The sequence below is a fragment of the Vannielia sp. genome (assembly GCF_029212645.1).
In the GTDB taxonomy this organism is placed as follows: Bacteria; Pseudomonadota; Alphaproteobacteria; order Rhodobacterales; family Rhodobacteraceae; genus Vannielia.
In genome coordinates, this window is the sequence record NZ_JARGND010000009.1 from 1 (window position 1) to 81,246 (window position 81,246).

General features: G+C 62.5%; 65 protein-coding genes and 1 tRNA gene. 39 read left to right on the forward strand and 27 right to left on the reverse strand.

Annotated features, from left to right (window positions below):
- The 6 genes from P1U55_RS04575 to glgB form a co-directional block, all read right to left on the reverse strand.
- Positions 1-2,348 (reverse strand): glycogen/starch/alpha-glucan phosphorylase (locus P1U55_RS04575; RefSeq protein WP_301046329.1); only part of this gene is annotated, 2,348 nt, incomplete at its 3' end.
- Positions 2,349-2,578: 230 nt separating this feature from the next.
- A complete protein-coding gene (locus P1U55_RS04580) occupies positions 2,579-4,210 on the reverse strand; it encodes an alpha-D-glucose phosphate-specific phosphoglucomutase (protein ID WP_301046330.1) in 1,632 nt (543 codons plus the stop codon).
- 52 nt (positions 4,211-4,262) lie between these two features.
- Positions 4,263-6,344 (reverse strand): glycogen debranching protein GlgX, encoded by a 2,082-nt coding sequence (glgX, locus tag P1U55_RS04585; RefSeq protein ID WP_301046331.1) that lies wholly within the window; start codon positions 6,342-6,344, stop codon positions 4,263-4,265.
- Positions 6,341-7,771 carry a glycogen synthase GlgA gene (glgA, locus tag P1U55_RS04590; RefSeq protein WP_301046332.1) on the reverse strand — a complete coding sequence of 477 codons (1,431 nt, stop codon included), beginning with the start codon at positions 7,769-7,771 and terminating at the stop codon, positions 6,341-6,343. Before glgA ends, glgX begins: the two co-directional genes overlap by 4 nt.
- Positions 7,768-9,024: a glucose-1-phosphate adenylyltransferase gene (gene glgC, locus P1U55_RS04595; RefSeq protein WP_301046333.1), complete on the reverse strand. Its 1,257-nt coding sequence runs from the start codon at positions 9,022-9,024 to the stop codon at positions 7,768-7,770. The genes glgA and glgC overlap by 4 nt, the downstream gene beginning before the upstream one ends.
- A 26-nt stretch (positions 9,025-9,050) precedes the next feature.
- Positions 9,051-11,261 carry a 1,4-alpha-glucan branching protein GlgB gene (gene glgB, locus P1U55_RS04600; RefSeq protein WP_301046334.1) on the reverse strand — a complete coding sequence of 737 codons (2,211 nt, stop codon included), beginning with the start codon at positions 11,259-11,261 and terminating at the stop codon, positions 9,051-9,053.
- Between the two features lie 394 nt (positions 11,262-11,655).
- Here glgB and P1U55_RS04605 point away from each other — a divergent pair, with 394 nt between their 5' ends.
- The 3 genes from P1U55_RS04605 to P1U55_RS04615 all read left to right on the forward strand — a co-directional run bounded on the left by P1U55_RS04605 (position 11,656) and on the right by P1U55_RS04615 (position 13,194).
- On the forward strand, positions 11,656-12,207 hold the full coding sequence (locus P1U55_RS04605) for a fasciclin domain-containing protein (RefSeq protein WP_301046335.1): 552 nt from the start codon (positions 11,656-11,658) through the stop codon (positions 12,205-12,207).
- Positions 12,208-12,340: 133 nt separating this feature from the next.
- Positions 12,341-12,811, forward strand: a complete 471-nt coding sequence (gene msrB / locus P1U55_RS04610; protein WP_301046336.1) for a peptide-methionine (R)-S-oxide reductase MsrB — start codon at positions 12,341-12,343, stop codon at positions 12,809-12,811.
- Between the two features lie 104 nt (positions 12,812-12,915).
- Positions 12,916-13,194, forward strand: a complete 279-nt coding sequence (locus P1U55_RS04615; protein ID WP_301046404.1) for a metalloregulator ArsR/SmtB family transcription factor — start codon at positions 12,916-12,918, stop codon at positions 13,192-13,194.
- A 242-nt stretch (positions 13,195-13,436) separates the two neighbouring features.
- Here the strand turns inward: P1U55_RS04615 and P1U55_RS04620 are convergent, their stop codons facing one another.
- From P1U55_RS04620 to P1U55_RS04630, 3 genes are read right to left on the reverse strand one after another with little or no spacing between them, the layout of a single operon-like run.
- Positions 13,437-13,997, reverse strand: coding sequence for a biotin transporter BioY (locus P1U55_RS04620; protein ID WP_301046337.1), 561 nt, complete (start codon positions 13,995-13,997; stop codon positions 13,437-13,439).
- A complete protein-coding gene (locus P1U55_RS04625; RefSeq protein ID WP_301046338.1) occupies positions 13,994-14,611 on the reverse strand; it encodes an energy-coupling factor transporter transmembrane component T in 618 nt (205 codons plus the stop codon). The genes P1U55_RS04620 and P1U55_RS04625 overlap by 4 nt, the downstream gene beginning before the upstream one ends.
- Positions 14,586-15,299 carry an ABC transporter ATP-binding protein gene (locus P1U55_RS04630; RefSeq protein ID WP_301046339.1) on the reverse strand — a complete coding sequence of 238 codons (714 nt, stop codon included), beginning with the start codon at positions 15,297-15,299 and terminating at the stop codon, positions 14,586-14,588. The genes P1U55_RS04625 and P1U55_RS04630 overlap by 26 nt, the downstream gene beginning before the upstream one ends.
- A gap of 306 nt (positions 15,300-15,605) precedes the next feature.
- Between P1U55_RS04630 and P1U55_RS04635 the strand changes: the two genes are divergently transcribed.
- The 14 genes from P1U55_RS04635 to P1U55_RS04700 all read left to right on the forward strand — a co-directional run bounded on the left by P1U55_RS04635 (position 15,606) and on the right by P1U55_RS04700 (position 30,839).
- A complete protein-coding gene (locus P1U55_RS04635; protein ID WP_301046340.1) occupies positions 15,606-15,755 on the forward strand; it encodes a hemin uptake protein HemP in 150 nt (49 codons plus the stop codon).
- 56 nt (positions 15,756-15,811) lie between these two features.
- Positions 15,812-16,222 carry a hypothetical protein gene (locus tag P1U55_RS04640; RefSeq protein ID WP_301046341.1) on the forward strand — a complete coding sequence of 137 codons (411 nt, stop codon included), beginning with the start codon at positions 15,812-15,814 and terminating at the stop codon, positions 16,220-16,222.
- 27 nt (positions 16,223-16,249) lie between these two features.
- Entirely contained in the window at positions 16,250-17,506 is a 1,257-nt protein-coding gene (locus tag P1U55_RS04645; protein WP_301046342.1) for an imelysin family protein, read from the forward strand.
- A gap of 45 nt (positions 17,507-17,551) precedes the next feature.
- Positions 17,552-17,794 (forward strand): (2Fe-2S)-binding protein, encoded by a 243-nt coding sequence (locus tag P1U55_RS04650; RefSeq protein WP_366943017.1) that lies wholly within the window; start codon positions 17,552-17,554, stop codon positions 17,792-17,794.
- Between the two features lie 5 nt (positions 17,795-17,799).
- The gene (bfr, locus tag P1U55_RS04655; protein WP_301046343.1) at positions 17,800-18,285 is read left to right on the forward strand and encodes a bacterioferritin; all 486 of its coding nucleotides are present in this window, start codon (positions 17,800-17,802) and stop codon (positions 18,283-18,285) included.
- A gap of 191 nt (positions 18,286-18,476) precedes the next feature.
- The gene (locus P1U55_RS04660) at positions 18,477-19,955 is read left to right on the forward strand and encodes a di-heme oxidoredictase family protein (protein WP_301046344.1); all 1,479 of its coding nucleotides are present in this window, start codon (positions 18,477-18,479) and stop codon (positions 19,953-19,955) included.
- Positions 19,955-20,959: an imelysin family protein gene (locus P1U55_RS04665; protein WP_301046345.1), complete on the forward strand. Its 1,005-nt coding sequence runs from the start codon at positions 19,955-19,957 to the stop codon at positions 20,957-20,959. Before P1U55_RS04660 ends, P1U55_RS04665 begins: the two co-directional genes overlap by 1 nt.
- Before the next feature lie 42 nt (positions 20,960-21,001).
- Entirely contained in the window at positions 21,002-22,087 is a 1,086-nt protein-coding gene (locus P1U55_RS04670; protein ID WP_301046346.1) for a DUF1513 domain-containing protein, read from the forward strand.
- A gap of 399 nt (positions 22,088-22,486) precedes the next feature.
- Positions 22,487-23,092 carry a hypothetical protein gene (locus tag P1U55_RS04675; RefSeq protein ID WP_301046348.1) on the forward strand — a complete coding sequence of 202 codons (606 nt, stop codon included), beginning with the start codon at positions 22,487-22,489 and terminating at the stop codon, positions 23,090-23,092.
- Between the two features lie 309 nt (positions 23,093-23,401).
- Complete coding sequence (metG, locus tag P1U55_RS04680; RefSeq protein ID WP_301046349.1) at positions 23,402-25,114, forward strand: methionine--tRNA ligase; 1,713 nt, start codon at positions 23,402-23,404, stop codon at positions 25,112-25,114.
- A gap of 269 nt (positions 25,115-25,383) precedes the next feature.
- The gene (locus P1U55_RS04685) at positions 25,384-26,043 is read left to right on the forward strand and encodes an ABC transporter ATP-binding protein (protein WP_301046351.1); all 660 of its coding nucleotides are present in this window, start codon (positions 25,384-25,386) and stop codon (positions 26,041-26,043) included.
- Positions 26,044-26,071: 28 nt separating this feature from the next.
- A complete protein-coding gene (locus P1U55_RS04690; RefSeq protein WP_301046352.1) occupies positions 26,072-28,474 on the forward strand; it encodes an FtsX-like permease family protein in 2,403 nt (800 codons plus the stop codon).
- Positions 28,471-29,565: a lipocalin-like domain-containing protein gene (locus P1U55_RS04695; RefSeq protein WP_301046353.1), complete on the forward strand. Its 1,095-nt coding sequence runs from the start codon at positions 28,471-28,473 to the stop codon at positions 29,563-29,565. Before P1U55_RS04690 ends, P1U55_RS04695 begins: the two co-directional genes overlap by 4 nt.
- Positions 29,566-30,356: 791 nt before the next feature.
- A complete protein-coding gene (locus tag P1U55_RS04700) occupies positions 30,357-30,839 on the forward strand; it encodes a hypothetical protein (RefSeq protein ID WP_301046355.1) in 483 nt (160 codons plus the stop codon).
- 411 nt (positions 30,840-31,250) lie between these two features.
- Here the strand turns inward: P1U55_RS04700 and P1U55_RS04705 are convergent, their stop codons facing one another.
- The gene (locus P1U55_RS04705; RefSeq protein ID WP_301046358.1) at positions 31,251-33,527 is read right to left on the reverse strand and encodes an adenosylcobalamin-dependent ribonucleoside-diphosphate reductase; all 2,277 of its coding nucleotides are present in this window, start codon (positions 33,525-33,527) and stop codon (positions 31,251-31,253) included.
- 104 nt (positions 33,528-33,631) lie between these two features.
- Here P1U55_RS04705 and P1U55_RS04710 point away from each other — a divergent pair, with 104 nt between their 5' ends.
- Both P1U55_RS04710 and P1U55_RS04715 read left to right on the forward strand, forming a co-directional pair.
- Entirely contained in the window at positions 33,632-34,075 is a 444-nt protein-coding gene (locus P1U55_RS04710) for a DUF1489 domain-containing protein (protein ID WP_366943018.1), read from the forward strand.
- A 573-nt stretch (positions 34,076-34,648) separates the two neighbouring features.
- Positions 34,649-35,362: a helix-turn-helix transcriptional regulator gene (locus P1U55_RS04715; RefSeq protein ID WP_301046359.1), complete on the forward strand. Its 714-nt coding sequence runs from the start codon at positions 34,649-34,651 to the stop codon at positions 35,360-35,362.
- A gap of 204 nt (positions 35,363-35,566) precedes the next feature.
- Here P1U55_RS04715 and P1U55_RS04720 read toward each other — a convergent pair whose 3' ends face one another.
- Complete coding sequence (locus tag P1U55_RS04720) at positions 35,567-40,033, reverse strand: ExeM/NucH family extracellular endonuclease (protein WP_301046362.1); 4,467 nt, start codon at positions 40,031-40,033, stop codon at positions 35,567-35,569.
- 327 nt (positions 40,034-40,360) lie between these two features.
- Positions 40,361-41,233, reverse strand: coding sequence for a methylenetetrahydrofolate reductase [NAD(P)H] (gene metF, locus P1U55_RS04725; RefSeq protein ID WP_301046364.1), 873 nt, complete (start codon positions 41,231-41,233; stop codon positions 40,361-40,363).
- A gap of 105 nt (positions 41,234-41,338) precedes the next feature.
- On the opposite strand from metF, the gene P1U55_RS04730 reads away from it, so the two are divergent.
- On the forward strand, positions 41,339-42,256 hold the full coding sequence (locus P1U55_RS04730) for a LysR family transcriptional regulator (RefSeq protein ID WP_301046365.1): 918 nt from the start codon (positions 41,339-41,341) through the stop codon (positions 42,254-42,256).
- A gap of 215 nt (positions 42,257-42,471) precedes the next feature.
- The gene (locus P1U55_RS04735; protein WP_301046366.1) at positions 42,472-43,260 is read left to right on the forward strand and encodes an inositol monophosphatase family protein; all 789 of its coding nucleotides are present in this window, start codon (positions 42,472-42,474) and stop codon (positions 43,258-43,260) included.
- A gap of 132 nt (positions 43,261-43,392) precedes the next feature.
- Here P1U55_RS04735 and P1U55_RS04740 read toward each other — a convergent pair whose 3' ends face one another.
- Both P1U55_RS04740 and P1U55_RS04745 read right to left on the reverse strand, forming a co-directional pair.
- Positions 43,393-43,758: a GFA family protein gene (locus P1U55_RS04740; RefSeq protein ID WP_301046367.1), complete on the reverse strand. Its 366-nt coding sequence runs from the start codon at positions 43,756-43,758 to the stop codon at positions 43,393-43,395.
- A complete protein-coding gene (locus P1U55_RS04745; protein WP_301046368.1) occupies positions 43,755-44,489 on the reverse strand; it encodes a rhomboid family intramembrane serine protease in 735 nt (244 codons plus the stop codon). The genes P1U55_RS04740 and P1U55_RS04745 overlap by 4 nt, the downstream gene beginning before the upstream one ends.
- Positions 44,490-44,585: 96 nt before the next feature.
- Between P1U55_RS04745 and P1U55_RS04750 the strand changes: the two genes are divergently transcribed.
- From P1U55_RS04750 to P1U55_RS04790, 9 genes are all read left to right on the forward strand, one after another.
- Complete coding sequence (locus tag P1U55_RS04750; RefSeq protein ID WP_301046369.1) at positions 44,586-44,798, forward strand: hypothetical protein; 213 nt, start codon at positions 44,586-44,588, stop codon at positions 44,796-44,798.
- A 501-nt stretch (positions 44,799-45,299) separates the two neighbouring features.
- Positions 45,300-45,386, forward strand: a tRNA-Leu gene (locus P1U55_RS04755).
- Positions 45,387-46,603: 1,217 nt separating this feature from the next.
- Positions 46,604-47,662 (forward strand): LacI family DNA-binding transcriptional regulator, encoded by a 1,059-nt coding sequence (locus tag P1U55_RS04760; protein WP_301046370.1) that lies wholly within the window; start codon positions 46,604-46,606, stop codon positions 47,660-47,662.
- 104 nt (positions 47,663-47,766) lie between these two features.
- On the forward strand, positions 47,767-49,086 hold the full coding sequence (locus P1U55_RS04765) for a sugar ABC transporter substrate-binding protein (RefSeq protein ID WP_301046371.1): 1,320 nt from the start codon (positions 47,767-47,769) through the stop codon (positions 49,084-49,086).
- A 165-nt stretch (positions 49,087-49,251) separates the two neighbouring features.
- Positions 49,252-50,118 (forward strand): carbohydrate ABC transporter permease, encoded by an 867-nt coding sequence (locus P1U55_RS04770; protein WP_301046372.1) that lies wholly within the window; start codon positions 49,252-49,254, stop codon positions 50,116-50,118.
- 15 nt (positions 50,119-50,133) lie between these two features.
- On the forward strand, positions 50,134-50,964 hold the full coding sequence (locus P1U55_RS04775) for a carbohydrate ABC transporter permease (RefSeq protein WP_301046373.1): 831 nt from the start codon (positions 50,134-50,136) through the stop codon (positions 50,962-50,964).
- A complete protein-coding gene (locus P1U55_RS04780; RefSeq protein WP_301046375.1) occupies positions 50,964-51,968 on the forward strand; it encodes an ABC transporter ATP-binding protein in 1,005 nt (334 codons plus the stop codon). The genes P1U55_RS04775 and P1U55_RS04780 overlap by 1 nt, the downstream gene beginning before the upstream one ends.
- The gene (locus tag P1U55_RS04785; RefSeq protein WP_301046376.1) at positions 51,965-52,738 is read left to right on the forward strand and encodes an L-iditol 2-dehydrogenase; all 774 of its coding nucleotides are present in this window, start codon (positions 51,965-51,967) and stop codon (positions 52,736-52,738) included. Before P1U55_RS04780 ends, P1U55_RS04785 begins: the two co-directional genes overlap by 4 nt.
- Positions 52,738-54,201, forward strand: coding sequence for a mannitol dehydrogenase family protein (locus tag P1U55_RS04790; protein WP_301046377.1), 1,464 nt, complete (start codon positions 52,738-52,740; stop codon positions 54,199-54,201). The genes P1U55_RS04785 and P1U55_RS04790 overlap by 1 nt, the downstream gene beginning before the upstream one ends.
- Positions 54,202-54,272: 71 nt before the next feature.
- On the opposite strand, the gene P1U55_RS04795 is transcribed toward P1U55_RS04790, so the two are convergent.
- Genes P1U55_RS04795 through P1U55_RS04820 form a run of 6 tightly spaced genes read right to left on the reverse strand, consistent with a single transcriptional unit; the run spans position 54,273 to position 60,609 of the window.
- Positions 54,273-55,025 (reverse strand): ABC transporter ATP-binding protein, encoded by a 753-nt coding sequence (locus tag P1U55_RS04795; protein WP_301046378.1) that lies wholly within the window; start codon positions 55,023-55,025, stop codon positions 54,273-54,275.
- Entirely contained in the window at positions 55,022-55,882 is an 861-nt protein-coding gene (locus tag P1U55_RS04800) for an ABC transporter ATP-binding protein (protein WP_301046379.1), read from the reverse strand. Before P1U55_RS04800 ends, P1U55_RS04795 begins: the two co-directional genes overlap by 4 nt.
- 2 nt (positions 55,883-55,884) lie before the next feature.
- Positions 55,885-56,817 (reverse strand): nickel transporter permease, encoded by a 933-nt coding sequence (gene nikC / locus P1U55_RS04805; RefSeq protein ID WP_301046380.1) that lies wholly within the window; start codon positions 56,815-56,817, stop codon positions 55,885-55,887.
- Between the two features lies 1 nt (position 56,818).
- Entirely contained in the window at positions 56,819-57,895 is a 1,077-nt protein-coding gene (locus P1U55_RS04810) for an ABC transporter permease (RefSeq protein ID WP_301046381.1), read from the reverse strand.
- Positions 57,896-59,494: an ABC transporter substrate-binding protein gene (locus tag P1U55_RS04815; RefSeq protein WP_301046382.1), complete on the reverse strand. Its 1,599-nt coding sequence runs from the start codon at positions 59,492-59,494 to the stop codon at positions 57,896-57,898. It abuts the gene before it with no gap.
- A 53-nt stretch (positions 59,495-59,547) separates the two neighbouring features.
- The gene (locus P1U55_RS04820; RefSeq protein ID WP_301046383.1) at positions 59,548-60,609 is read right to left on the reverse strand and encodes a dipeptidase; all 1,062 of its coding nucleotides are present in this window, start codon (positions 60,607-60,609) and stop codon (positions 59,548-59,550) included.
- Between the two features lie 107 nt (positions 60,610-60,716).
- Between P1U55_RS04820 and P1U55_RS04825 the strand changes: the two genes are divergently transcribed.
- The 3 genes from P1U55_RS04825 (at position 60,717) to P1U55_RS04835 (ending at position 65,988) form a co-directional block, all read left to right on the forward strand.
- Positions 60,717-61,634 (forward strand): LysR substrate-binding domain-containing protein, encoded by a 918-nt coding sequence (locus P1U55_RS04825; RefSeq protein WP_301046384.1) that lies wholly within the window; start codon positions 60,717-60,719, stop codon positions 61,632-61,634.
- Between the two features lie 297 nt (positions 61,635-61,931).
- Positions 61,932-63,803 (forward strand): M10 family metallopeptidase, encoded by a 1,872-nt coding sequence (locus tag P1U55_RS04830; RefSeq protein ID WP_301046385.1) that lies wholly within the window; start codon positions 61,932-61,934, stop codon positions 63,801-63,803.
- A gap of 307 nt (positions 63,804-64,110) precedes the next feature.
- A complete protein-coding gene (locus P1U55_RS04835; RefSeq protein WP_301046386.1) occupies positions 64,111-65,988 on the forward strand; it encodes a M10 family metallopeptidase in 1,878 nt (625 codons plus the stop codon).
- 203 nt (positions 65,989-66,191) lie between these two features.
- Here the strand turns inward: P1U55_RS04835 and P1U55_RS04840 are convergent, their stop codons facing one another.
- The 6 genes from P1U55_RS04840 to P1U55_RS04865 form a co-directional block, all read right to left on the reverse strand.
- Positions 66,192-67,340, reverse strand: a complete 1,149-nt coding sequence (locus P1U55_RS04840) for an acetate/propionate family kinase (RefSeq protein ID WP_301046387.1) — start codon at positions 67,338-67,340, stop codon at positions 66,192-66,194.
- Positions 67,337-68,722 (reverse strand): bifunctional enoyl-CoA hydratase/phosphate acetyltransferase, encoded by a 1,386-nt coding sequence (locus tag P1U55_RS04845; protein WP_301046388.1) that lies wholly within the window; start codon positions 68,720-68,722, stop codon positions 67,337-67,339. Before P1U55_RS04845 ends, P1U55_RS04840 begins: the two co-directional genes overlap by 4 nt.
- Positions 68,723-68,954: 232 nt before the next feature.
- The gene (locus tag P1U55_RS04850; protein WP_301046389.1) at positions 68,955-71,342 is read right to left on the reverse strand and encodes a peptidoglycan DD-metalloendopeptidase family protein; all 2,388 of its coding nucleotides are present in this window, start codon (positions 71,340-71,342) and stop codon (positions 68,955-68,957) included.
- Between the two features lie 129 nt (positions 71,343-71,471).
- Entirely contained in the window at positions 71,472-73,031 is a 1,560-nt protein-coding gene (locus P1U55_RS04855; protein WP_301046390.1) for a caspase family protein, read from the reverse strand.
- 33 nt (positions 73,032-73,064) lie between these two features.
- Positions 73,065-75,122 carry a caspase family protein gene (locus P1U55_RS04860; RefSeq protein WP_301046392.1) on the reverse strand — a complete coding sequence of 686 codons (2,058 nt, stop codon included), beginning with the start codon at positions 75,120-75,122 and terminating at the stop codon, positions 73,065-73,067.
- Between the two features lie 178 nt (positions 75,123-75,300).
- Positions 75,301-75,735 (reverse strand): DUF1036 domain-containing protein, encoded by a 435-nt coding sequence (locus P1U55_RS04865; RefSeq protein ID WP_301046393.1) that lies wholly within the window; start codon positions 75,733-75,735, stop codon positions 75,301-75,303.
- A gap of 236 nt (positions 75,736-75,971) precedes the next feature.
- Between P1U55_RS04865 and P1U55_RS04870 the strand changes: the two genes are divergently transcribed.
- The 6 genes from P1U55_RS04870 (at position 75,972) to P1U55_RS04895 (ending at position 80,337) form a co-directional block, all read left to right on the forward strand.
- Positions 75,972-76,358, forward strand: coding sequence for a hypothetical protein (locus P1U55_RS04870; protein ID WP_301046394.1), 387 nt, complete (start codon positions 75,972-75,974; stop codon positions 76,356-76,358).
- A 211-nt stretch (positions 76,359-76,569) separates the two neighbouring features.
- Positions 76,570-77,007 carry a hypothetical protein gene (locus P1U55_RS04875; RefSeq protein WP_301046395.1) on the forward strand — a complete coding sequence of 146 codons (438 nt, stop codon included), beginning with the start codon at positions 76,570-76,572 and terminating at the stop codon, positions 77,005-77,007.
- Between the two features lie 57 nt (positions 77,008-77,064).
- Entirely contained in the window at positions 77,065-77,715 is a 651-nt protein-coding gene (locus tag P1U55_RS04880) for a MotA/TolQ/ExbB proton channel family protein (RefSeq protein ID WP_301046398.1), read from the forward strand.
- Positions 77,716-78,258, forward strand: a complete 543-nt coding sequence (locus P1U55_RS04885) for a biopolymer transporter ExbD (protein ID WP_301046399.1) — start codon at positions 77,716-77,718, stop codon at positions 78,256-78,258.
- Between the two features lie 37 nt (positions 78,259-78,295).
- Positions 78,296-78,709, forward strand: coding sequence for a biopolymer transporter ExbD (locus tag P1U55_RS04890; RefSeq protein ID WP_301046400.1), 414 nt, complete (start codon positions 78,296-78,298; stop codon positions 78,707-78,709).
- Positions 78,706-80,337: a hypothetical protein gene (locus tag P1U55_RS04895; protein WP_301046402.1), complete on the forward strand. Its 1,632-nt coding sequence runs from the start codon at positions 78,706-78,708 to the stop codon at positions 80,335-80,337. The genes P1U55_RS04890 and P1U55_RS04895 overlap by 4 nt, the downstream gene beginning before the upstream one ends.
- Positions 80,338-80,466: 129 nt before the next feature.
- Here the strand turns inward: P1U55_RS04895 and P1U55_RS04900 are convergent.
- A partial coding sequence (locus tag P1U55_RS04900) for a hypothetical protein (RefSeq protein ID WP_301046403.1) occupies positions 80,467-81,246 on the reverse strand: 780 nt, incomplete at its 5' end.

Sequence of the window (81,246 nt, forward strand, 5' to 3'; positions counted from 1 at the left end):
ATCGTGCGATCAGATGAGAAGTGCCCTGCGCCCGCGATATTGCGCAGCGCCAGCCGGTTCCAGTGGTCCGCATCGCGATAAGCGTGATCCACCTCGGCCTGCGCGGCAAGGTAGCTGTCAAAATCCGAGGCCACGAGAAAGGGATCACTGTTCCAGACCGAGTCCACCAGCCCCGCGTAGCGCCCCGGCTCATCCGGGCTGAACCGCCCCTCAACGATCATCTGCAAAATATCGCGCAGTGGCTGGCTCGCCTCAATCGCCTTGCGGGCGTGCCCCTCCAGTTGGGAGCGCTGCTGAACCTCGCCAGCATCCATCCCGAAGAGGAAAAAGTTTTCTGGGCCCACCTGCTCACGGATCTCCACATTGGCCCCATCCAGCGTGCCAATCGTCAGCGCACCGTTCATGGTGAACTTCATGTTGCCCGTGCCCGAGGCTTCCTTGCCCGCGGTCGAAATCTGCTCTGAAAGGTCGGTCGCCGGGATCAGCCGCTGCGCCATCGAAACGTTGTAATTGGCCGGGTAAATCACCTTCAGCAAATCGCCCACCACGGGGTCGGCGTTGATGGTGGCGGCCACATCGTTGATGAAGCGCACAATGTCCTTGGCCACAAAATACCCCGGCGCCGCCTTGCCGCCGAATATCTTCACCCGTGGCACCCAATCGCCCTGCGGGTTCGCGCGGATTGCCGACCAGCGGGCGATTGTCTCGAAGACGTTAAGCAACTGGCGTTTGTATTCATGCATCCGCTTCACCTGCACATCAAACATCGCACTCGGGTCCAGCGAAACGCCAAGCTGCTCCGCCGCCCAGTTTGACAGCGCCACCTTGTTTTGCCGTTTTGCCGCGCCGATCGCATCGCGCACGGCCGGGTCATTTTCATGTGCGCCAAGCTCGGCCAAGCGGCCCAGATCATCCTCCCAGCCGAGACCAATCGTGTCACTCAACACGCGTGACAGGGCGGGGTTTGATAGCCTGAGCCAGCGGCGCGGTGTTACCCCGTTGGTCTGGTTCAAAATACGCTGTGGGTATAGCCTGTTCAACCCGGCAAAAACCGTCTGCTGCATCAGATCTGTGTGCAGAGCCGAAACCCCGTTCACATGCGCGGCCATCACAAAGGCCAGCGTGCCCATATGCACCTGATCGTGGTGCACAATCGCCAGATCTTCGCCGCAGCCCGTTGCCGCCTGATGCTCTGCATCTATCCGCTCGATAATCTGCATATGGCGCGGCAAGACCCGGCCCATGAGCCAGGTTGACCACGTTTCCAGCGCCTCGGGCAGCAGCGTGTGGTTGGTGTAATTCAAACAACCTTGCGCCAGCCGTCTGGCCTCGTCCCACCCCAGCCCGTGCACATCCACCAACAAGCGGATCAGCTCTGGTCCGGCCAGCGCCGGGTGGGTGTCATTCATCTGGATCGCCACCTTTTCGGGCAGCAGGGCAAGATCATCATACTCGCTCAGGAACCGGCGCAGAATGTCCTGCAAGGCCGCCGAAGTGAGGAAATACTCCTGCTTCAAGCGCAGCTCCTTGCCGCTTTCGGTGGTGTCTTCGGGGTAAAGCACCCGCGACAGGGTGCGCGCCAGCGTTTCAGGCGCCGCCGCCGCCGTGTGATCGCCCGAGTTGAACCGCCCCAGATCAAACAGCTCGGTCGGATGCGCGCCCCAGAGCCGCAGCGTATTGGCCCATTTGCCCTGCCAGCCCACCACCGGCATGTCATAGGCGCGGGCATAAACCGTTTCCGCCGGATGCCAGACCGCGCCGCCATCCCCCTCCTCAACGTACCCCTTGAAGGGGATGGTGTAGCGGGCTTCCGGGCGCTCAAACTCCCACGGATGGGGCAGGTTCAGCCAATCCTCCGGGTGCTCCACCTGCCGCCCGCCCTCAAACCGCTGGCGAAACAGCCCGTGCTCGTAACGAATGCCATAGCCATGCGCCGGGCAGGCCAGGGTCGACATGCTTTCCAGAAAACACGCCGCCAAGCGGCCAAGGCCCCCGTTGCCCAAAGCGGCGTCAGGCTCGTCTTCGATCACCGCCTCCAGTGCGATCCCCTCTTCGGCCAGCACCGTTTCAATGGTGTCGCGCAACCCCAAGTTCACCATCGCATCCTCAAGGATCCGGCCAATCAGAAACTCCATCGACAGGTAATAAACCCGCTTGCCCTGCGCCTCATAGGTCTTGCGGGTGGCAGCAAACCACGGCTCGATCAGGATATCGCGCACGGAGTGGCTCACCGCCATGCGCCAGTCATAAAGGCTGGCGTGGGCCTTATCCTTGCCAAGCGTATAGGTCAGATGCCGGGTGATACGCAGGCGCAACGCCTCAGCAGACAGATCATTCATGGCATTCATCAGGGCAGTCCCGTGTGGTTCATCGGCAAGCCAACCCCGCTTCACCAGCCGTGGGGCCAAAAGGATCGTCGCGCCGCTCTCCCCCGCATCCAATAAAAACCCCTGGAGTGCGAGGGGGCCACCGCGCCCGGGCCAATGCCTCAAGGGGGCTGCCGTATTTGCGCAACACCGAAAACCGGCACCGCCTCGCCCGCCAGACCCGCCCCCCCCCAAGCGAACATCCCCGCAGGTCAGGTGATTACATCAGGCTCTTCACGCCCGGTTCTGGCCACCAGATCCGAAAGCGCCAACGCCGCCGCGCGCACATCCGCTAGCGCCTCCTCGGGGGGCATATCAAGCCGCGCCGGATCGGTTTCCAACTGTTCCAGATAAAGCCGGATCGTTGCCCCCTCGGTCCCGGTCCCAGAAAGGCGAAACACCGCCCGCGCGCCGTTGGTGAAGGCAATCCGCAGGCCCTGCCCGCTGGAGTGTGAGCCATCAACCGGATCGTCATAGGCAAACTCATCCGCGCTTTCCACGGTCAACCCCGCCACCGATTTGCCCGCCAGCCTGGGAAATTCGGCGCGCAGCGCGTCGATCATCCCGTTGGCCCTGGCGCTCTCCACATCCTCGTAATCGTGGCGCGAGTAGTAGCAGCGCCCATGGCTTTTCCAAAGATCGGCCATCAATTCTGCAACGCTCTGCTTGCTCTCCGCCAGAATGTTGAGCCAGAGCAACACCGCCCACAGCCCGTCCTTCTCGCGCACATGGTCTGAGCCGGTGCCGGCACTTTCCTCGCCACAGAGCGTCACCTTGCCGGCATCCAGCAGGTTGCCAAAAAACTTCCAGCCGGTCGGCGTTTCATAGCAGGCAATGCCAAGGCTCTCGGCCACCCGGTCCACCGCCCGCGAGGTCGGCATCGAGCGCGCCACCCCGGCCAGCCCATCCTTGTAGCCCGGTGCCAAATGCGCCTTGGCGGTGAGCAGCGCCAGGCTGTCAGACGGGGTGACATAAGCGTTACGCCCCACGATCATGTTGCGATCCCCGTCACCATCAGAGGCCGCACCGAAATCTGGCGAAGCGGGGCCATACATCCGCTCCATCAGATCCTTGGCCCAAATCGGGTTGGGATCAGGGTGGCCACCGCCAAAGTCGGGGCTGGGCACACCGTTCACCACCGTGCCCGCCGCCGCACCCAGACGGCGCTCAAGGATCGCGTGCGCATAGGGGCCGGTCACCGCATGCATCGCATCAAAGCTCATGGTGAACCCGCTGGCAAAAAGCGCGCGGATCTTATCAAAATCAAACAGGGTTTCCATCAACGCGGCGTAATCTTCCACTGGGTCAACGATCTCAACGGCCATGTCCTGCACGCTTACGGTGCCCAGCGTATCAAGGTCCACATTCGCGCAGGCGGTGATGTGATAGATGTCAATTTCCTTGGTTCGCTCAAAGATCCGGTCGGTCACCGCCTCGCTCGCCGGGCCGCCATTTGGACCGTTATATTTCAACCCGAAATCGGCGTTCGGGCCACCGGGGTTGTGGCTGGCCGACAGGATCAGGCCGCCATCGGCCTTGCGCTTGCGAATAAGGTTTGAAACCGCCGGGGTCGAAAGGATGCCCCCCCGCCCAACGATGCACTTCGCCGCGCCATTGGCCACCGCCATCCGCAGGATGATGTGAATGGCGTCATCGTTGAAATACCGCCCATCGCCGCCCACCACGAGCGTTTTGCCCTCCACGCCGCCGATCCCGTCAAAGATTGATTGAACGTAGTTTTCCAGATAGCGCGGACGCTTGAAAACAGCCGTTTTCTTGCGCAGCCCGCTGGTGCCGGGCTTCTGGCCTTCAATTGGATCTGTCCGAACTGTGTGCATGGGCATGGCCCGTCCCCTCCATCTGTGTTTTCCGGCGCAGCCAGCCTTGGCCGCGGTGTTACTGCGCCGTCTCGTGCGAAAACACGACAACGGCATCGGCGGCAACCTGCATCCCTTCCGTCACCATGATCGCATCATCCTGACTGGTATCAAACCGGCGCACCCACGTGCCGCCCTCGGGCAGCGCGGGCGGAACAATCTCCACCGCCTCGCCCCGGTTCAGCACAACCAGCAGCGCCCCTTCGCGCTGCACATACTCCGGCGTGCCAGAGGCCATGCGCATTTCAGCCACGATGATATCAAGCTCGGGGTTGTCCCAGTCTTCCTGCCGCATTGCCTCTCCATTGGCACGGCGCCAAAACAGATCAGGCTCGCCGTCCAGCAACCTTTGGCGCGAGTGGAGAAACCGCTTTTGGCGCAACAGCGGGTGCATCCGGCGAAACGAAATCGCCTGCTGGCAGAAGGTGAAGAACGGATCTTCCTCCTCAGGCCATGTGACCCAGCCAATCTCGTTGTCCTGACAATAGGTGTTGTTGTTGCCGCCTTGCGAATTGCTCACCTCATCGCCCGCCAAAATCATCGGCGTGCCTTGCGAAAGCATCAGCGTCGCCATCAGATTGCGCTTGCGCCTTATACGCGCGGCGATGATCTCAGGGTCATCGGTCGGGCCTTCGACGCCCATGTTGTCAGAGTGATTGTTGGAGTGGCCATCGCGGTTGTCTTCGCCGTTGGCCAGGTTGTGCTTGGTCGAATAGCTGACCATATCGTGCAGCGTGAACCCATCATGCGCCGTCAGGAAGTTGAGCGACGAGGTGGCCGAACGCCCGTCATGGTCAAAGAACTCGGCCGAGCCAGCAAGGCGCGAGGCCATCGCCGGAACCTTGCCCTTGTCGCCGCGCCAAAACTGCCGCGTGTCGTCGCGAAACGCATCATTCCATTCGGCAAAGGGCGCGGGGTAAGCGCCAAGCTGGTAGCCGCCGGGGCCAATATCCCAAGGCTCCGCGATCAGCTTCACAGAGTTCAGCACCGGGTCTTGCGCGATGGCGCGAAAGAACGGCCCGTCCCGCTCAAAGCCCTGCCGCGTGCGCCCCAGCGTGGTGCACAGATCAAAGCGGAACCCATCCACATGCATCACCTCCACCCAATAGCGCAGCGAATCCATGACCAGGCGGTTCACGAAGGGGTTTTCAAAATCCAGCGTGTTGCCGCAGCCCGCATCGTCGATATAATAGCGCCGGTCATCGGCCAGCCGGTAGTAACTGGCGTTGTCCAGCCCGCGAAAGTTCAGGGTTGGGCCCATCTCGCTGCCCTCGGCGGTGTGGTTGTAAACCACATCAAGGATCACCTCGATCCCGGCCTCGTGAAACCGCTGCACCATCTGCTGAAACTCAGCAATATCAGCGCCTTGCATATAGCGCGGATCGGGGGCGAAGAACCCGTAGGTCATGTAGCCCCAGTAGTTCGTCAGCCCCCTGTCGAGCAGGAATTTCTCGTTGAGGAAGGCCTGCACCGGCAGCAGCTCGATCGTCGTCACGCCAAGGGTGTTCAGGTGGTCAAGGATCGGGTCTGATGCCATCGCCAGATAGGAGCCGCGCCGCTCGATATCCTTGCGCCCCGCCGTCAACCCTTTGACATGCGCCTCATAGATCAGCGTGTTTTCCAGCTTGTGTCTGGGGCGCGGCCCGTCGTGCCACTGAAACACCGGATCGGTGACGATACAGCGCGGCATATAGGGCGCGCTGTCGGTCGTATCAAAGCTCAGGTCGCGGTCTTCATGGCCGGTTTGGTAGCCAAACAGCGCCTCGTTCCACCTTGGGTGCCCGGTGAGGCTTTTGGCATAGGGATCAATCAGCAGCTTGTAGGGGTTGAAGCGGTGGCCGTCTTTCGGCTCATACGGCCCGTCCATCCGGTAGCCATATTGCTGGCCCGCCTTCATACCGGGGAAATAGCCGTGCCAGATATGGCCCTCCCGCTCCGGCAACGGCACCACCTCGTGTTCGCGGCCGTCTTCGTCAAACAGGCACAGCATCACCCGCGTTGCATGGCGCGAGAAAACGGCAAAGTTGACCCCGCCCTCATCCACCGTTGCGCCCAGCGGCGCGGGGCTGCCCGGCTGAACCGGCGCGGCGGGGCCGCTCACGTTTTGGCCTCCATCAGCGCCTCGTAAATTCCATGGTATTCTGCCGCCGAGGCCGCCCAGCCCACCGGTTGCTTCATCGCGTTGCGCTGCATCGCGCTCCACACCTTGGGTTGCGCATAAAGCTCACCAAGCCGGACAAAGGCATTGCCCAGCGCCTGCGCGGTGATCGGGAAAAACTGCACCCCGGTCGCCACCCCGACCGTCAGCGCGGCGGGCGAGGCGTTGATCACCGTATCGGCCAGCCCCCCCGTCAACGCGACCAGCGGCAGGGTGCCGTAGCGCAGCCCGTAAAGCTGCGTCAACCCACATGGCTCAAACCGCGAGGGCACCAAAATCGCATCGCCCCCCGCCATCATCCGGTGTGAAAGTGCCTCGTCATAGCCGATCTTCACCGCCACATTGGAGTGCGTCGCCGCCGCCTCCAACAGGGCAACCTCCAGCTTGGGATCGCCCGAGCCAAGCAGCGCAAGCTGCCCGCCCTGCTCCAGCAAATGCGGCAGCGCCTCAAGCAACAGATCAATGCCCTTCTGCTCGGTCAGCCTTGACACCAACACACAGAGCGGGCCATCGGCCTTGCCCAAGCCAAATGTCTTTTGCAGCGCTTTCTTGTTGGCCGCTTTGCCCGCCGCCGTGGTGTAGGGCTTGATGTTGGGGTCCTCTGCCGGGTTCCAAACCGCCTCGTCGATCCCGTTGACAATGCCAATCAGATCCGCCTGACGGTGGCGCAGTATCCCGTCCATCCCGATGCCAAACTCCGGTGTCAGCAACTCCTCGGCATAGGTCCGCGATACGGTTGTGATCCGCGCTGCCCCCGCCAGCCCGGCCTTCAGCGCCGAGATTTGTCCCCAGAATTCAAAGTGATCGGCGTTAAACCGGCCCGCATCCAGCCGCAAGGCCGCCAGCCTCTCTGCCCCGGTATTGCCGTGAAAGGCGATGTTGTGAACGGTAAACACGAAAGGCGTGGCCACCTCCATCGCATGCAAATATTCCGGCGTCAGCCCGGCCTGCCAATCATGGCCATGCACGATATCGGGCTGCCAGCCCGCCGCCCCGCTCTTGGCAATCCCCGCCGCCACATAGCACAGCGCGGCAAAGCGTTCGGGGTTGTCAGGCCAGTCCGCGCCCGTTGGCGTGTTATAAATCCCGCCATCCCGGTCATACAAATGCGGCGCATCCAGCAGCAACAGATCAAGCCCGGCCATCTCGCAGGCCCGCAGCTTGGCCGCCCCGCCAAACAGGTCTTTGTAGGTTTCAACAACCCTGGTTTTGCCGAGGTGTTTCAGGATGCTGCGATAGCCCGGCAACAGCACGCGCACCTCGTCGCCGCAGTCCGCCAGCGCGGCAGGCAAGGCCCCCGCCACATCCGCCAGACCACCAGTTTTGATCAGCGGCGCGCACTCTGAAACGACGAACAACACCTTTGTCATGAGGCAGCGGCTTTCTTGTCCAGCATGGTCTGGGAGATCAGCGTTGTGCCGCGCTCGGTGACGCGGAACCACTTTGCATCCTCGGTGTGATCCTCGCCCACCACCAGCCCCTCGGGGATGATTACACCGCCATCAATCACCACCTGCCGCAGCCGCGCCGAGCGGTTGACGACCACGCCGGGCAGCAGCACCGCATGGTCCATCACCGCGTAGGAATTGGTGTGCACATTGGTAAACAGCACCGAATTTCGCACCTCCGTCCCTGAAACAATGCACCCGCCAGACACCATCGACGAAATCGCCATGCCGCGCCTGTCACGCTCATCGTGGATAAACTTCGCAGGCGGCACGCTCTCGTTATAGGTCCAGATCGGCCAGCTTTTGTCCCAGAGGTCCAACTCGGGGGTAAAGTTGGTAAGGTCTATATGCGCCTGCCAGAAGGCATCCACCGTGCCTACGTCTTTCCAGTAGGCGGGCGCGCCCTGATCGCGCACGCAGCTTTCGTCAAACCGATGCGCCATCGCCTTGCCGTTCTTCACGATCTCCGGGATCAGATCATTGCCAAAATCATTGGTCGACTCCGCGTCCTCAGCGTCTTTTTGCAAAAGATCGCGCAGGAATTTCCAGTCAAACACGTAAATCCCCATCGAGGCGAGCGCCATGGCCGGGTCTTCCGGGGTGCCCGGCGGGTCGTCCGGCTTTTCGAGGAAACTGGTGATCCGCCCGGCCTTGTCAGTGTCCATCACCCCAAAGGCCGAGGCCTCCTCGCGCGGCACCGTCAGGCAGCCCACGGTCACATCGGCACCGGATTCCACATGCTGGCGCAGCATGATCTCGTAATCCATCTTGTAAATATGGTCGCCCGCCAGAATGATCACATAATCAACGTCGTAGCTGTCAACGATGTCGATGTTCTGGGTCACCGCATCGGCTGTGCCCTTATACCAACTCTCAGTGCCGCCGCGCTGCGACGCGGGCAGCACATCGAGAAATTCATTGCGCTCGGCCCTCAGGAAGTTCCAGCCGCGCTGCAAATGCCGGATCAGGCTGTGCGCCTTGTATTGCGTGGCAATCGCCATCTTGCGGATGCCGGAATTCAGCGCGTTCGAGAGGGCAAAGTCAATGATCCGCCCCTTGCCGCCAAACGGCACCGCAGGTTTCACCCGCCTGTCCGTCAATTCCTTGAGGCGGCTGCCGCGCCCTCCGGCAAGCACGAAAACCATTGATCTGTGGGTCAACCTTTGTGTCCGCATGGCGGTTCCTCCCCTTAAGTCCGTGTTCAATCGCGCAGCCTCAAAATGACAACCGATAAGGGTGGCAGCGTGAGCCGCACCGATTGCGCATGGCCGTCACATGGCTCCTGCACCGCCTCGACTCCGCCCATGTTGCCACGGTTTTCGCCGCCGTAGATGGCCGCGTCACTGTTCAAAACCTCTTCCCAGAAGCCCGGCGCGGGCACCCCCACCCTAAAGCTCAACCTCTCAACCGGGGTAAAGTTGCACATCACCACCACCGGCGCGTCACCCTCTGCGCCAAAGCGGGCAAACCCGATAGTGGATTGCGCCGGATCGTTATGCAGCCAGGCAAACCCCTCGGGCAGGCAATCCCCCACATGCAGCGCCGGGGTGGCGCAATAAAGCGCGTTCAGATCACGCACCAGCTGCTGCACCCCCTTGTTGGCAGGCCGGTCCGCCGCGCCCCAATTCAGCTCGCCGTCATGGATCCACTCCTCGGGCTGGGCAAATTCACAGCCCATGAACAGCAGCTTCTTGCCGGGATGCGCCCACATGAAAGCATAATAGGCCCGCAGATTGGCGAACTTCTCCCAGTCGCTCCCCGGCATCTTCTCGATCATCGAGCCTTTGCCATGCACCACCTCGTCATGGCTGATCGGCAGGATGAAATTCTCGGTGAAGGCCCAATCAATCGGGAAGGTCATCAGGTGGTGATCGTGCCGGCGATGGATCGGGTCTTTTTCCATGTAGCGCAGCGTGTCGTTCATCCAGCCCATGTTCCACTTGTAGCCAAAGCCAAGCCCGCCACCGTGAACCGGCTGTGACACGCCGGGAAACGAGGTGCTTTCCTCGGCCACCGTCATCACGCTGGCATCGGCCCCGTAAACTGCGGTGTTCATCTCCTGCAAAAAGGCAATAGCCTCGTAATTCTCGCGCCCGCCGTCCTTGTTGGGCACCCACTCGCCCGCTTCGCGCGAATAATCGCGGTACAGCATTGAGGCCACCGCATCCACGCGCAGCCCATCAAGGTGATATTCTTCCATCCAATACAGGGCGTTGGACACGAGGTAGTTCTTCACCTCGCGCCGCCCGTAATTATAAATCAGCGTGTTCCAATCCTGGTGAAAGCCCTCGCGCGGGTCGGCGTGTTCATAAAGCGCCGTGCCGTCAAACTGCACCAGCCCGTGCTCGTCGGTCGGGAAATGCCCCGGCACCCAATCGAGCAGCACGCCGATATCTGCCGCATGGGCGGCTTCCACAAAATCCCTGAACTCATGCGGCGGGCCAAAGCGGATCGTCGGCGCAAACAGCCCCACCGGCTGATAGCCCCAGGAGCCATCAAACGGAAACTCCGAGATCGGCAGCAGCTCGATATGGGTGAACCCCATGAACTTGGCGTATCCCACCAGATCGCGGGCCAGCTCCTTATAGCTCAGCGGTCGCCCGCCGTCGTCATAGCGCCGCCGCCATGACCCAAGATGCACCTCGTAAATGCTGATCGCGCTGGCCCGGCTAGCCCGCTCTGCCCGCTCGGCCATCCAGCCCGCATCCTTCCAGCCATAGCCCTCGATATCCCGCACGACCGAGGCCTTTTCCGGCGGATGCTGCGAGCCAAAGCCAACCGGATCAGCCTTGAGCGCAAGCCCCCCCTCCGCGCCGACGATCTCATATTTGTAAAGCGCGCCCTCGCCCACACCGGGCAAAAACACCTCCCAAACGCCGGTCTCCCCCGCGCGTCGCATCGGGTGGCGCCGCCCATCCCACTGGTTGAACTCCCCCACCACGCTCACGCGCCGCGCATTCGGCGCCCAAACCGCAAAGTGAACCCCATCGAGCTTTTTGTGCCGCGTCACATGCGCCCCAAGCACCCGCCACAGCTCCTTGTGGGTGCCTTCGCTCAGCAGGTATTGGTCAAAATCGGTGAGAATGGGATCAAGCGCAAAGGGATCGTCGATCTCGTGCAGCGTGCCATCGCCGTTTCGCACCTTCAGCCGATACGCCCCGCCCGCAACGGGGCCGCAAAACACATCGCCCCCCACGCGCGGCAGCGCCGTTTCCCTGCCCCCCACAACCGCGCTCACCTCTGCGGCATCGGGCATAAAGCTGGTGATCCATCGCCGATTGCCGCTTTTATGCGGACCAAGCACATCAAAGGGCGCTGCGTGGTTTCCGCTGTTCAGCGCGGCGATATCCGCCTCGGTCAGAAAATCGGGTAAGCGCGAGGAGGGCTTTGGTCCGGCGTCACGCTCTGGCATTCACGACCCCCCACAATATCAATCCCATGGCCGCAAATTCAGCGCCAATGCAGGACCGAACTCAAGCACAGAGACACATCCAAGGTCAACAGACAGCAAAGAGGCGGCCATCTCCTCGGGCGCACCCATCCGCCAACAGAGGCGAAGGCCCCCGCGAGCCGCTCAATGGGCGGCGCATCCAAATGGAAAGCCTCCTGCACAGCCCCCTTTCGCCCCCTAAATCCGGCAGCCCAAAGTGCAGATCAATTTTCTTTCTGCCCTTTATGCCAGTAAAATCAAAGCCCTACCGCAAGCTCACGCTTCCGTGAAAAACCAAACCCGCCGGTCACCCCGTAGTCCTGTTCATAAGCTGCCCGGCATGGAGCAGCTAACCAACTGAGAGGATATTCTAACAATGACCTTCGCCAAAACAATCGCCCTCACCGCCGTCGCCGCCCTCACCGCAGGCAGCGCCTTCGCCATGAACCCCGAAGTCGGCGGTGCCAAGATGTACGAAGACAAGAACATCATCGAAAACGCCGTGAACTCCGCCGATCACACCACCCTCGTGGCTGCCGTAAAAGCCGCCGGCTTGGTTGAAACGCTCTCCGGCGAAGGTCCCTTCACCGTGTTCGCCCCGACCAACGCCGCCTTTGCCGCGCTGCCCGCAGGCACCGTTGAAACCCTTCTGAAGCCGGAAAACAAGGCCCAGCTCACCAAGATCCTCACCTGCCACGTTGTCGCCGCTGATGCGATGTCGGCTGTGATCAACCAGATGATCGAAGACGATAACGGCACCCACCCCGTGCAAACCGTTGGCGGCTGTGTCTTCACCGCCGAGAAGCTGGGCAACAACATCGTGATGCGTGATGAAAACGGCGGCACCGCCACCGTAACCATCGCCGACGTCGATCAGTCCAACGGCGTGATCCACGTCATCGATGGCGTCCTTCTCCCCAAGATGTAAGTCCCTCCCGGTCGACTTGCTCAGCCCCGCTCCCGGCCCCTGTGCCAAGGCGGGGCACCCGCACCATCCCGGCCCTGTCGGGGTGGTGCAATCAATTCAGCATCCTATATCAAGTGCGATGGAGGAACCCCCAATGAACCGCCGCCACCTCATTTTCACAGGCCTTGCCGCAAGCCTTAGCCCCTCGTTACTCAGAGCCGCCGAGGGCAAGTTCGAAGTCACGCGCTCGAAGGCCGAGTGGCAGGCGATGTTGAGCGATCTTGAGTATGAGGTGATGCGCGAAGAAGGCACCGAACGCGCCTTCACCTCCCCGCTGGACGATGAAAAGCGGGCAGGCCAGTTCCTGTGCAAAGGCTGCGATCTGCCGCTTTATGCCTCCGAAACCAAATATGATAGCGGCACCGGCTGGCCAAGTTTCTATCAGGCCCTGCCCGGCGCGGTCAAAACCAAGGAAGACCGCCGCCTCTTTTCTGTGCGCACCGAAGTGCACTGCCGCCGCTGCGGCTCTCACCTCGGTCACATCTTCGATGATGGGCCACAACCCACCGGCAAACGGCACTGTCTCAACGGCGTCAGCCTTGTATTTCAGCCCAGCGCCGCTTGACCCTGCCCACCGCTTCATCGCATTCTGTAATGTGTAATATGAGATCGGAGCACATGGACGCACCAGCCCTTAACGACCAAAAAGGCAATGCCAACCCGCGCGAAATGGAGGCAAACGCCCGCCGCGCGGCGGAATTTCTCAAGACGCTCTCCCACGAGGGCCGGCTGATGATCCTGTGCCATCTGGCCGATGGCGAAAAATCCGTGACAGAGCTGGAAGCCCTGCTGGATTGCCGCCAATCCGCTGTCAGCCAGCAACTCGCGCGGTTGCGCTCGGAAAGGCTTGTCAGCCCGCGCCGGGATGGCAAAACCGTCTATTACGCCCTGGCGGATGACCGCGCCCGCGCCGCCGTTGGTCTGATGTACGATCTTTTCTGCACCTGATCCGCGCCTGACCATCACGCAGCCGCCGCGATGGTGACGAGCGTCGTCACCATCGGCCACACCAGCACCGCACCACCTGCGGCTGGCCTTTGGCTATTGCCTTAGCCAAGGAGCGGCGTCACAGCAAAAAGCGCCCCGCTGGTGCTTGGCACCGGGGGGCGCTTTTCACGCCTCATGAAAAATGGTCTCACGCCCCGCGCGCGCCACCGGGGCGCGCAGAGAAGCAAGCGCCGCTCGCCGCTTCAGCTGCGCGAGAGCAACGCACCCGGTCGCGCCCGCGCCAGCGCCTGTGTCACCAACCCGGCCAAAACCGCCTTGATCAGATCACCGGGCACAAAGGGAACCCCCGCCACCAGCGCGGCTTCCAACGGGCCTGCGGGCTTCGTCACCATGTACCAGGGCAAGGCCACGCCATAAAGCGCCACAATGCCCCCCGCCACGGCAGCAACCGAGGCGGCCACCGCGACCGGCCCGCGCATCTTTTCCATGACCAACCCGGCCACAAATGCCGCCACCGGGAAGCCGACGAAAAAGCCGGCCCAAGGGGTCATAAGCACCCCCGGCCCGCCACGCCCGCCAGCCAGCAAAGGCAGGCCAATCAGCACCAGCAGGCAGAACAGCGCGGCCGCCAGAAAGCCCCGCTTCGCGCCCAGAACCGTGCCGCACAGCATGATCCCCAGCGTCTGCGCCGTGATCGGAATGCCCGAGGCCAGCGTCAGCTTGGGCACCAGCCCCAATACCGCGATGAGCGCCGCGAAAAGCGCGATCATCACAAGGTCTTTCTCGTTAATTTTCTTGGTCATTTTCCTGTTCCTCCGGCCATTCCGCCACGCGCTCTCAGCGCCTCTGCTACACGGTCTGCATCATCCATCGCCAGCCCCGCCAGCGGCGCGGCAATCCGCCAGCCTGCGCGGCGGTGGCGTGACCGCGCCCGCCAGCTTTCGCCAAGCGCGCGGCCCTTCTCGCCTAGCACCGGGATAAACCGGATCGCCAGCGGAATAGCAAGCTCCAGCCCACGCGTCTTCACCCCAAGCGCGCGCAACGGCGCGAGCGCCCAGTGCAAGAAGCCCAGCATCTCCGAAAGCGGCGTCACCATGGTCACAAGGTTGGCCAATGCCACCGCCGAGACCAGCCGTAATACCACTACCGCGCCCTCAACCGGCGTCCACGTCACCACATGAAACGCCGCGATGAGCACCGCGAAGAGCGCCACGGGCCTTAGCGCCGCCACCCCGGCGCGGGCAAATCTGGCCCCCGGCAGCGCGTAAAGCGCCATCACCACCGCCAGCCCGGCAACCTGCCCCCACAGGCTGCCGAGGGCAAAAAGCACAATGGTGGCCAACGCCAGAAGCCCCAGCTTCAGCCCGGCTCTCAGCCCGTGGTAAGGGGTCTTAACCGGCGAGGTCAGTGCCAGCATCCTCGCCCTCCATCGCCGTGGTGAATTCTGCCAAAACCTGTGCCGCAGGCCCATCCGCCCTGATCCCGCCCGCCTCCAGCCAGATCACCCGGTCAAAGCCCGCCAGCGCCGCCGGATCATGGGTGATCAGCACCACCTGCTGCTTGAGCCGGGCAATCTCGCGGTGCAGGGCGCGCACCGTGGGGATATCAAGCCCCGCAAATGGCTCATCCAGCAGCAGCCGTTTCGGAGCCATCGCCAGCACGGCGATGAGGCACAGCAAATGCCTTTGCCCGCCCGAAAGCTCTCCCACCGGGCGGCCCTCCCAATGCGCCTTGCCATGCTCGGCCAAGGCCGCCCTTGCCGCGCCTTTCGGGTCACTCACGCCCATCTGCGCAAGGCCAAAGGCCACCTCCTCACCGCAAGTCGGAAAGATGATCTGGTGATCGGGGTTCTGGAAGAGGATTCCCACCTCCCGCAGCGCCGCCGCGCGGTCCGCGTAGATATCTTCGCCATTCACCTGCACGCTGCCGCAGGTTGGCGCGATCAACCCGGCCATCAGCCGCGCCAGCGTGGATTTGCCCGAGCCATTGCGCCCCACAATCCCAATCCGCCGCTCAACCAGGCACAGCGTCAAAGGGGCCAAAATCTCGCGGCTTTCCACGGCGTAGCCCGCCCCATCCAGCTCTATCGCATCCGCCTCGCCCATCGCGCACATCTCCTTCGCCCGCCGCCTAGCAGATCGGCTTGGTGTGGTCCACTGCCGCTAATCCGACTAAATTAATCGGAATTGACATACCCTAGCAAATTGCTCAGGATAGCCTCGAATCCCAGCCACCCCTGCGGGGCCAGCCCGGAACGCACGACCAAGACAAACCCCGCAACCCAAAGGTGGACCCATGAGAACCGCGCCACATGATGTGCCCCCCTTCCGCAGCTTGCTGCAACAGTTCTTCACCGCACACTACCGCCGCCCCAAGCGCCTGCTTGACCGTGCCTTCACGGAGCCGCGGCCATGAACGCGATGTCCCCTCCGCAGCAAACCCTTCCCAGCCACGATGCCCGCACCCTCACCGGCGGCGGCGTGCAGGCGGTGATCGAACTCGACGGGCAAATGTATTTCCTGCGCATCACCCGCGCCGGCAAGCTGATCCTGACAAAATGAAGCACGCCTCCTTCCCCCACGCCCCGCCACCGCGCGGCACCGCACCCGTGGGCCGCATGAGCGACCTTGCGCCACCAGACATCGCCGCCATCACCTACCTGCGCATGTGGCAGGCCGGGGCGGCAGAGGCCGTGGGCGAGGATTTTTCGCTGATGCTGGGTCGTGACGGGGCCGAGGCGATCCACGCTTTTGCGCGCCTCACCAGCTCAATCACACACCTGCCCACCCATAGCCCCGGCTGCCCGGCGCTTGGCGGGGCGGAAAGCGCCTTTGCCGGGCTGCTGGCCTGCGCGGCCTCGGGCGATGAAGACGCCGCGATGACCTATGCACTCCACCTCACCTCCGGCCACCCGCCGCTTCAAATCCTTGCTCTGGCAGCGCGGGTCGGGCTGGCGCTGGCCCATATGGCCCGCCACCTCGCGCAGCCCTCCGGCCCACGCCACACTCCAACGCCAACGCGACACTAACCACCAAAAAACAGGACCAGCCAACAGATGCTCTCTACCATTCGCAAGACCCTTCTCATCACCGCCGCAGCGGCCCCCCTGCCTGCCTTCGCAGGCCCTGCGGAGGTGCTCACCACCTACGCCGAAATCGCCGAGGCCGGGTATGAGGACAGCCTCGCAACCGCGCAAACCCTGCGCAGCTCTGTCGAGGCGCTGCTCGCAGACCCCTCCGATGTCACGCTCAACGCCGCCCGCGCCGCCTGGCTGAAAGCCCGCGTGCCTTACCAGCAAACCGAGGTTTTCCGCTTTGGCAATCCGATCGTTGATGACTGGGAAGGCAAGGTCAACGCATGGCCGCTCGATGAGGGCCTGATCGACTATGTCGAAGGCGCTGGCCCGTCTGATGAAAACCCGCTCGCCGGGCTGAACGTGATCGCCCACCCCAGCCTCACCATCTCGGGCAAGGAGATCGACGCCAGCACCATCACCCCGGCTCTGCTCTCCGATACCCTGCACGAGGCCGATGAGATCGAGGCCAATGTCGCCACCGGCTACCACGCCATCGAATTTCTGCTCTGGGGCCAGGACCTGAACGGCACCGAACATGGCGCAGGCACCCGCCCGGCCACCGATTACGCCAGCGGCGACGCCTGCACCAATGGCAACTGTGATCGCCGCGCCGCCTATCTCAAGGCCGCCACCGATCTGCTGATCTCCGACCTCACCTTCATGGCCGCCCAATGGGTCGAAGGCGGCGCCGCCCGCGAGGCCGTCACAGCCGATGAAACCGCCGGTCTCACGGCCATCCTCACCGGCATGGGCTCGCTGTCTTACGGCGAGCAGGCCGGCGAGCGGATGAAGCTTGGCGTCATGCTGAACGACCCCGAGGAAGAGCATGATTGCTTCTCCGACAACACCCACAACTCGCACTACTACGACGGGCTTGGTATCCAGAACGTCTACCTTGGTGAATACCAGCGCGTCGATGGCACAGTGGTCTCCGGCGAGGGTCTCACCGATCTTCTGGCCGAGGTTGACCCGGCGCTTGATGCGCAGATGAAAGCCGACCTTGCCCATACCATGCGCGAGCTTGGCCAGATCAAAACCGCCGCCGAGGCCGGCACTTCCTATGACCAGATGCTCGCCGCCGGAAACACCGCTGGCGAAGAGCTGATCATGGGCGCGGTCGATGCACTTGTGGCCCAAACCCGCTCGATCGAGCGCACCGTCACCGCGCTGGGCCTCACCGGGATATCGGTTGAAGGTTCCGATAGCCTCGATTCCCCCGAAGCCGTGTTCCAGTAAACCGAGCACCCTGCCAACCCCGCCCAGCGCCCAAGGACACCCCCCATGATCGTCTGCTCCTGCCAACACATCAGTGACCGCGACATCCACGCCGCAGTTGACTGGATGCGCGCCGCTGACGCTGATACGATCATCACACCGGGCAAGGTCTACCGGGCGCTGGGAAAACAAGCCGATTGCGGCGGCTGCATGCCGCTCTTTCTGGCCACCATGCGCAGCAACACCAACACGAAGGTTCCCGCCATTTTGCGCGGGCTTCACACCGAACGACATCAAAACAAAGGATAAAACCCATGAAGGGCGACGCAAAGGTTATCGACTACCTTAACGCAGCACTCAAAAGCGAACTCACAGCCGTCAACCAATATTGGCTGCACTTTCGAATGCAGGAAGATATGGGCCTCAAGGGTCTCGCCGCCAAAAGCCGCGAAGAAAGCATCGAAGAGATGCACCACGCCGACAAGCTGATCGAGCGCATCCTCTTCCTCGAAGGCCTGCCCAACCTGCAAAAGCTCGACAGCCTGCGCATCGGTGAAAACCCCAAGGAAATGCTGGAGGCAGATCTCGCCGCCGAGCACGAGGCCCGCACCCTTTACAAGGAAGCGCGTGACCATTGCGAAAGCGTCGGCGACTACGTCACCAAAAACCTGTTTGAAGAGCTGATGGCCGATGAAGAAGGCCATATCGACTTCCTCGAAACCCAGCTTGCCCTGCACGAACGTGTGGGTGATGCCAACTATGCCCAGCTCAATGCGGGCACGGCGGCTGACGCCGAGTAGGCCCTTTTTCGCCTGCGGCAACCTCCGCCACACCATAAAAGCACTGCCCTCGCCCTCCTGCCTTACGGGAGGGCGAGGGGCAATTGTCTCAGCAATAGCAAGACCTCCCCCCCATGACCCAGCTTTCCCACGGCCCCCGTTCCCGTCTCCACGGTCCCCGCTCCCTTGGCCTGCTGCTTGCGGCGCTCTCAATGGCCCTCCCCGCCAGTGCGCAAAGCCTCGACGATCCGCACCTGCCGCTCATCCCCCGCCCGCCAGAAGAGGCCGCCCGCGTGGCGACTGTCACCGCGCCCACCACCGATTTCACCGCCGCTGAGCCGTTTGAGGCCAATCCCGGCGGCGCGGCCTCGGTGCGCCGCCGCGCCAACGCCGATGCCTTCTCCCAGCCCTCCAACAACATCAGCTTCGAGCGCGAGCTTGGTTTCAAGCTCGGCAACGGGCTGTTTCGTAAGCTCTGGGTGTCCTCGCCCTCCTCCACGCTGGCCTCGGATGGGCTTGGCCCGCTGTATAACGCACGCTCCTGCCAGCGCTGCCACCTCAAGGATGGTCGCGGCCACCCGCCGGAAGGCCCCGAGGATGAGGCCACTTCGATGTTCCTGCGCATTTCCGTGCCCGGCACCCCCGAGGACGCCATTGCCGAAATCGCCGACTATATCGCCACCCTGCCAGAGCCGCATTACGGGGGCCAAATCCAGGACCACGCCCTGCCCGGCGTCCCCGCCGAAGGGAAAATGCAGATCACCTATGAGGCGCGTGAGGTGGCCCTTTCCGGCGGTGAAACCGCCACCCTGCGCGCGCCCACCTACGCTCTCGCCTCCCCCGGCTACGGCCCGCTTGCGCCCGATGCCATGCTCAGCCCTCGCGTCGCCCCGCAAATGATCGGCCTCGGCCTGCTGGAGGCCGTGCCCGCCGCCGACATCCTCGCCGGGGCCGACCCCGATGATGCCGATGGCGATGGCATCTCCGGTCGCGCCCAGATCGTCTGGTCGGTGGCGCATGACGCGCCCATGCTTGGCCGCTTTGGCCTCAAGGCGGGCAACCCGACCATCCTTGAGCAATCCGCCTCCGCCTTCGCGGGCGATATCGGCATCTCCAACCCGCTGTTCCCCGCAGGCTACGGCGAGTGCATGACAGCGCAGGCCGAATGCCAGAAAGCCCCCCATGGCGATGGTGATGCGCGTGGCTTCGAGATTGATGGCGAAGGGCTTGATCTTGTTACCTTCTACAGCCGCAACCTCGCCGTGCCCGCCCGCACAAAGGCGAATGATCCAACCGTGCTGCGCGGCAAACAGGTGTTCTATGATACCGGCTGCACCGGCTGCCACACGCCCAAGTTCGTCACCCACCGGCTGGCGGACCGCCCCGAGCAAAGCTTCCAGCTGATCTGGCCCTATAGTGACCTTCTCCTGCACGACATGGGCGAAGGCTTGGCTGACAATCGCCCCGAGGCCCGCGCCACCGGGCAAGAATGGCGCACCCCGCCGCTCTGGGGCATCGGCCTCACCCAGCAGGTCTCGGGCCACACGTACTTTTTGCATGATGGCCGCGCCCGCTCCCTGCTCGAGGCCTTGCTCTGGCACGGTGGCGAGGCCCAGCCTCAGCGTGATGCGGTAGTTGACATGCCCCCCGAAGACCGCGCAGCCCTGATCAAATTTCTGGAGTCCCTCTGATGCTGCGCTTTACACGCCCCCTCGCCGCAGGGCTGCTCACCGCGCTGTTCTCATTCAGCGCCGCCCAGGCCGGGGTGGGCGAGGCGATCGAGCAACACATCCTGCCCCGCCACACGGCCTTTGCCAAAGCGGCTGAAGCCCTCTCAACCCAAGCCAAGGCCGATTGCACCGCCACGGCCATGCAGCCCGCTTATAACGCCGCCTTTGATGGCTGGATCGGCGTGCAGCACCTCGCCCTTGGCCCTCTGCAAGACCTTGGCGGCCCGCTTGCCTTGGGCTTCTGGCCCGACGCCAAAGGCTTCACCCCCCGCCAACTCACCGCCTTGCTGAAGGCCAAAACCCCAGATGCCACCACCCCCCAGGGCTTCTCTCACCAGTCCATCGCGGTGCAGGGCTTTTTCGCGCTGGAGCGGATGCTCTATGATGACGCCTTGAGCAGCTATACCAAAGGCAGCTATTCCTGCGCCGTGGTGCAGGCAATGGCACGCGACATTGCGCAAAAGGCCACCACGCTCGCCACCAATTGGCCCGCCCACGCCACGCTCCTGCTCACCGCAGGCGACGCGGGCAACGCCACTTACCTCTCCCGCGACGAGGCCGCACAGGCGCTGTTCACCGCGCTGGTCTCGGGCATCGAATATAACGATTACGTCCGCCTCGCCCGCCCCTTGGGCTCGTTCGAGCGCCCCCGCCCTACCCGCGCCGAGGCGTGGCGCTCTGATCGCACCCAGCGCAACCTCGCCCTCTCCCTCGCCGCGCTTGATGAGTTCGCCGTGAAGCTTTCTGATGGAGCCGCCACCGAAACCCACAAGCTTTTCACTGATGCCAGGGCCTGGCTCGCCAATCTCGATGAACCGCGCTTTGCCGGGGTCGCCGATCCGGTCGCCCGCATGGGGATCGAAAGCCTCACCTCCTACCTTGACCTGCTGAAAGAAACTGCCGCCGCCGAAGTGGGCGATCACCTTGGCGTTGGACAGGGCTTCAACGCGCTCGACGGCGATTAAGCCCATCCCGCACCAAGCACAAACCACCACGGAAACCGCCGCATGACCACCCGCCGCACCTTCCTCGCCTCTCTCGCGGCCGCCGCCGCCGCGCCGCGCGCCACATGGGCCGATGCCGGCGCGCCCGCCGTCCTCGCCGCGGGCCGCGATGCCTCCGGCAACTACACCCTCTCCGGCCTCTCCTCTCAGGGCGCGGAGCGTTTCCGCATTTCCCTTCCCAGCCGGGGCCACGCCGCCGCCGCCCACCCCACGCGCCCGCAAGCCGTAGCCTTCGCCCGCCGCCCCGGCCGCTTTGCGCGGGTGGTTGATTGCCCGTCCGGCCAGATCGACGCCCGCCTCGACGCCCCCGAAGGCCGCCACTTCTATGGCCACGGTGCTTTCCTCCATGGCGGCGAAATGCTGGCCACCTCCGAGAATGACATCGCCACCGGCGCAGGCGTGATCGGCCTCTGGGCCCCAGATGAAGGCTACACGCGGATCGGTGAGTTTGCCTCCGGCGGCATCGGCCCGCATGAAATCCTCGCGCTCGCCCAGGACCGTCTGGTGATCGCCAATGGCGGCATCCGCACCCACCCCGACAGCGGGCGCGAAAAGCTGAACCTGCCCACCATGCGCCCCAACCTCAGCCTCGCCTCGCCCGAGCGCGGCGTGCTCGATCAGGCCGAGCTTGCGCCTGAGTTGCACTTGTCCTCCATCCGCCACATCGCGCTCGGCCCGGCAGGCCAGATCGCCCTTGCAATGCAATGGCAGGGCGATGTGATGGACGCGGGCCCCCTGCTCGGCCTCTGGACCCCAGGCACCCCGCCCCACCTTTGCGAAGCCCCGCCGCTGCGGCAAATGGCAATGCAGGGCTACGCCGGGTCCGTGGCCTTTTCCGGTGACGGTAAGGCCGTCGCCATTTCCTCGCCACGCGGCGGCGAAGTGCAGATTTTTGAGGCCGCCACCGGCAGCTTCCTCAACCACTGGCAACGCCCCGACACCTGCGGCCTCGCCCCCCTCGGCACTGGCTTCCTCACATCTGATGGCGCGGGCGGCATGATGGCGCTCGATACCACCGGCAAAGCCCGCCTCCTCGCCCACCACCCAACAGCTTGGGACAATCATATCATCCCGCTGAACCAGGCATGATTGGCAAGCTTCCCGCTAAAGAAGCCGCCCCAATAAAAGCCCCGCGATGTCGCACATGTCTTTGATACACCACCGGCTTTGACGACCTTTTGTTCGAAATCGGCAAACTCAAGCTTTCACTCCCGCGAAGACAATGCGACGCTCCTTCGACCACGGGACGAACACCGGATAATCGCAACCGAGATCTCCCGCAGATTGGACCGAGACAGCAAATTCTTGACCAGTCCGCGCTAGCCATGTTCGCGCGTTCCAGTGCTGCCTTGAGCAAAGCCGCAAAGTTAATGACGCGTGGATGCGCCGCACGCGCTTTTGCACATGGCAGTTACGCGCAAATGAGGCTTGCACCGCGCCGCCACCCCACCCCTAGACAGAACATTTAGCGAACACTATCCTCCCCCCATGCTCAACAACGCCCCACACCGCCCCGGCCCCACCCTTGCCATCGCGGGCGAATTTACCCTCGCCCAAGGCCGCGCCCATGAGGCCTGCGGCCCATCACGCCACATCCTGGCCCTCGCCACCGCCAGCGCCACCCACGGCCCGGTGCTCTGGGTTGCGCCCGCATGGACAACCGAACGCCTCTGCGGCGATGGCATCGCCCGCTGGATTGACCCCGCCCGCCTCGTGCTGATCCACCCCAGCCGCACGGCAAACCTCTTGTGGTGCACCGAAGAAGCCCTGCGCTCCGGTGCTCTGTCGCTGGTGGTGACAGAGCTTCCCGAGCCCCCTGGCCTCACCCCGGTTCGCCGCCTGCACCTCGCCTGCGAAGCGAGCAGAACCGGAAAATCCGCCGCAACCTCGCTGCTGCTCACCCCCGGCGAGGGCGGCGCTGCGGGGGTGGAAAGCCGCTGGCATGCCACCCCACACCACAGCCGCCACCTGAGCCAATGGCAACTCTCCCGCCACCGCGCCCGCACTGCTACCCCGGCAACATGGCTCCTCACCCACCCCGCGCCACGCACACGCCCCACACTCTTACCACTCCCCACACAACACGCCGCCTGACCGGCTTCGCGGCGCCTCGTAGCCTCGCTCCGCTCGGACCCTCAAGTCGCTGCGCGCCTTGCCCTCTCTCAACGCTCGTCAAATATCCCCGCCGGAGGCTCAAAACCTGTTCTAGAGCGCCAAAAGAACTCAATGCCTCCGGCGGGGATATTTCCAGAGCATTGAGAACCCCAAAAAGGCAATCAACGCCCGTTGCCCCGGCGCGGGGTGGGCGGGTGGGCCGTGACGGGGGAGCGGGCGGTGATTGCCCCCGGGCGCGGCCTGATGTAACCCTCGCGCAAAAGCCCACCCGCAAGAACGGACCTCCCCATGTCGCGCATCCTCATCACCTCGGCCATTCCCTATATCAACGGGATCAAGCATCTGGGGAACCTCGTGGGCTCCCAGCTGCCGGCTGATCTTTACGCCCGCTATTGCCGGGCACGCGGCCATGAGGTGCTGTTTCTCTGCGCCACCGACGAGCATGGCACCCCCGCCGAGCTTGCCGCCGCCAAGGCCAACAAACCCATTGCTGAATTCTGCACCGAGATGCATGATATCCAAGCCACGATCGGCGCCGGTTTTGGCCTCAGCTTTGATCACTTCGGCCGCTCCTCCTCGCCGCAAAACCGCGAACTCACCCAGTATTTCGCCGGGGCGCTGGCCGATAACGGGCTGATCGAGGAAGTCACGGAAAAGCAAGTCTACTCCCACACCGACGGCCGCTTCCTGCCTGATCGCTACATTGAGGGCACCTGCCCCAATTGCGGCTACGAAAAGGCCCGTGGCGACCAATGCGAAAACTGCACCAAGCAGCTTGACCCGACCGATCTGATAAACCCGTGCTCCGCCATTTCCGGCTCAACCGACCTTGAGGTGCGCGAAACCAAGCACCTCTACCTGCTCCAGTCCAAGCTGCGCGACAAGCTTTCCGCCTGGATCGACAGCAAAACAGATTGGCCCATCCTCACCACTTCCATCGCCAGGAAATGGCTCAACGATGGCGATGGCCTGCAAGACCGGGGCATCACCCGTGATCTCGATTGGGGCGTGCCCGTGAAGCGCGGCACCGAAGATTGGCCCGGCATGGAGGGCAAGGTTTTCTACGTCTGGTTTGACGCCCCGATCGAATACATCGCCTGCGCCCGTGAGTGGCAAGATGCGGGCAAAGGCACCGATTGGGAAAGCTGGTGGCGCACCGACAAGGGCGCTGACGATGTGCGCTACGTCCAGTTCATGGGCAAGGACAACGTGCCCTTCCACACCCTCTCTTTCCCCGCCACTATCATCGGGGCCGATGATAACTGGAAGCTGGTCGACTACATCAAATCCTCCAACTATCTGAACTATGAGGGCGGCCAATTCTCTACCAGCCAGGGGCGCGGCGTGTTTCAGGATCAGGCGCTGGAGATCCTGCCCGCCGATTACTGGCGCTGGTGGCTGCTCTCCCACGCCCCCGAAACCTCCGACACCGAATTCACATGGGAAACCTTCCAAACCGATGTGAACAAAGACCTCGCCGATGTGCTTGGCAACTTCGTCAGCCGCGTCACCAAGTTCTGCCGTTCGAAGTTTGGCGAGGAAGTGCCCGCCGGCGGCGAGCTTTCAGAGCGCGGCACCGCGCTGATCGCCGATCTGCAAGAAAAGCTCGGCCAGTACACCGCCCATATGGAAGCCATTGAGCTGCGCAAATCCGCCGCCACGCTGCGCTCCATGTGGGTGGCTGGCAATGAGTTCCTCCAATCCGCCGCGCCCTGGTCCGTGTTCAAAACCGATCCCGAAGCTGCCGCCGCCGATGTGCGCCTCGCCCTCAACCTGATCCGGCTTTACGCACAACTTTCCGCGCCCTTCATCCCCGAGGCCGCCGCCCGGATGATGGCCGATATGAACACCGCGCCCGGGGCCTGGCCCGAAGACCTGCCCACCGTGCTCACCGCCCTGCCGCCCGGCCACGCCTTCACCACGCCCGAGGTGCTCTTTGCCAAGATCACCGACGAGCAGCGTGAAGACTGGGCCAGCCGCTTTTCGGGCACCCGCGACTAAGCTGAGGCCCTGCGCCTCAGCCCTGATGGTGCCACTGGCATGGCGTCATCCCGCTCTGCCGTCGAACAACAAGGGCCAAGAGGCCGGAATCGCCCAGCCCCCCTGCGGGCTCAGTTTTGCTCGGCCAGTTTGCCCCCCCCAGCGGCAACACAAAGCGCAGCCTGCCGCGCCATTCGCGCCATCTTCCGCGCCCGCCATTTGCCGCGCCCTGCCATCTTCCGCGCTCCGCCCTCTTTCCTTCTGCCCCAAACCCCTCCATCCTCTGCAAGATGTTGCTGGACGCCAAAAATATCTCCAAATCCTTCCCGCTTCCAACCGGAGCGGCGCAGCCTGTTCTGAAGGACATTTCCCTCACCCTCAACCCCGGCGAAACCCTCGCGCTTACTGGCGAAAGCGGCTCTGGCAAAAGCACGCTGCTGCACATCCTCGGCGCACTCGAAGAGCCCGATAGCGGCACCATCACCCTCTCCGGAATGCCCCTTAGTCCGGGCACCGACAGCTCTCGTGCCACCCTGCGGCGCACCAAGATCGGGCTGGTGTTTCAACAATTCAATCTGATCCCATCGCTCACCGTTGCCGCCAACCTCGCCTTTCAAGCCCGCCTCGCCGGGCGCCATGATCCGGTGTGGCAGGCCACCCTGGCCGAGCGTCTGGGCCTCACCGATCTGCTCTCGGCATGGCCCGAAACGCTCTCTGGCGGGCAGCAGCAACGGGTTGCAATTGGCCGCGCCCTCGGCCCCCGCCCACCGCTGATCCTGGCGGATGAACCCACCGGCAACCTTGATGAAAGCAGCGCCGAAATGGTCCTCGCCCTGCTCCTGGAGCTGGTCGCCGATACCGGGGCCGCGCTGCTCACCGTCACCCACTCCGAGCGTATCGCCGCCGCCATGTCACGCCGCCTGCACCTGCGCGCCGGGGCGCTGGAATGAGCGCCGCGCCCTCCGCACATCCCCGTCGATGACCCGCGCCGCCCTCTCTGCCCTGCTGTCGCACTGGCGCCGCCACCCCGGCCAGCTTGCCACCCTGCTGCTCGGCATCGCCCTGGCCACCGCGCTCTTTTCCGCCGTGCAGGCGATCAACGGCGAGGCTCGCGCCTCTTACGCCAAGGCCGAGGCGCGCCTTTCCCCAGATACCCCGCGCCGGCTCGATAGCCCGGCAGGCCGGGTGCCGCCTGAAACCTTCCTTGCCCTGCGCCGCGCCGGGTGGCTTGTCTCCCCGGTTTATGAGGCCCGCCTTTCCCGTGGCGGCGCGCTGGTGGAGGGGTATGATTTTCTCACCCTGCCGCCCGGTGCCCTGCCCGGCCTTGGCCCCACCCTCGCCACCACCGACCCGGCCAGCCTGATCGCACAAACCCCGGCCTGGGCCGCGCCCGAAACCATTGCCGCCAATCCCTCGCTCGCGCTCACCCCCGCCCCCGGCCTGCCGCCGGGGCGCATCGTCACCTCGATTGAGCGGGCCCGCGCCCTTGCCCCCGATGGCGGCTTCACCCACCTGCGCCTCGCGCCGGAAAGCGCGCTGCCGATGGGCCGCCCGCCACTTGTCTCCATCGCTCCCACGCTCACCATCTCTGCCCCCGAAGGCGGGGCCGAGGTGGCGCGGCTCACCCGCAGCTTTCACCTCAACCTCACCGCCTTTGGCGCGCTCTCCTTTGCTGTTGGCCTGTTCATCTCCTATGGCGCGATCGGGCTGGCGTTTGAGCAGCGCCGCTCGATGCTGCGCACCCTGCGCGCCCTCGGCGTGCCGCTGCCCCGCCTGATGACGCTGATGATGGCCGAACTGGCGCTGCTTGCGCTCATCGCCGGGGCGCTTGGCCTTGTCGCCGGGCACCTGATCGCCGCCGCGCTGCTGCCCGATGTGTCCGTTTCCCTCGCCGGGCTTTACGGTGCCCGCGTGCCCGGCGAGCTGGCCTTCCGGCCCGGCTGGGCGGCGGCGGGGCTTGGCATCGCGCTGGCCGGAGCCTTGGGCGCTGGGGCCGCCAGCTTTGCCCGCCTCGCCCGCCTGCCGCTGCTCTCTGGGCCCCGCCCCCGCGCATGGGCGCGCGCCTCGGCCCAGGCGCTACGCTTTCAGGCGCTTGGCGGCGGGGCGCTCATCGCTCTTGGCCTCTTCGCGCCCGTCCTCCTCCCCGGCCTCGTGGGCGGCTTCGCGCTGCTCGGCGGCCTGCTGATCGGCGCGGCCCTCCTGCTGCCCGCGCTTCTGGCGCTGGCCATCGCCGCCGCCCAACGCGCCGCCAAAAGCCCGCTGGCCGAGTGGTTCTGGGCCGACGCCCGCCAGCAAATTCCGGGCCTCCGGCTCGCCCTCATGGCCCTGCTTCTGGCGCTGGCTACCAATATCGGCGTTGGCACTATGGTCAGCTCGTTTCGTCTCACCTTCACTGGCTGGCTCGATCAGCGCCTCGCCTCCGAGCTTTACGTCACCGCCCGCTCCGAGGGCGAGGGCACCCGCCTGCGCGCCTTCCTCGCCACCCGCCCCGAAGTTCTGGCGACCCTGCCGATCTGGCACGTTGAGTTGCCCTTCCCCGGCGGTCTCTCCGGTGAGGTCTATGGCATCGCGGATGACATCACCTACCGCGATAACTGGCCTCTCATCGCCTCCGGCCCCGCCCCCTGGGACGCTGTGGCAACCGGCGGCGCGGCGCTGATCAACGAGCAATTCGCCCGCCGCCAAGGCCTCTCCCCCGGTGACACCCTCACCCTGGAAGACTGGAGCCTGCCCATCGCCGCCGTTTACTCCGATTATGGCAACCCAAACCCACAGGCCATCGTGGCGATTGATGCCCTCACCGCCCGCTTCCCCGATCTGCCCCGCCTGCGCCACGGCTTGCGCATCGCGCCGGGCGATGTGGCCCCCCTGTCGCAAGCCCTGATCGAAGAGTTCGGCCTGCCCCCCTCCGCCCTTGTGCCCAATGGCGAGATCAAGGCCTACTCGCTCAACATCTTCGAGCGCACCTTTGCCGTAACCGCCGCGCTGAATGCGCTCACCCTCGGCGTGGCCGCCATGGCAATCCTGACGGCCATGCTCACCCTCTCCACCCAGCGCCTGCCGCAGCTTGCGCCCGTTTGGGCGGCAGGCGTCACCCGTGCGCGGCTCGCCCGGCTGGAGGCGCTGCGCACCCTCGCGCTTGCCGCCTTCACCGCCGCCTTCGCGCTGCCGCTTGGCCTTGCGCTGGCTTGGGCGCTGCTCTCGGTGGTGAACGTCGCCGCCTTTGGCTGGAAGCTCCCGATGCACCTCTTTCCCGGCCAATGGGCGCTGCTGCTTGCCACCGCGCTGCTCACCGCGCTGCTCGCCGCCGCATGGCCAGTGGCCCAACTGCGCCGCACCGCGCCCTCCCGCTTCCTCCAGATATTTGCGAGCGAAAGATGAGCCAGCCCCTCCCCCCCAGCCACCTCGCCGCAACGCTCGTCGCCCTGCTCCTCGCCCTGGCCCCGCTCAGCACAACCGCGCAAGGGTTTGCAGGCCTCGGCACCACCGCCGAAGGCTTCGCGCAACCCACCCCTGGCACGCCCCTCACCTTCCCCGCCGATCACGCCGCCCACCCCGCCTACCGGATCGAGTGGTGGTATCTCACCGCCACGCTCACCGCAGCCGATGGCACGCCGCTGGGCGCTCAGTGGACGCTGTTTCGCTCCGCCTCCGCGCCCAATGAAGGCACAAACACCGGCTGGTCCTCGCCGCAGGTCTGGATGGGCCACGCCGCCGTCACCACGCCCAGCGCCCATTACGCCACCGAACGCCTCGCGCGGGGCGGCACCGGGCAGGCGGGCGTCACCGCCGCGCCCTTCTCCGCCTTCATCGACGATTGGCAGATGACCAGCACAGCCCCCGCCCCGGCGGACCCTCTCTCGGCCCTGCGCCTCACCGCCTCCGCGCCGCAGTTCACCTATGACCTCGCCCTCACCGCCTCTGCCCCACTCACCCTGCACGGCGATGCGGGCTATTCGGTAAAATCGGCCGCCGGACAGGCCAGCTACTACTACAGCCAGCCGTTCTACAACGTCACCGGCACCCTAACCCTCCCCTCCGGCCCGGTGGAGGTGACGGGCGAGGCCTGGCTTGATCGCGAGTGGTCTTCCCAACCCCTGGCCGACAATCAGGACGGGTGGGACTGGGTCTCCCTTTCCTTCACTTCCGGTGCCCGCCTCATGGGCTTCCGCCTGCGCCAAACCGACGGCACCGCCTTCACCTCTGCCACATGGATCACCCCCGACGGCCGCGCCACCGCCTACCCAGACGGCGCCCTCACCCTGACCCCCCTCGCCGAAAGCCCGACCAGCGGGGCCACCGTGCCAACCACATGGCGCGTCACCCTGCCCGCCCGCGGCGTCGACACCACCCTTACTGCTCTCAACCCCAACGCCTGGATGGACGTGAGCTTTCCTTACTGGGAGGGCCCCGTCACCATCACCGGCTCCCACGAGGGGCGCGGCTACCTTGAGATGACAGGCTACGACTAGGGCCGCCATGCGCGCCCTTGATCCTCCCCCTAAACCCCACCACCGTCAGACAACTGAAGGGTGATGAGGGTTTCCGTGCGCACATTCAAAGAGTTCCAGAGCCGAGGCTTCACAAAGGCCGAACAAGCTATTCTGGACGACCTCGAAAGAAGCTCCAGATCCACAGGATGACCCGACCCTCGTGAACGCAGACGTCCTGCGCTACGTCGCCCTCGGCGGCTGTGATGACCTTCCCACCCCTCTCCACGAGTCCGGCCTGAACGTCTCCGGCGCTCGCATCGTCGGAGACCTCGCCCACGAAGGCCGCACCCTCAATTATGGCGTCGCCCCCATAAATTGCCGCTTTACCGCGACCCCCAACCTCCGCTCCGCCCACCTGCCCGGCCTCTTCCTCAGCGACAGCACCTCCCCGGCCTCAACGCAGATAGGTTGGAGACCAATGGCGACGGCGTCCTGTGTGACATCAATCGCACCGGCGAAACCAGCCTCCTCGGGGGCAAACCGGACGGCAATCTCGACTGCACCAGCGCAACCCTCAGCGCCTCTGCGACATCGCAGCCCAAGAGCCCGCACCGGCGTTTCGGAATACGGTCACGTCGACCGGCATGTGCCGCTTCAGACTCCGCCAGAGTGAATTCTCTGCTGAGTTCACGACAGGGCTCGAAACGCGGATTTGTCCCTATTGCTCGGCTGAGGATCAGAATGGCCAACAAAGCCTTGACGTTCCGATGCGACATCGTCGGTTTTGGCGCCTTTCACCCGTCTGTACGCACAGTCGTCATGGGACGTTTTTGCGCGACATTCGCTTGAAGAAGTGGGGCGATCAATTGCATGAGCTTCTGGCGATGCGTGACCTCATTGAGGCGGAATTGTTAGTGCCGAAAAATGTTGAACCGAAAGCCCCTTCACCGTTTCAGGCCTATGTCGAGGACCGTCTCGAAGGCCATTCTGGTCCATCTTGGTTAGATGGACAGGACATCCATCAGGCAAGCCGCGCTGTCGAGATGCTGGGTGGATTGATCGCATTTGGACCACGCCAAAAGGCCGCGGAGATGACTTTGCGCAAATGGGATGAAGCTGGCCGCTTTGGCTGGGGCTTGGTTGTAGGAGGTGAGGCAGACGTCGCAGCTTTTCCTAAGGATAGGGCAAGGCTGTTTGGTGGAGAGGGTTCAGTAGAAAGTCATCGGTGGCATCCCGAAAAATGCTGCTACAATCGGCAGCTCAAAAAGCCCATTTCCTCCTCTCAAAAAGGCCATCTGCCAGACGCGCTGTAGCACCCGCATTGTCTATCGGTCTTGCTTTTGTTGGTGTTTGTTTTGGTTAACCTTCACAGGAGTTTCCGGATCTGCGCGGCCTCACAGGAGGGCCCGCGAAAGATCTGGAAATCAGGTGAGAAGGCAGCGCCCGGATTATACCATGTAATAACGCTACAAAACTTGCAGCGATCTACCGCAGTCGCCACGGTTTGCCATACAATGACACGGCCATCTTCTTGCAGCAGCTTGTCTTTTGCGTCATCAGTTCATTCTATTTGGTCTGTTTTGGCCAAAAATCATATTCAGACAAAGCCATTTTAATTCAGCACGCTAGGCACCCAAGGCAAATCTTACCCCGATTCATTGCAAACAAAACCGGGGGTTTTGGCATAACTATGCCCGCATCGACACTTTTGTTTCACGCACCAGTCAGCCGCATTTGGAGTGGCCGCAGGAGGTGCAGGTCATGCAGCCTTCAAGCATTTGCATGGTGAACTGGCCGCACGAGGGGCAGGGTTTGCCGCGCGGCGCGCCGATGCTCACAACCTCAGCCTGCGGATCGGATTTGAGGCCCATGCCGATGCCTTCGATGAAGCCGATTGTAATGAGGTGCCGCTCGATCACGCCGCCGATCGCCGCGAGGATCGAGGGGATGTATTTGCCCTCCATCCAGGCTCCGCCGCGCGGGTCGAACACGGCTTTCAACTCCTCGACCACGAAGGACACATCGCCGCCGCGCCGGAACACCGCAGAAATCATCCGCGTGAGCGCGACCGTCCAGGCAAAATGCTCCATGTTCTTGGAGTTGATGAAGACTTCGAAGGGGCGGCGGTGGCCGCCGACGACCACATCGTTGACCGTGATGTAGATCGCGTGCTCGCTGTCGGGCCACTTCAGCTTATAGGTGTTGCCCTCCAGCGCTTGCGGGCGGTCAAGCGGTTCGGAGATGTAGATGACATCGCCATCGGCGTCGGGCAGCGCAGTTTCCTCGGCTTGATCCGAGACCGAGAGCACTGAGCCTGTCACATCGTTCGGGCGGTAGGTGGTGCAGCCCTTGCAGCCGGTTTCATAGGCCTCAAGGTAGACCTCCTTGAAGGCTTCAAAGGAGATATCTTCGGGGCAATTGATGGTTTTGGAGATCGAACTGTCGATCCACTTTTGCGCCGCCGCCTGCATCTTGACGTGCTCCAGTGGCGGGAGGGTTTGCGCATTGGTGAAATGCTCTGGCAAGGGGGCGTCACCCTTGAGGTCCCGCCACATTTTCACAGCGTAATCAACGACTTCCTCTTCGGTGCGCGAGCCATCAGGTTGCAGCACCTTGCGGGTGTAGGCATAGGCAAAGACCGGCTCGATGCCGCTGCTCACATTGCCCGCGTAAAGTGAGATCGTGCCGGTGGGAGCGATGGAGGTGACGAGCGCGTTGCGGATGCCGTGGGTGGCGATGGCTTCGCGCACGTCATCGTCCATTTGCATCATGGTGCCGGAGGCGAGGTAAGGCTCGACCTCGAACAGCGGAAAGGCACCCTTTTCGCGGGCAAGCTCAACCGAGGCGAGGTAGCTGGCCCGTGCAATGGCCTTGAGCCAGGCCTCGGTTTGTGCGGCGGCCTCATCGGAGCCGTAGCGCAGCCCGGTCATCAGGAGCGCATCGGCGAGGCCGGTGACGCCAAGGCCGATGCGGCGCTTGGCCTGGGCTTCGGCGCGCTGCTGGGGCAGCGGGAAGCGCGAGGTATCTACCACGTTGTCCATCATGCGGATGGAGGTGGTGACGAGCTTGCCAAGCGCGGCCTCGTCAAGCTGTGCGCCCTTGTCGAAGGGTTTGCTGACTAGCCGGGCGAGGTTGATCGAGCCGAGCAGGCAGGCGCCGTAGGGCGGCAGCGGTTGCTCGCCACAGGGATTGGTGGCGCAGATCGTCTCGGCATAGCCGAGGTTGTTCATCTCGTTGATGCGGTCGATGAAGATGACGCCGGGTTCGGCGAAATCATAGGTCGAGCGCATGATCTTGTTCCACAGGTCGCGGGCTTGCACCGTGTGGTAAACCTTGGCGTCGGTTTTGCTATCGCCGAATTTCAACTCCCACGGGCCATCATTTTTGACAGCATCCATGAATGCATCGGACACTAGGACCGAAAGGTTGAACATTCGTAAACGGGCGGGATCGGACTTGGCGGCGATGAAATCCTCAATGTCGGGATGGTCGCAACGCATGGTGGCCATCATCGCGCCGCGCCGGGAGCCTGCGGACATGATGGTGCGGCACATCGCATCCCAGACATCCATGAAACTAAGGGGTCCGGAGGCATCGGCGGCAACCCCGGAAACAGCGGCGCCCTTGGGGCGGATGGTGCTGAAATCATAGCCGATTCCGCCGCCCTGTTGCATCGTGAGCGCGGCCTCTTTCAGCATGTCGAAGATGCCGCCCATGCTGTCGGGGATGGTGCCCATCACGAAGCAGTTGAACAGGGTTACAGAGCGGGCGGTGCCGGCACCGGCGAGGATTCGGCCAGCGGGCAGGAATTTGAAGCCTTCGAGCGCGTCGTAGAACTCGGCCTCGCGGGCCTTTGGATCGGCTTCGCATTCGGCCAGAGCCCTTGCCACACGGCGCCAACTGTCCTCGACGGTTTCGTCGATGGGGGTGCCGTCCGCCTCTTTGAAACGGTATTTCATGTCCCAGATGGCTTCGGCGATCGGGGCGGAGAAGGCTGTCATTTCAGGGATCCCGGGTAGTGATGCAGGGCGCCACAATAGCGTGGGATTGTGGCCGGGCAAGCTGTGATTGGTAGAATCGGCGCAGGGAAGATACGCTACCACATATGGACGAACGAATAAAGAACACCATACATCTGGTCAAACTTTGCGTCGGGGTGGACTCGGTGGAGGGGCTGGAGGCGTTTCGGGCGAAGCGGCGGAGGGAGACGGGGGAGGACTTCTCTCGGCATGTGACGCGTATGTGGCCGAAACAGCAGGACAGTTTGCTGAACGGCGGGTCGCTTTATTGGGTTATCAAAGGCGAGATTCAGGCGCGCCAGGAGATTGTGCGGCTGGATGAGGTGATTGGTACAGATGGTATCAGGCGGTGCGGGATTATCCTTGCGCCGCAGCTGGTTAGGGTGGCTCCGGCGGTGCGCAGGCCGTTTCAGGGGTGGCGCTATTTGAAGCCGGAAGACGCGCCGGTGGACTTGCCGCAAGCGCGGGAGGGCGACCCTGAGATGCCGCCGGAGTTGCGCGCCAAGCTGGCGGAAATCGGGGTTCTTTAGCCGGTTTGCAAAGCGCCACGCGGCCAGACACAGCGACACCATTTTATGATGGTGTAACAAGGGCTTGGCGGGCGAACTTGTTGCCAATGGGGTATCTGGGTAGTGCGGGGCACAAGCGATGCACAACCCATGCACAATTGATGCATCTCGCATCTGCGGCGTGAAAATGCTTCGGGGGCATTGCAAACCCTGCGGCCAGCCCGCCTTGGCGCTTCGCCCAATAGCGGCAACCCGCGCAACGGGGGACCGGCCCGCACCCGCCGAGGACGGCACAAAAAGGGGCGGCTCCGAGGGCCAGCCCTTTGCACTTCGTGGTGCAGGCGAACGATACCGAGGTTTGGAGCGCAGCGTCTGCTCAGAGCCTGAACTTACCAATGCTGCAATTGTAGAATGTTGCGTCTGCAGCATTGGAAATCGAGCGTCTTACAACAACTTTGTCGCTTAAGTGACGCCAAAATGTCGTCTTTTGTCGCTGTGTTGTCGGCATAAAGTCTATATGATGTCGCGAGCCTGCCGTCGGCGCAATTCTCGGAGGATGCGATGAACAAGCCATCAAATAAAAGGAGGCCAAGCATGGCACTTGATGGTGATAAACTGCGCAATCTTCGCGCTGCAAAGGGAATGTCCCAAGAAAAACTGGCCATATTGGCGAACGTCAATAAGCGCACGATCCAACGAGCCGAAAATGGCGATCCAGTTGGACTAGAAACTACTGCTTTTATCGCTGAGGCCGTAGGAGTTTCCCCTGCTTCTTTGCGAGGGCGACAGCCTGATCTCTTCGAAGTTGACAAAAAAGAGTGGGACGACGTCGTTTTGGTTCCTGTCAATTCTGGGCGGCGTGTCATTGACGCGTTGCGTTCAAGCTACGACGCAGAAATTTCATTCGACGTGGAGCCAACCCAAGACAACATCGAACCATTAGCGAAGCTTGCCGAGATGTTAGAACCGTTCAATCCTGATCCATGGGAAAACCCATTCGAAAAGTACGAACCTGCGCAAGCTGAGGTTTTACAAAAGCAGGCAGAGGTGAATGCGCTTCTTCCGTCACTTATAGATATGGGCATTAATGTCTATTTGGGAGCGTACCAAGCAGGGCGGCAGACCCCATCATATGACATGTACGAAAGCATAATGTCTCAACACGTCAGAGCACCGATTGAGTCGGTTCCGGTTTCATTGGTGGTTGTAAGCGATACATCATCATCGCACCTTTTGAGGAAGCCTGACGATGTTTACAGGGAACCCAAGGGCAACCCCGTAGACTTGGACGACGACATTCCGTTCTAAGTTCGGGAGGCAGGTTTGAAGTGGGTCTTTTCGCTATTGCAGCGAATTCACCCTTTGTCCCGCCAAGCGGACATCAAGTATGCAAGGCTCCCGTAGATTTCTTCGGGAGCCTTCGCACTTACAAGGGGTTTCGCCGGAGGCTGCATCACGAAATGAAAAGGGCGGCCTCGGAGAGCCGCCCTTTTGCTTTGTGTCGGGTGCCGATCAGGCGACGAGGGAGAAGTCGATGCCGATGATCAGTGGGTCGTGGTCGGAGGCGGCGATGGGGCCTTCGGCGTTCCACCCGGCGTCCTGGCCGTAGGCGGTGGAGTAGTTCAGCAGCGAGGGTTGGTTGGCGTTGATGTGCCACTCGGTGGCGCCGGTGATCAGGTCTGCCATGGTGGCATCGGCCAACGCCTGATCGAGCGTGCCTTGCTGGCCGTCAAAGACGTAGCTGTAGGCTTCGTCCTGGCCGATGAAGGCATCAATCAGGTCTTTCAGCCCCTCGTCGGTGAGGGTTTCCATCGAGTCTTCCTGGGCATAGCTGTTGAGATCGCCGAGGTAGATCACGTTGGTCACGCCGGTGCCATCAAGCCCGTAGGACTCAGACACCCAGGCTTCCAACTCGCCCGCGGCATCGTTGCGCACCTCGCTCCAGAAGCCCTGACCATCGCCCTGATCGAAGTTGGGATCGGCCAGAAGCGCCTCCATCGCGTCGGTGATGGCGGTGATTTCGGCGGCGGTGAGGCTGGCGGAATTGGCGGAGAGGTAGCTGGCCGCATCGTCGTAGACATCCTGCAACCCGCTGTCGCCCTTGGATTTGAAGTGCGACGACACCACGGTGAAGACATTGCCATCGCCGTCTTCAAAGGTGGCGGCAACCGAGGGGCGGTTCCTGTCATACTCGGCGAAGCTGGTGCCGATCAGCGCCGCGAGGCTGGAGGCCAGCGCGTTGGTGACAGCGCCCGAGGCTTCGGCATAGTCGATGAAATCGCTGTAAAGCAGGGTGACGGCGCTGGCATCGTAGAGCACCCCGGCCATGATCGCATCGGTGCCGACAAAGCCCTCGGTGCCGGTAGGATCGACGTAGGCGTAGCTGGCCCCGGTGCCAAGGAGGGTGGCCTCGGCGTTGAGTGCGGCGACCAGAGCCTCGGGGGCGGAGCCTGCGCCAAAGCCGCCGTTCTCGATTTCCTGGACGGCGATGACCTCGGCCCCGGTGCCGATGATCTCGGCCACCAGCCCCTCGGTTTGGGCGGCAAGATCGGCGGCGGAGGTGGCACCGCGCGGATCAAGATCGCCGTTGGGGCCGGTGGTGTTGCCGCTGGTATCAAGGGTGGTGAAGTAATTGAGCACGTTCACCGAAGCGACCTGTAGGCCCCCGCCCACATCTGCCGGGGCGGCCTCGATCGCGGCGACGTTGCTGGCCTGGTCGATCTCAAGCTGCGAGGTGGCGATGACCTGATAATCGCCGTAGCTATAGGTCATCACGCCTTCGATCGGGGCGGTGAGGATGGTGCCGAGCGACAGCGCCGGGCTGGTTTCATTGAAGGTGTCACCGGCATCAAGGTAGCCGTTGCCGTTATCGCCCGGCCCGGTGTTGGGGATGAACTCGAAAGCATCGGGGTTTTGCGAGCTGTTGCCGTCTTCGATGATGAGCGAGTTGTTGGCATTGCCTTCGATCATCGCCGCCACCGCTGCCGCATCATCCTGCGGATCGAGGATTTGGGTGGGTTGAACCGGGGTGCCCGCGCTCACGGCGATTTCGCCATATTGGGCGAGGCTGTAGTTTTGGGTGACGGTGAGCGGATCACCGGTGCCGGATGTGACCGAAACCATCATCCCCTCGACCGCCTCCAGATCCTGCGCAATGTCGGGTGACAGGGTGATGGTGGTGGCGGTGGGCATTGTGGTGGTGGTGGAGATCAGCACCACATCGCTGACCGAGGTGATCTCGGTGAGGCCGAAATACTCGGTGACGGTGCCGGTGACTTCAACGATCTGGCCAACCGCGACAGTGTAGGCCCCGCCGGTATAAACGAAGATGCCCTCGGAGGTGGTGTCATCGCCATCGGTGTCGCCGTCCTCTTCCTGAAGCCAGAAGCCGCTGCCCTCGGTATAGGTGACGACCGCCTCAACCGTGATATTGGACACGCCGTTATAGAGGCTTTCCATCCCGGTGCCCTGCACCTCGGAGATGAGCAGGAATTGGGAGGGGGGTTCGCCGGTGAAGTTTTCGCTGCCAGCGGTTTGAAGATCAGACGACCAGTTGCCCAGATCATTGGCCTGAAGCGAGGTGCCTTCCACGGTGGTGCTATCCTCATAGGCCCCGATATCGGTGGAGGTGAGGCCTTCGTAAACCTCGCCAACGGCCCCCACCATGCTGCCCTCGTAAGAGAGAAACTCCAGCGTGGTGCCTTCGCCATCAATCAGCGCGATGCCATCGGGGGCGCCGTTCTGGATGCTGCTGGGCGACCAGACGTAATAATCATAGCTGCCATCCGAGGTCATCACCATGTCGGCCACGTTGAGGCTGTTATAGGTGGTGGCGCCGTTGCCGTTGACCAGCTCAACCGAGTAGCCGCTGATATCGCCGCCCGCTTCAACGCGGATTTCAACAAACTCGCCGTCGTCCGCGCCTTGGTCATCGTAGTGGACTTCATTGATGCGGATATCGAGCGACCCGCCGCCGCCGAAATCGCCGGAGCCGGGGCTGCCAAGATCCCCATCACCAAAGCTGGTGGTGGCCGCTTGCCAATTGGCGGCATTTTCATTGTCGGCGGCAGGGTCAATCACCTCCATCGAAGCACCGGAGGCCAGCGGGAAGCTGCCATCGTAAAACACGCTGTCCTCGATGCCGCCGGCGCTATTGGAGAGGATCACCTCATCGGCCGAATTGGCAAGGATGAAGCCGGAATACTGGTAATCCACCGCGACGCCGCCGTTGCTGGCGGTATCGGCGTTGTTGCCCAGCACAAGGTAGCCGCCCGCCGCCAAGATCAGCGGGCCGCCGTTGTTGATGGTGTGACTGTCGTTATCGGCGTCCTGGATCGTCCAGCCGTTGATGTCGATGTCATTGTCGGTGGTGTTGAAGATCTCAAACCACTCGCCCGCGCTATCGCTCACCGCCGAGGGGTTTGCCATGATTTCGGTGATGACCACATCGGTGGGCGGGGTTTCGACCGTGTCCGCGACGTTTACGGTGATTTCGGCGGTGTCAGACGCGCCGCACTGGTCGGTTGCGGTGACGGAGATATCGTAGCTGTTGTCCCCGTCGCTATCAGTGGGGGCCTCGTAATCGGGGGCGGAGGCGAAGGTGATTTCGCCGGTGGTGCCATCAATCGTGAAGTCATCGGCGTCGGTGCCCGAGAGCGTGTAGGTGAGCACATCGCCGATGTTCGGGTCAGTGGCGAGCACATCTGCGGCGACGGTGGTGTCATTCTCGGTGGCGAGAACCGTGCGCACCGCGGTGATGGTGGGCGCGGCGTTGGTGCCGGTGATGGTGACGGTCACGGTTGCCGTATCAGAGGTGCCATCGGTGCTGAGGGCGGTGTAGGTGAAGGTATCGGTCGCGGTTTCCCCCTCACACAGCCCGTCAAAGAGCGTGCCGGGATCATAGGTGACATCGCCGCCATCAAAGCTGACGGTGGCGCCAGCGCCAGAGGTTGGATCAACCGATGCGACGGAGAGAACGTCTGTTTCATCGGGGTCGGCATCATTGGCCAGCAGGTCTGCCACGGTGAGGACAACGGGGGTGGAGCCTTGGGTGGCGGCGGTATCATCAAGCGCCACAACCGGCTGGTTGAGGCCGTTGATGGTGATGTTGACTGTCGCGGTATCGGTTTCGCCCTGCGCGTCGATCACGGTGTAGGTGAAGCTGTCGGTCGCGGTTTCACCCGCGCCAAGGCCGAGGTAATCGCCGCCGTAGGACACCGTGTAGGTGGCACCATCAAAGGCGACCGCGTAGCCATTGGCGGTGGTGGCATCGGTGCTGGTGATGCTGACGGTATCGCCATCAAGATCAGCGTCGTTGGAGAGCATGGTGGCGGCGGTGATTGTGGCCGGGGTGCTCTCATCGGTGGTCGTGGCGTCATCAATGGCGATGACACCATCGTTGCGGCCTTCGATGGTGACAGTAACGGTGGCGGTGGAAGTATCGCCGCAGCCGTCGTCGATGGAGTAGGTGAAGGTGTCTGTCGCGGTTTCGCCGTTGATAAGGTGCTGCCAGATGTCACCGGGATCGTAGGACACATTGGTGCCATCAAAGGTGACGGATGCGCCTGAGGCGGAGCTGGCATCAACCGCGGTGATGGTGGGGGTCAACGGGGTGGTGGTGCCGCCGCCGTGGTGGCCCCAGAAGTGATGCCACCAACCGTGATGCCCCCAACCGCCTTCGGTGGTTTCGCCGGGGATGTCATTGGCGAGAAGCTCGGTGCCGGAGATGACGAAGATGGCGTTTTCGTCGGTTGTGCCGCTGTCATTGATGGCCTCAGAGGGATCGCAGGTGTCTTCAGGATCGCAGCCGCCCCAATGGAAGCCCCCCCAGTTGATGCCGCCCCAATTGAAGCCACCCCAACTGAAGCCGCCCCAACTGAAGCCGCCGTGATCATTGTTGTCGTCGCCCTGACCGTTCTTATGGTCATTCCAGCCGAACTTGTTGGACGTGTACGAATTGAACTTGAAATGGCGCGACATGGAACCGTTCTCCCTCGTGAAATAGGTCTCGTGTGACAGGTTTTGTGCATTATATTTGCGCAAAGCGTATCAGGATTATGACGTGGGAGAAGAGGGAGGGGCGAAAAAGCTGTGGAAACCTCGCCCCACGGTAGAGGGCGCTGATCCAGCCGTTTGTTTTAAGCTCTTACAGTGTTTGGTAAAATTACGCGAAAATGCGCGCGAGGGGGCCGGGACCGATGCGCAGGATATCGCTCTTATCAGCGCACAGGCAGCGGCTGGAGGCGCCTGCAAGCCTGTAACCGCCGGAGTGCGGCGGCCAGGCTTGGGGTGGCGTGCGCCTGGGGGTCAGGCGACGTTTTCGAGGGATTGGGCTGGCTGAACACCGAGGGCGCGGCAAATGTCACGCGTCAGGCCGGGGCGATTGAGGGTGTAGAAGTGCAAATGCTCGGCACCATCGTCGATCAACTCGGAGCACAGCTCGGTGGCCAGCGCGGTGGCGAGGATTTCTTCGCGCCCGTCCCGCTCGGCGGCTTCAAAGGAATCGGTCAGCCATGTGGGCACATAGGCCCCGCAGCGCGCGGCAAAGCGGGCGGTATTGCGCCAGTTTTCGATCGGCAGGATGCCGGGAATGATCGGCTTGGTGATCCCGGCCTTTTCGCAGGCGTCGCGGAAGCGAAAGAAGGTTTCGGCCTCAAAGAAGAACTGGGTGATCGCCTCATCGGCCCCGGCCTCGAACTTTTGTTTCAGCCATGACACATCGGCCCCATCGCCTGCGGCGTCGGGGTGCGGATCGGGGTAGGCCCCAACGCGGACGGTGAAATCGCCGGTCTCCTTGAGGGCGGTGATCAGCTCGCAGGCATCGGCAAAGCCATCGGGGTGCGGCTCAAACTTGTCGGCCCCTTTGGGCGGATCGCCGCGCAGGGCCACGATCTCGCGCACGCCGGCCTCATGGAAGGAGCGGGCGATTTCGAGGGTTTCATCGCGAGTCGCGTTCACGCAGGTGAGATGCGCGGCCACGTTGAGGCCGGAGGATTTATGCAGGGTCGCCACCGCCTCGCGGGTCAACTCACGGGTGGTGCCGCCTGCGCCGTAAGTCACGGAAACGAATGTGGGATTGAGCGGCGCAAGCACCTGCACCGTATCCCAAAGGCGGAAGGAGGCCTCAAGGTTTTGCGGTGGAAAAAACTCGAACGAAACAGCGGGTGCAGGGGCGGACATAAGTAACCTCGGGGCGATTCTTGGGCATATCTGGTCGGTTTTGGTTGTCGCAAATCCGGCTTTGTGAAACAAGCTCATAACTCTCAACACCATTATGAGTTTCGGATGCATATCGAATTTCGCCATTTGCGCTCGGTGCGGGCGATCCATCAGGCCGGTGGTCTGGCCAAGGCGGCTGATATCCTGCACATCACCCAAAGTGCGCTGAGCCATCAGATCAAGGGACTGGAAGACCAGGTTGGGGTGGAGCTGTTTGTGCGCCGCTCCAAGCCCATGAAGCTGTCTGCCGCCGGGCAGAGGCTGTTGAAGCTGGCCGAGCGCATCCTGCCGGAGATCGAGGCGCTTGAGGCGGATTTTACCGCGCTCAAAAGCGGCAAGACCGGGCGGCTGCATATCGCGATTGAGTGCCACGCCTGCTTTGAGTGGCTGTTCCCGGTGCTGGAAACCTTCCGCAAGGCCTGGCCGGATGTGGATGTGGATATCCGCCCCGGACTGGCCTTTGGCGCGCTAACGGCGCTCCAGCGCGAGGAGGTGGATCTGGTGATCTCCTCCGATCCCGAGGCGCTGGACGGCGTGACCTTCATGCCACTGTTCGACTATGAGCCAACCTTCGTGGCCGCCGCAACGCATCCGCTGGCCCAAAAGGCATGGATCGCGCCGGAGGATTTCCGCGACGAAACGCTCATCACCTACCCGGTGGAGCCGGCGCGGCTGGATGTTTTCTCGCAGTTTCTGACGCCCGCCAAGGTGCAGCCGCGCCATGTGCGCCAATCGGAGCTGACGGCGGTGATCCTGCTGCTGGTCGCCTCGGGGCGGGGGGTTTCGGTGCTGCCCGATTGGGTGCTGCGCGAGGCACGGGGCTCTCGTGACTATATCACCCGCCCGCTGACCGAAGGCGGGCTGACCCGGCGGCTTTATGCGGCGGTGCGCGATGAGGATGTGACTAAACCCTATATGGCGCATGTGCTGCGTCTGGCCCGCACCGAACCGCTGAAACTGCAACGCGCGGTGGCCGAGGTTTAGCGACGTGTGAGTTGCGGCTGGAGACCTCTCGCGCGGGCCTTTGGGCCGCATTGCCTGCCGCGCCGGGGCGCTGCCGGTGCGCGAAAAATGGGTTAGGGCGCTGCACATGTGGGCGGTTCGGCGCGGCCCGTGTGCATTGCCAAGCCCCGCAGCCCTTGGCACCGCAGGCGATTGCGCCTATACGCCCGCATCTGAGCCACCAAAGGAGCCGGGCCATGTCGGGCAGCGCCAATCTCAACACCATGATCAAAGCCGCCCGCAAAGCCGGGCGCTCGCTGGTGAAGGACTTTCGTGAAGTTGAAAACCTTCAGGTTTCGAGCAAGGGACCGGGGGATTTTGTGTCTCGCGCCGATACCCGCGCCGAGGAGCTTGTGAAGGCCGATCTGATGGGCGCACGCCCCACCTATGGCTGGCTGGGCGAGGAAGGCGGCGGCGAAGAGGGCGAAGACCCGACCCGCCGCTGGATTGTTGATCCGCTGGATGGCACCACCAACTTTTTGCACGGTCTGCCCCATTGGGCGGTGTCGATTGCGCTGGAACACAAGGGCGAAATCGTTGCCGGTGTGGTTTATGATCCGGCCAAGGATGAGCTGTTCTGGGCCGAAAAGGGCATGGGCGCCTGGATGAACGAAACCCGGCTGCGGGTGTCGGGGCGCAACAAGATGATCGAATGCATCTTTGCCACCGGCCTGCCGTTTGGTGGCAATCCGGAGTTGCCCGAGAGCCTGCGCGCCTGTGGCCGCGTGCTGCCGACCTGCGCCGGAATTCGCCGCTGGGGCGCGGCCTCGCTGGACCTTGCCTATGTGGCCGCCGGGCGGCTGGATGGCTACTGGGAGCGCAAGCTCCACGCATGGGATATTGCCGCCGGTGAGATCATCGTGCGCGAGGCTGGGGGCTTTACCGAGCCGGTGCGCGAAGGCCGTTCGACCATTGACCACGGCGAGATTATCGCCGCCAACCCGGATATCTTTAGCAAGTTCGCCAAGGAAGTGCGCGGAAGCTGAGGGCAGGCCCAAAAAGGGCAGAGCCTCCGGCGGGGATATTTAGAGCAAGAAAATGAGGTCATGCGCATTTTCTTGCTGAAAATATCCAAATAAATCAAAAGAATGCGCCGTAAGGCGCGCAATTGGATCGCGCTATCGGTCGCTTGGGTGGTTGATGCCGTCGGTCCAGGGCACGGGCTCAAGATCGCGCGGGTTCACCCCTTCGATGCAGGCCGCGTTAACGCCGTATTCATTGGGGTTTGAGCGGCGTTGATGGTGGGTGTAGATGCCGCAGGTTTTGCAAAAATAGTGCTTCGCGGTGCCGGTGCCCCATTTGTAAAGCGTCAGGTTTTCGGCCCCCTTCACCACCCGGACATTGCCGAGCGGGGCCGATACGGCGATGGCGCCACGGCGGCGGCAAAACGAGCAATCGCAGCGCCGGGCCGAGGCGAGCCCCTCGGGCACAAGGGTGACGGCGAGCTCAACGGCGCCGCAGTGGCAGGTGGCTTTCAGGGTCATTTCTTTCGTCCTACGCGGGGGATATTGGTGGGGGATATCCCTTTGATTTCATAATGCGTTTCCGGGTGAGGTGGATGGCCCTCGGTGCGTTTCCACCATTTTGAAGCGCCTTCTTTCAGCCACCACGGCAGGGTGCCGAGGATGCCAACAGCAAAGCCGCCGACATGCGCCCAATAGGCCACGCCCGCGCTTTCGCTGGCGGTGGACGCGCCGTTCCAGAGCTGGATTCCAAACCACGCCACCAGCACAATCCAGGCCGGGATCGGGCGGACCACGATGAAGAAGAACACATCAACCCTGGCGCGCGGGTAGAGCAGCAGGTAGCCCCCCATCACCCCGGCAATCGCGCCTGAGGCCCCAACCAGCGGCACCCCGCTGTTCGGATTGGTCCAGACGTGCAGCAGCGTGGCCGCGACACCGCTGGCGAGGTAGAAGAGCAGGTAGGGAATATGCCCCATCTCATCTTCCATATTGTCGCCGAACACCCACAAAAACAGCATGTTACCTGTAAGGTGCATGAAGCTGCCATGGAGGAAAAGCGAGGTGATATAATCGCTCGGATCGGCATAGGCGGGGACCACGCCCCACTCGCGATAGAAAAACCCCAGCCGGATATCGTTGACCGAAATCGGCAGGGTGATCAGCAGGAAGACGCCCACATTTATCACCACCAAAGCGAGGGTGATGTAGGGGATCCGGCGGGAGGGGTTGTGGTCACGGATTGGGAACATGGCGCAGGGTTGCCTGTGAGGGGCAGGATGGTCAAGCCGCGGTTCACATTTGCGGGAGGGGGTGGCCGGGGTTGGGAGTTGCGAGGAGGTTGAGACATGTGGGTTTTGGCTCAAATAGTCCCGACATCCGGTCCTTTTTTGGGGGCCATGATGGCGGCAGAGGAGACGTGCAAGTATCTGTTAAGTGATGATGATTTGAAAAGATCAGCGGTTCTGGAGACTTTAGACAATGAGATTTGGAAAAGGGCCTCGGTGGCGCGGACGCGGGTGCTATTGGATTTGGGAATGGAGCGGCGCGATGGCGTGTGATGCGCTTATTACCTATTGCCCAAGCTGCGCCGTTGGGGAGACCAGTGCGCCTTCGTTCGCTCCGCGCCGCATGATTGCTCATTAAATATCAATGAGTTGGGTGAGGAGACGGCCAAAGAGTCCGTGCATTTTGCCGCTCAGGCGGGCCGCGCGTTGGCGTTGATTGGCTGGATCGCAAGCTCGAAGCCCGCGTGCAACTTGAGGGCGCGCGCACGCTCAACCCGTGGCTCCCGAGGCGCGGGTGGATGCCGATGTTGGGCGGTGAGCGCCTCTAAGGGCGCTGCGGTAGGGTTTGGCGGTTAACCCTTAAAAGCAACGGGACACACCCGATGCACAAGCGATGCACATCCCATGCAGATGCGCTTTTGGGCGGACGCCGTTAAACAATACGCCGTGCGCCCGGTTTACCGACGGTTCAGCCCATGAAACGGCCAGCCGCATGATGTGAGGGATTGAACATCGGTGCGGCGGGCGGGTAGAGCGTGTATGGCAGCGCCAGATGCGGGCGTGATGGAATGGTAGACATACCAGACTTAAAATCTGAGGGGGCGTAGCCCCGTGTGGGTTCGAGTCCCACCGCCCGCACCATCTGACTTTCGGATGTGGACAGAAACTGTAAGGCCTTGATCGGTAAGGTGGTTTCTGCGGTTCGAAGTCCGGTTTCGCGCGATACGTTCAGAGGCGCTGCAAAGGCCAGCCGTAGCACGGTTCTCTTGAGCTCGTAGGAACCCTTTTTCCAGATTCTCCAAGGGCTTGCGAGAAACGTCATGGAAAGTTCGAACATCTTGTCGAAGTTTCCCTCCGGAATGCTCCTACAAGCCATTTTCTCCTTCAAAAAGGCGGTTTCAGAGTGCAATTCCGCGATCCTCGTTTCGTAGGCTTTAGCGGTCTCGTCATTTTGAGTTCGAGCAGCCCGGTCGATCAACGAACTGACCTCGGTGTCAATTTGCCGTAGCCGGGTGCTATGCCGCGAAGGTTCTTCTTTGGAGTTCGAACGATAACGATCCCATGCATCGCGAAACATCAACCCAGCAAGTTCGAACGTCTTGGCCGTTGGCGTGAGACCCTTCAAGACGTGCTCGAACTCAGTCTCCAGCTTGTCCCGTGCGATGGATTTGCCCCGCTGACTGCAGCCTTTGTGGTGGCAAAGGTAGTAAGGATATCGCTTCCCTGTTCCGCTTTTGACCAACAGGAGGTCAGACTATACCCCCATTCACAGCACGTCAGAAACCCGATGAGCCAGACCCTCTCTTAGATCGGGCAGCCATCTGTCCCAAATACCCTGACGACGGACATGGTGGGGAAAGTGCTCCGTTCAGCCATCGCGCTCGCCGCGACAATGATCTTTTGGATATGAGTCAAGAGCCTAGCCCTGCCCCTCCAATCCATCATGGGGACGATGGAAAGCTTAGCACGTTGGTCCATTTGCATCTTTAGACCATTCCAACCGTTGCGGTGCAAAGCTGCTGAGCAGGAGTACGCCCCAGCATTCCCGAATTTGCGCCATTTTCGACGCCCTATTGCACGCGATAAGACCCGTAAAAGCAGGCAACCCGCCAGCAGAAGGGACCGCGAAGCAACTGCTCCTTTTCACGCGGACGGCCACGGCACGACCTTCGCTGCGCCCCACTGCAACGCGTGGCTGCTGCTCCAGCGTATGGCCACAGCCCCGCAAATTTAGACAGTGATCTCGGTGAGATTTTTCGGCCGTGGGTAGTTTCCCGAAAAGATCGGGCGACTTTTTTCTCGCATGTTAAAGTTTTTCGCCGTATCTTACGCAAATACCTTGAGGGAGGAAAAAAGTGATGGGTGCAGATAAGGATCGCGACCAAAAGCGGCGCATTGATACCATGGAAGAACTGGCGGTGGCGATAGGCGTTTCACGCCCAACGCTGTCACGCTACTTTCAGGACCCTGAACGCGTGAGCCGCACCTCACGAGAGCGAATTGCGCAGGGGTTGGAGCGGGTTGAATATGTGCCGAACTTCTTCGCCACCCGCCTGAACCGCAAGTCGACAGGGATTATCGGGGTGGTCATTCCGTACCTCAATGACCTGTTCTTTACCAAGCTTCTGGAGGCGATCGAACGCGCGGCAATGGCCGAGGGTTACACGGTGATCACCCAGTGCTCCCACTCCGACCCGCTCATCGAAGCACGGGCGGCGGAGACCTTCATGTCGATGAGCGTGGACGGCGCATTGGTTGCCCCCCTTGGCAACCAGAGCGATATGAAAGCCCATGAGCGGCTGCGTTCGCGGCTTCCCTGTGTGCTTGTGGACTCACGCCCGAAAAGCATGCCAAACGTAGATTTTGTTGGCTCAAATCACGTTCAGAGCACCGGCCTTGCAACCGAGTATCTATGCCGCGTGGGCACGCCTCCGATTTTTCTGGCTATGCCGCGCGTCAACTTTAACGCGATGGAACGTGAGCTTGCTTATATCGCGAAGATGGAAGAGCTGGGGCATGAGCCACATATCATCGGCACCGAGGTGCTCAATGACGATGGGCTGTTTGAAGCGCATGGCCGGGCGGTGCTGGACCGGGAGTTTGCGGCGGGCCGCCTGCTTGAAAGCTCGGTGCTTTGCGCCAACGACCGCGTGGCCATCGGCGCGCTGCGCGCGGCGGCCTCGCACGGGCTGGAGCCGGGCGCCAAACGCCAGGGCGGATTGCGAATCATGGGGCATGACGATTACCCGCTTTGCCCCTTCGCGGTGCCCAGCCTGACCACCGTTGCGCAGGATGTGGAGGCCATCGGGCGCGCCTCGGTCTCGCGCTTAGTGAAAACGATACAAGCGCAAAAAAATCAGGATGAACAGATTGTTAAGCTCTTTGACGGCGAGCTGAAAGTGCGGGACTCTGCCTGAAATATTAGCTTTTCCATGCGTAAGCCATGCGCCCAACGCAATTCGGGATTGACGGGTGCACAGTGCAGGGGGTATTACTGAACGCATGTAAAAGGGAGGACATCATGTCTATCAAACGATCACTTCTGGCTTCCGCCGTTGGCCTTGGCCTCACTGCTGGCATCGCATCGGCTGAGGGCCACGCCACGACCATCACCATCGCGACCGTGAACAACGGCGACATGGTGCGCATGCAGGGGCTGACCGACGACTTCAACGCCAAGCACCCCGACATCACCGTTGAGTGGGTTACTCTGGAAGAGAACGTTCTGCGCCAGAACGTCACCACCGACATCTCCACCGGCGGCGGCGCATATGACGTGATGACCATTGGCACCTACGAGGTTCCGATCTGGGGCAACAACGGTTGGCTCGTGTCGCTGAACGAAGGCATGGCCGACGACTGGAACGCCGATGACCTGCTGCCCGCCATCGCTGGCGGCCTCACCATCGACGGCGAGCTTTACGCGGCACCCTTCTACGGTGAATCCTCGATGGTGATGTATCGCACCGACCTGATGGAAAAAGCGGGCCTTGAAATGCCGGACGCCCCCACCTGGGACTTTATCCGCGAAGCGGCCGCCGCCATGACCGACCGTGAAAACGAGATCAACGGCATCTGCGCACGCGGCAAGGCGGGCTGGGGCGAGAACATGGCCTTCCTGACGGCGATGTCCAACTCGTTTGGCGCGCGCTGGTTTGACGAAGACTGGGCCCCGCAGTTTGACACGGAAGCCTGGGCCAACACGCTCAACTTTTATCTCGACATGATGAACGAGTCTGGCCCGAACGGCGCGGCCAACAACGGCTTTAACGAGAACCTGACACTGTTCCAACAGGGCAAGTGCGGCATGTGGATCGACGCCACCGTTGCAGCATCCTTCGTGACCGGTGCAGACTCCACCGTGGCTGACAAGGTTGGCTTTGCACTGGCCCCCGACACCGGCCTTGGCAAGCGTGGCAACTGGCTCTGGGCATGGTCGCTGGCCATCCCAACATCGTCCGAAAAGCAGGACGCCGCAAAAACCTTCATCAGCTGGGCCACAAGCCAGGCCTATGCCGAGTTGGTTGCAGGCAAAGAGGGCTGGGCAAGTGTTCCTCCCGGAACCCGCACCTCGCTTTACGAGAACCAGAACTACCTGGACGCCGCACCCTTCGCGAAGATGACGCTGGACAGCATCAACTCCGCTGACCCGACCAACCCAACGGTTGATCCGGTTCCCTATACCGGCGTTCAGTTTGTTGCGATCCCCGAGTTTGCCGGTATCGCGAACCAGGTTGGCCAGCAGTTCTCCAACGCTCTGGCGGGCAACCAATCTGCCGAAGAAGCCCTTGCTGCGGCGCAAGAGCTGACCCTCGAAGAAATGGAAGCCGCAGGCTACTGATCAGCCCGGCACTCCCCGCAAGCGGCGCGCTTCCCGCGCCGCTTGCACCACCGCCCCTCAAGAGATCTGCCAGGATTTTCGACCGGAGTTTTCGAAAACCGTGCTAGGGTTTTGGTAAGCCTCGGCCTCATCTTTGGCCTTAACCTTCAAGTCAGGAGCGTTGTTATGGCGACAGCACACTCAAAATCCGCTGCCAGAATCATGATCGCACCGGCTGTCATTGCCCTGCTGGTCTGGATGCTGGTCCCGCTTTGCATGACGCTGTATTTCTCCTTTGCGGACTACAGGCCAATGCGCGGCGTGTTCGATGCGTGGATCGGTTTTGGCAACTATGCCTCTTTCCTCACATCCTCTTCGTTCATGAGTTCGTTGATCACCACGTTCTGGATGGTTGGCGGGATCCTGTCGATCACCATCGTGGGCGGGGTGCTGATGGCGCTGCTGCTGGACAAGCCGATGTTTGGCCAAGGGGTTGTGCGTATCCTGGTGATTGCGCCGTTCTTCGTGATGCCAACAGTGTCGGCGCTGGTGTGGAAGAACATGTTCTTCAACGTTGATAACGGCCTTTTCTCTTACCTTTACAAGTTCTTGGGGATGCAGCCTTTTGACTTTCTCAGTCAGGCCCCGCTGTTCTCGATCGTGATCATTGTGGCCTGGCAATGGCTGCCCTTCGCCACGCTGATCCTGCTCACCTCGGTGCAGTCGCTCGACAGTGAGCAGCTTGAAGCCGCCGAGATTGATGGCGCCCCTGCCCTTTCGCGGTTCCGTTTCATCATCCTGCCGCACCTGAGCCGGGCAATCACCGTTGTGATCCTGATCCAGACGATCTTTTTGCTGTCGATCTTCGCTGAAATCTTTGTCACCACCAACGGCGCTTTCGGCACCCGCACCCTGACCTACCTTGTTTACCAGCGTGTGCTGGAAAGCCAGAACATCGGTCTGGGCTCCGCTGGCGGTATCGTTGCTGTCATCCTTGCCAACATCGTCGCGATCTTCCTGATGCGGATCGTCGGCAAGAACCTCGACAACTAAGGGGGAGGAAAACCTATGGCCCGTGCTGTAACAACCCAGAAAAAGATCATGTGGACCGCCCTCGCCTGGGCATTCGGCCTGCTCATGTTCTTTCCGATCCTGTGGACGTTTCTGACGTCTTTCAAAACCGAAGCCGCGGCGATTGCCGATCCGCCGGTGTGGTTCCTGTTTGACTGGACGACCGAGAATTACGCCGCCGTTCAGCAACGCTCGAACTATCCGTTGGCGCTGATGAACTCGATCATCATCGCGGTCGGCTCGACCATTCTCGGCATCCTGCTTGCCGTTCCCGCCGCCTGGGCCATGGCCTTTGTGCCCGGCAAGAGAACCAAGGACGTGCTGTTGTGGATGCTCTCCACCAAGATGCTGCCTGCGGTTGGGGTGCTTTATCCGCTGGTGCTTCTGGCCAAGTGGCTGGGCGTGATGGACAGCCGCATTTTGCTGATCGTGGTCTTGATGCTGATCAACCTACCGATCATCGTCTGGATGCTTTACACTTATTTCCGCGAAATTCCGGGCGAAATCCTTGAAGCCTCGCGGATGGATGGGGCCAGCCTGAAATCGGAGATCCTTTATGTGCTCACGCCGATGGCGGTGCCGGGGATTGCCTCAACCGTGCTGCTCAACATCATCCTGGCCTGGAACGAGGCGTTCTGGACCATCCTGCTGACCACCGTGGATGCGGCGCCGTTGACGAAGTTCATCGCCGGTTTCTCCGCCCCGGAGGGTTTGTTTTACGCAAAGCTATCGGCCGCTTCGATGCTGGCTATCGCGCCAATCCTGATCATGGGTTGGTTCTCACAGAAACAGCTCGTTCGGGGCCTCACATTCGGAGCGGTTAAATAATGGGTAACATTAACCTCAAGCAAGTCACCAAAAGCTTTGGCGATGTCCAAGTCATTCCGCCGCTCGATCTTGAGATCAATGAAGGAGAGTTCGTGGTGTTTGTTGGCCCGTCGGGCTGCGGCAAATCTACCCTGCTGCGCCTGATTGCGGGGCTGGAAGACACGACTTCCGGCCATATCCAGATTGACGGCACCGATGCAACCTCGCTGCCACCGGCCAAACGCGGCCTTGCGATGGTGTTCCAGTCTTACGCGCTTTACCCGCATATGACGGTGCGCAAGAACATCGCCTTCCCGATGAAGATGGCGGGGCTGGATCAGGCGACCCAGGATGCCAAGATCGAGGCCGCCGCCAAGGCGCTGAACCTGACCGACTACCTCGATCGCCGCCCCGGCCAGCTTTCGGGCGGGCAGCGCCAGCGGGTTGCGATTGGCCGGGCCATTGTGCGCGAGCCTGCGGCCTTCCTCTTTGACGAGCCGCTCTCGAACCTTGATGCCGCCCTGCGGGTTGGCATGCGCCTTGAAATCAGCGAGCTGCATGAAAAGCTCAAGACAACCATGATCTACGTGACCCACGATCAGGTGGAAGCGATGACCATGGCCGACAAGATCGTGGTGCTGCAAGCCGGGGTGATCGAGCAGGTTGGCTCACCGCTTGAGCTTTATCACGAGCCGCGCAACAAGTTCGTGGCAGGCTTCATCGGCTCGCCCAAGATGAACCAGATCGACGGCCCCGAGGCGCAAAAGCACGGCGCGACAACCATTGGCATTCGCCCCGAGCATATGACGGTGTCCAAGACCGAAGGCCTGTGGAAGGGCACCGTGGGCGTGGCCGAGCATCTTGGCTCCGATACCTTCATCCACGTCCATGAGACGGGCCTGATGGACATGATGACCGTGCGCATCACCGGTGACATTGAAGCCCGCCACGGCGACACGATCTACCTGTCGCCCCAGATGGACCAGCTGCACCGTTTCGATGCGCAAGGCCTGCGCATCGCATGAAACGCCTCAACGGCAAATCGGCCCTGATAACGGGAGCCGCGCGCGGCATAGGGCGCGGCTTTGCAGAGGCCTACATCAAAGAAGGCGCGACCGTTGCGATTGGCGATATCAACCATGAAGCGGCGGAGCAAACCGCGGCAGAAATTGGCGGGGGCGCTTATGCGGTGCATATGGATGTCACCGAGCAAGCCAGCATTGACGAGGCGATTTCCAGGGTCGTCGCCCAGGCTGGCAAGCTTGATATCCTGATCAACAACGCGGCCCTCTTTGACGCCGCCGAAACGGTCGACATTACCCGCGAGGGCTTTGAAAGGCTCTATGCGGTGAATGTGGCTGGCACGCTGTTTACCATGCAGGCGGCGGCAAAACAGATGATCGCGCAGGGCCACGGCGGCAAGATCATCAACATGGCGTCACAGGCCGGGCGGCGGGGCGAAAGCCTTGTGCTGGTTTACTGCTCAACCAAGGCGGCGGTGATCTCGATGACCCAATCCGCCGGGCTGAACCTGATCCAGCATGGCATCAACGTGAATGCGATCGCGCCGGGTGTGGTGGACGGGACGCATTGGGAGCATGTCGATGCGATGTTTGCCAAGCTTGAGGGCAAGCCGATTGGCCAGAAAAAAGCAGAGGTTGCGGCCTCGGTTCCGGCCGGGCGCTTTGCCGTCCCCGGCGACCTCACCGGCATGGCGATTTTCCTCGCCTCGCCTGAGTCTGATTACATCCTGTCGCAAACCTACAATGTTGACGGCGGGCAATGGATGAGCTGATGGACCTGAACCTCGAAAACCTGAACAACCTGCCCGAGGGGGTGCGCGGCCCGTCCTATGAGCGCGCCGATCTGTCGGCCGGGATCGTGCATATCGGCCTTGGCAATTTTCACCGGGCGCATCAGGCGTGGTATCTTCACCGGCTGATGGATCAAGGGCTGGCCCATGACTGGGCCATTCTGGGGGCGGGTGTGCGCCCGGCCGATGCCGCCCAGCGCGAGCGGATGCTGGTGCAGGATTGCCTGACGACCCTCATTGAGCTTGATCCTTCGGGCAAATCCGCCGAGGTCACGGGCGGGATGATTGGCTTTATTCCGGTGGCGGCAGACAACGCGCCGCTGATCGCTCAAATGGCCGCGCCTGCCATTCGCATCGTCGCGCTCACGGTGACCGAGGGGGGCTACTACGTGGCCGCCGACGGCAGCTTTGATGCACAAAACGCCGATATCCAGCACGATGCCGCGCATCCCGACGCGCCCAAAACCGCCTTTGGCGCGATGATTGCCGCGCTCAAGGCGCGCCGCGCAAACGGGGCCGGGCCGTTTACCTGCCAAAGCTGCGACAACCTTCAGGGCAATGGCGATATCCTGCGCCAAACCGTGCTGGGGCTGGCCCAACTGTCAGACCCTGATCTTGCCGACTGGATCGACCAGAACGTGACCTTCCCCAATGCCATGGTGGATTGCATCGTTCCGGCCACCGGCCCCAAGGAGCTGGCGCTGGTCAAGACCTTTGGCATCAGGGATGCCGCGCCCGTCACCCATGAGAACTTTCGCCAATGGGTGATCGAAGACAACTTTTGCGCCGGTCGCCCGGAGTGGGACAAGGTTGGCGCCACCTTCACCGACAATGTGCACGACTATGAGGCGATGAAGCTGCGCCAGCTCAACGCTGGCCACCAGATCATTGCCACGCCGGGTGAGTTGCTGTCGGTCGCCACGATTGCCGGCGCCATGGCCACCCCGCTGATCCAGGGCCTGTTTCGCAAGATCGAAACCGAAGAGATCGTGCCGCATGTCACCGCCGTGCCGGGGATGACGCCGCTGGCCTATGTTGATCTGATCGAGCGGCGCTTTGCCAACCCCGAGATCCACGACACCACCCGCCGCGTGGCCTTTGATGGCTCGTCGCGCCACACGGGCTTTTTGCACCCGATCATCCGCGATGCCCTCGCCGCTGGCACCCCGATGGAAGGCCTGGCCCTGGTCGAGGCACTTTGGGCGCGGATGTGCTTTGGCACACGCGAAGACGGCAGCCTGATCGAGCCGAACGACCCTGTTTGGGACAGGCTGAACAAAGCGGCCACCGATGCAAAAGACGCGCCCGAAGCCTGGATCGCACAGCGCAATATCTACGGTGATCTTGGCGACGATCCGCGCTTTGCCGCAAGCTTTACAGAGTGGCTCCGCCTGATCTGGAGCGACGGCACAGAAGCCGCTTTGCGCCGCTATCTCGACAGCTAAGGGAAGGCGGGGTAAGTCAAGCGGGGTAAGGCAAGCGGGGCCGCGCGGTTTTGCGGCCCCCTGCCGGTTTTCTAAAGCGAAGCGTCAAGCAAGTGGCGCGAATACTCGTGCCTGGCATTGCGGGTGCGCAGGTCTTCCACGCTGAGGATTTCAACGATCTCGCCGTCCTTCATCACCGCCAGCCGGTTGCACATGTGTCCAACCACCGACAGATCATGGGACACCATCAAATAGGTCAGCCCATGCTCGGCGCGCAGGTCGGCCAGCAGGTTGAGGATTTCGGCCTGCACCGACACATCCAGCGCCGAGGTTGGCTCATCCAGCAGCAGCAGCTTTGGCTCAGGCGCGAGTGCGCGGGCGATGGCGACGCGCTGGCGCTGCCCCCCCGATAGCTGGTGCGGGTAGCGAAAGCGGAACGCCTGGCCAAGCCCCACGTCATCCAGCAGCCGCTTCACGCGATTGTCGATATTGCTGAAGCCGTGCAGGCGCAGGGTTTCGCCAAGCACCCGGTCCACCGATTGGCGCGGGTGGAGCGAGGCGTAGGGGTCTTGAAAAACCATCTGCACCTTCTTGAAAAACGACTTTGGGCGCTTGCGCGGGATCGGCTCACCCGCCACCTTCAGGCTGCCCGACCAGTCGGGCGCAAGCCCGGTGATCGCCCGCAGGATGGTGGATTTTCCCGAGCCACTTTCGCCGACAAGGCCAAAACTTTCGCCCTGTTCCACCGAAAAGCTGGCGGATTTCACGGCATCTACCCGGTCACGGCCAAGGCCGAACCAGACATCGAGGTTTTCCACCTCCAGCATGGGGGTTGCGCCGCTCATATCCGGCCACTCACGCTGGGGGCCAGCGCCCATTCGTCCTCACGTTTGAGCACATCAAGCCGTTCACGCGGGGCATCAAGGTGGGGCAGCGAATTGAGCAGCCCACGGGTGTAGGGGTGCTTGGCCTCTTGCAGTTTGTCGGCATCACACACCTCCACGATACGCCCGGAATACATGATCAGAACCCTGTCACAAAAATCAGCCACGAGGTTAAGATCATGGCTGATAAAGATCAGGCCCATGCCGCGCTCCTTTACCAGCTTGTCCATGATATCAAGCACTTGCCGCTGCACCGATACATCCAGCGCCGAGGTTGGCTCATCGGCGATCAGGATTTCGGGGTTGGGAATGAGCATCATCGCAATCATGATCCGCTGGCCCATCCCGCCTGACATTTCGTGCGGATAGGCGCGCATCACCCGCTCGGGGTCCCGTATCGACACGGCTTCCAGCATCTCGATCGCCTTGGTGTAAGCGGCGCTTTTAGAGGCTTTGGAGTGCAGGCGATAGGCCTCGATGATCTGGGCGCCAATGGTCATCACCGGATTGAGCGAGAACTTCGGGTCTTGCATCACCATCGAAATCCGTTGCCCACGCACGGCGCGCATATCCCGCTCGGATTTTTCCAGCAGGTTCTCGCCGTCAAGCAGGACATGCTTGGCCTCCACCTGCCCCGGCGGGCGGATCAGGCGCAGGATCGCGCGGCCTGTCATGGACTTGCCAGAGCCACTTTCTCCAACGATCCCAAGCCGCTCGCGGCCAAGGGTGAAGGACACACCGCGCACCGCATCAAAGGTGCCGTGGCGCGACGGGAAGCGCACCCAGAGGTCTTCGACATCAAGGAGAGGATCTGCCATGGCTATTCTCCTGCCTTGGGGTCGAGCACATCGCGCAGCCCGTCACCGATGAGGTTGAAGGCCAGCGACACGGTAAAGATCGCAAGGCCCGGCATGGTGGCAACCCACCAGTGATCCAGGATAAACCGCCGCCCTTCAGAGATCATCGCGCCCCACTCAGGGCTTGGCGGCTGTGCCCCCAGCCCCAGAAACCCAAGCCCGGCGGCGGCAAGGATGATGCCTGCCATATCCAGCGTAACCCGCACGATCAGCGAGGAAATGCAGAGCGGCCAGATATGCCGGGTGATGATGCGCAGCGGCCCGGCGCCCTGCAACTTGATGGCGCTGATATAGTCCGAAGAACGGATCGTGAGCGTTTCGGCGCGCGCCATGCGGGCATAGGGTGGCCATGCGGTGAGCGAGATGGCGAGCACCGCGTTTTCGATCCCCGCGCCCAGCGCCGCCACGAAGGCCAGCGCCAGCACAAGCCGCGGGAAGGCGAGGAAAATATCGGTGATGCGCATCAACACCTTATCAAGCCAGCCGCCAACGTAGCCCGCAATCGTGCCCACCAGCAGCCCGGCAACGGGCGCGATAAGCGCCACGAGCGCAACGATATAAAGGGTGATCCGCGAGCCATAGATCAGCCGGGACAGGATATCACGCCCCAGGCTATCGGTGCCCAGCAGGTGCCCCTCGGCCCCCAGCGGCTGCAACCGGTTAGCCAGGTTTTGCGCAAACGGATCGTGCGGGGCCAGAAGCGGCGCGAAGAGCGCCATCAGCACCAGCGCCACAAGGATCACCAGCCCGATCATGGCCATGGTGTTGGAGCGAAACGACAGCCAGCCGACATAGGCCGCCGAAGCGCGCGCGTGCATCCGCGAGGTGGGGGTTTCGGCGAGCAGCCAGGCGCGCCAGCCTTGCGGTGCTGCGGTATGGGAAGAAGCGTCTGTCATGTTATTTCGCCCGCGGATCAAAGACCTTGTAGAGCAGGTCCGAGAAGATATTGAGCAGGATAAAGATCAACCCCACCACGACGGTGCCACCCAGCACGGCGTTCATATCCGCCGAAAGCAGGGCGGTGGTGATATAGCTGCCAATGCCTGGCCATGAGAAGATGATCTCGGTCAGCACCGAGCCTTCCAGCAGGTTGGCATAAGACAGCGCGATCACGGTGATGAGCTGCACCCGGATGTTCTTGAACGCATGTTTCCAGATCACGTTCCACTCGGACATGCCTTTCACCCGCGCGGTTGTCACGTATTCGGCGCTGAGCTGTTCGAGCATGAAGGAGCGGGTCATCCGGCTGACATAGGCCAGCGAGTAATACCCCAGCAGCGAGGCGGGCAGGATGATATGCGAGAAGGCATCGCGGAACACTTCGAGATTGCCGTCGAGCAGGCTGTCCACAAGGATCAGCCCGGTGCGCGCGGGAACCACATCGGCATAGAAGATGCCCACGCGGCCCGGCCCGCCGACCCAGCCGAGAACGCCATAAAAGATCAGCAGCCCCATCAGGCCGAGCCAGAAGATCGGCATCGAATAGCCAACCAGCGCTACAACGCGGGCGATCTGATCAATCCAGCTTCCCTTGTGCACAGCCGCCAGCACGCCCAGCGGCACGCCGAAGATCACGCCAAAGATGATGCCCAGCGTGGCCAGTTCCAGCGTGGCGGGAAAGACGCGGGCGATATCCTCGGAAACCGGGCGCGCATTCAGCAGCGAGGTGCCAAAATCGAGGTGGATCACATCCCAGAGGTAGTAAAGAAACTGCACGAGCAGCGGCTTATCAAGGCCCAACTGTTCGTAAACCGCATCATAGGTGGATTGCGACGCCCGCTCGCCAACGATGGCAAGCACCGGGTCGATCGGCATGACACGCCCGATGATGAAGGTGATAAAGAGCAGCCCCAGCAGGGTAACAGCGATTGTCCCCAGGGTGCTGGCGACCGACCGCCCAAAGCGCATCCCGCGCGAGGCGGAGAGGGGCGCCCGTTGCGGGCGCCCCCCGTTGCTGTCTTCCGACAGGGCCATTTATTTGGTGACCTGCCAGTAAGCGGCGGCGGTCACGGCCTGGCCGGTGGACCAGTTTTGCACATTGTCCCGCAGCGCCGATTGCTCGATCTGCTGGAACATGATGGCAAAGGGAGAGATCTCGCGGAATTCCTTCTGGATATCGAGATACATCTGCACCCGCTTTTCGCGGTCGCCCTCGGTCACGGCGGCCTCGACCTTTTCGGTCAGCCCGCCTGCGTCCCAGCCGGTGCGCCATGCCAGAAGACCGGTGGCATTGGCTTCGTCCGAGTTGTCGGGGTTGTAGGCGAAGGTGCCGGCGTTGGTTTGCGGATCAGGGTAATCCGGGCCCCATGCGCCGAGGTAAACATCAAGATCACGCGCCCGGAAGCGGGCCAGAATCTGCTTGGCGGTGCCAACGGTGATGTTGAGGGTAATCCCGGCCTGAGCGAAGGTGTTTTGCAGCGATTGTGCAATCTCCATCCGTTCCTGCGCTTCGCGCACGCCAACTTCGATTTCCAGCCCTTCAACCCCGGCCGAGGCCAAAAGCTCCTTGGCCTTTTCGATGTTCAGCGAGAACGGGTTTTCATCCGAAGCGCCAAGATAGGTGGCGGGCAGGAAATTCTGGTGGATGGTGTACTGGCCGTTGAGGAACGAGTTCTTCATCCCCTCATAGTCGATCAGGTATTTGACCGCCATGCGCACTTCGGGCTTGGCAAGCACCTCGTGCTTTTGATTGAGGGCGATGTACATCAAGCGGCCTTTCAGCTCGTCTTCGATGACCACACCATCGGCCTCTGTCGCCCCGGCGATGTCTTCGGGGTTGAGGTTGCGGGCGATGTCGATGTCACCGCGCTCCAGCAGCAGGCGCTGGGAGGCGCTTTCAAGCACATGGCGCACGATCACCCGTTCCATCGCAGGCGCACCGCCAAAATACTCGGGATAAGAGGTCATGGTGACGCTCTCGTTGGGCTTCCAGCTATCCAGCTTGTAGGGGCCGGAGCCTGCGGTATTGGTCTTGAGCCATGTGTTGCCCATGTCGCCGTCAACCTCATTGGCCATGACGGTTTCCTTGTCAACGATGCCGCCGATGGTAGCGGTCAGGCAGTTGAGCACGAAGGAGGTGGCGTATTTCTTGTCGGTCGTGATGATCAGCTTGTTGCCGTCAGCCTTGATCGTTTCGGCCACATTTTCGGGGGTAAAGCCGAACTGGGTGAGGATAAAGGCCGGGGTCTTGTTGAGGATCACCGCACGCTGGAGCGAAAAGGCTGCATCCTCGGCGCGCACCGGGTTGCCGGACTGGAAGGTGACGCCTTCACGCATGGTGAAGGTGATGGTCTTGCCGTCTTCGCTCACTTCCCAGCTTTCCGCGAGGTCGGGCTGGTAACCCGCGGCCAGATCAAGCGGATCAAGGGTGACCAGCCGGTTATAGGTGTTGCGCGAAATGTCGGCGCCCGCAAATTCAAAGCTTTCCGCCGGGTCCAGCGTGGTCACATCATCAATCCGGTGGGCGATGACAAGCATGTTCGCCGGGGTTTCGGCCACCACGGGCGCGAAGGACGACACGCTTACAGCAAGGCCAATCGCGGCGCTTGTCAGCAGTCTGTTAAAAGCATTCATATCTAGAACCTCTCCTGTTCTGTTTCAGTCAGATAGCTACGTTGATCCGGGGGTTAACTCCCCCATGTGAGTTCAAGAACGCGCAGCCAGTTTCCATGGCAGAGCTTGGTGACGAGAGCCTCGCCATAGCCGTGCTCGATCATGGCCTTTCGCAGACGGGGCAACGCGGCGCAGGAGGCAAGCTCCTGTGGCACTGTCGTTCCGTCATAGTCGGAGCCGAGGCCAACACGGTCCTCGCCCAGATGCTCAATGAGGTGGTCGAGATGCCGAAGCATCAGCGTAAGCGGCACATCGGCCTCGGCTTGGCCATCTTCCCGCAGGAAGGCCACCCCAAAGTTCAAGCCCACCATACCATCGCTCTCACGAATTGCTGCAAGTTGTTTATCGGTCAGGTTGCGGCTGTGCGGGCTGATGGCGTGGGAGCAGGAGTGAGTGGCCACAAGCGGCTTGGTTGAATGGCGCGACACATCCCAAAAGCCCGCCTCGTTGAGGTGCGACAGATCAATCAGCACGCCCAGCGCATTGCAGCGCCGCACCAGCCGCAGCCCGTGGTCGGTCAACCCCGGCCCGGTATCGGGGCTGGAGGGATAGCGAAACGGCACCCCTTCGCCAAAAATCGTGCTGCGGCTCCAGACCGGCCCAAGTGAGCGCAACCCGGCGGCATAAAGCACATCGAGCACATGGAAATCCGGGTCAATCGCCTCGGCCCCTTCCATATGCAACACCGCCACCATGCGGCCCGCTGCCAGGGCTGTGCGGATATCGGCGGCGGTATGGGCGATGGTGAGCGCGCCCTGACGCTCCAGCTCAAACAGGATCGCCGCCTGCGCCATGGCCACCGGAAAGGCATCTTCCCAGTCAATCGGATCGGGCGCTGGCAGGTCATATGAAGGCTGTGACATCGCCGCCTTGCGGGCCGCCCGATCCATCGGGGAGGGCACAAACACCGCAAACATCCCGCCGCCAAATCCACCCTCGGCGGCGCGTGGCACATCAATCGCGCCCTCTCGTCCGGTGGCAAATTGAGGGGCCGCTGCAACCCCGCCAGCCCGGTAGAGCTGGAACAATACATCATTATGGCCGTCAAACACGGCCGGAGTAGCAGCAGTCGTCAATGAATCTGTCCCCTGATTTCTAACGACGTTACCGCATGTTCTTTCATGGACCAGCGCAAATTATATGATAAAAGATCATACACCCATGATCTTTTTGCAGGTGCAGCATGGCCACCAAGAGCTGGCATAGCCTCCCGGAATACCAAGCGCTGCGGGCGTTGATGGAAAGCGGCACCACCGCCAAGGCCGCGGCGCGGCTGGGGCGCTCGCAATCGGCGATCAGCCGGTCCATCGCCAGCCTTGAGGACCGCACCGGGCGGATGCTGTTTGAGCGCGACGGCGGGCGGCTTAGCCCGACCAACGAGGCCGCACAGCTCAACCGGCGCCTTGATGCGCTGTTCGAGGCTTTGGACCGGATTGACGGCCCCTCCGAAGCCGCGCAGGAAACCCTCTCCATCGCCGCCCCGCCAAGCTACGCGCACCGCTTTCTCATCCGCCATGTTGCCAGCTTTCTGAAAGCCAATCCGCATTTCTTTGTGCGCCTTGATGTGTCCCCCTCCGAAGACGTGATCCGTGGCATCCTTGATCGCCGCTTTGATCTTGGCCTGACGGGGGTTGAGCTGAGCCGCGACGGGGTAAAGCTGGTGCCCTACCGCCGCTCCAGCGCGGTTTGCGCCATGCCCGCCGGCCACCCGCTGGAAAGGCTTGATGTGGTCCGCCCCGAAGACCTTGATGGCCAGGGCCTGATCGCGCTGAGCCACCGCCACGCCCGCCGCGCCCAGTTGGAAAAGGTGCTGCATGCCAGCAAAAGCGCGCCGATCATCCTTGCAGAGGTTTCAACCTCGCTCGCAGCGGTAGAGATGGCACGAGAGGGGCTGGGGCTGGCCATCGTCAACCCGTTTCCCATGGTCCAATACGCTGAAGGCACGGAGGACGGGGTGGTCTATCGTCCCTTCGCCTCGCAGATCGAATACCGCAGCTACTTCGTCATGCCAGACCACCGCCCTGCCCCGGCCATTGCACGGGCATTCATGCGCCATCTGCGGCTGCACACCACGCGCGATGCGTTTACCGAAAAGGCGTGAGGGCGGCTGACCACCCTCGCGCGATATGGCTGTGACAGAAGCGTCGGGGCGCGCCAGCCCGAAAACCGCCAAGATCCAGCCCGAAACCTGCCAACATACCGGAGTATGAAACGCTTTGAGCACGATTGCCGAGTTTCTGCGGGGGTCTCCGCAGTTTCACTAGACCGATCCAGAGCACTCGCGTATTTCCTGACCTACGAGCAGTGCCCTAAGAGTTCAGCTTGTCGGATACGCATGATCCGAAAGCCTGTGGTGCGGGTGGCGGCCCTGAAGTTATTGCCGAGGAGATAGTTATAAATGGCGACCCAGATTGCAGTTGATGGCACCCCAACCAACGGGGCGAACCCCTGGATTGATGCCCTTGTCATGGATGGAGCCTGGGGCCCCTCTTATGGCACCCCGAACATCACCGTCTTCTTCGATCAGGGAAGTGACCCTTTCGGTGGATATTGGATCGGCAACAGCTACTCTTGGCAGAGCTACGAAATCGCTGCCTTTGAAGAAGCCTTTGCGATCTATGAGTCTTTCATTGATATCGAATTCACAGTCGTCGCCTCTGCCAATGCAGCCAGCAACCCGGCCAATATTCACTATTGGTTGCTGAATGATACGCAAAGCGGTGGCTCACTTGGCTGGCACGAGGTGCCAAACAACGCCTATGAAGATCCGCTTTTCTCGGCGATGAACTTTCAAGGCACCGGCTGGGATGCCGCGGGGCTTGCGCAGGGTGGATACGGCTTTGAGACGATCATCCACGAATTAGGCCACGGCATTGGCCTCGCCCACCCGCATGACGGCGGCGGCGATGAGGATGGCAACCTTTTCCCCGGGGTGACAGCGGCCTTTGATGACTTTGGCGACTATAATCTCAACCAGGGTGTTTACACGATCATGAGCTATAATTCCGGCTGGGTTTTGCACCCGGACGGGGCGCTCAACCCCCTGACGGCTGACAACTACGGCTGGGACGGCACGCCTATGGCGCTCGACATTGCCGCCCTGCAAGAGATCTACGGCGCGAACACCACCTACGCCTCGGGCAATGACGTGTACATCCTGCCAGAAGTGAACGCATCGGGCACGTTCTTCTCCTCCATCTGGGATACCGGCGGGGTTGATCGCATCTCTGCGGCGGACTTCGTGGTGAGCGTCGAGATCAACCTCAATGACGCCTCCCTGCTGCCCGAAGAAGGCGGCGGCGGCTTCATTTCATGGGCAGATGGCATTTACGGCGGCTACACCATCGCCAACGGCGTGATCATCGAAAATGCCACCGGCGGTAAGGCAAACGATGTGATCATCGGCAACGAGGCCAACAACAACATCTCCGGCGGCAGCGGCGCTGACCAGATCGAAGGCGGGGACGGTTACGACACCCTGTCAGGCAATAACGGCTCCGATTTTCTTTATGGTGGCGCAGGTAACGATACCATCAATGGCATGAACGGCGCCGACACCATGTATGGCGGCGACGGCGATGACGTAATGAACGGCGCGGTCAGCGGTGACACGATGTATGGGGAAGCGGGGGATGACACTCTTTCCGGCGGGGCCGGTGGCGACGCGCTCTATGGCGGCGCAGACAACGACACTCTCACCGGCGCGGGTGGCATTGACGATCTCTGGGGCGGTGATGGCGATGACACGCTCTCCGGCGGCACCCAATCTGACTATTTGGATGGCCAAAACGGCAACGATACGCTGAACGGCCAAAACGGCGCTGACTACCTATTTGGCGGGGCAGGCGTGGACAGGCTTAACGGCGGCAATGGGGATGACACCCTGGCTGGCGGCGCGGGCAATGACACTCTCTATGGGGGCCGGGGCAATGACACCTTGCACGGCGATGCGGGCGACGACATGCTCTACGGTCAAGCTGGCAATGACTATCTGAACGGCTGGGCAGGCAATGACACCATCGTCTCCGGTGGCGGGTATGATGAGATCTATTTCTATGCGCTCGGGGGCGATGATACGATCACCGATTACGACGCCACCTTTGATAGCCTCCATCTTGACTCGGACCTCTTTGGCGGCAGCACCGATATCCTTGATTATGCAACCGACACCGGAAGCGACGTTCTGGTGACCTTTATTACCGGTGACACGCTGCTTTTCGAAGGCATGGCGAGCGTCAACGATCTGGTTGGTGAATACACCATCATCTGACCCGACGACGCCTTGAACGCGACAGGCCGCTCCCTGCCGGGGCGGCCTTTTGCGTTGTCAGCCCCTTGGTGGCAAAACGTGTGCCTGCAAGCGCCGATCGTCAGATCAAAAACCGGGTCGGTTGAGGCGCACTGACGGCAGCGGCAATCCTCTTCGGGTGAAACGCCGATGACAGGGGGCGCTCTGGCGCGGGCCATCCCCCGCTCCCTGCCCTAAAGTTTGATTCATCTCGGTTGTTGCCACGCCCTGCGCTCCTGTGGCTCTATGCGCCCAACCCGCCGCGACGGCGGACAGGAGGAATGACAAGATGGCAGGCACGGCAAACCAGATCACCATTGATGGCACCCCAACCAATGGCGCAAATCCCTGGACCGACAGTCTGGTTTATGGCGGGGCCTGGACCACCCCGCCCAGCGCAACAACACAGCTCAGCTACGCCTTCAACTCCGGCAGCTTCACCTCCGACCCTGGCGCCATTGGGTCTGGCGCGGTGTGGAGCGCCTCTGAGCAGGCCGCCGTGTTGCAGGTGCTCGCCACGATCGAGGCGGTGTGCAACGTGGAGTTCACCGAAGCCGCAACTCCCGCCAGCGCCGATATCTGGTGGTGGCTGTTCTCCAACACGCAGATGGCAACGGCGACCGGGGTCGCGGCGGCGGGCTTTCACGAGGTGCCAACCTACACCGTTTACAACCCCGCCTACGCGCAGGGCGCGTTCAATTATCAATCCCCCGCCTGGACCACGAATGGCCTCACCCAGGGCGGCTATGCCTTTGAGGTGCTGCTGCACGAGATCTTGCACGGCCTCGGCCTTGCCCACCCGCATGATGGCGGCACAGCCGGGGATGCCACCGCCTTCCCCGGTGTCACCGGCGTTTACGACACCGGCGATGATGAGCTCAACCAGGGGGTCTTTACCGCCATGGGCTACAACAACGGCTGGGACGGGGTGGGCGACGCCACCAGCTACAACTATGGCTGGACAGGCACGCCGATGGCGCTGGATATCGCGGCCCTGCAAGAGCTCTACGGGGCCAACACCAACCACAACTCCGGCAATGACATCTATACCTTGCCGGGCACCAACAGCACCGGCACCGGATGGGCTTCGATCTGGGACACCTCCGGCATCGACAAGATCAGCTTTGACGGGGGCGTGACCAGCGCCACCATCAACCTCAACGCCGCCAATCCCGATGCAGATGGTGAGGCCGGTGGCTTTGTGTCTTATGTCGATGGTGTTTTGGGCGGCATCACCATCGCCGCGGGCGTCACGGTCGAAAACGCCACCGGCGGCAAGAACAGCGATATCATCATTGGAAACAGTGCCAACAACGTGCTGGTCGGCGGTGCGGGGGCCGATGTTATTTCCGGCGGAGACGGGCATGACACCCTGAACGGCAACAACGGCAACGACACACTCAACGGCGACAGCGGCAATGACACGCTCAACGGGATGAACGGCGTCGATCAGCTATTTGGCGGCGCGGGCGATGACACGCTCAGCGGGGCCTTCGGGGTGGATCATTTGAGCGGCGGCGCAGGCAACGACCATCTGAACGGCGGCGCCGGGGCCGATACCCTGCTCGGCGGATCGGATGACGACACGCTTCTGGGGTCCGGCGGCAATGACACCCTCGACGGTGGATCGGGCAATGACACCCTGGCAGGCGGTGCCAGCAACGACACTCTTATCGGTGGCGATGGCAACGACACGCTCAATGGCCAGAACGGCCTTGATACGCTCTCGGGCGGCAATGGGGATGACGTGCTTTCTGGCGGCAACGCCGCTGACACGCTCAATGGCGGCGCGGGGGATGACACCCTGAACGCAGGCCGGGGCAGTGACACGCTGAATGGCGATGCAGGCAGTGACACCCTCAACGGACAGGCGGGCGCCGACACGCTTGACGGCGGCACGGGAAACGACACCATCATCACCGGCGGTGGCACCGATACCATCATCTTCAATCCCGGCGATGGTGATGACACGATCACCGATTACAACACCCCGTTCGATCACCTCTTGCTCGGGGCTGGCCTGTTTTCCGGCGGATCAACGGATATCACCGACTACGCCACCGACCTTGGCGCGGATGTGCTGGTGACATTCGCCACCGGCGACACGCTGCTCTTTGAAGGGCTGGCGGATGTGAGCGCGCTCACCGGGGAATACACGCTTCTTTAGGCTAACGCGCGCATCGTGCTGGGCCTGCCCCGCTTTCGTGCCGCCCCAAGTGCTTGTTGAAGCCACCTTTTGGTCGCAGGCGACCCGGCTTTAGCTGAGTGTTGAGCGGAGGGAGGGATCTTGCGGGGCGCGGCACTACGGTTGCGGTTGGCATTTCCGGATTGCGCCGCCAAACGCTGCGCCTGCTACCGGCTCGCAGCCCGCTAAAGCGCCGCCGCCACCGAGCGGGCAATCACCAGCTCTTCGTTGGTGGGGATCACAAGCGCAGGTATTGCGCCTTTGGTAATCAGCCCCTGCCCCGCATCATTGGCCGCACCATCCAGCTCAAAGCCCAAAAAGCCCAGCCGCTCCAGCACCCGCGCCCGGATCGGCGGTGCGTTTTCGCCAATGCCGCCGGTGAACACCACACCATCCAGCCCGCCCATCGCGGCGGCGGCGGCGGCCACTTCCTCGGCCACGCGCAGCACAAAATAATCCACCGCCTCAGCCGCCTCGGGGGCGGGCGAGGCCAGCAGGCTGCGCATGTCGTTGGTCAGCCCCGAAAGGCCCTTGAGCCCGCTCTCCTTGTAAAGCACCTGGGTGATTTCGGCGCTGGTCATGCCCTGATCGTCCAGCATCCACAGCAGCACACCCGCATCAAGCTGGCCGGGCCGGGTGCCCATGCACAGCCCTGAAAGCGCCGAGAACCCCATGGTAGAAGACACCGATTTGCCGCCTTCCATGGCGCAGAGCGAAGCACCATTGCCCAGATGGGCCACCACCACCCGCCCCGCGTGGAGGTTGGGGTAATCGCTGGCCAGCTTGCCTGCGATATAGTCGTAGCTCAGCCCATGAAACCCGTAGCGCCGCACCCCCGCCTCGTAAAACCGGCGCGGCAGCCCATAGGTATCAGAGGTGAACGGATGGCCTCGGTGGAACGCCGTATCAAAACAGGCCACCTGCACCGTGCCGGGAAAGGCGCTCATCGAGGCCCTTACGGCGGCAAGGTTATGGGGCTGGTGCAGCGGCGCGAGCGGCTCCAGCCTGGCAAGCTCGTCAATGCGCTCCGGGGTCAGCCTGAGCGGCGCGCCATGATCCGGCCCGCCATGCACCACCCGGTGACCCACGCCCGCCAGTTTGCGCGCGCCCATATGGGGAGCAATGGCGGCGAAAATCGCCGTAACGGCAGCATGGTGGTCCGCCGCAGGGATGCGCGTTTCAACCTTCGGTTCGCCGGGGATCTCAAGATCAAGCTCCGCCGCGCCGCCAATCCGCTCAACCTGCCCACCCGCTTCCTCAACCAGCGTGGCGGCGTCAAACAGGCCAAACTTGATGGAGCTTGAGCCTGCGTTCAGCGTCAGGATTGCACTCACTTGTGCGCTCCATGTTCTGCCAGCGCCGCCACAGCGCAAGAGGCGAGCCGCGCGGCATCGTCATCGGCGCGGCTGGTCAAAATGATCGGCACCTGTGCGCCAACCACAATGCCGCCTGCCTCGGCATGGGCCACAAAGGTAAGCTCCTTGGCCAGCATGTTGCCCGCCTCCATGTTGGGCACGACCAATATCTGCGCCCGCCCCGCCACAAGGCTCTTGATCCCCTTGGTGCGCGCCGCGCCAAGATCAATCGCGTTGTCCATCGCCAAAGGCCCATCAACGATGCCCCCCTTGATCTGGCCGCGATCGGCCATCTTCGACAGCACCGCCGCATCAATGGTTGACGGGATTTTCGGGTTCACCGTTTCCACCGCCGAAAGGATGCCAACGCGCGGCTCCTCGATGCCCAGCGCAATCGCCAGATCAATCGCGTTCTGGGTGATATCCACCTTGGTTTCCAGATCGGGCGAAATGTTGATCGCCGCATCGGTGATCAACAGCAACTCCGACAAGCCCGGCACATCCATCACAAAGACATGCGAAATCTGGCGCCCGGTGCGCAACCCGCCGTCACGCTTGAACACCGCGCTCAGCAGCAGCCCGGTGTGCAAATGCCCTTTCATCACGGCCTTCGCACGACCCTCATGCACCAGCGCCACGGCCCGCGCCGCCGCCTTCGCATGATCCGGTTCCGAGATAATCTCGAACCCGCTCAAATCACGCCCCAGCGCCTCGGCCGCCGCCATGATCTTGGCCGGATCGCCAATCAGGATCGGGTCGATGATGGTGTGGTCAAACCCCAGAAGCGCCCCACCCAATGAGTTTCCTTCCTCCGGCGCAATCACCGCCGTGGGCATCGCAGGCATCGGCTCAACCATCTCGATCAACCGATCAAAATGCTGGTGCCGCTGCACCGTCAGCCCGGGAATGTCATCAGCCTTGAAGCTCAGCGAATGCTCTGGCGCAAAAACCGTCGCCTCGCCGCGCACAATCACCGCCCCGTCACTCAACCGCGACACCGTGGTGTGAAACCGCACCACCCGGTCCGGCTCCTTGGCGACCAAAACCACCTTCACCAAAATCTCGTCACCCGCATGGGCGCGGCCACAAAATTCCAGATTGTGTGAGCGATAAAGCGTGCCGGGGCCCGGCAGTTTGTTGCCCATCACAGCCGAAATCTGCGCCGCCAGCCACATTGAGGGCGTCACCGCCTCCGGCAACCCATCGCCATCCCCATCCTCGCGCGGCAGGTGCATCGGGTTCAGGTTCCCCGAGGAATTGGCAAAAACATAAAGGTCATCCGCCAAAACCAACCGCTGGCTCTCCGCCTCCATCCCGACTTCAAGCTGGTCATAAGGCGTGTTTGTGAAAGTCTGAATCATCAAAGGCTCCGGGCTGGAAAATCCCGCGCAGCCTGCCCTATTCCGCGCCATATGAAAAGTGCTGCGACGCAGCAACTCAACGTCAGGTCAGCAGGCCGCCAGGCGCATTTTCTTGCCGAAAATATCCAAGCCCCAACACCCGCCAAAGCACCGCCCCAATAGCAAAGGCGCAAAGCTCACCAACCGCAATAAAAAATGGAATGCGCCGCAAGGCGCGCCTTTTGGCAGCCGCCTAGATCTGGCGCAGCATCTGCTGAATTTCCTTCCGGTAAGGTGGCAAGCCCTTTGGTTCGCGCACCACCGGCGCGTTCACCACCACCGAGCCGCCCCTATGGCCCGACATTTTCTTCTCGGCCCAGCTTTTCACATAGGCCACGTTCTTGCCGGTCAGGAACGGGTTGGCCTTGATCACACCAACCCCCAGCACATCCACCAGCATCGCCTGATCTGACGCCGAAAGCACCACCGCCGCCCCCTGCGCGCCAAGGAAATGGCACAGATACAGCCGCCCGGCGGTGATCCCGTGGCCCCGCGCCCGCAAATAGCTTTCGCCCTCCCGCGCAAGGTTTTTCACCATCTCGCGGCTGATGGTTGGATCGTTGCGCAACGCCAGCAAATCGCCGCGCGATAGCGAGCTGTAAAGGTCGGGGCGATAGGTTTTCATCATCCTGACCCAGGTGCTTTCGATAAACTGGCCAAGGCCCGTCGCGGTTGATAGCGGGTTCTTCGCGCTCGCGTTCCCGCCGCTTTCCACCTTGATGATCTTGTTGACCAATTGCTCCACCGCGCCACTGGCCGGCCCCGAAGCCACAGCGCCAGAGCCGGGGGCAACGGCGGTAAACGGGTCGACCGCCTGCCCGCCAATGCGCAACTCAAAGTGCAAATGTGGCCCGGTCGAGCGCCCGGTGGTGCCAACATAGCCCACCAGCTCCCCGGCGCGCACACTGGCCCCCTGTTTGGTGGCGAATTTGGTGAGGTGCGCATAGCGCGTTTCCATCCCGCCCGCATGGGCGATCTTGAGCAAGTTGCCATAACCGCCGCCGCTGCCCGCATAGGCGACCTTGCCGTCAAAGGCGGCATAAACCGGGGTGCCCGTGGGGGCGGCCCAATCAACCCCGGAATGCACGATCACCTTCTTCAGGATCGGGTGATGGCGCGGCCCGAAGCGCGAGGTCAGCACCCCTTTCACCGGCGTTGTCATGCCGCTGGCAAAGCCGCCCCCCGCGCCTGCCTTCGGCTTCAGCCCAAAGCAGCCAAACTCGCCCTGCGGGTTCTTGGTGTAAACGAAGCACTCAATGTCAACCGCCTCGCCGCGGATCGAAATATATAGGATGCGCCCCTGCCCGCTCATCCCGTCTTCACCGCCCCCGCCGGTTGGCTCTGGCGCATAGAGTAGCCGCATCCTGTCACCAGGGTTGGCGAATGCATCCAGATCATGCTCCTTGGACAGCAGCGCAATCGCTTCGCCCACCACCACCGAAGGAATGCCATTGCGGATCGCGGCCGAGTAGAAGGCATCAAGCATCCGGTAGCGTTGCTCGGTCACAACCTCCTCTTCCTGGCCTTCGGCATAATCAAAAAGCTCATCCTCAAACCAGGGGTCAGAGCCGGGCCCGATATCGCCCTCATCGGTCAGCGACAGCGTGCCAAAATACTCCTCCTTGTCGTAAAGCGAGAGCTGGCGAAACGACAGCCTGCTGCCCAGTTGCGGCTGGCCCCGCATCGCCACCACCATGCCGACCGCCAGCTTTTCAAGGGCGAAATGCGCCTTGGCGGCCTCCGCCACAACCTTGGCCTCAGCTTCAAAAAAGTTGTTGTCTGCCAACAGGTCTTCAAGCCCGCGCTCATGCTTGATCTTGACAAAAATATCGCGGTCCAGCTTTTCGCGCAGGTCTTGCGGGCGCACCAGCGCAACCGACGTGGTGTTTTCAATCACCGTTTCCGTGAAGCCGTATTCGCCCCCCTCTTCCTCCTGAACGCCAATCGCCTCGCCCCAGCCGCCGGTCTCCTCGGTCAGCGCCTCGTCCTCGCGCTCCCCTGCGGCTTCGGCCACCTCCGCCAGTTCCCCGGCCCGGCGCGCCACACCTTCCTCGTCCACATCCTCGGCGGCGATCGGCTCGTCATTCGCCGCCGCACCGCGCTTTTGCATCTGGAAAAAGGCAAAATCCTCCTGGCTCGATGGCAACGTGGTCACAAACCGCGCCTCCGCCGAGACCATCACATCATCCACCAACAACAGCTTTCCGGTCGGGATGCGGCGCCGGTCAATCCCGGCACTCGGGCGGATTTCATGGGTGGCCTTCGCGCCGTCTTCAGAAAACCGGATAATCAGCGGATCGCCCGCCAAATCGGCAAACGCCGCCACAAAGGCTGAAGAGGCCGCCGCCGTGTCTTCCTCCGAAGCCACAACAATGGTTTCCTCCAGATCGCCCTTCGCCACCTTTCCGGGCGAGCCAAAGGTCCACTTGTCCCAGGTCAGCCACAACCCGACCCCGATCAGCAACAGCGGCAACAACGCAGCCAGCGCGACCAGAACACCACGCCGCCGCGCCGCCCGCCTGCGCCGTTTCGCTGCACCGGCAGCCTGGGTAAACCGTGGATCAATCTCGTCTTTCAGCACGAAAGCTATCCTGCCCGCATCACACGCAAAAATGAAGCCTTACGTCGATCAACGGCGCCCCGGATTGCGGGAGGGCGGGCGGGGCGATGCGGGCGCAGCCCCGCGAGCGTCGCACGGCCACTCAATCGGTTATCCGCCCAACGCACCGCGGCTCAAACGGTTGATCTTGGCAGGCACCTTCTTGCCGCTTTCGCTCACCGTCGGCTTGGTCGAAATTTTTGGCGTCGTCGAGGTTCTGGATTGGCTTGCCGGGGGGGCTTTGCGCACCACCCGCGTTGTGGGTTTGGCCGCCGCCAATACCGGCGCCGCCTCCACGCCCGTGCACACCACGCCCGGCTCCAGCGATAGCAGCTTGAAGGCATCTGCCGATGGTTCGGCGCGGGCCTGCTCTGCTGTCACCTCGCCACGTGCCGCATAGTAGCGCAGCAGCGAGATGCGGCTGACACGGCCCCAGATGCCATCCACCGTCGCGCGGTGGCAGCCAACGCGAGCCAGCTCCTCCTGCACGGCGCGCGGCAGATCTTCGGGCACCGGCACGGCGGCCAGTTGCTCATCGCTCGGCGCGTTTGCCGTATCGGTCTTGCGCCGCGCGGTCGCAACCAGCGCCTCGGCGGCGGCCACCTTATCGGCCAGCGTGGCTTGGCCGGTTTCCACCGAGCGGCTGCCCACCCTTGCGGTTTGCTCGCCGTCTTCCCCGGCCTCGCCGATCTCCACACTCGGGTTGGGGGTGCTGTCGACCATCGCCACCAGCTCCTCGTCGGGCACATCCTCGATCACCAGCGTGATCCCATTCTCGGCCAGCGCCCCAATCACATTGCGGATCGAGCTTTCGTCCAGCCCGTTGATGGCTTCAAGGTCTGCCTGGGTGATCATCGGCCCCTGCTCGATCTCGGGGCGCAGATAGACCTGCGCCCGCAGGCTCGATTGATCCCACGGCACCTGAGCGCCATAGGTCTTGGCCACCACTTGATTGCGCACCCGGATCATCAGATCAGAAATCGAGATACCCGGCGTTTCAAGGTGGCTCAGCAAGGCTTGGGTAAAGGGGCTGGTCTCCCCTGAAGCGCCTTCCGGGGCCGTTGCGCCGGGCTGGGTGGCAAAGCCCACAAAGCTGCCCGCGCCACTGTCTGGCTTGGCCAATCCCCCCGCATGCCCTTCCCCCTGCACCGAAAGGGGCAGCGGGCTGGTGCGGTTGGCATCCAGCAGGTAAATCGTCTGCCGCCCCTCGCCCGTGAGCCGGCGCACGATAGCCGAAAAGGCCCAGGTCTCGTCGCGCAGCGTTTCCGGGTTGGTCAGGTCGGCATCGGTTGGCACCAAATGGTTTTCACCCTCCAGCCGAAAGGCGTGGCCGGAGTAGTAGAACAGCACCAGATCAGCGCTGCCAGCCCGCAGCGAAAAGCTTTCCAGCAACGGGGTAAGCACCTGTTTGGGGGCATTGCTGAGGCTCGTCACCTCAAAGCCGAGCCGGGTGAGCGCCTCGGCCATCTGTTGGGCATCGTTGACGGAATGAGAAAGCGGGCGAACGCCGGTGTATTTGCCGTTGCCGATAACCAGCGCAATGCGGTCTTCGGCGCGGGCGGTCCAGGGCAGCAAAAGCAACACCCCGAGTAGCAGCACAAAACCAGCGCGCATCAGGCCAAGCCGCTTGCCATAGCCTTGCCGCGCCAATGCCGTGCCCACCCGTTCCATTGCTTCTCCCCCAAACCGCCCCGGCACGCCGCCTTAGCGGAAAACGCCGGTGCGCAGTTTCTTGGTGATCGTCTTCTTTGTCCCGCCAGTCTTGGTCCGCGTGGTGGTGACGTTTCTCTTGATTGTTTTCTTGCCGCTGGATTTTTGGCTCGTCGACGGGGCTTTCTTTGTGGCAGCGGCCTTGCGCACCTTGCTGATCGCATTCGACGTTTTCTTCGAGGCAACCTGTTGCACGGCCTTACATGCCACTTCCTGATCGGTCTTGAGCGCGTTCAAGAGGCCGTTGGAGGGCTCCAGCTTGTCGGTCGCAATCTTGCGCGCGGCGTAGTAGCGAAACAGCGAAACCCGGCTGCCCTTGCCCCAATCCCCATCAATCCGCATCCGGTAACAGCCCAAGCGGCTCAGCTCGGTTTGCACGGCGATCGACAGTTCCTTGCCCTGCAATTCCGGCGCGGCAGGCGCCACACCGGCGGCGCGGGCCTCATCGCTGTCCCGGTCAATCTCGGTGCCCACAACACGGCTGCGCGGCGTGGCTGTTGGGGTGATCGCGCGGGTCGGCGCAAGGGCGGCCAGCACAAAGGCTTCACGCTCCTCGCCATCCGGGCCGATCACCTTGGTGCGGCCCGCGTTTGGATCGGGGGCCACGTTGCTCGCCACATCGGTTGAGCCATTCAGCGTAACGCCGCCCACCTCGGTGCCGGTGACACGCGCGGCCCCGGCAACTTGGGTGCCTGTTACCTCGGCGCCCGTCACCCGCTGGGCGGCACTGGTGCTGGCACCCGCCACCTCGGTTCCGGTCACTTCGGACCCGGTCACACGTTCGGCCCCGGTGGTGGCACCGGCCACTTCGGTGCCGGTTACTTCTGCGCCTGTCACCCGCTGCGCGCCATTGCTGGCGGCGGCGGTTGTGGCGGTTGAGGTTTGCGCGGTTTCGCCCGTCACCTTTTCAGGTGCGCTATCACCGCCGATAACAACCACGGCGCTCTGGCTTTCAGCCCGCTGCGCCTTGTTGGCGGTGGAGCCGCTGGTGCTGTTTGCGTCGGTTTCAACGCCCGCATCTGTCATGATCGGGTTGCCATCATCATCCAGCGGCACGTCAACGATATCAACAATCGCCACCGCTTCCTGGATCAGCTCAACCTCTTCCTCGACCTCTTCGATCACGATGTTGGTGCCCGAGTTGCCCAGCGCGGCCAACAGGCGCTTGCGGGTTTCCGGATCAAGTGCCGCGATCAGCTCATAGTCGGCGTCGGTCAACTCGGCGCTCTGTTCAACCTGCGGGTTAAAGTAAAACTGTGCGCGCAGGCTCGATTGATCCCACGGGGTTTGCCGACCGAATGTTTCACTCTCCACATCGTTGCGCACCCGGATCATCAGGTCCGAAACCGAAATCCCCGGTTCTTCGATGTGTTGCAGCAAGGCCTGGGTGAAGGGCGAGTTATCGCCCGCGCCATCCGAGGTCACATTGTTTGGCTGGGTCGCGAAGGCGACAAAGGTGCCCGAGCCCTTTTCCATCTGCGCAAGGCCCTCGGTGCCCTCACCGCGCAGGCTTTCAGGCAGCGGGTTGTTGCGGCAGGCATCTAGGAAAATCAGCGTCTGGCGATTTTTTGCCCCAAGCCGTTTGACGATTTCATCAAGCCGCCATGTGTCTTGCTCAATCGCCTCGCGGGAGGCCAGCGTGGCATCGGTGGGCACAAGGTAGTTTGCCCCCCCAAGCTGAAACGCATGGCCCGAGAAGAAGAACATCGCGCTCTCCGCGTCTTCGGCACTATCGGCAAACGCATCAAGCCGGGTCCAGAAATCGGCCTCATCGGCGTCGGTGAGCAGGGTCACCTCGAAATCGAGCCGCTTCAGCGCGTCTGAAAGGTCTTTGGCGTCATTGGTGGCGTTTTTCAGCGGATAGACGTTGTCATAGGCCGCGTTGCCCACCACCAGCGCCACCCGTTTGGCCTCGGCCGTCAGCGTGGCGGCGGTGACCATCACCAGCGCAATGGGGGCCGCGCGGGCCACCCGGCCCAGCCCGGCCGCACGCGCGCCGCCGCCCACAAGGGCCGAAGCAGACCGCAGGCCAGTGCCAGCACGGGAGATCATTTCAGAGAAAGTCCTGGTCTTGGGCGCGGATGCCATTCGTGCCACCAATCATCTAGTGTTAAAAATATACGTTTCTATCGTAGCGGAAGGGACGTTTTAATGCGAGTCCCGGCAGATCAAATCTTTCTACACAAATAGATGTGACCTGTATGGCCCGTCTTCAAGGCCCGTGCCCGTTTCACAGCCCGCCCGGCGGCGACAAGAACAGCGTCCAGCGCACGGTATCCTGGGTATCAACCTCGCGGAACTTCGCCGCCTTGTGGCCCCGCTCCCAGCAGTTTTCGATGCCCTCGATCACAAACCGCTTTTCGCCGATGCACATGGACACCGTGCCATCAATGATCGGCTGGCCAAACACATCCGTCGCATAAACGTAGATATAGCGGTTGCCCAACTCCTCCTTGACCACGTTGGCGCATTGGTTGGTGCCGATCGTCCACCAGCCCTCAGTTTCAAACTGGTCGCCCGAAAGCTGCCCGATCGCCACGTTCACAACGTCAAAACTCTGGTTGCACACGGCAAATTCAGCCCGTGCCTGCGCGGAAACACCGAGCACCGCAACCGCACCCGCTGCAAGAATTTTCGTGACTTTATGCAAATTTACCTGCTTCATAAGCGCAGAAGTAAACGTGTTTTTAGGGATTGGGCAAGAATTCGCCTTATTTGCGCCCTAGATTGAAAACATTCACCTGAGATATTATACTCCTATTCAGTTGGAGGATGACCATGGACAGAGCTGTGAAAAATACCCTCGTAGCCTGCGCGCTAACAGCAGCGCTGGCAACGCCCGGTTTGGCACAGATCGCCAAATTCCATGTCGTGGCGCCCGCTGTACCATCGGCTGGCCTGATGAACAAAACATCCTCGGATGACATTGCTGGTGCCTTCGTTGGCAGCACCGTCGAGATGAACGAGGCCCGCGCGGCATCGCTCAGCGAGATGCGGGATGCGACGGCGATCACCGCTTCTGCAAGCGAAAGCCTTGATGCCAACGGCGAAGACAGGATGGGCGTTCAATCAGCCCCCGCAGCCCGGATTTCGGCCGAAATTGGTGGCCCCGGCAAGCCGCAAGGCGATAACGCAGGCCATGAAGAAGTTGCGCTTGGCACCCTCGCAATGCCCGAGCCGCGCCCAACTTTCGAGCGTCAGGTTGTCGTGCCCACCCGCACCAAAGGCCCGCGCGGCGGCTCCAAGATCCGCACCGATGGCTACTGGAGCGTTGGCGAATTTCGCTAAGCCCACCGTCCCAACCGAACGGCCAGAGCCTGCGTGCGCTGCTCTCCCGGCGCATATAGGCCCCGGCGCAAAACGCGCGCTGGCGCTTTACGAGCATTTCCCCTGCCCCATCAGCACCTAGCTGAGTGATTTTCCCGCGCAAAGGCTTTGCGCGGGGCCGAGCGCATGGTAGCACTTTGGCAAGCAAAAACTCATCGCAAGGGGGCGTGACGTGCCTGTTCTCAAATCTGTTTCCTCGACTTTCGCCGCCGCATCCGTGGCTCTTGCCGCCATGGTGGGGGCGCCCGCATTCGCGCAGGGCGGCAATTTCAGCCTTGAATTGAACGCCGCGCGTGACGCGGGCGAAGGGTGCCGCCTCACCTATGTTGCCACCAACAACACCGGCCAGGACCTTGAGCAAGCCAGCTACGAGGTCGCTGTATTTGATCAGGATGGCGTGGTTTCGCGCCTGCTGATCCTTGAGTTTGGCCGCTTGCAAGCCGACAAGACCAAGGTCGTGCAGTTTGACCTCAGCGATATGGCCTGCACCAATATTTCCCGCCTTCTGGTCAACTCGGTCTCCGAATGTGTGGCCACTGGCGGCGGTGACGCCAATTGCATGGACGGTCTGGTGACCTCCTCGCGCGCCGAAATCCAGTTCGGCCTCTGATTTCACCGGGCCGCAGACGCCCGGAGCCACTGATCCGGGCGCAGGAGTGATTGACGGATGCAAGACATGCTGCCCGAAGGGCTGAACGGATTTGCCTGGGCCATTCTCGCCGTCCTGGCGGGGGCGTCGCTGGTGGCGCTGACGGTGGCCCTCTTCAAGGTGTTCCAGTTCGTCCGCCTTGGCGTGGGGCGGCGCAAACAGCCCGCCCAGATCGTTGAAAAATGGCTCTCAGGTGATGGCGACGGTGCTTTGAAACTCGCCGACAAGCGCAATACATCCACCGTGCGCGTGCTTTTCGCGGTGCTCTCGGCGCTGCGCTCAAACCCCGGCGACAAAGAGTTCGCCCGCGAAATCTCTACCCAGGTCGCGCTGGATGAACTCGCCCAAATGGCCCGCCGCATGCCCGCGCTGGAGGCCGTTGTGCAGGCCGCGCCCATGCTCGGGCTTCTGGGCACCGTGGTGGGCATGATCGAGGCTTTCGGCAAGCTCAGCCAGGCCGAGGGCGCGGTGGATCCAACGGTTTTGGCGGGGGGGATCTGGTCGGCCCTGATCACCACCGCCGCCGGGCTGGCCATTGCCATCCTGTTCTACTTCATCTCGGTCTGGCTTGAAGGCCGCATTGCCCGTGAGCGCGAAACGCTGGAGCGGCTGATCTCCACGGTGCTGCACGGGCGGGTCGAAACGCGGCCGGGCCGCACGGTCGTCTAGGTGGCTGCGGGCGGGAAAACCGTCATCGCCCCCCTGCCCCACGCGGCGGGGTTGGCCGGCGGGGCGGGCCACGGCGCAAGCGGCAGCGCGGGCGGCGGCGGGCGCGAAGCCGGCGATGTCTACCTCCCCGATCCACGCGGCGACAGGCGCGCGCCCTTCGCGCTCACCCCGCTGGCCGATGTGATGTTCCAGCTTCTGATCTTCTTCATGCTGTCCACGTCCCTCGCCCCCTATTCGCTGATCACCCTCGGCACCCCCGCCGCCCCCACCGGCCAAACCGCCGCCAAGGACAACGCGCCGGGCGGCGGTGCCCAAAGCATTGTAATCTGGCACGTCAGCCGGGGCGAAATCCGCGCAGGCAAGGCCACTCTGCCGCTTGACGCCCTGCCACAGGTGATCGATGCGCTGCGCGAAAAGGGGCTGGAGGAAATCCTGCTGTTCACCACCCCCACCGCCACCACCCAAGACGTGGCCACCGTGATCGAGGCCATCCGCAGCGGCGAAGTTGCCCGCCTGCGGCTCATCGGCAGGCCCGGATTATGACCCGGCTCTCCCCGCCCATCCAGCGCGAGGCAGGCCCATGCTAGGCTCCCGTTTCGCCGCCCAACGCAGCCGCCGCCGCCCCGATTTCGGCTTGGCCCAGGTCAATATCGTGCTGCTCCTCGTGCTGTTCTTCCTCGTCGTCGGAACCATCGTCGAAACCGATGAGCTACAGGTCGAGCTGTCACAAACCACTGACCTCCCGCTTGAACGCCTGCCGCGCCCGCTGCTGCTGATCACCCCCGGCGGCGACTGGTCGTTGGATGGCACCCTCCTGCCGCACGCCGAGATCGTCACCGCCCTCACCGCGCCGCCCCCCGATGGCCAGCCAAACGCCGTTTACCTGCTCGCGCCGCAGGATTTGCCCGCCGACATGCTGATCCAAACCATGCAAGAGCTGCTCCCGGCGGGGCGCACCGTCAAGCTTGTCACCCTCAAAAGCACCGCCCCATGAGCACCGATAGCGGCCCTATCCAGTTCATCGAACCCCGCGGGCAAACCGAAGTTGTGCTCTGGAGCGCCGCGCTCTTCATCGCCCTCGCTGCCCATGTGGCCCTGCTGAGTTGGTGGCAGGAGGCCTTGCCCGGCATCGTCCCCAAACCCGCGCCCGTTGAAACCGAAGTCACCGTCGAGTTGATCAAAATGGCCTCGCAGGCCGCCCCGCCCAGCGCGGTTGAAGCGGCGCGCGAAAGCGCCAGCGCAGCCGTGCCAACCACCCCTCCCCCCGAGGCCACCACCGCCCCAACGCCCCAGTCGCGCACCGGCCAAACCGCAGAACCCGCGCCCGAGGCCACCCGCATCACCGGCACACCGCTTGCCCCCTCCGCCGAGCCAGCCCCACCGCCCGCCAACGCCGAACAGGCCGAAACCAGCCGCGCCGCCCGCGCCGGAACCGAACGCGCGCCGCAGGTTGCCACCCCCGCCCGCGTTGCCGCAGCCCCGGTTGTCACCGAAAATGTCAACCGCCCCGAGGTCGCCACCACCGCACGCGCGGCCACCGAAACCCCCGAAATCGCCACTGCGACAGCGCGCGATGACCGTATCATTGAGGGCCGTGACAGCGGCACCGAGCGCGTCCGCACACGCAAAGAGCAAGAGGCCGTTACGGCTGTTCAGCAAACCGGCGAGGTGCAATCCGCCACCGCGCCGCAAGCCACCGAAGAAAGCACCACAGCCGAGCCGGAGGCGCTCGCCTCGCTCGCCCCAACCACCGCGCCAACACCGCCCAGCCCGGAAAGCGCGCCCGAGCGCCTTGCGCCCCGCCCTGAAATCCCGGCGGATATGGTGCCCGAACGCGTCACCGCAGCCACGCCCACCGCCGAACACCTCGCCGCTGCCGCCCCCATGGTTGAACCTGCCCCCGAGCAAACCCCCACCGAACTGCCCGGCCTCTCGGTGGGCGATAGCGGCGCCGCCGCCCCTGCCGCCCCCTCCAGCGAAATCAGCCAGCAGGATCGCAACCGCTACGCCGCCATCCTTGACTACCTGAAAACCTATGAAGGCGGCCCCTGCTTTGCCGCCCTGCCCGCCCTTGGCGAAGAAACCCAAAGCCTCACGCTTGATGCCTTCGGCCCAACCACCGCCTCGCTCGACGGTTTTCGCACCGGGTTGGAGGCCGAAACCGGCACCATCCCCGGCACCTATCTAAAGCCGGTGAGCGAGGCCCAATGCGCCACGCTGGCCTTCATCAGGCGCGCGCCCGCCTACCCCGCCTTCAACCTCTACTTCGATATGCCCGCGCGTGAGATCGCTTCGGGGGAGTATCTCTCAGGGCGCATTCTCAATGTCTCGGGGCAGGTCGTCCACTTCCTCATCATCGACGATGAAGGCACCGTGCAAGCGCTCGACAGCTTCCTCAAGTTCACCCGCAGCGGCGCCAGCTTTGATATCCCGATGTCGCTCACCGCAGGCCCCGTTGTCACCCAACAGTTGCTCCTGGCCATCGGCACCCCGGCCCGCCTTGCCACCGTCACCGAGCAAAACGGCACCGCCGCCGCGAGCTTCTTTCAATCGCTGGAAAACGAGCTCAAAACCAAGGGCATCTCGGCAGATCTCTCAATGGTTGCCTTCTCCGTCCAGTAACGAAATGTCCTGCTGAAAATATCCCGAAGGCCACGCCCGCCCCACGCACCATGGCCGCCTGAACCGCGCCGCGCCAGCCACCCGCCAACAAAACATGGAATGCGCCGCAGGCGCGCGATTGGATCGCGCTTACTGTTCTTCGGCGTCGTCGAAGCGGAAGTACCCCAGCGCCGCCGAGGCGGCCTCTTCTTCCGCCGCGCCACGCTGGCGGATCTCGGCCTGAATGATCGGCATCAACGAAGCGGTCGGCGTTCCGGCTTGTGTGTCCGAGCTGCCAATCGGCTGGTCGCTGGCGATGACAAGCATGAGGTAAGGCACAATCTCGCGCCCCGCCGCACCTTGCGGATGCAGCGCCAGCGCAAAGGTGGATGAGCCGTCTTCCTGCGGTTTCAGCCGCGAGGTCAGGTTGTAGGCCCCGCCCTGGCTGTCCACCAGGAACAGCGTCAAATCACGTCCCTCGATCTGGTCGATGGTGCCGCGAATAGGCTCCCCGGATTTCAGCACATCCCTGTCGAGCGTCAGCTTGGGGGGCCGCGCCTCCGAGGTTTTGGCGAAATTCTTCACAAAAGTCACCACAGCACACTGGCTTTCATCCACCAGGCGCACGCCGATCTTTGGCTCGGTGCCATGGGCTTCGCGGAAATCGGTCAACAGCTGCCAAAACGGGTCAACGCTGGTGGCATAGCCCACAATCTCAAACTCTTCCGGCGTTGCGCTGACAATCGAGGTATGCACGCAGCGCGGTGTCGAGTAGTTCTGCAACCAGCGTATCTGCTGGCCCACGCATTGGATCGCCCGGCGCGCATCAAGGCCATCCGGCCCCGCCGAGCAATCACCCAGCGCCGTGTTTTCGGCAGAGGCCATCGTCGTGCCCTCACCCGGATTGATCGTCCCGTCCACCGGCTCCAC

What these genes read in the sequence shown, in the direction of transcription:
- P1U55_RS04580 (WP_301046330.1), bottom strand. Translation starts at nt 4,210, where the DNA reads ATGCCCATGCACACAGTTCGGACAGATCCAATTGAAGGCCAGAAGCCC.
- glgA (WP_301046332.1), bottom strand. Translation starts at nt 7,771, where the DNA reads ATGACAAAGGTGTTGTTCGTCGTTTCAGAGTGCGCGCCGCTGATCAAA.
- glgC (WP_301046333.1), bottom strand. Translation starts at nt 9,024, where the DNA reads ATGCGGACACAAAGGTTGACCCACAGATCAATGGTTTTCGTGCTTGCC.
- glgB (WP_301046334.1), bottom strand. Translation starts at nt 11,261, where the DNA reads ATGCCAGAGCGTGACGCCGGACCAAAGCCCTCCTCGCGCTTACCCGAT.
- P1U55_RS04605 (WP_301046335.1), top strand. Translation starts at nt 11,656, where the DNA reads ATGACCTTCGCCAAAACAATCGCCCTCACCGCCGTCGCCGCCCTCACC.
- msrB (WP_301046336.1), top strand. Translation starts at nt 12,341, where the DNA reads ATGAACCGCCGCCACCTCATTTTCACAGGCCTTGCCGCAAGCCTTAGC.
- P1U55_RS04615 (WP_301046404.1), top strand. Translation starts at nt 12,916, where the DNA reads ATGGAGGCAAACGCCCGCCGCGCGGCGGAATTTCTCAAGACGCTCTCC.
- P1U55_RS04620 (WP_301046337.1), bottom strand. Translation starts at nt 13,997, where the DNA reads ATGACCAAGAAAATTAACGAGAAAGACCTTGTGATGATCGCGCTTTTC.
- P1U55_RS04625 (WP_301046338.1), bottom strand. Translation starts at nt 14,611, where the DNA reads ATGCTGGCACTGACCTCGCCGGTTAAGACCCCTTACCACGGGCTGAGA.
- P1U55_RS04630 (WP_301046339.1), bottom strand. Translation starts at nt 15,299, where the DNA reads ATGGGCGAGGCGGATGCGATAGAGCTGGATGGGGCGGGCTACGCCGTG.
- P1U55_RS04635 (WP_301046340.1), top strand. Translation starts at nt 15,606, where the DNA reads ATGAACGCGATGTCCCCTCCGCAGCAAACCCTTCCCAGCCACGATGCC.
- P1U55_RS04640 (WP_301046341.1), top strand. Translation starts at nt 15,812, where the DNA reads ATGAGCGACCTTGCGCCACCAGACATCGCCGCCATCACCTACCTGCGC.
- P1U55_RS04645 (WP_301046342.1), top strand. Translation starts at nt 16,250, where the DNA reads ATGCTCTCTACCATTCGCAAGACCCTTCTCATCACCGCCGCAGCGGCC.
- P1U55_RS04650 (WP_366943017.1), top strand. Translation starts at nt 17,552, where the DNA reads ATGATCGTCTGCTCCTGCCAACACATCAGTGACCGCGACATCCACGCC.
- bfr (WP_301046343.1), top strand. Translation starts at nt 17,800, where the DNA reads ATGAAGGGCGACGCAAAGGTTATCGACTACCTTAACGCAGCACTCAAA.
- P1U55_RS04660 (WP_301046344.1), top strand. Translation starts at nt 18,477, where the DNA reads ATGGCCCTCCCCGCCAGTGCGCAAAGCCTCGACGATCCGCACCTGCCG.
- P1U55_RS04665 (WP_301046345.1), top strand. Translation starts at nt 19,955, where the DNA reads ATGCTGCGCTTTACACGCCCCCTCGCCGCAGGGCTGCTCACCGCGCTG.
- P1U55_RS04670 (WP_301046346.1), top strand. Translation starts at nt 21,002, where the DNA reads ATGACCACCCGCCGCACCTTCCTCGCCTCTCTCGCGGCCGCCGCCGCC.
- P1U55_RS04675 (WP_301046348.1), top strand. Translation starts at nt 22,487, where the DNA reads ATGCTCAACAACGCCCCACACCGCCCCGGCCCCACCCTTGCCATCGCG.
- metG (WP_301046349.1), top strand. Translation starts at nt 23,402, where the DNA reads ATGTCGCGCATCCTCATCACCTCGGCCATTCCCTATATCAACGGGATC.
- P1U55_RS04685 (WP_301046351.1), top strand. Translation starts at nt 25,384, where the DNA reads ATGTTGCTGGACGCCAAAAATATCTCCAAATCCTTCCCGCTTCCAACC.
- P1U55_RS04690 (WP_301046352.1), top strand. Translation starts at nt 26,072, where the DNA reads ATGACCCGCGCCGCCCTCTCTGCCCTGCTGTCGCACTGGCGCCGCCAC.
- P1U55_RS04695 (WP_301046353.1), top strand. Translation starts at nt 28,471, where the DNA reads ATGAGCCAGCCCCTCCCCCCCAGCCACCTCGCCGCAACGCTCGTCGCC.
- P1U55_RS04705 (WP_301046358.1), bottom strand. Translation starts at nt 33,527, where the DNA reads ATGACAGCCTTCTCCGCCCCGATCGCCGAAGCCATCTGGGACATGAAA.
- P1U55_RS04710 (WP_366943018.1), top strand. Translation starts at nt 33,632, where the DNA reads ATGGACGAACGAATAAAGAACACCATACATCTGGTCAAACTTTGCGTC.
- P1U55_RS04715 (WP_301046359.1), top strand. Translation starts at nt 34,649, where the DNA reads ATGGCACTTGATGGTGATAAACTGCGCAATCTTCGCGCTGCAAAGGGA.
- P1U55_RS04720 (WP_301046362.1), bottom strand. Translation starts at nt 40,033, where the DNA reads ATGTCGCGCCATTTCAAGTTCAATTCGTACACGTCCAACAAGTTCGGC.
- metF (WP_301046364.1), bottom strand. Translation starts at nt 41,233, where the DNA reads ATGTCCGCCCCTGCACCCGCTGTTTCGTTCGAGTTTTTTCCACCGCAA.
- P1U55_RS04730 (WP_301046365.1), top strand. Translation starts at nt 41,339, where the DNA reads ATGCATATCGAATTTCGCCATTTGCGCTCGGTGCGGGCGATCCATCAG.
- P1U55_RS04735 (WP_301046366.1), top strand. Translation starts at nt 42,472, where the DNA reads ATGTCGGGCAGCGCCAATCTCAACACCATGATCAAAGCCGCCCGCAAA.
- P1U55_RS04740 (WP_301046367.1), bottom strand. Translation starts at nt 43,758, where the DNA reads ATGACCCTGAAAGCCACCTGCCACTGCGGCGCCGTTGAGCTCGCCGTC.
- P1U55_RS04745 (WP_301046368.1), bottom strand. Translation starts at nt 44,489, where the DNA reads ATGTTCCCAATCCGTGACCACAACCCCTCCCGCCGGATCCCCTACATC.
- P1U55_RS04750 (WP_301046369.1), top strand. Translation starts at nt 44,586, where the DNA reads ATGTGGGTTTTGGCTCAAATAGTCCCGACATCCGGTCCTTTTTTGGGG.
- P1U55_RS04760 (WP_301046370.1), top strand. Translation starts at nt 46,604, where the DNA reads ATGGGTGCAGATAAGGATCGCGACCAAAAGCGGCGCATTGATACCATG.
- P1U55_RS04765 (WP_301046371.1), top strand. Translation starts at nt 47,767, where the DNA reads ATGTCTATCAAACGATCACTTCTGGCTTCCGCCGTTGGCCTTGGCCTC.
- P1U55_RS04770 (WP_301046372.1), top strand. Translation starts at nt 49,252, where the DNA reads ATGGCGACAGCACACTCAAAATCCGCTGCCAGAATCATGATCGCACCG.
- P1U55_RS04775 (WP_301046373.1), top strand. Translation starts at nt 50,134, where the DNA reads ATGGCCCGTGCTGTAACAACCCAGAAAAAGATCATGTGGACCGCCCTC.
- P1U55_RS04780 (WP_301046375.1), top strand. Translation starts at nt 50,964, where the DNA reads ATGGGTAACATTAACCTCAAGCAAGTCACCAAAAGCTTTGGCGATGTC.
- P1U55_RS04785 (WP_301046376.1), top strand. Translation starts at nt 51,965, where the DNA reads ATGAAACGCCTCAACGGCAAATCGGCCCTGATAACGGGAGCCGCGCGC.
- P1U55_RS04790 (WP_301046377.1), top strand. Translation starts at nt 52,738, where the DNA reads ATGGACCTGAACCTCGAAAACCTGAACAACCTGCCCGAGGGGGTGCGC.
- P1U55_RS04795 (WP_301046378.1), bottom strand. Translation starts at nt 55,025, where the DNA reads ATGAGCGGCGCAACCCCCATGCTGGAGGTGGAAAACCTCGATGTCTGG.
- P1U55_RS04800 (WP_301046379.1), bottom strand. Translation starts at nt 55,882, where the DNA reads ATGGCAGATCCTCTCCTTGATGTCGAAGACCTCTGGGTGCGCTTCCCG.
- nikC (WP_301046380.1), bottom strand. Translation starts at nt 56,817, where the DNA reads ATGACAGACGCTTCTTCCCATACCGCAGCACCGCAAGGCTGGCGCGCC.
- P1U55_RS04810 (WP_301046381.1), bottom strand. Translation starts at nt 57,895, where the DNA reads ATGGCCCTGTCGGAAGACAGCAACGGGGGGCGCCCGCAACGGGCGCCC.
- P1U55_RS04815 (WP_301046382.1), bottom strand. Translation starts at nt 59,494, where the DNA reads ATGAATGCTTTTAACAGACTGCTGACAAGCGCCGCGATTGGCCTTGCT.
- P1U55_RS04825 (WP_301046384.1), top strand. Translation starts at nt 60,717, where the DNA reads ATGGCCACCAAGAGCTGGCATAGCCTCCCGGAATACCAAGCGCTGCGG.
- P1U55_RS04830 (WP_301046385.1), top strand. Translation starts at nt 61,932, where the DNA reads ATGGCGACCCAGATTGCAGTTGATGGCACCCCAACCAACGGGGCGAAC.
- P1U55_RS04835 (WP_301046386.1), top strand. Translation starts at nt 64,111, where the DNA reads ATGGCAGGCACGGCAAACCAGATCACCATTGATGGCACCCCAACCAAT.
- P1U55_RS04845 (WP_301046388.1), bottom strand. Translation starts at nt 68,722, where the DNA reads ATGATTCAGACTTTCACAAACACGCCTTATGACCAGCTTGAAGTCGGG.
- P1U55_RS04855 (WP_301046390.1), bottom strand. Translation starts at nt 73,031, where the DNA reads ATGGAACGGGTGGGCACGGCATTGGCGCGGCAAGGCTATGGCAAGCGG.
- P1U55_RS04860 (WP_301046392.1), bottom strand. Translation starts at nt 75,122, where the DNA reads ATGATCTCCCGTGCTGGCACTGGCCTGCGGTCTGCTTCGGCCCTTGTG.
- P1U55_RS04865 (WP_301046393.1), bottom strand. Translation starts at nt 75,735, where the DNA reads ATGAAGCAGGTAAATTTGCATAAAGTCACGAAAATTCTTGCAGCGGGT.
- P1U55_RS04870 (WP_301046394.1), top strand. Translation starts at nt 75,972, where the DNA reads ATGAACAAAACATCCTCGGATGACATTGCTGGTGCCTTCGTTGGCAGC.
- P1U55_RS04880 (WP_301046398.1), top strand. Translation starts at nt 77,065, where the DNA reads ATGCAAGACATGCTGCCCGAAGGGCTGAACGGATTTGCCTGGGCCATT.
- P1U55_RS04890 (WP_301046400.1), top strand. Translation starts at nt 78,296, where the DNA reads ATGCTAGGCTCCCGTTTCGCCGCCCAACGCAGCCGCCGCCGCCCCGAT.
- P1U55_RS04895 (WP_301046402.1), top strand. Translation starts at nt 78,706, where the DNA reads ATGAGCACCGATAGCGGCCCTATCCAGTTCATCGAACCCCGCGGGCAA.